The organism is Streptomyces sp. NBC_00328 (assembly GCF_036139655.1).
Lineage (GTDB): Bacteria > Actinomycetota > Actinomycetes > Streptomycetales > Streptomycetaceae > Streptomyces.
Genome location: NZ_CP108013.1, coordinates 6257475 through 6371305, shown reverse-complemented (window position 1 = coordinate 6371305; position 113831 = coordinate 6257475). Strand labels below are relative to the sequence as shown.

Sequence of the window (113831 nt, the reverse complement as noted above, 5' to 3'; positions counted from 1 at the left end):
CGAGGCCGCCGAGCTTGAGTTCGCCGTCGCTGGCCTGCATGGCGCGGCGCAGGGCTTCGGCGAGCCGGCCGAGCGGGGATCCGGCGGGCGTGCCGGGTCCCGCGGGCGAGAAGACTCGCAGGACGACGGCGTCCAGGCCGGAGCCGAGGACGAGTTCCGTCGCGGCGAGTTTGCTCACTCCGTACGGGCCGCCCGGGCGCGGCACGGCGTCCTCCGCGGTGGAGGAACCGGGCTGGCTGGGTCCGTACTCGGCGCCGCAGCCGAGCTGGACGAGCCGGGCCCCGCAGCCGCTGCGGCGCAGGGCCTCGCAGACGGTGGCGACGGCGACGGTGTTGTGCCGGGTCAGTTCGCGGGCACCGCCGCGGGTGGCGCCCGCGCAGTTGATGACGACTCCGGGGTGCACCGCGTCCAGGAAGCGGGTGAGCGCGCCGGGGCTGCCCGAGGCGAGGTCGAACCGTACGTCGGCGTCGTCGCCCCGGCCGAGGGCGGTGAGCTGCACGGCCGGGTCGGCGAGCAGTCTGTCGGCGACGAAGCGGCCGAGATAGCCGTTGGCTCCGATCAGCAGGACCCTCATCGGGCGGCTCCCGGGGCGGATTCTCCGGTTCGGGAGGTGATCATCTGACTGTCTCCTTCAAGGTGATGCCGTAGGTCGGGGAGAGGGCCCGCGGTGTCGGCCCCGCGGGAGAAGGGGGTCCGGATCCGGGCGACTGCCCGGACTCCGGGGAGGGCTCACGGCGGTGGGGCCGTCGTGGGCCGGTTCCGGTTGGCCTCGGCCGCCCGGCCGCCCGGCGAAAGCGGACCGCCGGGCCGGCGTGCCCGGTTCGCAGGCGGGCTAGGCGCGCCGGGGGGCTCGGATCGATCGCGGCTCATGGGCCCTCGCGGGGCAGGGCATGGGCCGAGGCGCGGGTAAGTGTGCGGGTCGCCTGGACGAGGAGGACGAGGGCGCCCGCCCCGCAGGCCAGGGCCGGCACGGCCCCGGCGCCCGCCGCCTCGACCAGGCTGTCGACGGGGGCGGCCAGGAACTGGCAGCCGGGCAGTCGCGCGGCGAAGACCGTGGCGAGGGCCGTGGCCTCCACCGCACCCGCGCCGGCCAGCGCGCGGCCCGGGACGCGGGTGAAGCCACGTGCCGTGAGCAGTCGCGCCAGGAGGGCCAGTGCGCCGAGGGCACCGGCTCCGGCGTAGGCGGGCGGCTCGTCCAGTGCCGTCCCGCACAGCGCGAGAAGCCCGTACAGCGCGACCGTGAACAGGCCGAACGCCCCGAGGAGCAGGGGGCGTACGGAGGTGGCGAAGTCCTCCAGGCCGCGGCTCGCGCTCAGCCGGCGGCGGGCGCGGGCGGCGAAGAGGCGGGCGCACCAGGCCGCCGGGGCGCAGGCCAGCAGGAGGGCCAGCACGGGTGCGGCGGCCAGGGGCCAGGGGCCGTGCGGGCCGCCGTCCCGGGCGGCGCTCAGCAGTCCGTCTCCGGCGAGGGCGTACGCGATGAGCCAGCAGAGCCCCACGCGTGCGGCGCCCGTCGTGCGGTGCGGGGTGCTCAAGGGGCCGCGCCGGAAGGCGAGGTACAGGCCCGACGCGACGGCCAGGGCGCCGAACGCGGCGACGGCCGGACGAGCCTGCCCGCCGGTGAGCCGCAGCCCGACGAGGACGGCCGCGCCGAGGACGCCCGGCACCAGGGCGAGTGCCGCCCAGTAGGCGCGCGGTCCCGGGCGTCCAGGGGGCTCGGTGCGGGGGGTCGCCTCCCCGTCGCGGGCCGCGCGGGCGTACATCTCCTCGGCGAGCGAGAAGACGTCCCGGTGGCGCAGGCGGGCGGCGGTCCGGTCGGTGACCCCGTGCGCCTCCAGACCCGCCGCGATCTCCAGGGGGTCCACGGCCCGTTCGCAGAGCTCGCGGTGCCGGTGCATGAGTGCCTTCACCGGGTCCACCGCACCGCGCCGCCCGGCGGACCCGCGCGTGCCCTGGAAACCCTCACGTACGGAGTCGGCCTCGCGCAGAGGAGCGATGCCGCGCACCGAGTCGCTGAGCCCGGCCCCGCCCCTGCCCCCGCCGCCGTCCGTGTCTCCGAAGGGACCGGCGTCGGGGGCCGACCGCTCGTCCCCCGTGCCGGGGCCGGTCGTCGTGTCAGGACGCGTCGTCAGCCCGGCCAGGTCGGGGACCGGCATCGTGGGGGTCGTCGTCAGGGTGGGGATCGGCGTCGCGGGGGTCGTCGTCGGGGCGGGGGTTGTCGGGGCGGGGCGGGCCGGTTCGCTCGGGTCGTCGCATTCGTGCGGGGCACCCGGTCCCGCGCTGTGTCCCGCGCTGTCGATCGTCACGCGTCCTCCCCCACGGAAACGGGTACCGGCGTGGACGGGGGCACGGTGGCCCGTACCGGTACCCCTTCCGCCCAGCGCGGCCGGCACGCGGTCATAAAACGGGTCTCGGTCCAGCGCCCCGGCACATGGGCCTCTGCGGGAACGCCGAAGGGCAGCGGCTCCCCCTCGTCGTTCACGACGAGGCGACGCACCGGGGAGTGCGAGACGATCTCCAGGTAAATGCCGTGAAATGCCGTGATGTTCTGCTCGACGGTGAAGAGTTCGAGAGCACGGGCGCGGGCGGCCGCGCCGAGCCGCTCACGGCGCTCGGGGTCGCGCAGCAGTGCCACGCACGCCTCCGCCAGCGCCCGCGGATTGCGCGGCGGGACCACCAGACCCGTACCGCCGATGACCTCGACGACCGCGCCCACGTCCGTGGAGACGGTGGCCCGGCCGCAGAGCATGGCTTCGACGAGGCCGACCGGGAAGCCCTCGACGACGCTGGACAGGACGACCAGGGCTCCGCAGGCGTAGGCCTCCGCGAGGCTCGGGATCTCGGGGCCACCGATCTCCTCGAAGGAGACCGGGTTGTCGCCGACGGCGTGCACCCCCTCCGCCTCGTCGGGGAAGAGTTGCGCGGCCAGCGCCTTGCAGTGGGCCAGATAGGCGGCGGCGTCCGGGGCCTCGGCGGGGGCGCCGACGATCCGCAGCCGGGTCCGCGGCTCGGCCCTGCGGATCTCGGCGAAGGAGTGCAGCAGGGAGATCAGGTCCTTGGCCGGCTCGACGCGGCCGACCCACACCAGCGTGTCGGGGTCAGCACACCGGCTGCCCGGCACTCCCTCCCCGACGTCCGCGAAGCGGGCGGCCTCCATGCCGGGGTGGACGGTGCGCAGCTTGGCGCGGTCGGCGCCGCAGCGCTCCTGCCAGCGGCGGGCGTGCGCGTTGCCGGGCGTGATGAGCGCGGCCGCGCGGTAGACCTCGGTGGCGAGCCGGCCGTGGAACGCGGCGAGCAGCGCTCGGACGGCGGGGGCCTCTTCGAGGGTCGCGGCGGCCAGGTAGTGCGCCCGCAGGTGCACGCCGTACTCGGTGACCAGCAGCGGGACACCGAGGAAGTGCCGGGCGAGGAGGCCGGGCAGCGCCGCCGCCCCGCCGGCCGCGGCGTGGCAGAGGTCCGCCGAGCCGAGCGCGTCGTCCTCGTACCAGTCCAGCGAGAGGGGCCGCAGGGCGCGCTCGATGTGCGCGGCGACGGTGAGCAGGTCGGGAACGCGCGCGGTGCGGGCCGTACGGAGGGCGCCCGGTGCGCGACAGGCGCGTTCGAGGACACGCACCGCGTTCTCGGAGCGCAGGGCGCCCGCCAGTCCGCCCTCGTCCCGGGCGAGTTCGGCCAGTCCGTACAGGGCGCTGGCGAAACGGTCCGCCTCGGCGCCGACGGAATCCGCCGGGTCTCCGGGGACTCCGGAGGCTCCGTGGGCTTCGGGGACTCCGTGGGCTTCGGGGCTCGCGGCCCGCGGTCCCCCGCACACCGCCGCGAGCAGCTCTCCGTACGCCTCGGAGAACCGGCGCCGGGCCCGGCGCCCGTGCATCACGCCGTCGTCGTGCGCCGTCCACAGCGGTGCCGTGCGGACGCGGCCGACCTGTGGCGGCAGCCGGATCCAGCCCTGGTCCTCCTGGCGCTCGGTGCGGCTGAGCGCGTAGATGTCGAACTCGTGCTGCCCCAGCCCCCGCACGAGCCGGTCGCACCAGAGTCCGGCGTCACCGCTCACATACGGATAGCCACCCTCCGTAAGCAGTCCGATGCGCACGAGCACACCCCCGATCTCCCGTATGGGGAGCCGCCGTTGACCCGGCGGCTCGCAGCGGGACGAAGGTATGCGGACAAGGAGGTGGTACGACGGACGGTTGTCCATCGCACCACCAAAAGGGGTGAACGGTCGTAACTTTCCCGCGCAGGTCGCGTTTCGTCGCGCTACGAGATCACGCGGGCGCGTGTCCGCGGGCCACCAGCCCCCCGGATCAGGCCGGGGACACCTCCTCGCGCCGCGCGCGGCGCCGTGCCGCGATCTCCGGGTCGAGTGCCGGTACGGCGGCCAGCAGCTGCCGGGTGTACGGGTCGCGGGGGCTCTCGTAGACCTCGTCGGCGGGACCGTACTCGACGAGCCGGCCGCGCCGCATCACGGCCACATGGTCGCTGACCTGGCGTACGACCGCGAGATCGTGCGCCACGAACACCAGCGCGAGCCCGAGCTCCCGTTGCAGCTCGCCGAGCAGGGCGATCACCTGGGCCTGCGTGGTGACGTCGAGCGCGGAGACCGGCTCGTCGCACACGATGGCGTGCGGTTCGGCGGCCAGGGCCCGTGCGATGCCGACCCGCTGGCGCTGTCCGCCGCTGAACTCGTGCGGGTAGCGGTCGTAGTGCGCCCCGTCGAGCCCCACGCGCTCCAGCAGTTCCCGTACGCGCCCCCTGATGCGCCCCTCTTCCCTCTCCCCTCGTGCCCGCAGCGGGTCGGCGATGGACTCGCCCACACTGCGCCGGGGGTTGAGGGACGACACCGGGTCCTGGAAGACCATCTGCACCGAGGGGCGGACGCCGGACTGTTCGCGCCCCTCGTGACGGACCACGCCGGCGGTGGGTTCCAGGAGCCCGACCAGCATCCTTCCCAGGGTCGTCTTCCCGCTGCCGCTCTCGCCGACGATGCCGAGGGTCTCGCCCCGGCGGACGCTCAGCGACACGTCGTCGACGGCGGCGAACCGCCGTTTCCCGCGCCCGAACTCCCGCCGGAGCCCGACCGCTTCGAGGATGACGTCATCGGGTCGGAGAACGTCGTCCGGCCCGGCCTCCCCGGCCGGAGCGGCACCGTCCTCGCGCCGGGGAAGCCCGGCCGCCCGAGGTGTGTCCACCCGCGGGACGGCGCCGAGGAGTTCGCGGGTGTACGGCTCCCGGGGCGCGCCGAGGACGGCACCCACGGGCCCGTGCTCGACCGCGCGTCCGTGCCGCATGACCAGGATCTCGTCGACGCTCTCGGCCGCGACCCCGACGTCGTGCGTGACCAGCAGCAGCCCTGTGCCGGTCTCCTGCCGCAGGGTGTGCAGGAGGTCGAGGATCTGCGCCTGGACGGTCACGTCCAGGGCCGTGGTGGGCTCGTCGGCGATCAGGAGCTCGGGTTCACAGGCCAGCGCCATGGCGATGAGGGCGCGCTGGCGCATCCCGCCGCTGAACTCGTGCGGGCGCGAGCGGGACCGGCGGGCGGCGTCGGGGATGCCGACGCGGTCCAGCACCTGCACCGCACGCGCGCGTGCCGCTCGCCGGGACGCCTTGGTGTGCACCCGGTACACCTCGGCGATCTGGTCGCCCACCGCGTAGTACGGGTCGAGGGAGGACAGCGGGTCCTGGAAGACCATGGCGGCCTTTCCGCCGCGCAGCAGCCTCAGTTCGTCGTCGGACGCCCGCTGCACGTCGACGCCGGCCACCCGGACCGTGCCGTCGACGCGTGCTCCGGTGCCGCGGTGGAGCGCCAGCAGGGCCGACGCCACGGTGGACTTGCCCGAGCCGGACTCGCCGACCAGACCCAGCGCGGCGCCCTTCTCCAGCCGGAAGGAGAGCCCGTCGACGGCACGCAGGCCGCCGAAGCCGACGACGAGGTCGCTCACTTCGACCAGCGGGCCGCCGGAACCGGCCGGGGAGGAGTCCGCGGAGGTACCGGGTGAAGAGTCCGGGCCCGCCTGACGAAGCGTGGAGAGGGTCGGGGAAGAGTCGCTCATGCCAGCACCACCCGTCGGTCGGCCACCGCGTAGAGCACGTCCGCGACGGCGTTGGCGATGACCACGAAGAAGCCGATGACCAGGACCATGCCGACGACCACGGGAAGGTCGACGACGTTCACCGCGTGCACCAGTTCCTGGCCGATGCCGGGCAGCCCGAAGAGTGTTTCGGTGAGCACCGCTCCGCCGATGGCACCGCCGACGTTGTTGGCGTTGAGCGCGATGATCGGCGCGAACGCCCCGCGCAGCGCGTGCCGGCCGATGATCGACCGCTCGCCGACGCCGTACGCGCGGAAGGTCCGGACGTGGTCCTCGGCGAGCGTCTCCAGCATCGACGCCCGGGTGAGCCGGGCGAACGTGGCGGCCTCGATGAGGGCCAGGGAGAGCCACGGCAACAGCAGGTTCCAGCCCCACTGTTCGGGGTCCTCGGTGAGGCTGACGTACTGCGGGAAGGGCAGCAGCCGCAGTTGCCCGCAGACGACGATCATCAGGACGAGGCCGATCACGAAGACGGGTGTGGCCACGCCCGCGAGCGTGACGCCGGTCAGCAGGCGCTCGGTGAGCCGGCCGCGCCGCCACGCGGACAGGACGCCGGTGCCGACGCCGAGGATCAGCCAGAGGATCATCGCGCCGGACACGAGCGACAGGCTGACCGGCAGCTTCGCGAAGATCAGCTGGGTCACCTGCCGGCCGCCCTGGTACGACATGCCGAGGCAGGGTGCCGAGCAGTGCTCCACGGACGTGCCCGTGGAGTAGTCCTGGCCGACGAGGATGCCCTGGAGGAAGTGCCAGTAGCGCACGTAGAGGGGGTCGTCGAGCCTCAGCTGCTGCGCCACCTGGTGCACCTGCTCCGGGGAGCAGCGGGGTCCGCAGGTGATCTGGGCGACGTTGCCGGGGGTGACGAAGAAGACGACGTAGACGATCACCGAGATGGCGAGCAGGGTGATCACGGTGCCGACGGAGCGGCGCAGGACGAATCCTCCGAAGCCGTTCATGCCCCGGCCCCCTTCCCGCCGGCGGCTTCCGCCTCGGCGCTCGTGTCCGCCGGGGACTTCCTGGTGTCCGCGTCCGCCTTGGCCTCCTGCTTGCGGCCGGTGCCGACGCGCAGGCGGGAGGCCGCGCGCGGGTCGAGGGCCGTACGGATGCCGTCACCCAGGACGGTCAGCGTCAGGACGGTCACGAAGAGCGCGCCGGCGGGCAGCAGCAGGTACTGCGGGGCGGCCTGGTACCAGACGTCGGCGGCGGTGAGCATCTGTCCCCATGAGGGGGTCGGGGGCTTGACTCCGACCCCCAGGAAGGAAAGCGCGGCTTCCACGCTGATGTTCATCGGGACGAGGAGCGCGGCGTACGTGATGACCGGCGCGGCGAGTCCCGGCATCAGTTCGCGGCGGGCGATCCGCCAGGTGCCCCAGCCGCTGAGCCGGGCGGCGGAGACGTAGTCGAGTCCCTTGAGGGCGAGCGTCTGGGCTCGCGTGATCTTCGCGACGTTGCCCCAGGCGATGAGGCCGATGACGAGTGCGACCAGCAGGGGCCGGGGGAAGCCGCTGGGCACGATCGCCAGCAGTGCCAGCGACATGATCATGAGCGGCATCGCGAGGATGATCTCGGTGAACCGGCTCAGCAGCTGATCGACCCAGCGCGCGCCGAGGGCGGCGGCGACACCGACCACGACGCCGATGAGGACCTGCACGACCGTCGCTCCCAGGGCGACGCCCAGGGAGACCCGGGCGCCGTAGACGAGGCGTGCGAACAGGTCGCGGCCGGTCTGGGGTTCGACGCCGAGCCAGTGGTCGGCGCCGATGCCGCCGAGCGGGCCGACGGGGACGCCGCCGCGCGCGGAGTCCACCAGCGAGGGGTGGTAAGTGGTGGGGTCCTGGCCCTCGATCGCCGTGAGCAGCGGTGCGGCGAGCGCGATCAGGACGAGCAGCGCGACGACGGCCCCCGCGACGAGGGCGGCGCGCTGCGCACGCAGCCGCCGCCAGAACTGACGGGCCCCCGAGGCCCCCGTGGCGGACGAGTCCGCCACGGGGGCCGGGGAGGCGACAAGTGCCTCGCTCACGGTGCTACTTCACCGCGACCTGGGAGATGTCCAGAACGCCGGTCCAGTCGCTGATCACGATGTTCTTGACGCCCTCGCCGTACAGGCGCTTGTAGACGGGGTGGAACAGCGGCACGGTCAGCGCCTGCCCACCGATCTTCTTGTCCAGCGCGCCCCAGCGCTTGGCGGCCTCGTCGAGATCGGTCAGCTTGTTGATCGCGTCGATCTCGTCGTTGACCGACTTGTCGTCGAGGAAGCCGGAGTTGAAGTTGGCGCCGTTCTTGACGATCTGCCGGCCGTCGAAGATCGGGGCCAGGAAGGGACCGCCGGAGGGCCAGTCGGCACCCCAGTGGGCGAGGAAGAAGCCGGGCTCGTTCTTCGCGCTGTGGATCTTGTCGCTGTAGTCGTTCTCCTCCAGGCCCTGCAGCTTGACGGTGATGCCGGCCTTCTTGAGCGCGTCCTGGACGGCGGTCGCGATCTCCGGGCTGGTCTCGAAGTCCTTGCTGTTGGAATGCGTGAGCGTGATGGTCAGGCCGTTCTTGTGGCCCGCCTGCGCCAGCAGTTCCCTGGCCTTGGCCGCGTTGCCGGAGGCGCCCGCCGGGAAGAGGTCGTACGGCGTGTAGCCGAAGGACTTCTGGTTCGGCAGGTACGTCGTCGCCGGCTCGGCGAGGGACGAGCCGCCCGCGGCGTTGATCACCGAGCTGCGGTCGATGGCGTACGAGATCGCCTGGCGCACCTTCGGGTTGTCGAACGGCTTCACCTTCGGGTTGAAGGCGAGGTAGTTCGTGTAGCCGAAGTGGCCGGTTCCGACCCGCGAGGCCAGTGCCTTGTCCCCGGTCACCTTGGCGAGCTCGGCCGGGCCGAGGTTGGTGTCCGTGGTGACGGCGGTGGCGTCGGCGCCCTGGGAGGAGGACAGCCGCTGGTTGATCACGGAGGAGTCCAGCCCGGACCGTACGTCGATCGTGTCCGGGTAGGCCTTGCGCTCGGCGTCGGTCGACGCGGACCAGTGGGTGTTGCGCTCCAGGGTGAGACGCTCGCCGTCGTTCTCGTTCTTGACGACCTTGTACGGGCCCGAGGAGACCGGGTGCTCCTCGTACTTCGTGCCGGTGTCCTTGGCCTTCGGGACGGGCGTGAACTGCGTCTGCGTGGCCAGGTAGGGGAACTCGCCCTCGGGCTTGTTCAGGTGGAAGACGATGGTCAGCGCGTCCGGCGTCTCGATCGAGTCGAGGCCCTTCTTGTCCTTGTAGGGACCCTGGTAGTCGGCGCCGCCGATGAGCCAGTCCCTCAGGTAGGGCGCGCCGCCGGAGAGTTCGGCGGCGAAGGAGCGCTCGATGCCGTACTTGACGTCGGCGGAGGTGATCGGCGTGCCGTCCTCGAACTTGAGGCCCTTCTTCAGGGTGTACGTCCACACGGTCGCGTTCTCGCTCGGGCGGCCGGTGTCCGTGGCGAGGTCGGGGACGACCTCGGCACCGGCGGCCCCGTCCTCGCGGTTGCGGGTGGTGAGCGTACGGAAGACGAGCGAGGGCACATTGCCGCCCCCGGAGGTGTAGAGCCTCGCGGGGTCGAAGTCCGACTGCGGATTGGAGTTCAGGACGGTGAGCGTGCCGCCCTTGTGAGGCTGGGAGTCGCCACCGGAGCTCTTGGCATCGTTGTCCTTCGGCCCGCAGGCGGCGGCGCCCGCTGCCACGACCAGGCTGACGGATGCCGCGGCCACGCGGCGCGCTATGACGGACGATTGACGCATCGGAAGACGACCTCTCGGATGACTCGAATACTGAGACGGAATGACACGGAGTGAGACAGCGGAGCGCAGAGCTCGCCCAGGGCGTCAGGCGTCGGAGTCAGACCGGACCGAAAGGGGCACGGGCGCGCCGAACCGCAAAGGTTCGGGAGCGCACGGGAACGAGACGGGAAGGAGAGCGACGCACTCGCCGGGGGCGGGCGTCAGCAACAGTGAATGTCGGCCACGCAGAGCGCGGTCACGCCGATGAGCGCCAGCTCGATGGCGGCGCGAACGGAGGCGTGACGGGAGGACATGCGGAAAATATGAACGATCTTTTTCCGCATGTCAAAGCGATACAGGCACTTTCCGTCAACTCTTGGGATAGGGCCAGGCGTTGGGCAGACAGTGGATTCCGTCGTGGTCGAGGAACTTGGTCTGCTGCTGCATGACCGGGGCGAGATCGCCGTCCTTCTCGCAGGTGACGTGCCCGTATCCGAGCCGGTGGCCGACCTCGTGGTTGATCAGCATCTGCCGGTAGGCGTGAATCTCGTCACCGAAGCCGTAGGTCTTGGAGCCCTGGGCCCAGCGGTATGCGTTGATCATGACGCGCTCGGTGGACGCCGAGTCGCACGACACGTTGTCCTCCGTGGTGTCGAGCCCCGACTTGGCGCACCACTCGGCGGTGGTGCCGGGACTCGCCAGCGTGATGACGAAGTCCGGTTTGCCGGAATCGATCCGCTCGAAGGTCCGGGCGCCGCCGTGCGCCCAGCTCCTCTTGTCGTTCAGGGTCTTCTGCACGGCGTCGGCGAAGAGCGCGCCGTCGAGATCGAGGCCCTGCTCGATGTCGACGCGGTAGGTGTACTTGTGGCCCTTGCCGGGCGCCTTGGCGACTCCGGGCACCGCGGCGAACTTCCCCGACGCCTTGAGCTTCGCCCCGAGCGGGTAGGTCCTGGCCATCTGCTGGTCGTACGTCAGGGGCACGGCGGCCACCTGCGGCTGTCCCGACTGGGTGGGCCGGTCGTCGCCGCGCGAGGCGGAGTCCTGGGTCGCCCGGCCGCCCGCGTCGGCGGACTGCGCCCGCGCGTCGGCGTCGTGCCCTCCCGTGGCCATCTGTCCGGCCACGACGACGGCCAGCACGGTGGTGACGGCGGCCGCCGCGATCCCGGTGAACGCCCATCCCTTGCGGGCCTTGCCCTCGTCCTGATCGCCGGCCTCCGGCAGCGGCCGGTCTCCGGTGCCGACGGGCTGGGCGTTCCAGTCGGCGGGGTCGTCGAACCCCGTACGGGGTCCGGCCGTCCGGCCCGCCGCGCCGCCGCTCTGCCGTTCGTCGAGGTCGAACGCGTCGACGTACGCCTGCCGGGGTCCTGTCACGGCCTGCCGGCGCTGCTTGGGCACCCGCGGTCCCGCGGGCGCGCCCTGCGGAGCCCCGCCGGCCCTGGACTCGCCCCAGCCGCCGCCCTGTTCACGCTGCTCGGGATGCCCGCCCCGCACCTGCGGCGTTCCGTGGGCGGGGGTCCCGTCGGGGAGACGCGGCGTTCCGTGCGCCGGGGTCCCCTCGAAGGAACGCGGCACCCCACGTGCAGGGGCGCCGTCCTGGAAGCGCGGGACTCCGTGGGCCGGGGTCCCGTCCGCGTAGCGCGGCACCCCTCGCGCGGGAGTGCCGTCCGCGACCCGCGGAAAACCGTGCGCCGGAGTGCCGTCGGAGAATCGTGGTGCGCCCTGCTGCGGGCTGCCGCCCGAGGGCGGGTAGGGACCCAGGGAGCCGGGCGGGCGGGTCGCCGCGCGGCGGACGCCGTCCGGGCCCGGCGCCGGAGCCGGTGCCGCCTCGTCCGCCGGAACCGCCCGCGTCTGCGCGGTGTCCGTCTTGCCGGCCCGCCCCCGACGACTGTGTCGTCCCACTTCCCGCCTCAGCTCTCCGCGCCGACTGCCACCGAAGTGGTCGACTCTCCCAGGTCCGCCAGGAGTTCACGGAAGGCGGTGGCGACCGTCTCCGGATACTCCATCATGGCGACGTGCCCCGCGTCCGGCAGGGACAGCAGCCGGGAATCGCGGAACGCACGGGCCGCACGCTGCGCCATACGGTAGCCGACAAGTTGGTCGCGGCCGCCGTAGACCAGGAGCGTGGGGGCGAGCACCCGTTCGGCCTGACGCCACAATCCGTGCTGGCCGCCCAGCGTGTAGGCGTTCACGACCCCGCGCGCGGAGCGTGCCATGGCGTCCCAGAAGTAGGGCAGGGCGAGCCGTCGCTCCATCTCCTCGACCGCGGCACTGAACCCCTCGGGCGTCACGATGCCGGGATCGCCGTAACAGAGGGCCAGAACCCCTCGTACGCGCTGCTCAGCGCTCCAGTCCCTGGTGAGTTTCGTGAACAGTCCCGCCACCCCGGGCAGAGCGAGCAGCGCGGTCGGCCAGGCCGTGCGCTGCGCGCGGATCTCGGGCAGCGCGGGGGACACCAGCGTGAGCGTCCGGACGAGATCCGGCCGCACGGCAGCGACGCGTGTCGTGACGGCTCCGCCGAGGGAATTGCCGAAAAGATGTACGGGACCGCGTCCGGACGCGTCGAGATGGCGGATGACCGCCCGCGCGTGTCCGGTGACCGAGTAGTCGCCGTCGTCCGGCGGCGGCGAGTCACCGAAGCCCGGCAGGTCGAGGGCCTCGCTCTCCACGAGCCCGTCGAGCCGGGACATCAGCGCCGACCAGTTCTGCGAGGAACCGCCCAGACCGTGCACGTACAGCGCGGGCGGGAGGTCCTCCCTGACCGGCGGTCTCGACCGGATCGTCAACGTGATGCCGGGCAGCCCGACCGATCGCAGCCGCTCTCCCTCCGCGACCCTGACGGCGCCGACCCTCGGCGTGACACTGACGGCCGGCGCGGAAGGGAGTTCGGTCGAAGACATGCCGCAATGTTACGAGACGATCACGTGGGGGCTCATGTGTTCGCGGTCACAGATGGCGGGCCGATCGCATAGCGTCCGGATCGCGTGTCTCCTAGGCTTCGAACGAGGGCACTCGTCCGCACATCAGGAGCGCACTCGTACCGTTCGGGAAGAGGAACCATGACAGTCGACCCGACAGACCCCGGAACGTTCGACGACCAGTTCCGGGAGATCCCCGACATCGAGGCCCCCGAGGCCGACGCCGTCGAGCAGTCCGCCGAGCTGGACCCCGCGGACGACGTCGACCCGGAACCCCCGGGCGACCGCCTCAACGCCGACGACGGCGATCTGGCCGAGCAGGCCCGGGTCGTCCGGCTGAACGAGGACGACTACAGGTGACCTGACATCCACAGGTGATCCGGCACCGCAGATCAGGGCCGCCGCGGCGGCCGGGTGCCCAGCTCGTCCCCTTCGGCACAGTGTGCGCCGTCCCGGCAGGGGGCCGGTCCGTGAAATTCTCCGCTCGCACCGCACACAGCAGGGTTACCGAAAAGTACGATGGCGGCGCGGCGCACACCGCACGTGACAACTTTGGGAGGCGGCGTGACAGCCATCGAGCAGACAGAGGCAGCACGCCCGCGGGGCACTCGCCTGCCGCGCCGTGCCCGACGCAACCAGCTCCTCGGCGCCGCCCAGGAAGTTTTCGTTGCGCAGGGATACCACTCGGCCGCCATGGACGACATCGCCGAGCGCGCGGGCGTCAGCAAGCCGGTTCTCTACCAGCACTTCCCGGGCAAGCTCGATCTGTACCTCGCCCTGCTGGACCAGCACTGCGAGTCCCTGCTGCTGGCGGTACGGGCCGCTCTCGCGTCGACCTCGGACAACAAGCTGCGCGTCCGCGCCACGATGGACGCCTACTTCGCGTACGTCGAGGACGACGGCGGCGCCTTCCGGCTGGTCTTCGAGTCGGACCTGACCAATGAGCCCGCGGTGCGCGAGCGCGTCGACAAGGTGACGCACCAATGCGCCGAGGCGATCTGCGACGTCATCGCCGAGGACACCGGTCTCTCTCGCGAGGAGTCGATGCTCCTCGCCTCGGGCCTCGGCGGTCTGGCCCAGGTGGTGGCCCGCTCCTGGCTGCACAGCGACCGCAGCGTCCCGCGCGACCAGGCGGTCCAGCTGCTGACCTCGCTCGCCTGGCGGGGCATCGCGGGTTTCCCGCTGCACGGCACCGACCACCAGTGATCCGCCGGACCACTGGATCACCGACGCGAAGGAAGCGGCCGGGGCAGCCCCCGGCCGCTTCTTTGTTCCCGTCGGCTGTTCGCTCCTGGCGTTCCCGGGCGGAGCATGCGCGTCCCCTCGCCGGGCTAATGTGTGCTGCGTACGGCGCGTACGAACGCGCACATGACTGACCGTCGGAGGGACAAAGCCGTGGAGGTCAAGATCGGCGTGCAGCACGCGCCCCGCGAGATCGTTCTGGAGAGCGGTCAGACCCCGGAAGAGGTCGAGCGCGCGGTGTCCGAGGCGCTGTCCGGCAAGTCGCAGCTGCTGAGCCTCGTGGACGACCACGGCCGCAAGGTCCTGGTACCGGCCGACCGGCTGGCGTACGTGGAGCTCGGCGAGCCCACGCAGCGCAAGGTCGGATTCAGCGCCCTGTAGGGCGACTGAGCGACGAAGCGGATACGGGAAGGGCCCGGTGACGATGTCACCGGGCCCTTCCCGTATCCGCTTCGTGCGGCCCGTACCGCTTCCTACTGCCCGGCCCGCCGCGGTCGCCGGTTCGCGCCCGCCCTTCCGACCGGCGTACGCCCGCTTCCGCTCCGGCGCACACCCCGATCCGTACCACCGCCGCTCCCCGGGCACCTCGGCAGATGGAGCACATGCCGGACACGGAGGAGGGTTGCGTTCCGAACGTCAAGGGTAGGAGCGGCTACGACCGATTTGCACCGGCCGTGCGGGAGGGACCCCACCCATGTTCTTGGAAGCGTTCGGCTCCGCGCTGCTCGGTCTCGCGCTGGCGTGGGCGGCCTCGTACCGCCTGTCCCACCGGTTGCCCGCACGCAGCCTGGTCCTGTCGACGGGCGTGGCGGGAGCCCTGTTCGGCGCCTTCCTGACGCACACGGCCCTGGGCTCCGGCCACTTCCTGGCCATCCTTCTCGGCGCGGTGGCCGTGTCCGCGGCGCTGCTGTCGTTGCTGCTGCGCCCCGAGGAGCGTTTTCGACGCCGCTCGGCGACGGCGTAAGCCGCTGCGAAGGCCCCGCTCCGGCGACCGTGAACCGCGCCGGTAGTGCTTAGGGCGTGTCCGTCCTAGGCCGCCAGGCCGAGCGCGGCCATCCGCTTGGTGTGCGCCTCGGTGATCCTGGAGAACATCCGGCCGACCTCCGCGAGATCGAACCCGTCCGCGACGCCGCCCACGAGCATCGTCGACAGGGCGTCGCGGTCGGCGACCACACGCTGCGACTGGGACAGGGCCTCGCCCATCAGCCGTCGCGCCCACAGCGCGAGCCGGCCCCCCACCCGCGGGTCGGCGTCGATCGCGGCGCGCACCTTCTCGATGGCGAAGCCGGCGTGACCGGTGTCGTCGAGGACGCCGAGGACGAGCTTGCGGGTGTCCGAGTCGAGGCGGGCCGCGACCTCGCGGTAGAAGTCACTGGCGATCGAGTCGCCGACGTACGCCTTGACGAGCCCCTCCAGCCAGTCCGAGGGAGCCGTCTGCCGGTGGAAACCGTCGAGCGCGGCGACGAAGGGCTCCATCGCCTGCGTCGGCTCCGCGCCGATCGCGGAGAGCCGGTCCCGCAGCTGCTCGAAGTGGTGGAACTCGGCGGACGCCATCTTCGCCAGTTCCGCCTTGTCGCTCAGCGTGGGCGCCAGCTTGGCGTCCTCCGCGAGCCGCTCGAACGCCGCGAGCTCGCCGTACGCGAGCGCTCCGAGCAGGTCCACGACCGCGGCGCGGTACTGCGGCTCGGCCGAGGCCGTGTCCCAGTTCTGCGCGGCTACTCCGGTGGCCGCGGGGGCGGTGTCGGCGGGGGCTTCGGCGGGCTTCTCAGCGGCGTTGTCAGGCGTCGTCATGAAGCGCACAATAGCCCGCTCACCGTACGAGGGAAGTCCCTGCTCAACCTGTGTGACGACGACTACGTGACCAAATCGGCCATCGCATGTGCGCGATTCCGGGGTATGGTGGTAATGCGCCCGGCGAGTAAATTCGACGGGCCGCACGAATGAGGATGCCCGGTCGGTGGCCCGATCGGCTCCGACCCGACAGCCCTCCTCGTCGGTACGGCACATTGCGTACGGCATCCGGAGGGAACCCTCAGCGGCACGAGAGCTCGAGCGTCGGCAGTGGTCCCATGCCACTCGGCCCGCCCGTCAAGAGCGGCCGACGTCCCCGGCACGGTCCCGACACGACCCCCGCGCTCGCCTCGCACCGCGTACACAGAAGAGGCAGCACCCTGACTACGACTTTCCGAGACCTCGGAATCCTTCCTGAGACCGCCGAAGCCCTTGAGGCCGTCGGCATCGTCAGCCCCTTCCCCATCCAGGAGATGACGCTCCCCGTCGCCCTTTCCGGCAGCGACGTCATCGGCCAGGCCAAGACCGGCACCGGCAAGACGCTGGGCTTCGGCCTTCCGCTCCTCGAGCGCGTCACCGTCCCCGCGGACGTCGAGGCGGGCCGGGCCAAGCCCGAGCAGCTCACCGACGCCCCGCAGGCGCTCGTCGTCGTCCCGACGCGCGAACTGTGCACGCAGGTGACCAACGACCTGCTGACCGCGGGCAAGGTCCGCAACGTACGCGTTCTGGCCATCTACGGCGGCCGGGCGTACGAGCCCCAGGTGGAGGCCCTGAAGAAGGGCGTCGACGTCATCGTCGGCACCCCCGGGCGGCTGCTGGACCTCGCGGGCCAGAAGAAGCTCAACCTCAAGCACATCAAGGCGCTCGTCCTCGACGAGGCCGACGAGATGCTCGACCTGGGCTTCCTGCCCGACGTCGAGAAGATCATGAACATGCTGCCGGCCCGCCGTCAGACGATGCTGTTCTCGGCGACCATGCCGGGCGCGGTCATCGGTCTCGCGCGCCGCTACATGTCGCAGCCCACGCACATCCGCGCCTCGGAGCCGGACGACTCGGGCGCGACGGTCGCGAACACGAAGCAGTTCGTGTACCGCGCTCACAACATGGACAAGCCGGAGATGGTCTCGCGCATACTGCAGGCCGACGGCCGCGGTCTCGCGATGGTCTTCTGCCGCACCAAGCGGACGGCGGCGGACCTCGCCGACCAGCTCCAGCAGCGCGGCTTCGCCTCCGGCGCGGTCCACGGCGACCTCGGCCAGGGTGCCCGCGAGCAGGCGCTGCGCGCGTTCCGCAACGGCAAGGTCGACGTGCTGGTCTGCACCGACGTCGCGGCCCGCGGTATCGACGTCGAGGGCGTGACCCACGTCATCAACTACCAGTCCCCCGAGGACGAGAAGACGTACCTGCACCGCATCGGCCGCACCGGCCGCGCGGGCGCCAAGGGCATCGCGATCACCCTCGTCGACTGGGACGACATCCCGCGCTGGCAGCTCATCAACAAGGCGCTGGACCTCGGTTTCCCGGACCCGCCGGAGACGTACTCGACCTCTCCTCACTTCTACGAGGAGCTCAGCATCCCGGCCGGCACCAAGGGTGTCCTGCCGCGTTCCGAGCGCACCCGCGCCGGGCTCGGGGCCGAAGAGGTCGAGGACCTGGGCGAGACCGGCGGCCGTGGCGGTCCGCGTGGCCGCGGTGGCCGTACGGCTGCGCCCGCGCCCGCCGAGCGTGAGCGCGCGCCGCGCACTCCCCGCCAGCGCCGTCGTACGCGCAACGGTGCTTCCGCGGACGAGACGTCCGCGTCCACGGCCGCTCCGGCGACCACGGAGTCGCCCGCGTCCGTCGAGACCGCCGAGCCCCGCACGCCGCGCCGCCGTCGGCGGACGCGCGGTGGAGCGGGCGAGGCCGTGGCAGCCGTCGCCGCCCCCGTGACCGAGGCCGCGGAAGCCGCCGTGGCGACGGCTGAGGGTGTCGCCGACGAGCCGGCCGCGCCGCGCCGTCGCCGGACCCGCAGGACCGCCGCGACGGTCGTGGAGACGGCGGAGGCGGTGGTGACCGCCGCCGAGGCCGTGGTCGAGAGCGCCGCCGCCGAGGTCGTCGCCGAGGTTCAGGCCGCGCCGGCCCGCCGACGCACCCGCAAGGCCGTCGAGACGGCTCCCGCCGCCGAGACGGTCACCGAGGCCGCCGAGGTCACCGAGGCTCCGGCCAAGCCCGCCCGCCGACGCACCCGCAAGGTGGCGGAAGCGGTCGTGGACACCGTCGAGGCCGCCGCGACCGAGATCGCCGAAACGGTCGCCGAGGCCAAGCCCCGACGCACCCGCAAGGCAGCGAGCACCGCCACGGACACCGCCGAGGCCGCCGAGGCGACCGAAGCCAAGCCCGTACGCCGCCGGACCCGCAAGGCCGTCGCCGACGCCGAGATCCCGGCCCAGGCCGCCGAGGTCACGGAGGCCAAGCCCGCCGCCCGCCGACGCACCCGCAAGGCGGCGGAAGCGGTCGTGGACACCGTCGAGGCCCCCGCGGCCGAGATCGCCGAAACGGTCGCCGAGGCCAAGCCCCGACGCACCCGCAAGGCAGCGAGCACCGCCACGGACACCGCCGAGGCCGCCGAGGCGACCGAAGCCAAGCCCGTACGCCGCCGGACCCGCAAGGCCGTCGCCGACGCCGAGATCCCGGCCCAGGCCGCCGAGGCCACGGAGGCCAAGCCCGCCGCCCGCCGACGCACCCGCAAGGCCGTCGCCGCGGAGCCCACGGAGAGCTGATCTCCCGTCCGATGGCCCGGTCCCCCTTTCCGGTGGGGCCGGGCCATCGGCGTACCCGCGCATCGGCACCCGGCCACCGTGACGGCCCCCGGCCACCCCACCCGTCGAGCGGCCCTCGCCGACGCCCGATAGCCTCCTCCGCATGAGCAGGCCCTACACGTTCGTTCCGCCCGCCGGTGTCCGCGCGTACCGGTTGTCGACCGCGCGCGGCGAGTTCGCCGTGCTCGACGCCGCGCCGGAGGGACAGTCCAAGGGAACCGTCCTGCTGCTGCCGGGGTTCACCGGGAGCAAGGAGGACTTCATCGCGCTGCACGCGCCGCTGGCCGCCGCGGGCTACCGGACGGTGGCTGTGGACGGGCGCGGACAGTTCGAGACCGAGGGACCACGCGACGACGAAACGGCTTACGCACAGGGCGAGTTGGCGCAGGATGTGCTCGCGCAGGCCGCCGCCGTGGGCGTTCCGGTGCATCTCGTGGGGCACTCGCTCGGCGGCCAGATCGCACGGGCCGCGGTGCTGGCCGACCCGTCGCCGTTCGTGTCCCTGACGCTCATGGCCTCCGGCCCCGCGCAGATCTCCACGGCTCAGCAGCAGCGCGTCAAGCTGCTGCGGGACGCGCTGGCCGTGATGAGCATGGCCGAGGTGTGGGAGGCGATCCAGGCGATGGAGCCGCCCGAGGAGACCGACACCGGCGGGCTGGACGCGGGGCTCGACGACCTCTCCGACCTGCGCCGCCGCTGGCTCGGCAACAGTCCCGCCCAGCTCGTCGCCACGGGCCGCCAGCTCTGCGAGGAGCCCGACCGTGTCGCCGAACTGGCCGCCGTCCCGCTCCCGAAGCACGTGCTGTCCGGCGAGCATGACGACACCTGGCCGGTCACCCTGCTGGACACGATGGCCGTACGGCTGGAGGCGCACCGCACGGTCGTCGAGGATGCGGAGCACTCACCGAACGCCGACCAGCCCCTGGAGACCGCCCGCGCCCTGGCCGCGTTCTGGGACGGCACGCTGCCCACGAGCGCTCCCGGCAGCCCCGGCTAGCGCCCGGACGGGCATCCTTCGCGCCGTCGCGGCGCCCGGCCCTCGACGCGCGGACGTTGTCCGCCGGGCCCTAGTACTGCGCCTGGAGGTGCTCCCAGAGGCCGTCCCGCAGTGCGCGGCGCAGGTCCGCCTGGCCGCGCAGGGAGTACTGGAGCAGTCCCTCGGCCTCGACCAGCAGATCCTGGTCGACCGAGCCGGGGAGATACGGGTGACCGGGAAGCAGCTCGGCCAGGGATTCACGGCCGCGTGCGGCCAGCCACTTCGCGGCCACCTGGGCGCCCACGAAGCGCACGTCCTCCCGGGTGGGCCGGACCGCCGCCGTCGGGTCGTACGACTGGGCGGTCCGCCTGGCCACGTACGGCTTGAAGAAGTCGAGGTCGAGCGTGCGCTGACTGTCGACCTCCCAGAGAAGCGGCTCGGCCTGGTTGCCGCCCTCGGGTGCCTCGATGCCCCAGAGGTGGACCCGGGCTCCGTAGCCCTGGGCCGCCTCGACCGCGGAGACGAGGTCCTCGTCGCCGCCGAGCAGTGCCGCGTCGCTGATGGCGCGGTGCCGGGCGAGGGACTCCAGGTCCGAGCGGATGAGTGAATCGACGCCCTTTTGCTGGTTGTTGGCGTTCAGGTTGCCCAACCGGACCTTCACGTCCGGGAGTTCGGCGATGGACTGCTGCTCCGCGGTGTGGATGCGCCGCCGCGCGCCGTCGTACCAGTAGACGCGCAGCAGCCTGCTGTCGGCGAAGATCGTGCGAGCCCGGTCGATGAGCGCCTCGATGAGCCCCTCGGTGTCCAGGTCGAACGAACGGCGGTCCTCCGTGCCGGCGACGAGGCGCCCCGCGGCCGCGTACAGATATCCGGCGTCCACGAAGATCGCGTGGGTGGAGGGGGTCTTCGCGACCTCGGCGAGCATGCGCTGGAGCAACTCGTTCGTACGGTCTATGCGGGCGGCGAGAGCCGCGTGGTCGTCGTTCATCGACGCCATTGTCCCGGCGGTCACGCTGCGAACACAACTGGCGCCGTTCAGTCTCCGCCACCCGGACTACCCGCCGGTAATTAGGTTCTCGAAAAATTTCCTTAGCGTAGGGAATGTTTGTAACACGCATCCCGTTGACTCCAACGTGAGCGAGGACAGTGGTGCCTCGCTCGGCAGACACAAGTAGTTCTCCTCAGGAGGATGACCAGACGAAGGGAGAAGCCCTTGCGCTTCGAAATCATGCGACTCGACGACGTCGACGGCACGCCCGTGGACAGCACTGTCGTAGACGCCGCCTCCGTCAACCGGATCGTTCAGCAGGCCGCCGCCATCGGGCAGCGTCTGTGGATCCGCCCGGCCGACACAACCGCTTCGTAACACGACGACCGTCCGCTTCGCGGTACAGGGGCGCACCGAAGGCGCCTCGCAGGACGAACCGCGTGACGGACAGCAGATGCTTCAAAGACTTCAGAGCCCCGCACGGCGAGAAAGCCGTGCGGGGCTCTGCGTGTCGGCGGGATCCGTCAGCTCCCCCGGATCACCTGCGTGACACCGTTGATGATCTGCTGCACCGCGATGGCGGAGAGCATCATGCCCGCGAGCCGGGTCACCAGGACCACACCGCCGTCCTTGATGACACGGATGATCAGCAGCGAATAGCGCATCACGACCCACAGCACGACGTGGATCGCGAGGATCGCGGTCCACACGGAGACCTGACCGGCGACCGAGTCGGCCTTCTGCACCGCGAGGATCACGGACACGATCGCGCCGGGCCCGGCGAGCAGCGGCATCCCGAGGGGGACGAGGGCGACGTTGACGTCCTTGGTCTGCTTCGGCTCGTCCGTCTTGCCGGTGAGCAGGTCGAGGGCGATGAGCAGGAGCAGCAGTCCGCCCGCGATCATCAGTGCGGGCACGGAGACGTGCAGGTAGTCCAGGATCTGGTGCCCGAGGAGCCCGAAGACGGTGATGACACCGCCGGCGACGCAGACCGCCTGGACGGCCATCCGCCGCTGTACCCGGGCGGGGCGGCCCGCGGTGAGCGCCAGGAAGATCGGGGTGATCCCGGGGGGATCCATGATGACGAAGAGCGTGAGGAAGAGGGAGCCGAAGACGGCGACGTCGAACATGGTGAGGAGAAGCCTTGCGAGAGGGTGAGTGAGGGCAGGGATCGGGGGCGGGGCTTTCCGGCCACCGCGTCGGGCGGTCATTCCACGGGGCGGGGCGCGTCGGCACGACCGGCCGTACGGGAGAGTGCGGGAGCGTCGGTGCCCGCGCCGCCCGGCAGGGGCCTTACGGGACAGGCCCGGTGCGTACGACCTCACGTGCCCACCGGGACCGGCATCAGGACAACCGCGGCCACAGGCACAGCCACAGGCGCAGGCAGGATCGCAGCCGAATCACAGCCACGGTCGCAGCCGGCGCCTCCGGCACAGCCACAGGCACGGTCACAGCCGAAGTCACAGGCACAGGGCCCAGACCCAGGCAACGCCCCAGGCACACGGGCGAGGCGCAGCCCTGACCGAACTGGCAGGCCCCGCCGCGGTCAAGCCCGGTGGGAACGTCCGGGGATTCAGGCTCCGCCCGCGCCCGGTACCGGGAACGCCCCGGTGGCGCGGCGGGTGATCTCCCCGTAGACCTCGGGGTCGGTCGTGAACTCCCCGAGCACACAGGTCTTGCGGCTGCCGTGGTAGTCGGACGAGCCCGTGGTCAGCAGCCCCAGTTCGGTGGCCAGACCGCGCAGCCGTGCCCGGGTGGCCGGTTCATGGTCCATGTGGTCGACCTCGATGCCGTCGAGGCCCGCTCCGGCCAGCTCGGCGATCACCGAGTCCGGCACGGTCCGGCCCCGCTTGGCGGCGGCGGGGTGAGCGAAGACGGTGACGCCTCCGGCGCCCTTGACCAGCCGGATCGCCTCGAAGGGGTCGGTCTCGTGCTTGGGGACGTAGGCGCGCCCCCCGTCGGCCAGCCACTGCTCGGTGAAAGCGTCGGAGACGCTGTCGACGACGCCAAGTTCGACCAGCGCGGAGGCGATGTGCGGGCGCCCGACCGATCCGTCGCCCGCGATGCGCGCCACCTGCTCCCAGGTGATCGGCACGCCGATCTCCCGGAGCCTGGCGATCATGCCCTGGGCACGCGGCACCCGGTCGTCCCGTACCAGTTCGCGCTCGGCGAGCAGTGCGGGGTCCTCGGGGTCGAACAGGTAGGCCAGCATGTGCATGCTGATGCCGTCGATCCGGCAGGAGAGCTCGGCGCCCGTGACGAGGGTGAGTCCCTCGGGGAGCGCGGCGAGCGCCTCGGCGTATCCGCGCGTGGTGTCGTGGTCGGTCAGCGCGACGACGTCCAGACCGGCGGCGGCCGCGTTGCGCACCAGCTCCGCCGGGGTGTCCGTGCCGTCGGAGGCGGTGGAGTGGGCGTGCAGATCGATGCGCACTACGCGTGACTCCAGGCGGTGACGGAACGGGCGGGACGCTCAAGGATAGCGGGAATCGGCCCCCCAATGTCACACCCGTACCAGGGGAGCACCCCCTACACTTCCCGGCACCCGAGCGCGCCCCACGCCGACGTCCGGGCACCGCCCACTCGGGCGTCCAGGCACGCCCGCTCCGGCATCCGGGCGCGCCCCGGGCCGGAGTCCCGGCACACCCCGGGCCGGCGTCCAAGGTGCACCCCTGGCCGGCGTCCGGGCACGTCCGGGTCGGCGTCCGAGGTGCGCCCACTCCGACGTCCGGGCACGCCGCACCCCGGCACCGCGCCACGCCGCCCTACGGCTCCAGGATGCGCGGCGACAGCGCGCCGCACGGCAGCAGGTCGACCTCGGCGCCCGCGTCGCGCAGATCGGTCAGGACCAGTTCGTCGTACATCAGCAGTCCGGTCTGCTCGGGCCAGACGACGGCCCACAGCCACAGCCCCAGCGCCTCGCCCGCGAAGACGGCGCGGTCGTCGGGCGAGCCGGAGACGTGCCAGAGCGGGGTGGGCCGGCCCGCCGCGAGGACCTTCGCCTGCGGCGGTTTCTCGACGCTCATGTACGGGCCGGGGTCGGGTCCGTCCATGCCCGCGTACCGCGCGCCGAGGCCGACGCCCAGTTCCTCGGCGACGAGGATCAGCTCACCCATCCCGCCCAGCGGTCCGGGCCCGGAGCAGGCGATGACGGTGGCCCTGCCGCCGCTGCGGTCGTCCCCCGCGAACGCCGCTCCGGTGAACAGCCAGCCGACCGGCAGCGGCCACGGCATCCACACCGGTACCCGGGCGCGGTGCACGACCACACCGAGGGCCTCGACGCTGGGCGGGATCACGGGCTGCAGCGGATGCACCGTGCCGTGCACATCACACTGCCAGGAATCGGCAAAGAGGCCGGGAGCCCTGACCCGGCCACCACACTTCGGGCAACTGGGTTCGCCCCTCATAGGGCCCAACGGTCCTCCCCGTCTTTGCCCGCGTCAAGGACGATCACCCGTCCGGCGCGGGCCGGCCACGCCAAAAACTACGTGCATCTTGCATTTATTAGTCCGGCTAACTTATTGTGTGTATAAGACAACGATCTAGTCGGTGCACAGTGAGGGAGCGGGCATGATCAACAGCACGGAAGGCCCCGCGGAGGGCGACACGTTCGACGTCGGCGCGGGCGGCGTCCTGCGTCAGCCGAGGGCCGTCTGGGCGACCGCCGGGGCGTCCGTCGTCGCCTTCATGGGCATCGGACTCGTCGACCCGATCCTGCCGTCCATCGCCCGGGGGCTCGACGCCACGGCGGGCCAGGTGTCCCTGCTCTTCACCTCGTACTTCCTGATCACCGCGTTCGCGATGCTGCTGACCGGCTTCGTCTCCAGCCGGATCGGCGGCCGCAGGACCCTGCTGCTCGGCCTGGCGCTCGTCGTGGTCTTCGCCGGACTGGCCGGAACCTCGGGATCGGTGGGCGAGCTCGTCGGCTTCCGGGCCGGCTGGGGACTCGGCAACGCGCTGTTCGTCTCCACCGCCCTCGCCGTCATCGTCGGCGCGGCGGCGGGCGGCAGCGCGGCCGCGATCCTGCTGTACGAGTCCGCGCTGGGCCTCGGCATGGCCTGCGGGCCGCTGCTGGGAGCCCTGCTCGGCAACGCGAGCTGGCGCTACCCGTTCTTCGGCACCGCGTTCCTGATGGCGATCGGCTTCCTGTGCATCACGGCGTTCCTGAAGGAGCAGCCGAAGCCCGCGCGCGCGACCTCACTGCTCGACCCGCTGCGCGCCCTCGGCCACAAGGGCCTCGCCTCCGCCGCGGCCTCCGCGTTCTTCTACAACTACACGTTCTTCACCGTGCTGGCCTTCACCCCGTTCGTACTGAACATGACGCCGTACAGGTCCGGCGCGGTGTTCTTCTGCTGGGGTCTGCTGCTCGCGGTCTTCTCGGTGATCGTGGCCCCGCGCATGCAGGCGCGGTTCGGCTCGCTGAAGGTGCTGGGCGGCTCCCTGGTGCTGCTCGCCGCCGACGTGTTCGTCCTCGGGTACGGCGACCACACCACCGCCGTCGTCTGCACGATCCTGTCCGGCGCGTTCATCGGCGTGAACAACACCGTCTACACGGAGCTGGCCCTCGGGGTCTCCGACGCCCCGCGCCCCGTGGCGAGCGCCGGCTACAACTTCGTGCGCTGGTTCGCGGCCGCGGCGGCGCCGTACTTCGCCCCGAAGATCGAGGAGTGGAGCAACATCCGCGTCCCGTTCGTGGTCGCCGCGGTCACCGCGCTGCTGGGCGCGGCGGTGGTCTACGTACGGCGCGCGGCGCTCACCGAGAGGGCGGAGGAGCTGGAGCCGGTCCACGCCACCGAGGACGGCGTCGCCGCTTTCGCCAACTGAGTCATCGAGAACGGGAATTGACGCTCCGTCACACACGGTGTCCCGGTATCGGTCAGTCCAGGGGAACGGACTTGCGCAGCGGATCGCGCAGGTCCGTTCCGCCGTTCAGCCAGCGTTCCTGGAGAGCGCCGGCGCCGTGGACGCGCTTCCAGGCGGCCTCGTTGGGCGTCATGGGGAGCAGCGGCAGGAAACGTACGGGATCGGCGGGAGCGTCGAGCTCCAGGTCCTCCACCAGGCCGCCGGATTCGGCGACCAGGACGGAGGTGAACGGCGCGCCGGGCCACAGGGGTTCACCCACGTCGAGCGAGGCGCCGGGGGCCACGACCAGACCCTCGACCTGGGGAGAGGCGGCGAGCACGGCCAGCGGGCGGAGCACCTTGTCGGTGTCGGTCCCGGCCGGACGGACCGAGAGGACCAGTTCGGCGCGCGGGCCCTTCACCGGATCGGCGAGCACGGCGGTGGGATCAGCCATCGGCTGGACGGACATGCCGAGCGTGGCGTAGCGGACGATGTCCCCCTCCGTGAAGCGCAGCACCTCGATGCGGTCGGTGCCCAGAAAGGTGACCGCGGCCCGCGCGTCGGGTTCGCCCAGCGCGGAGCGCAAACGGGCCTCGACCAGAGGAAGAACATCAGCCATGAACCGAGCATAGGCCGCGTCAATTCAGCCTGCGCGCATCGGGCCCCGGTCAACAACGCGCAAAGCGGGGCCTTGACGTATCGGTGCGCTGATACTCTTGGCCGCTGGTCGGAGCAGTGCATGACTGAAGGCCCCCAGGCCCTCATGGCGCTGCGGGAGTTGCTCCCGGACTCCGACGCACTGAGACTGATCTGACTCCCCTTCGGAGGGAGACAGACTCCCCTTCGGGGGAAGGATCGTCCCTCACGGGGGACCGACCGGAGGAGGTGGGGCTGCAATGGATCGAAGTCGATCGTGCAGTACCACCCGCTCTTCCGGTCGCTGAGTCCGTAGCTGGTTCCGCTGGGTTTTTCAGCCCTTCCGGCTGCCGCCTCCCGCAATCGTGTGCATACGTGTCAATGCCGCCCGGTGCACCACGGAAGAGCGCTTCGTTTCCGCCTGATCTGTCCGATCTGAACCCCTGATCTGTCCGATCTGAATCAACAGCGAAGCTGCCACCGCGACGGTGCGGTGCTCCCCGCTTTGTGGACGTGCCAAACATCCGCAGTCAGGACGTCCCCATTCCGGGTAGTTCCAACCGTCGCCGGCCGCCTCCGCCCGCGAGAAGGAGCCTGCCATGTCGATGATCCGTGACCTGCGCGCCGCGGTCCGCCCCCGTCCCTCCCTGCGCATCAAGGACAGTGGCTCGTACGACACCACCCGCGACCCGGCCACCCCCTCGGCCGTGGTCGACTGCGCCGTCTACCGTGACGGCGCCCGCGTCGCGACCCGCACCCCGCTCACACCGCAGGAGGCCATGCGCCAGGTGCGGCGCGACGGCGGGTTCGTGTGGATCGGTCTGCACGAGCCCACCGAGGACGAATTCGCCGGTATCGCCCGGGAGTTCGGACTGCACCCGCTGGCCGTGGAGGACGCCGTCCAGGCCCACCAGCGGCCCAAGCTGGAGCGCTACGACGACTCCCTGTTCACCGTCTTCAAGACCATCCACTACGTCGAGCACGACCGGCTGACGGCGACCAGCGAGATCGTCGAGACCGGCGAGGTCATGTGCTTCACCGGAGGGGACTTCTTCATCACCGTCCGGCACGGCGGGCAGGGGTCGCTGCGCGCGCTGCGGCACCGCCTCCAGGACGACCCCGAACTGCTCGCCAAGGGCCCCTCGGCGGTGCTGCACGCGATCGCCGACCATGTCGTCGACGGCTACATCGCGGTCGCGGACGCCGTGCAGGACGACATCGACGAGGTCGAGACCGAGGTGTTCTCGCCGGGCCGCAAGGGCACCCCGCGCGGCACGGACGCCGGGCAGATCTACCAGCTCAAGCGCGAGGTACTGGAGTTCAAGCGGGCGGTGTCGCCGCTGCTGCGCCCCATGCAGCTGCTGAGCGAGCGCCCGATGCGGCTGATCGACCCCGACATCCAGAAGTACTTCCGTGATGTCGCCGACCACCTCGCGCGCGTGCAGGAGCAGGTCCTCGGCTTCGACGAACTGCTCAACTCGATCCTCCAGGCCAACCTCGCGCAGGCCTCCGTGGCGCAGAACGAGGACATGCGCAAGATCACCTCGTGGGCCGCGATCGTCGCCGTACCGACGATGGTCTGTGGCGTGTACGGCATGAACTTCGAGCACATGCCCGAGCTGCACGCCCGCTACGGGTACCCCGTGGTCATGGGGATCACGGTCGGGCTCTGTCTCACGATCCACCGGATCCTGAAGCGCAACGGCTGGCTGTAGGACGGGCTGGATAGTCTGGGCCCCATGACGCAAGAGCTGCTCGACCAGGCCCTCGTCGAGGAGGCCACCAAGAAGTCCGGGCTGATCTGGGTACGGGGCGCCGCGGCGCCCTCGCCGGCCGGTCCGGGCGAGGAGGCGCCCACCCGCGCGCTGTGGCACGTGTGGCACGAGGGCGCGGCCTGCCTGGTCGGCGACGGGCCGGGCGAGCAGCCGCTGCCGGGGCTGGCCGCCGGAGGGCGCGCCGTCGTCACCGTCCGCAGCAAGGACAAGGGCGGACGGCTCGTCACCTGGTCCGCCACGGTCGTGGAACTCACCGCGAACACCCCGGAGTGGGACGCGGCCGTCGGAGAGCTCAAGGGCAAGCGGCTGAACGCCCCGGACGGCGAGGCCATGCCGGAGCGCTGGGCGCGCGAATGCCGGGTGGTGCGCCTGGAACCGACGGGCGCGATCGCCGAGCCGCCCGAGGGCTCGCTCGCCGCACGTCCGCTGCCGAGCCCGGCGACGACCCGCCGGCCGGCCCCGGCGGCGCTGCCCCGTCTCCTGCTGAAGCGGCGCAAGCGCGGCTGAGGCCAGTCCGGCGCGGCTGGGGCCCGTCCGGCCTTGCCCGTCTGCCGTACGACGGGCGACTGCCTGCCGTACGACGGGCGACTGTCTGCCACCGGGGGCCGTGCGGCCCCGTCCCGCGGACCGTGCGGGTTCACGACGAGGGCCGTCGCCGCCCGTGGTCGTGGACCGGGCGGGTCATGAGCGGGTCACGACGAGGGCAGCTGCTGCCCGTAGTCGACCGTGTCCTTCTTCGGCGGTTCCGCGAGCGGGAAGTCCTTGCCCCAGTCGGTCAGACTGAGGGTGCCGGCGTTGCCCGCGCGTCCGAGCAGGACCGGGTACGGGGTGCCCTGGAGCGAGACGTCCAGGGTTCCGCCCGAGCCCTTGCCGCCGGTGATGCGGATCGTGCGGACACCGGACTGTTCGTGATGGCCGTCCTTGGCGAGGGCGCCGTGCAGACTGAGCAGCCCGTCGAGCAGGACGTCCTTGTCGGTGAAGCCGCTGAAGCGCTTGTACGCGGGGTCGCCGGTCGGCACCTTCACGTACATGCCCTCCAGCTTGTCGGCCGCCGCCGTGTCCGTCGGCTTGCCGTCGCTCTCGCCGTCCTCGTGGGCCCAGAACGCGGCGTCCGCCTTGAGGAAGAGGTGCTCGCCGACCCGCAGCAGCCGGAAACCGCCCCCCTTGGAAGTGACCGAACCGGTGCCGCCGTCGGACTTGAGGCGCATGTCGAGGGTGTAGGTGGTGCCGCCCGAGACGACGGTCCCGGAGAGCCGCACGGTCGGCGCCTTGTCGGCCGCCTTCTTCGCCTTCGCCTGGATGGCGGTCGCGGACAGCTTGCCGACCCCGTTCGTGCCCGCGTCCGGGTCCTCGCTGCCGCACCCCGTCAGCCCCGTCGCTGTCACGGCCAGTGCGCAGATCGCGGCCGCCGTCACGGCTCTGCGGGTACGGCCCTGGGGAATTGCGGTCACAGGTGGGGCTGCCTCTCGTGCACGGTCCTCCAACGGCGTACGGCAGCGTACCGGTGCGCAGGCCGCCCGGCGGAGGCAGTCCGTCCGGACCGCCCACCAGGGCGTACCCGACCGGGACGGGCTAGCCTGAAGCCCACCCGAGCGGACAGACCGGCACAGAACGCATCGAAGCGAAGGAGGCGCGCGCATGGCAGCGGCCGCCCCCCGGATCTTCGTCTCGCACCTGTCCGGCGTCGCCGTCTTCGACCCGAACGGCGACCAGGTGGGCCGTGTGCGGGACCTCGTCGCTATGCTGCGCGTCGGACGGCGGCCGCCGCGCATGCTCGGCCTCGTCGTCGAACTGTCCACGCGCCGCCGGATCTTCCTGCCCATGACCCGGGTGACCGGCATCGAGTCCGGCCAGGTCATCACGACCGGCGTCCTGAACGTGCGCCGCTTCGAGCAGCGGCCCACCGAACGGCTCGTCTTCGGCGAACTGCTGGACCGGCTCGTGACCCTCGTCGAGACGGGCGAGGAGGTGACGGTCCTCGACGTGTCGATCCAGCAGCTCCCGGCCCGCAGGGAGTGGGAGATCGGCCGGGTCTTCGTCCGCAAGGGCCGCGGCGGCGCCTTCCGGCGCTCCAAGGGCGAGACGATGACGGTCGACTGGTCCTCCGTCACCGGATTCTCGCTGGAGGAGCACGGACAGGGCGCGGAGAGCCTGCTCGCCACCTTCGAGCAGCTGCGGCCCGCCGACCTCGCGAACGTGCTGCACCACCTGTCGCCGAAGCGGCGCGGCGAGGTGGCCGCCGCGCTCGACGACAACCGTCTGGCCGACGTCCTGGAGGAGCTGCCCGAGGACGACCAGATCGAGATCCTCGGCAAGCTCAAGGAGGAGCGCGCGGCGGACGTCCTGGAGGCGATGGACCCCGACGACGCGGCCGACCTGCTCGCCGAACTGCCCACCGAGGACGTGGAGCGGCTGCTGAGGCTGATGCGGCCCGGCGAGGCGGCGGACGTCCGGCGGCTGATGGCGTACGCGGAACGGACGGCGGGTGGTCTCATGACCACCGAGCCCATCGTGCTGCGGCCCGACGCGACCGTCGCCGACGCGCTCGCCCGGGTCCGCAACCCCGACCTCTCCCCCGCGCTCGCCGCCCAGGTGTACGTGTGCCGCCCGCCGGACGAGACGCCGACGGGCAAGTACCTGGGCGCGGTGCACTTCCAGCGGCTGCTGCGCGATCCGCCGCCCACCCTGGTCGGCTCGCTCGTCGACGACGACCTCCATCCGCTGGCCCCGGAGGACGAGCTGCCGGTGGTCGCCGGGTTCTTCGCGACGTACGACATGGTCGCGGCCCCCGTCGTCGACGAGAGCGGCTCGCTGCTCGGGGCGGTGACCGTGGACGACGTACTGGACCACATGCTGCCCGAGGACTGGCGGGAGACGGAGTTCCACCTCGACGAGGGTGTGCACGACAGCATGCACGCGGAGCGCGACGAGCTCGACGAGTCCCGCGACGAGAACGGGACCGGCCCGGCGGACGGCCCCGAGGACGCCCTCGGGGAGCCGGACGGCCCGCGAGGCGGAGAGGGACGCCATGGCGCCTGACCGTGAGGCCCGTGAGCGGGCCGCCACGGGGGCGACGGCGGCCTCCCGCCCGCGCACCCGGCTCGACCAGCCGAAGCCGCCGCGGCGCAGACTGCTGCCCGAGTGGGACCCGGAGGCCTTCGGACGGTTCTCGGAACGCATCGCCCGCTTCCTCGGCACCGGGCGGTTCCTCGTCTGGATGACGATCGTCATCATCATGTGGGTGGTCTGGAACGCCTTCGCTCCGCACGGCCTGCGCTTCGACAACTACCCGTTCATCTTCCTGACCCTGATGCTGTCGCTCCAGGCCTCCTACGCCGCCCCGCTGATCCTGCTCGCGCAGAACCGGCAGGACGACCGCGACCGGGTCAACCTCGAACAGGACCGCAAGCAGAACGAGCGCTCCATCGCCGACACCGAGTACCTCACCCGCGAGATCGCCGCGCTGCGGATGGGCCTCGGCGAGGTCGCCACCCGCGACTGGATCCGCTCCGAGCTCGAAGACCTGGTCAAGGAGCTGGAGGACCGCTACCCCGACGGTCACGGGGACGGACGGGCCGTATTCCCGGCGGAACGGTCGCAGGGACGTGACGTAGACGACCGGTGACAGGGCTTTCCGGGGCGCATGGGTCGCGCCGTACCATCGTCCCTATGGCTACGGAAGACGCGGTGCGTGAAGCACTGGCGACGGTGAACGACCCCGAGATCAACCGACCCATCACCGAACTGGGGATGGTCAAATCGGTGGAGATCGGCGCGGATGGCATGGTCGCGGTCGCGGTGTACCTCACGGTCTCCGGCTGCCCGATGCGCGACACGATCACCCAGCGGGTGACGGAGGCGGTCTCGCGGGTCGAGGGCGTCACCGGTGTCGACGTCGAACTCGACGTGATGAGCGACGAGCAGCGCCGTGAGCTGGCGACCGCGCTGAAGGGCGGCACCGCCGAGCGCGAGGTGCCCTTCGCCAAGCCCGGCTCGCTCACCCGTGTGTACGCGGTGGCCTCCGGCAAGGGCGGCGTCGGCAAGTCCTCGGTCACCGTGAACCTGGCGGCCGCGATGGCCGCCGACGGACTCAAGGTCGGCGTCGTGGACGCCGACATCTACGGCCACTCGGTGCCGCGCATGCTGGGCGCGGACGGCAAGCCGACCCAGGTCGAGAACATGATCATGCCGCCGTCCGCGCACGGCGTGAAGGTCATCTCCATCGGCATGTTCACCCCGGGCAACGCGCCGGTGGTCTGGCGCGGCCCGATGCTCCACCGCGCGCTCCAGCAGTTCCTGGCGGACGTGTACTGGGGCGACCTGGACGTCCTGCTCCTGGACCTCCCGCCGGGCACCGGCGACATCGCGATCTCCGTCGCCCAGCTCGTCCCGAACGCCGAGATCCTGGTCGTCACGACCCCGCAGCAGGCGGCGGCCGAGGTCGCCGAGCGGGCCGGCTCCATCGCCGTGCAGACCCACCAGAAGATCGTGGGCGTCGTCGAGAACATGTCGGGGCTGCCCTGCCCGCACTGCGACGAGATGGTCGACGTGTTCGGCACCGGTGGCGGCCAGTCGGTCGCCGACGGCCTGACCCGCACCACCGGAGCGACGGTCCCGGTCCTCGGCTCCATCCCGATCGACGTCCGCCTGCGCGAGGGCGGCGACGAGGGCAAGCCGGTCGTCCTGACCGACCCCGACTCCCCCGCCGGCGCGGCCCTGCGCGCCATCGCGGGCAAGCTGGGCGGCCGTCAGCGCGGCCTGTCGGGCATGTCGCTGGGCATCACCCCGCGCAACAAGTTCTAGGACCCGGACGCGTTCCGGGACCCGGGGTCTCCCGCGGGAGACCCCGGCGCCGCCGGTACGAAGGAGGGGGCGCCGTCCGTGCGGACGGCGCCCCCTTCCTCGTAGCGGCCGGGTAACCCGCCGACGCGGACAGCAGGCTGCCGGTGAGCGGCCGCCAGGGGCCCCTGTGGCGCTTGTGGGTGCCTGTCGTGGTCCCGGGGGACCTCGTGGCCGCTGCCAGGGCCTTAGCGGTCGTATGCGGCGATGTCCTTGATCATCGCGAAGCCGAGCCCGTACGCGCTCATCCCCCGGCCGTACGCGCCCACGTGGACGCCTTCCTGGGTGGAACCCGCGAGGACCCAGCCGAACTCGGACTCGCGGTAGTGGAAGGCCGTGGGAACGCCGTCCACGGGCAGGGACAGGGTGGACCAGTCCGCACCGTCCAGGTCGTCGGCCAGCACCCACGCGGTCTCGGTCTGCTGGTCCAGCCAGTCGTCGCGCAGGGTGTGGTCCATCTGGCCGGGCCAGGTGAAGGACAGCAGCCCCACACCGGCCAGCCACGCCGCCGAGGACACCGAGGTGGCCTCCAGCAGTCCCGTGCCGTCCGCGCTGCGCCGTACGGGGCTGGCGGCGACGGTGACCACCACCGCGAACCGCTCCTTGTCCTCGCCCGGCTCGGGGCGCACCGAGGGTTCGTCCCCGTGCCCGACCGAACCGTGCTCGACCGCGCCGTCCGCGGAGGTGCCCACCTGCATCAGCCAGCGCTGCCCCGTGAAGGCCTCGTCGAGGCCGTACCAGGGAAAGGGCGCCAGCAGGTAGCCGTCGACCGTACGCCGGGCGAAGGGGACCTGTTGTCCGCCCTCCGCGGCCGGCGCCTGCGCGCCTACCCGACTTGTCGTCTCCATCTGCCGGACGCCTCCTCGCTCTCGTCGGACCGGGCGGCCCACCCCCCTCGGGCGACCTTGTCGGTCCGCACAACAACTGGGCAGCATAGCCACCCCGCTCCGGGCAGAGGCTAAACCGCCCGGCGCGTAAGACGTACTAAGGGCGTATTCGGACCGCGCGGGGCCCGTCCACGGCCCGCGGGGCACCCGTTCGCGCGCCGGATCCACCCGCCGAGGGCCGGGCTCGGGGACCCGTGAGGGTCATGACTGCCGTACCCGGATCGGACGGCGCCGCCGGGATCGGACGGCGCCGTACGGATCAGGTGGCGTCGGCGTCGTAGGGCGGGTGCTCGTCGGCGTCGAGCTTCTCGCGCTTCTTCGTCATGTCGACGGAGCCGCCGGCGGACCCGCCCGCCGCGGAGGAGTCGGACTCACGGCTGTGCGCCGGGTCCGTGACCTCGGCCATCTCCTTCTTCAGGTCGAAGCCGTTGCGGATCTCCTTGAGCCCCAGCTCGTCATTGTCCAGCTGCTTGCGTATGAACGTCTTGGGGTTGAGGTCCTCGAACTCGAAGTCCTTGAATTCCGGGCCGAGTTCGTCGCGGATGTCCGCCTTGGCGCTCTCCGAGAACTCACGGATCTTGCGGATCGTGCGCGTGACGTCCTGAATCATCTTCGGGAGCTTTTCGGGACCGAAGACGAGCACGGCCAGGACGATCAGCGTCACCAGCTCAAGCGGTCCTACGTCGTTGAACACCTGATAGCTCCTCGCGATGCCCTCGGTCCACGGCCCTCGGGGGTCTTCCGCGGTCCGGGCCGCGTCCCACGGTACCCGGCGCCACCGTCCGTCCGGAACTGTCCCGGGGTTCCCGGCTTCGGGTACGGCGCGGGTTTTCCACGATGTTTGCCGTGCCGAGCTGCGACATCGTTCTCGACTGTGAGGTTCATGTCACTCGCGGCCCCCGGGGCCGCGGCCCTCAGCCGCCGTTCGCCGAACCGAGGACCAGGGTGATCGTCCGGTTCGTGCCGCCCCGCCTGACGGTCAGCCGGAGGCGGTCGCCGGGCCGGTGGGCGCGGGTCTTCACGATGAGTTCCTCACCGGAGTGGACACGCGTGCCGTCGACCTCGGTGATGACGTCGCCGGCCCTGATGCCCGCCTCGGCTCCGGGACCGCCGGGCGTGACGGGCGCACCGCCCCCGGCGGCCTTCATGCCCACCCGCGCTCCGTCACCCGAGTAGTTCATGTCGAGCGTGACACCGATCACGGGGTGGGTGGCCCTGCCGGTGTTGATGAGCTCTTCCGCGACGCGCTTGGCCTGGTTGACGGGGATCGCGAAGCCCAGCCCGATGGATCCGGCCTGACCGGTCCCCAGGTCGGAGCCGCTGTCGGCGGAACGGATGGCGCTGTTGATGCCGATGACACGGGCCCGGGAGTCGAGCAGCGGCCCGCCCGAGTTGCCGGGGTTGATCGGCGCGTCGGTCTGGAGGGCGTCCACGTACGAGACGTCGGTGCCGTCGCCCGCCTCGCCGCCCGCCGTGATGGGCCGGTCCTTGGCGCTGATGATCCCGGAGGTGACCGTGTTGGCGAGGTCGAAGGGCGCGCCGATGGCGACGACGGGGTCGCCGACCTGGACGCTGTCCGAGTTGCCCAGCGGCATGGGCGCGAGCCCGCGGACCCCGGAGACCTTGACCACGGCGAGGTCGTAGCCGCTGTCGTGTCCGACGACCCGGGCCTTCGCGGTCTGGCCGCCGCTGAACGTCACGGTTATCGTGCCGCTGCCGCCGGCGGGTTCGATCACGTGGTTGTTGGTGAGGATGTGTCCCTCGCCGTCGAGCACGAACCCGGTGCCGGTGCCGTCCTCCTCGCTCCCGTGCACATGCAGGGTGACGACGCTGGGCAGCGCGTGCGCCGCGATTCCGGCGACGCTGTCCGGGGCACGCCCCGGGGCCTCCTTGGCGGCCTGCGGCAGCTCGATGTCCGTCAGTCCCCCGTTCCGCTCCAGATAGGCCCCCACGACGCCGCCCACGCCCCCGGACGCCAGCGCGAGCGCGACGGCGGCGAGCACCAGGGCCTTCCTCGCCCTTCGGCGCCGCTCCGCCACGGTGGGCACGGCGACGCCGTTCTGCTGGAGGGGTCCGCCGGGTCCGCTCCGGGCGAGGTGGTCGGGGTGCCGCGGGGATCCGGGCGCGGCCCAGGGGTCGTAGTTCCGCCAGGGATCGGGTGAGTCGGACTCGACGGGACCGTCGGACCCGGCCGGGGCGGGAAGGACGGTGGCGGGGCCGGCGGGAGGCGGGGGCACGGGGGACATCGGGTTCGGAGGCCCTGAGGCTTCCGGTTCCGGTACGAGGGGCAGGGGCAGGGCGTCGTCGGGCGCGCCTCCCTGGGCCGGGACGGCGCCCGCGGGGGCCGTCCCGTCGGCCGGGGCGGCCGCCTCGGCCCGGGTGACGGCCGGGGTGGCCTGTGTCCGCTCCTGGGGCGTGCTCGGCCCGGCGCCGCTCGCGGCGTTCCGGGAGGCGGCGGGGTGGGGGGAATCCGGTTCCGTGAGGCCGGCCGGCGCGGTGTCCGCGCCCGCGTCCTCGGGCCGGGGTCGACTCCACCGGTTCGCCTTCGTGGGCCTGCCCTCGTTCATGCTCTCCCCACACCTGGCCCGCGGCGCAGCGCGCCGACGGCCACCACAGACTGGTCGACTCCGCGTCCGTGATCCCTCCCGCGGACGCGGCCCTCCCCGGATTCAACCAGGTTCCCGGGCCGCCGCGCAGAGTGCGGTGTCAGTGAGCCTGATGAGGGGTGGGGGACGGGGACGAGGTGGGGGACGGTGTCACGGCGGGGGCGGCGAGCAGGCCCGGAGCTTGGGTCGCCGCGGGCGGCTGGACCTCGGTGAGCGGACGTATGAGCGGGGACATCGCGGCGGCACCGGCGACCACCGGTGTCGTGAGCGTGTGCACGGCGTCCTGGCCGCGGCCGGCCGGAGCGGGAACTCCGGGCAGCAGCGGGGCGGACACCCCGGTCGGTGCCACCGGACCGTTGCCGAGCGACCGCTCGCCCTGGGTGAGCAGCGGACCGGCGGACCGGCGGCGCTGCGACTCGGGAGTCGAGGTCGCTCCCGCGCCCTGGGACCGGGACGGCGTCACATTGCTGCCGGCGCCGGCTCCTCCGCGCGCGTCCGTGTCACCGGGCAGACCGGTGGTCACCCCGCCGAGCGCGACGGCCGCGAGCGACACCGCGCCCGCGGCGACGAAGGCGAACCGCAGCCCGCGCGAGGCGGACCGCTCGGCCTCGTGACGGCTGACGTCATGGATACGGAAGCCGCGCCCCGGAGCGGGGGGCAGCACATCGGCGTGCGGTCCGGCCGGGACGTACCCGAAGGGTTCGCCCCGCATGCCGAAGACGCCGGGCAGTCCGTGACCCGTGGAGCCGCCGGGCAGTCCGCCGCCGAAGCCGCCTCCGTTCAGCCGCGGACTGTCGGAGTCGCCTCCCCCGGGGAGTCCCTGGAGGCGGGCGAGGAAGCTTTCGGAGGGCGGCGGCGGGGCCATCTCCGCGAAGACGTTCTTCAGTCGGCGCTGGGCGTCGGCCTCGGCCTTGCACTTCGCGCAGGTGGCGAGGTGGGCCAGGACGCGGTCGCGCGACTCATGACCGAGCTCTCCGTCCACCAGGGCGGAAAGTCGGTCCCCGAGGTGCTGCTCTGCAGGGGTGGGACGGGTTCCACTCACGCGGTCGCGCCTCCTCCCCCCAGCACGGGCACACGGGCCGCGAACGAGCGACGCTCGGCGCGGGCCTCGGGAGACCGGTGTGCCAGGGCCTTGCGCAGCTGGGAGCGGCCGCGGTGGATCCGGGAGCGGACCGTGCCGAGCTTGACGCCCAGGGTCGCGGCGATCTCCTCGTAGGACAGTCCCTCGATGTCGCAGAGGACGACGGCGGCGCGGAACTCGGGCGCGAGGGTGTCCAGCGCCTGCTGGACGTCGGCGTCGAAGTGCGCGTCGTTGAAGACCTGCTGCGGGGAGGGCTCGCGGCTGGGCAGCCGCTCGGCCGCGTCGTCGCCGAGGGCGTCGAAGCGGATGCGCTGCTTGCGCCGGACCATGTCGAGGAAGAGGTTCGTGGTGATGCGGTGGAGCCAGCCCTCGAAGGTGCCGGGCGTGTAGGTCGACAGCGAGCGGAAGACGCGGACGAAGACTTCCTGGGTGAGGTCCTCGGCGTCGTGCTGGTTGCCCGTGAGGCGATAGGCGAGACGGTAGACGCGACCGCTGTGCGTGCTGACGATCTCCTCCCAGGTGGGCGGAGTCCATGCCTGCGGCTCCGCGTCGGTGGTGAACGTCGCGGTCTGCGCCGGGGCAGCAACGGGGAGCTGGTCAGCGTTGTCGGTCACGGATTTCGGCTCACCCGTCGATCTGAGCAGGCGCCGCAGCACTCCTCCCCGATCCACAGGCGCAGCCGCACCTCCCCTGTCGGCTCTGGTGGTGTCCAGTGGAGCCCCTACCATAGCCACCTCGCCCGTTAGCTCCGGATAAGCGGTTTTACGGGAATTTGATACGGGCTCATATGGGTCCGCCGACGCCCGCCCGCGGACCCGCTCCGTGTACCGACTCATCGACTTCCCCCCGCTCGGTTCTCCCACCCTTCTAAACGCCCGGTCCCATCCGCAGGTTCCCGGCACCAACGGATACAGTCACGCCCAGGCAACCACGGGGACAGGAGAGGGTCATTACCGGCAACCGGCAGACGAGCTGGGCGGCGTTCGCCGACGCCTTTGTCGCCGAGGACGAGGCGCTGCGATGGGCGCGGGACCGGGCCCACGAGGCGGGCCTGCGCTCGGTGACGCCCGGCACGGGCGCCGCGCTGCGCCTGCTCGCCGCCACCGTGGACGCGAAGGCGGTCGCCGAGATAGGTACCGGCACCGGCGTCTCCGGAATTCATCTTCTGCACGGCATGCGGCCGGACGGGGTACTGACCACCGTGGATCCGGAGCCGGAGCGCCAGCAGTTCGCCCGCCAGGCCTTCCGTGCCGCCGGGTTCGCCAGCAACCGGGCGCGCTTCATCCCGGGCCGGGCGCTGGATGTGCTGCCCCGTCTCGCGGACGCCGGATACGACCTCGTTTTCTGCGACGGTGACCGGCTCGAGAGCCTCGACTACCTCGCTGAATCGTTGCGCCTGTTGCGTCCGGGCGGGCTCGTCGCCTTCGAGGGCGTCTTCGCGGACGGCCGCACCGTGGACTCGGGACCGCAGCCGGTCGAGGTGAGCCGGCTGCGCGAGCTGCTGCGCGCGGTGCGCGAGAGCCAGGAGCTGGTGCCGTCGCTGCTGCCGGTGGGCGACGGCCTGCTGTGCGCGGTCAAGCGCTGATTCCGCCGCCCGGCCCGTCGGCCGGTCCGCGGCCCGGTCCGCTGCCCGCAGGGTGCCTCCGACCTGGCCTTCCACCGTGCCCGATCCCTGCCGGCCGAGCGGCGCGGCGGTCCCGTACGCCCGGAAAAACAGCTTCCCCGGCACCATGTGCGGTGCCGGGGAAGCCGAAAGGGGTTTGGGTCGCGTTCCGCGTCAGCCGACGACCTTCTTGAGGGCGTCGCCGAGAGCGTCAGCCTCGTCAGGGGTCAGCTCGACGACAAGCCGACCGCCGCCTTCGAGCGGAACGCGCATGACGATGCCCCGCCCCTCCTTGGTCACCTCGAGCGGGCCATCGCCCGTCCGCGGCTTCATGGCCGCCATGCTCGTTCCCCTTCCTGAAACCAGCTCATCGTCGCCGACGGCCCCCTCCGAGGGCACGCACGTCCCCTCATAGGACACACGTCACCGGCATCGAACACATTGCTTCCAGGCCATTATCTCGCATCTCAGGACCTGATGACCAACATCAGTCGGCATCGCTTGCGCAACGCGCTTGAGCAAAACCACCCAATTCGGCGATGTGACTGCGATACTGCGCCGCCGCAACGACGTCCGCGGCACGGAATTCTTTGACGCAGGTCACATGGAGGCCCCGCGCCACCGCGGGTGACATCCGCCATGCTGTCATCGGAGACAGGTCGTACCGGCCGGTACGACGAGCCGCGACCCCGGAAGGGACCCACCATGGCCGACACCGTGCTCTACGAGGTGAGCGACGGACTCGCGACCATCACGCTGAACCGCCCCGAGGCGATGAACGCGATGAACGTCGAGACCAAGGTCGCCTTCCGGGACGCGGCCCAGGCCGCCGCCGCGGACGACGCCGTACGGGCCATCCTGCTGACCGCGGCCGGTGACCGGGCGTTCTGCGTCGGCCAGGACCTCAAGGAGCACATCGGGCTGCTGGCCGCCGACAGGGAGTCGGGGTCGGGCGGGACGATGAGCACCGTGCGCGAGCACTACAACCCCATCGTGCGGGCGCTGACCGGCGCCGCGAAGCCCGTGGTGGCCGGGGTCAACGGTGTCGCGGCCGGGGCCGGGTTCGGTTTCGCGCTCGCCGCCGACTACCGCGTCGTCGCCGACACGGCCGCCTTCAACACGTCCTTCGCCGGAGTCGCGCTGACCGCCGACTCGGGGATCTCCTGGACGCTGCCCCGGGTGATCGGCCCGAGCCGTGCCGCCGACCTGCTGCTCTTCCCGCGCAGCATCAGCGCCCAGGAGGCGTACGAGCTGGGCATCGCGAACCGGCTGGTTCCGGCCGGCAAGGTGCGCGCCGAGGCGGAGAAGGTGGCGCGGGCGCTGGCCGCCGGGCCGACGCTGGCGTACGCCGCCCTGAAGGAGTCCGTCGCCTTCGGGCTCACCCACTCGCTGGAGGAGACCCTGGAGAAGGAGGACGAACTCCAGGGGCGTGCCGGTGCCTCCGAGGACCACGCCATCGCGGTCCAGGCGTTCGTGAACAAGGAGAAGCCCAAGTACCTGGGGCGCTGACCGTCCGAAGGCGTCCGCCGCGGGCCGCGCGTGGTCCGCGGCGGGCATCTCCGCACCCCGGGAAGAGCGGCCCGGTCAGCAGTCGTCGCGCACCACGCAGTCCGCCAGGTGGTCGTTCACCAGGCCGCACGCCTGCATCAGGGCGTACGCCGTCGTCGGGCCCACGAAGCGGATGCCGCGCTTCTTGAGCGCCTTGGACAGAGCCGTCGACTCGTCGGTGACGGCCGGTACGTCGGAGAGCTTCTCCGGGGCCGGCCGCGAGGCGTGGTCGGGGGCGAAGGACCAGACGAGCTCGTCCAGCTCGCCCGGGGCCCATTCGGCCAGCACGCGCGCGTTGGCGACGGTCGCCCGGATCTTGGCGCCGTTGCGGATGATTCCCGGGTCGGCGAGCAGGCGCTCCTCGTCGGCCTCCGTGAACAGGGCGACCTTGGCGATCTCGAAGTCCGCGAAGGCCGCGCGGAAGCCGGAGCGGCGGCGCAGGATCGTGATCCAGGACAGCCCCGACTGGAACGCCTCCAGGCACAGCCGCTCGTAGAGGGCGTCGTCGCCGCGGACGGGCCGGCCCCACTCCTCGTCGTGATAGGCCACGTAGTCCTCGGTGGACAGCGCCCAGGGGCAGCGCAGCGCGCCGTCGGTTCCGGCCAGCGCCCCGCTCACCGCTCGTCCCCGGGGTGCTTGCGCAGCGAGGTGGTGCCGCTCGCCGCGCGGGCGCCGGCGAGCGCGGCCTCCAGGTCGGCGATCCGGGCGTCCCGCTCGCCGATCTCGGCGCCGAGACGGCCCAGCGCGTCGTCGACGTCCGCCATGCGGTAGCCGCGCACGGTGACGGCGAAACGCAGGGCGTCCACGTCACCCTTGTGCACCGGACGGTCGTACGGCAGCGGATCGCGCAGCCGCTCGGGCTCGGCGTCGGCAAGGGGCGCGCTCTCGCCGCCGCCCACCACGGACAGGGTCACCGCGGCGACCACGACGGCGAGGGCGACGACCAGGAACAAGAACATGAACATCGCTGAGGTCCCCACGCTCCGGGGCCGGCGCGGGTCGCGTCGGCGCGAAAGTACTGGTGCTGACGAAGGCAGTCTGACGCCAGAGGTGTCAGGCTCCGATCGTGCCATGCGAGTGTGACAGCTAAGGTCGCAGGCGGCTTATCGGTGCGACTTACTGGGAGAGGTCACAGGGGATGCTCAGGCTGGGCAGGCGCGAATTCGACGCGCACGAGCCGGTGATCATGGCGATCGTGAACCGGACCCCGGACTCCTTCTACGATCAGGGGGCCACCTTCCGCGACGAGCCCGCGCTCGCGCGCGTGGAGCAGGCGGTGTCCGAGGGCGCCGCCGTCATCGACATCGGCGGGGTCAAGGCCGGACCGGGCGAGGAGGTCACCGCCGAGGAGGAGGCGCGCCGGACGGTCGGCTTCGTCGCCGAGGTGCGCCGCCGCTTCCCTGACGTGGTCATCAGCGTCGACACCTGGCGGCACGAGGTCGGCGAGGCGGTCTGCGAGGCCGGCGCCGATCTGCTCAACGACGCCTGGGGCGGGGTCGATCCGCGCCTGGCAGAGGTGGCCGCCCGGTACGGGGTGGGGCTCGTGTGCACGCACGCCGGGGAGTCTGAGCCGCGCACGCGCCCGCACCGGATCGCCTACGACGACGTGATGGCCGACATCCTGCGGGTCACGCTGGGCCTCGCGGAGCGCGCCGTGGCTCTGGGGGTGCCCCGCGAGTCGGTGCTCATCGATCCGGGACACGACTTCGGGAAGAACACCCGGCACAGTCTGGAGGCGACACGGCGGCTCGGGGAGATGGTCTCCACCGGGTGGCCGGTTCTCGTCTCCCTCTCCAACAAGGACTTCGTGGGCGAGACGCTCGACAGGCCGGTCAAGGAGCGGGTCCTCGGAACGCTGGCGACGACCGCGGTCTCGGCGTGGCTGGGGGCGCAGGTGTACCGCGTCCACGAGGTCGCGGAGACCCGTCAGGTCCTGGACATGGTCGCGTCGATCGCCGGGCACCGGCCGCCGGCGGTGGCCCGGCGCGGGCTGGCGTAGCGGACGGACCGCGCGGGCGCACGGGAGGGGCCGACTCGGCAGCCCGTCCCGTGCCCCCGGCCCGTGGAGCCCTAGAGCCGTGGGAGAAGGCCTCTGAAGGCCTCTAGCGGGGGCCCGCCTCCTTCGACACCAGCGCCACCGCTTCGTCCACCTCGTCGGTCAGGTGGAACAGCATCAGATCCTTCTCCGACGCCTTGCCCTGGGCGATGAGGGTGTTCTTGAGCCAGTCGACGAGGCCGCCCCAGTACTGCGTGCCGAACAGCACGATGGGGAAGCGGGTGACCTTCTGGGTCTGGACCAGGGTGAGCGCCTCGAAGAGTTCGTCGAGGGTGCCGAGACCGCCGGGCAGGACCACGAATCCCTGCGCGTATTTGACGAACATCATCTTCCGGACGAAGAAGTACCGGAAGTTCAGGCCGATGTCGACGTACTGGTTCAGCCCCTGCTCGAAGGGGAGCTCGATACCGAGGCCGACGGAGATGCCCTTGGCCTCGCAGGCACCCTTGTTGGCGGCCTCCATGGCACCCGGTCCACCACCGGTGATCACCGCGAACCCGGCCTCGACCAGGCCCCGGCCGAGAGCGACGCCCGCCTCGTACTCGGGCGAGTCCGCCGATGTCCGGGCTGAGCCGAACACGCTGATCGCGGGCGGGAGTTCGGCCAGCGTGCCGAAGCCTTCGATGAACTCCGACTGGATGCGCAGGACCCGCCAGGGATCGGTGTGCACCCAGTCGGAGGGGCCGCCCGCGTCCAGCAGCCGCTGGTCCGTGGTGCTCGCCTGGACCTGATCCCGCCTGCGCAGCACCGGGCCGAGCCGCTGCTCCTCCGGTGGCCGCTTCTTGCCCCTCGGGTCGCCAGTAGCCATGTCCACTCCCTCCGCGTACGGATCTCCCCCGCTCCGGCCCGAGGCCGGTGCGGGGGAAGGTCGTTCCGCCCCAGAGTAGATCTCCGCTGGTTACGGCGGGGGGACGTCGGCATGTCCGCCATGAACCGCCGACGGGTACGCCCGACCGCTCAGGCGGTGAGCCAGTCGCGCAGTCGCCGCTCGCCCGCGAGGATCTTGGCTGTTTCCACCCGTTCGTCCCGCTTGTGCGCCAGGTGCGGATTGCCGGGGCCGTAGTTGACAGCGGGGATGCCGAGCGCGCTGAAGCGGGAGACGTCCGTCCAGCCGTACTTGGGCTGCGGGGTGCCCCCCACCGCCTCGATGAACGCGGCGGCGGCCGGGTGGGAGAGCCCGGGGAGGGCGGCACCGCTGTGGTCGTCGACGACGAACTCCTCCACACCGCAGTCGGCGAAGACCTCGCGGACGTGCTCGATCGCCTCCTCCTCGGTGCGGTCGGGCGCGTAGCGGAAGTTGACGGTGACGACGCACTCGTCGGGGATGACGTTGCCGGCGACCCCGCCGGAGATGTTCACCGCGTTCAGGCCCTCGCGGTACTCCAGGCCGTCGATCACCGGGTAGCGCGGCTCGTAGGCGGCCAGGACGGCCAGGATCGGGGAGGCCGCGTGGATCGCGTTCGAGCCCATCCAGCTCCGGGCCGAGTGGGCCCGTTCGCCCCTGGTCTTCAGCAGGACCCGCAGCGTGCCCTGGCAGCCGCCCTCGACCTGTCCGTCGGAGGGCTCCAGGAGGACCGCGAAGTCGCCCCGCAGCCACTCGGGGTGGGCCTCGGCCACATGCTTCAGCCCGTTCAGATCGGCCGCGACCTCCTCGTTGTCGTAGAAGACGAAGGTGAGGTCACGGTTGGGCTCGGGGACGGTGGCCGCGATACGGAGCTGGACGGCGACGCCCGACTTCATGTCACAGGTGCCGCAGCCCCACAGCACGCCGTTCTCGTCGAGGCGGGAGGGCACGTTGCCGGCGATCGGCACGGTGTCGATGTGACCGGCCAGGACGACCCGCTCGGCGCGGCCCAGGTCCGTGCGGGCCACGACGTTGTTGCCGTACCGGTCCACCTTCAGATGCGGCAGGGCGCGCAGGGCCCTCTCGACGGCGTCCGCGAGCGGCTTCTCGGTGCCGCTCTCCGAGCGGAAGTCGACGAGCGCCGCGGTGAGCTCGGCTGCGTCCAGGGTGAGGTCAAGCGGGGTGTCGGCCATGGCCTCGACCCTAGCGCGCCCCGCCGGGAGGCCCCGAAAGCAGCCGGATGCGGTCGTATCCCCCGGCCGCGCTCCCGTTGTCCACAGCCCCACGGTTCGCCCGCGGCGCTCTCCAGTACCTTGTACGCGTGTCTGAGCCGTCCCCCACTCCTGTCCGGCGCCGCGGTCGCCTCCTGCGTTTCGGAGGGGCCCTCGTGGTCCTGCTCGCGGTCGCGGGTTACCTCGGCGTGCAGTACCTCACGGGCGGCGTGGGCGCGCCCCGGTGCAAGGTCGTCTCCGGCAACGGTGACGGCGCGTCGTACGAGTTCACGCCCGAACAGGCGGTGAACGCGGCGACGATCTCGGCGATCGGCACCTCGCGCGGTATGCCCGAGCGGGCGGTGGCCATCGCTCTCGCGACGGCGCTCCAGGAATCGGGGCTGCGCAACATCCGGCACGGCGACCGGGACTCCCTCGGTCTGTTCCAGCAGCGCCCGTCGCAGGGCTGGGGCACCAGGAAACAGATCATGGACCCGACGTACGCGGCGGGCGTCTTCTACGAGCACCTGGCCAAGGTGCCCGGCTACTCGCGGCTGCCGCTCACCGTCGCCGCGCAGCGGGTGCAGCACAGCGGCTTTCCGCAGGCGTACGCGAAGCACGAGCCGGACGCCACGCTGCTCGCCGCCGCCCTGACCGGCCGCGCGGCGGCCACGCTGACCTGCCAGGGGCGCCCGGCCGCGACCCCGGCGGGCGGTCCGGCGCCGGTGCGTGCCGCGCTCGCCCGGGACTTCGGGCGCGATGTGCTCCAGGAGGCGGGCGCCACCGTGGACGCCGAGGGTTCCTCCGCTTCGTCGGCACCGGCCTCCTCGGCTTCACCGACTTCCCCGGCTTCCCCGGGCGCTACGGGCTCGACGGCCTCCCCCGCCGCCAAGGGGGTCACCGGCCGGACCGTGACCGTCCCCGTGCGCGAGGGGTCCGACGCCGGGTCGGGGACGCTCCGCCGCGGCTGGGAGCTGGCTCACTGGGCCGTGGCCAACTCCTCGGCCCTGCACATCGACCGGGTGTCGTACGCGGGACGCGAATGGACCGCGGGGACCTCGGAGGGGTCGTGGCACACGGCCGACGACAAGAGCGGTCCGGGGCCGGGGGAGGCCTCGGCGGAGGTCAGGATCGTCACCGGGCAGTAGTACGGGACCTCACCCCTGGGGAGGACCCCGTCCCGGCGGGCCGGTGATGTGCGCGCGCTTTCGGGCGCTCACTCCCCGTCGGTGAAATCCCATGGGAACAAGGGGCCCTGGGGGTTCCAGCGGTGCTGCGGCCGGGCATTGTTTGCCCGTTTTTATCCACAACCGATAATGCGACACATTGCCAACTCTTTACGTCGGGCCACCGCAACCTTCGCGGACTTCGAGCGGTAGTCACTGCGTCCGAGCCCGGAACGATCACCTCAGCCGATCGCCGTCCGGGAACGCGGTCCGCCGGCAGCCGGCCGGCCGACCGCCGGGCAGAGCAGGACGCTTCCCCGTTCTCTTCCGTCTAAGGAGCACCATGTCCCTCCCCCTGACCCGCCGGATCGCCCGTGTCGTGCTGCTCGTCGCGGCCGGAGCGGCGCCCGTGGTCGGCGCGGCCGGCTCCGCCTGCGCGGCGCCCGGCCTGCCGGCCGCACCCGGCCTCGGCGGGCTGACCGCCCTGGACGGCGCGAACGTCGGCCACACCCTCGACGGAGCGACGCAGAACGCCCCCGGGATCGCCGGCGCGTCCGGCGGCGCCACGGTCGCGAAGGCCCTGCCGTCCGCGGGCAAGGCCGCCCAGAAGGCCGCGCCCGCCGTGCAGAAGATGGCCGGGAGCACGGCCGGCCACGCCGGAGGCCTCGTCGGTGACACCGCGAAGACGGCCTCCGACGGCCTGCCCACGGACGCCGTGACCAAGGGCGGCGTACCGACCGGACAGCTTCCGCTGAAGGGCCTGCCGGTGGGCTAGGACCTGCCGCCGGGTCAGGGCCCGACGCCCGGCCACGGCCTGGCGTCGGGGTCGTGCCGTACGGCGACGGGGGTCCGGGGAAGCGAGTTCCCCGGACCCCCGTCGCCGTCGCCGTAGTCAGACAGGCCCTAGCGCAGGCGTTCCACCGCGGCCGCCACACGCTCGTCCGAGGCGGTGAGGGCCACGCGGACGAACTTCTCGCCCGCCTCGCCGTAGAAGTCGCCGGGGGCCACCAGGATGCCCAGGTCGGCCAGGTGCGCCACCGTGGACCAGCAGGACTCGTCCCGGGTGGCCCAGAGGTAGAGGCTCGCCTCGCTGTGCTCGATGCGGAATCCGTGGTCCAGGAGGGCTTCGCGCAGGGCGGTGCGGCGGGCCGCGTAGCGCTCGCGCTGTTCGTGGACGTGCGTGTCGTCCGCGAGCGCGGCGACCACGGCGGCCTGGGTGGGCGCGGAGGTCATCATGCCGCCGTGCTTGCGGATCGCGAGGAGTTCGCCGAGCACGGCGGGGTCGCCCGCGAGGAACGCGGCGCGGTAACCGGCCAGGTTCGAGCGCTTGGACAGCGAGTGGACCGAGACGATCCCCTCGTAGGAGCCGCCGCACACGTCGGGGTGCAGGACCGAGACCGGGTCGGCCTCCCAGCCCAGCTCGATGTAGCACTCGTCGGAGAAGACGAGGATGCCGTGCTCGCGGGCCCAGGCGACGATCCGGGTGAGCTCACCGGCGGACAGGACCTTGCCGGTCGGGTTCGACGGGGAGTTCAGCCACAGCAGCTTCAGGCCCGCCGGGTCCAGCTCCGTCGGGTCGTCGTAGACCACGTGCTCCGCCCGCGCGAGCCGCGCCCCGACCTCGTACGTCGGGTAGGCGAGGCGGGGGTACGCGACCTTGTCGCCGGGACCGAGACCGAGCTGGGTCGGCAGCCAGGCGACCAGTTCCTTGGAGCCGACGATCGGCAGGACGTGCCGGTGGGTGACGTCCCGCGCGCCGAGCCGTCGCTCCACCCAGCCCGTGAGCGCGTCCCGCAGCTCGGGCGTGCCCCACACCGTCGGATAGCCGGGCGAGTCCGCGGCCGCGACCAGAGCTTTCTGGATCAGCTCGGGCACCGGGTCGACCGGGGTGCCGACGGACAGGTCGACGATGCCGCCCGGGTGAGCGGCGGCGGTCGCCTTGTAGGGCTCCAGCTTGTCCCAGGGGAAGGTGGGAAGCCGGTCGGAGACTGCGGACACGGGATCAGGCTCACTTTCTCGTACGTACGGCCGGTACACGCGGGTACGGGACGCCGCGCGGACCGGCGGCGCAAACGCCTCGGCCCCGTACAGCGACCGGAACGATCAGGCCGTACGGGACCGAGGCGGCGCTCGTCCAGCTGCCGCCGGGAGGGCACCCGGCGGACCGCTTACTGGTTCTGCGGCGGCAGCGCTGCGATGAAGGCGTGGTCGCGTTCGATCAGACCGAGCTTGCTGGCGCCGCCGGGCGAGCCGAGCTCGTCGAAGAACTCGACGTTCGCCTTGTAGTAGTCCTTCCACTCCTCCGGAGTGTCGTCCTCGTAGAAGATCGCCTCGACCGGGCACACCGGCTCACAGGCTCCGCAGTCGACGCATTCGTCCGGGTGGATGTACAAGGACCGCGAGCCCTCGTAGATGCAGTCGACCGGGCACTCCTCGATGCACGCCTTGTCCTTGACGTCGACACAAGGCTGCGCGATGACGTAGGTCACGCTGTCGTTCCTCCTCGATAGGGCGCTGGCGGGCCTGTCGTAGGCTCCGCCGCCTGGCGCGCGGGAGCGCGGCGTAGTCGATGCCCGCCCCTAGTATCTCCGTTCTTGGGTCTGATCCGAACAGGAGGGGTGAACTGTCCTGTGGAATTCTCTGCCGCCGGCCGCCTGGAGGTCCGCGTCACCGCTGCTGACGTGGGCAAACGTGTCTCGGTTCGACGCCTGACCGACGCTGGAGACACGGTGGAGAAGTTCACCGATACGGTCGGTGTTCTCACATCATGGGACGACGGTGTGCTACTGATCACACGGCGGACCGGGGAACGTGTCCGGATCGCGGAGTCCTCCCTGGTCGCGGCCAAGGTCGTACCGTCCGCCCCGGCACGGCGGCGCGGCCCCGCGGCGTCCTACGAGGAGCTGGCGCGCGTCGCCGCGCGGGCCTGGCCGCCGGTGGAGAGCGAGCGGCTCGGCGGCTGGGAGCTGCGGGCGGCCGGCGGGTTCACCCGGCGCGCCAACTCCGTGCTGCCGCTGACCGACCCGGGCGTGCCGCTCGACCGGGCGCTCGCGTACGTACGGGACTGGTACGCCGCCCGTGACCTGCCCGCCTTCATCCAGACCGCCACCGGCGCCGAGGGCACCCAGGAGCTGCTCTGCGCGGAGCTGGAGGCGCGCGGCTGGACCCGTGAGGTGACCGCCGAGCTGTGGACCGGCCCGCTCGCGCCGGTCGCGGACCGGGAGGCACCCGGGGTGACGCTCTCCCGCGCGGCCGACGAGGCGTGGCTTCGCCGCTACCAGCGCAAGGGCGTCGCCGACGTGGCCCTGAAGGTGCTGGGCGGCGGCCCCTCGGTGTGGTTCGCGACGGTGCCCGGCGCGGGGGACGCGGCTCCGGCGGCGATCGGACGGTGCGTGGTGGACGGGCGCTGGGCCGGTTTCGCCGCCGTGGAGGTCGACCCGGACCAGCGTCGCCGCGGCCTGGCCACCGCCGTCATGGCCGCGCTGGCCGGCCGGGCCCTGGAGGAGGGTGCCTCGGCCGCCTGGCTCCAGGTGGAGGCGGACAACACCGGGGCGCGGGAGCTGTACGCCCGGATGGGCTTCGGCCCGCATCACGCGTACCACCACTACCGGTGGGCGTCCTCCCCCGTCAGGGACGCCGGGCCGGACACGGGCACGGCCCCCGCCGCCGCGGACTCCGCTCCGGCAGCGGGCGCCCCGGCGGACGGCGTGTCCGGCGACGCCGGTCCGGGTGCCGAGCCGTATCGATCGACGTGACCGGGCACGAGTGGGCTATGCGTTTCCCCCAGCCGCCCGAGCCCGGCCGGGCCGACGAGGTACGGCGGCGGTTCGCCGACGGGGCGCGGGCCGAGCGTCCCGATCCGGCCGAGCTGTGTCTGCTGGTGGGCGCCGCGGCCGACGGGACACTGGACGACGCCGGGATGGACGCGGCGCAGATCCTGCTGGACGAGCTGGCGGGCCGGCTGCCCTTCCGTCCGGGCGGCCCCCGGTCCTGGGCCACCGCCCTCGCCGAACTCCTCGGCGGGCGCCTGGGCTACCGGGGCTCACCGGGCGACTACCAGCGGCTGGAGTCCTCCCTGCTGCACGCGGTGCTGCGCCGGCGGCGCGGGCTGCCCATCCTGCTCTCGGTGGTGTGGATGGAGGTCGCGCGGCGGGCCGGGGCACCGGTCTACGGGGTCGCGCTGCCCGGTCACTTCGTGGTGGGCTTCGGACCGCCCGGGGAGCAGGTGCTCGCCGACCCCTTCGACGGCGGGCGCGTCCTGACCGGCTCCGACGCGCAGCTCCTCGTCGCGGGCGCGACCGGCGCCCCGCTCGACCCGTCGATGCTCGCCCCCGCCGACCCGCTCGACGTCGTCCTGCGCGTCCTGAACAACATCCGGGCCTGGGCCGCCGCCCGGCCCGAACGCTCCGACGTGGCCCTGTGGTCGGTGGAGCTCTCTCTGCTACTTCCCTCGCACCCGGCGCGGCTGCGCTACGAGCGGGCCCAACTCCTGGTACAGCGGGGAGACTTCCTGACCGGGGCCACCGAACTCGACGCCTACGCGGACGTGGTGGCGGCGGTCGACGAACCGGCCGCGTCCCGGGTCCGCCAACAGGCCCACGCGGCAAGGGCGATGCTCAACTGAGGCATCCGCGGACCGTACGGCTCACAGCCAGCCCTTCTCCCGTGCGATCCGTACCGCCTCCGCCCGGTTGCGTACCGCGAGTTTCTGGATCGCGGTCGAGAGGTAGTTGCGGACCGTGCCCTGGGAGAGGTGGAGGGCCTTGGCCAGTTCGGCGTTGGTGGAGCCGTCGGCGGCGGCGCGGAGGACCTCGCGCTCGCGGTCGGTCAGGGGGTTGGCGCCCTCGGCCAGCGCGGCCGCCGCCAGGGTGGGGTCGATGACGCGCTCGCCGGCCAGCACCTTGCGTACGGCCGCGGCGAGTTGGGCGGCCGGGGCGTCCTTGACCAGGAAGGCGTCGGCGCCGGACTCCATGGCGCTGCGCAGGTATCCGGGGCGGCCGAAGGTGGTGAGGACGATCAGCTTGACGCCCGGGAGCTCCTTGTGGACCTCGGCCGCCGCCTCTATGCCGGTCATGCCGGGCATCTCGATGTCGAGGAGCGCCACGTCCACGTCGTGGGCGCGGGCCGCCGCCAGGACCTCGTCGCCGCGGGCCACCTGGGCGACCACCTCGATGTCCGGCTCCAGTCCCAGCAGGGCGGCCAGCGCTTCGCGGACCATCGACTGGTCCTCGGCGAGCAGGACCTTGATCGTGCGGCTCATGCACCGGATCCTACGGGGTCCTCCGACGCGCCCACAGAGGCCCGGCCGCCCTCCAGGGGCGCCCGTGCCACCAGCCGGAATCCGTGCCGGACCCGGCCCGCCTCCAGCGATCCGCCCGCCTTCTCCAGGCGTTCGGTCAGCCCGGTCAGACCGTTGCCGGGGGCGGCGGAGGAGCCGCCCGAGCCGTCGTCCTCCACCGAGAGTTCGAGCACGGGACCGTCCAGGGTCTGGCGCCGGACGAGTTCCACGGTGCAGCGCCGGGCGCCGCTGTGCCGTACGACGTTGGTGACCGCCTCGCGCAGCGCCCAGGCCAGCGCGGACTCGGTCTCCTCGGGAACGCCGTCGAGGACGGGTTCGGCCGGGAGGTCGGCGACCACGTCTGCGGCGGTCAACGCGACCTGGGAGCCCGCGAGTTCCCCGGCCAGCCGGGGCCTTCGGTAGCCGGTGACCGCCTCGCGCACGTCGACCAGGGCCTGGCGGCTGACCTGTTCGATGTCGGCGACCTGCTGGGCCGCCTTGTCGGGGTGGTCGGGGAGCATGCGCCCGGCCAGCTCGCTCTTCAGCGTGATGAGCGACAGCGAGTGGCCGAGCAGGTCGTGCAGGTCCCGGGCCAGCCGCAGCCGCTCCTCGTTCGCGGCGAGCTGGGCGACGGTGGCCCGCGCCTTGCGCAGCTCGATCGTCGTACGGACCAACTGCCGTACGCCGGTCATCGCGAAGCCGATCAGCACGACGAGCAGGACCAGATTGCGCGCGTCCTCCTCGCCGCCGTGCAGGCCGACCAGGAGCATCACGACGGCGGTCAGCGGGATCGTCCAGTAGGAGACGCGCAGCGGGAACGTCGTCCCGCAGGCGACCGAGACGTACACGAACAGACCGAGCCAGGGCGCGCCGAGCGTCAGGCACAGGGCGACGGCCAGCACGCCGAGGGCGAGCACCATGAGGGTGACGGCCAGGGAGCCCGTGAACGCCTTGCCCATGTGCCGGAAGACCAGCATCAGGTAGACCGTGACGAAGGCCGCGAGACCCAGCCAGCCGGCCGCGGTGGCCGCGGGCGTGTGGTGGCCGGAGACGAGGTCGTGGACCGGCGAGCTGAGGAACACCAGCCAGATGACGATCCACACCGACTTGCGCAGGGCCTCGCGGAGGTTGCGCGGGGACTCCCCCATCCTCACGATCCGGTCCGTGCGGGCTCCGTCGGGCAGCGGGTCTTCCGTCATGGCGTTCACGCCTTCAGCGTGTCCTTCCGGTACAGCCAGGCCGCGCCGCCCGCGAAGAGGGCGAAGGAGACGGCGAGGATGGCGATGTCCTTCGCGTGCGGGGCGTTCCCCAGTTCGATGGCCTGCCCCAGGGCAGCGTACGCGTGCGTGGGGAGCCATTTCGCGATGTTCTGGAGCCAGTCGGGGAAGGTCGTCGTCGGCATCCACAGGCCGCCGAGCATCGACAGGCCGAAGTAGACGATCATCGTGATCGGCCGGACCGCGTCCCCGCTGGCGAGGTAGCCGATGGCGACACCGAGCGCGGCGAAGACCAGGCTGCCGGCCCAGATCACGCCGGTGAGCGCGAACCACTGCCAGGTGTCCAGGCGTACGTCCTTCACGGCCGCGGCGACCACGAAGACGATCACGATCGACGGCAGGCTGATCACGGCGGCGCTGGCCGTCTTGGCGAACACATAGCCGCGGCCGGGCAGCGGGGTGAGCCGCAGCTGCCGTACCCAGCCGCTCTCCCGCTCCTTCGCGATGCGCTCGCTGTTGCCCATGAGGACGGCGGTCAGGGCGCCGAAGGAGGCCATGGAGACCATGAAGAAGGTCGGCAGGGCCAGGCCGGTGCCGTCCACCTTCGTGGTGCTGTCGGCGCTGCCCGCGATCAGCAGGAACAGGGCCGAGGGGTAGATGACCGAGAAGAACAGGAACTTGCGGTTGCGCAGGGCGCGGGTGATCTCCAGCTTGATGAGACTGTTCACTTGGACGCGGCCTCCTCGGCGACGGCGCGGGGGGCGTCTTCGGCCGCTCCGCGGGTGGCCTCTTCGGCCTCGGTGATGGCGACGAAGGCCTGCTCCAGACCGAGCCCGGCGACTTCGAGGTTGCGGGGGTAGACGCCGAGCCCGTACAGCGCGTGGACGGTGGCGTCCGCGTCGGAGGACTGGATACGGACGGTCTGTCCGGAAACATCCACCGCGGTGAGGAAGGGCAGCGCGCGCAGCGGGGCCTCGTCGATCGTGCCCTCCAGGTCGAAGGAGACGCGGCGCGCTCCGGCCTTGGCCTTGATCTCGGCGGCGGTGCCGTCGGCCAGCAGCCGTCCGCGGTGCAGGACGAGCACGCGGTCGGCTATGGCGTCGGCCTCCTCCAGGTAGTGCGTGGCGAACAGGACCGTACGGCCCTGGTCGGCCTGCTCGCGCATGGTGGCCCAGAAGGCCTGCCGGGCGGAGACGTCCATGCCGGTGGTGGGCTCGTCGAGGACGATCAGATCGCTGTCGCCGGCCGTGGCGAGGGCGAAGCGGACGCGCTGCGCCTGGCCGCCGGAGAGCTTGTTGACCTTGCGGTCGGCGATCTGGGCGATGCCGGCGCGGGCGAGGACGTCACGGGGGCGGTACGGCCTCGGGTGCAGGTCGCAGGCGAGCTTGACCAGTTCACCGACGGTGACCTCGTCCATCAGCCCGCCGCTCTGGAGCATGGCGCCCACCCGGCCGGCGACGATCGCCTCGCGCGGGCCGGTCCCGAACACCCGGACCGTGCCGCTGTCGGCGTTCTTGAGGCCGAGCAGCAGGTCCAGGGTGGTCGACTTGCCCGCGCCGTTGGGGCCCAGCAGGGCCACGGTCTCGCCCGGGTGGAGTTCGAGTGTCAGCCCGTCCACGGCCCGGACGGTCCCGTAGCTCTTGGTCACCGATTCGAACCGGACCACCGACGGGGTGGTGGTCGCCGCAGTCGTTGTCATGCCGTCCATCGTGGTGGAGGGCGGGGTGCGCGCGGCAGTGTGGTGTGTCCTGGACGGCGGATGACAGATGTCATGCGACGGCCCGAACCACTGTCATGTCCGCCGCCTCGGACGAGGTCGGGGCCGCCCCGGGCGACTGTCGTGTTCGGCGACCGCGGACGGCTCTCGGGTCGGCGGCTCTCGGGTCGGCGGCCCCCGAACGACACGAGGGCGCCCGGCCGGTGGAGTTCCGGCCGGGCGCCCTCGACGCGTGAGCTGCGCCCCTCAGCTGGGGTTCTTGGAGATGGTGATGACGCGGTCGGCGGCCGTCTTCCCGACGAGCGCCCTGCCGACGGCCGAGGCCACGTCCTGCGGGCTCACGGCCTTCTGGCTGCCGTCGCCCCTGGTGATCGTCACCCCGTCGAAGGCGTGACCGTACAGCTCCTCGAGCGCCTTGAGGTCGTAGTGCTCGACGAGCTTGCCCTGGACCGGCTGGACGCTCAGGAACTTCCAGATGGACTTCTGCGGGCTGAAGGAGACGCTGTGGGCCGCGTCCGTCTGGACGGTGATGTTCGCGGACATGGCGACGTTCGCGAACGTCGACATCTTCCGGTCCACCTCGGCCTTGCTGACCGTCGGCTGACGGGTCGTGGTGGCGACCTTCACCGGAGTGGCCGTGTCGCTCTCCACCTGGGTGCGGTACGCGTCCTGGACGGCCTGCAGCGAGGGTCCGACGTCGATGCCCTTGCCGGCCTTGCCGTAGACCGGGACGGCCTTGCCGGCCTGGAACTTGATCGTGCCGTCGCTCGCCGAACCCGAGCCGCTCGCGGCGCGCTCCAGAGCGGCCTGGAGCTTCTCCTTGTCGACGGGCATCACGGGCTCCACCACGCGTCCCTGGCCGAACAGCGAGCCGATCACCGAGATCGGGTTGTAGTCGCTGCCCGCGGCGGCGCGGACGGTGGCCTGGCTGTCCAGCTGGAGTCCGGCCTGGTCGGGCTTGAGCTGGACCGTGTCGCCGTCGACGGACAGCGTGAGCGGCTTGGCCGTCCGCCGGCCGAGGGCGTCGTCGAGCTTCTGGACGGCGTCGTCACGGGTGCCGCCGCCGATGTCGACGCCGAGCACCGTGGTGCCCTTGGGCACGTCCGAGTGGTTCATGAGCAGGCCGGCTCCGTAGGCGCCGACGGCGAGGACCACGACGAGGGCCACGAGGAGCGCCCGCTTGCGGCTCTTCTTCTTCGCCGGCTTCGACGGGGCGGAGGGCTGGCGGACCGGCTCGGGGAGCTTCGGCGGGGTGTACGAGCGGGGACCGTTGCCGTTGGCGGGCTCCCCGTCGTACGCGAAGTTCTGGCTGGGCGACACGACGGGCATACCGCTGGTCAGGGTGTGCCCGGAGACGTTCTCCGCGGGGGCGCCGTAGGCACCGGGTCCCGGGTCGGGTGCCGGCTTCTGCGGGGTGAGGATCGCGGTGTCATCGCTGAGACCGCCGCTCAGACCGCCGTGTGTGCCGGTGTATCCCGTGCCCGTGCCCGTGCCCGTGCCCGTGTTCCGGTTGCCGGAGGCCGGACCGGACCGCGCGGCCAGGCTGCCGGGGGCCGCGCCCGCACCGCCCGGAGGCCGCAGCGGGCCGTCGCCGGTGACGGGACCGCCGGTCGGACCGGCCGGGCCGCCACGGCCCGAGCGGCCGGGCTCGGAGAAGTACGGCAGGTCGTCGCGGCGCGGTTCGCCGGACCCCGCGGACGCGCCGGCCGTTCCGGACCCGCCGGGCGAGCCGATGGCCGGGAAGGAGCCGGTGTCGCGCAGCGCCCCGGAGACGTCGAAGGAGCCCGTGCCGCCGCCGTGACCGGGGGCCACGGGTCCGGAACCGGTGGCCCCGGGGAGCGCGGCGCCGTTCGCACCGCCGGGCCGGACGCCACCGGTGATGCCCAGGGGACCGGCGCCGGGGGACGGCGCCGGACGTCCCGCGCCCGGCGAGGCCGCGGAGGGCGCGGTGCCGACGGGAGCCGAACCGCCCGGCAGGCCCGCACCGTTGGTCGAGCCGCCGCCCGTTGCGCCCTTGGGGGGCGCGCCGGCCCTGCGGGGCGCGAACCACTCGCTCGTCTTCTCCTCGGCCGGCGCGGGCTGGTCCACGGGCGCGGGGGCGGACGGGGCGGGGGTGGTGGCCGTCGTCGCGGGGGCGCCCGCGGGCGAACTCGTGCCCTGCGGCGCCGGTGTACCGGTCCCCGCGCCGTCGCCGCCCTCGGGCGAGGCGTCGGCGACGGGTGTACGCACGACCACGGGCGGGATGGGCCGCGATCCGGGGATGTTGATCCGGATCCGTGTCGTCAGGGTTGTCTCGGTCTTGCGCTCCTCCGTCGGCTTGCCGGCGGCCGAACGGCCCGCGTCGGCACCGTTCTCGGAAGCCGCGGGGGTGCCGTACGGCGGCGTCCCCGACGGGTACGCGGCTCCACCGCGCCCGTTGGGCCCGGAGGACGAACTGTCAGTTTCACGACTCAAGGCAGGTTCTCCCGGTTGGCTCCGCCGCCCGTTTACTCGACCTCATCTCGGGCAGCTCGGCGGCGCGCACCACCATACTGGCCATGTCCGGCCCGCAAACCTCGCACGGTGAGGAATCTCGCACGGGACCCGCACGGGACCGATACGGCGAACTGGTACGTCACTTGCCAACTCGGGCGCTGGAAAGGCCTGGTTGCCGCCCCTGGCCGAGAGTGGCACACATCACAGCCAGGGCCATGCCTCCGAGCAGGAAGAGATACGAGACGACCCCCGCGCCGAAGAGGAAGTCCCCTTCCGGGCGGCTGGCGGTGAGCAGGACGACGGCGACCATCCAGCCCGCCGCGGGGGCGACGGCTCCGGCCCGGGAGCCCGCCGCGCGCGCGCCGCCCAGGAAGAGTCCGGCGGCGCCCGCCAGAGCGAGCAGCAGCCCGAACGGGAACCAGCCCGGCTGCACCAGCGCCCCGGCGACGCCGACCACGGCACCGAGCAGGAAAAGCCCCAGATAGGCGACGATCCGCCCGCCCGAGGGGCGCCTCAGCGGCTGGGCGAGCATGCTCGCTCCGCCGCGCTGTCCGTTCACGCTCATCGCGGATCCGTCCCTCGCCGGGTCGTCGTGGTCCTCGTCGTGCCCGCGCCGGTCACAGCCCGCTCCCCGGGGCGGTGCCGGTCCCCTCGAAGAGGTCCCTCTCGCGCGCCGCGGGCCGCGGGGCGCCGGCCAGTTCGTAGTACTCGGTGGTGAAGAGCGGCTGGGCCAGCTCGTTCGAGAGGACGAACCAGGGCCCGTCCACGGTGATCTGGGTGGCGTGCGCCCGCATCGCGGCGGCCTTGGCGGTGGCGTACGCGGAGCCGTCGATCTCGGTGGTGACGGTCGCCTCGTCGACCACGCCGGGCACGTCGTCGACGGCCGCCGCCCGGTCGAACGGCAGCTCGGGCAGGGCCTCGCGCAGGCGGGCGAACGCCTCCTCGGCCACCGGGCGCGGCACCCGGTTCCAGTAGGTCTTAGCGATCCGCCACGCGCCGCCGAGGTCGGGTCGGTGGGCGGGCTCCGCGGCCAGTTCGGCGGCGCGCACGGCCACGCGATGGGCCTGGATGTGGTCGGGGTGCCCATAGCCCCCGTCGGGGTCATAGGTGACGAGCACCTGGGGACGCACTTCGCGGATCACCTCCACGAGGTGGTCGGCGGCGTCATCGACCTCCGCGGCCCAGAAGGCGCCGGGGCGGTGGTTCTGCTCGGCGCCCATCATCCCGGAGTCGCGGAACCGCCCGGGGCCGCCCAGGAAGCGGTGGTCGGCGACGCCCAGTTCCTTCATGGCGGCGCTCAGCTCACCGGTCCGGTAGGGGCCGAGTCCGCCCTCGCGGTCGGGGGCGAGATGGGCGAGTTCGGGCGGGATGACCTCGCCCTCCTCGCCGAGGGTGCAGGTCACCAGCGTCACCTGGGCGCCCTCGGCCGCGTAGCGGGCCATGGTCGCGCCGTTGTTGATCGACTCGTCGTCCGGATGCGCGTGCACCAGGAGCAGACGCCGGTCGGGCAGTTCCGTCATGGAACCCACCCTACGAGGCGGCTCCGCTGCCGGGCGTCCCCCCGTACTCCCGTCGGCTTTCGGCTCCCGCCGACAACGGATCGAAGTGCTCCGGCGGCGTCAGAAGCCGTCGGGGAGCAACCGGAAGGCGGGCTGGCCGGTGAGCGGGCGCATCATGCGGAAATGGCTGTCCGTCGTGAAGATGTCGGCTGTCCGGAAAGCCGCCGCCAGGGCGACGTTCATCGCGTCCACCAGACCCACTCCCGCCCCGCCGTCCGCATCGACGTACCCGCGCATCACCGCCATGGCGGTTCTCAGGTGCGGTGCGGTGTCGGGAATCTCGAACCGGCGGGCCTCTGCCTGGCCGGTGACGAAGTCCAGTGCGTTCATGGCGGCCTTGGTGCCGACTCGCGAGGTCAGCAGGTAGTCCAGTTCGGTGAGCACCATGGGTGACACGACGAGGTGCCCTGTTTGTGCCAGAGCCGCCCGGTGAGCGGAGTGGCCGGGGTCCTTCGGTGTGAACAGTCGGTACAGGGCGTTCGTGTCGGCGATGGCGACCTGGATGTCAGCCATCGGTTCCCTCGCCGACGCCTTCGCCCAGACCCCGTAGCGTCGCCTCGATCTCGTCGTCGTCGAGCACGGGGCCACCCAGGTCCGGGAAGTCCAGGTCGCCCATGGGATCGGTGCGGAACGGATACGCGGGTCGGCCCGTCAGCGCACCGCGCGGCACGATGTCTCCTATCGGAACGCCGTCCTTGGTGATGGTCACCGTCTCCCCTGCCGCCACTCGGGCCAGGACACGCGATGTCTGCTGATTGAGCTCCCTGAGCGGGACCTCCGCGCTCTCACTCATTTTTTCACTGTACTACTCGTTCTACATCGATGCCGGGCGACGGCCGACGGGCGGCCGCATCGCATCGGACGGCCGCCCGGAGGCCGGACCGGCAGTCCCGGCAGCGGCCTGGTTCCGGTGCGCGGAAGGCCCGCTCGCAGCCGTCGCAGGTCTGGAGCGGGTGCCTGACTTCCGGCGGCCGAACGGCCGCTGTCACGCGGTCTCGGAAGCCGACGAGCCGAAGGTTCAGAAACCCAGATACGTGATCTGAACGACGTAGACGCGCTCGCTCCGCACAACGACCTGGTAAGAGAACATCCCGCCGGGAACGATGATGTCGCCGCCCTTCGGGTCGCCGCCTTCATGGGCCCGACCGTGAACGTGGAAGGCTTCGGCCGCCCTGACCAGTTCGTCCGCCTTTGCTTCCACTTTGATGAGGAAGTCGGCCGGAGCGACACGAGCGGTTTCCTCCGCTCCGAAGGCGTACTCCCACTTCCAACTCACGCGCGAACTGCCTTCATGGCCTCGTCCAGGACGGAGGCCAGTTCCCGCAGGGCCTCCTGGGCGATGGCCGGGTCCTCGTGTTCCAGATGGCTCTTCGCCTGGGAGTAACGGGCGGACAGATCAGGGCGACGGGCGATCTCGATGTCTCTGGCCCAGATCAGGACCCAGCTCTGCACGGGGCTGAGGGACTGCCATTCGACCGCTTTGGCGAATGCCTCGTCCTTCTTGGCCTGCATCTCCCTCAGACGGCCCGGGTCGACGACGGCGAGAGCCGCGCGCAGGGCGTCAGGGGTCTGCTCAGGACGGGGGATCAGCTCGTGCCCGTGATCAGACTGGGTGCTCATCATGTCCTCCTGGGGATTCCCCCGCCAGAGTAACGAGCCAGGGCGGCAGTCGAGCCGGCCTCGGCAGGAGGCCGGAAGCGCGTCGCCCGGGTTTCTGTCCACAACAGGGGAGCCGACCATGCGAACCCTGAACCTTTCTTGTCGCGAAGCCGATGACCTGGACGCCTGAACAAGCGCCTGTCAGGCAGCCGCCGGGACGCTCACCCGGCAGTCGCGGCAGCGGCCGCCGGGTTCTGGCGCCCGGAAGGCGCGGTCGCAGCCGTCGCAGGTCTGGAGGGGGTGCCGAACGGCTGATGGCTGGGCGGTGGACGGCGGGGCAGGCGCTCGGAACGGGGGCGGCGGTGGCAGTTGCGCGGCCAGGCGATGGGCCAGGAGAGCGGCCGGGCGCCGTAGTAGACCTTCGGGCGGTAGGTCGGTGGTGAGTGCGTGGCGTACGGCGGCGACGCTGACGTCGCGCTCCAGCCAGGCGGCGACACCCGGGGCCAGGTGGGCACTGTCGCAGGCGGAGAAGAGCAGGCGGGGGTCGTCACGACGCAGGCCCGCGAGGAGCTCCGAGCCGGCCCGTAGGAGCCCTGGGGCCCCACAGGCGGGTTGCGGTACTGCTGGGAGGGGCTTGCGGGGCGCACGGGGCCTGGAGCGCCCTGGGGCGGGGCGCTCATGCCTTGCGTGTGCCGGGGTGGAGTACCCGGGGGCGAGGCGTCCCCATGTGGAATGCCCCGGCATGGAGTTCGCCGGGGTCGAGTGCTCCGGCGTGGAGTGGGGCGAGGTGGGCCGGGCGGGTTCGGAGGCGGCCCCGGGAACGACCTCGGGAACCGCCTCGGGGGCGGGGCGGTGGCCCGGCTGGTTGCAGGAGACCGTGCGGGTGACGATCCGGCCGCCGGGGACGCGTTCGCGGGTGCGGCGGAGGTAGCCGTGGGCTTCGAGCTCGCGCAGGGCGGCGGCGATACGGACCGCACCCTCGGGGAAGCGGGCGGCCAGGGTCTTGATGTCCACGGGGGCGCCGGCCGGGAGGGACTGGATGTGGGCGCCGAGTCCGATCGCCAGCCCGGACAATTCCGGGTGCTGGGCGAGGTGGTTGCCGATCACCGTGAAGCGGGTGGTGTGCCGGGTGTTCTCGTGGACGAGGCCACCGCGGGAACGGGGTTGCCGGGTACGGGATTCGTCGGCCGGACCGGCCGCAACACGGGACTGGGCGCGCGGGGGCGCGCTAGGGTTCTGCGTATCCATCGGGAAGCTCTCTTCTTCCTCGGTGGTCAGGCCCTCGCACTGGGATTGGCGTCCCGGCGAGGGCCGTCGCATGTCTGCTGTTGTGTTGCGCTGAGCGTAGGGCAGGCAACCGGTGCCGAATCCAGCCCAGTTGGCGATGTTCACCCGCGCGAGTGAGTTGGCCCGGCGGGCGGGAGGGGTGGGGCTTGGTCGGGTTCTTTCACCTGTGGGTTCTTGGAAAAAAGAACGCCCGTCGCACCGAAGCACGGACGGCCGGGTTCCGGTGCGCAATCGGATTCCGCCCACACCGTCTTGCGCGGAGGCGGTCCCGGCACGAAGCCCAGCGGTCGGCCAGAGCTTCCACCAGGACGAGGCCACGGCCGGCCCCGGCGTCGGTCGGCAGCTTCTGATGGGGTCCTTGAGTTGACTCTCCAGGGCGGCGATTTCTTGATTCACGTCACTCAGCGTCGTGACGCACACCTACCGTGAACAGTGACGAAGTCGATGCGTACGGTGACTGTCCGGAGGTTGTCCGGTCATGTCCGGGCTGTCCGGAACCGTCGTACGGGTACGGCACGTCGAGGCACAGCGGTACGGCGGAGGGGTGCGGGATGTCGGTGGACGGCGACGTGAGGCAGCTCAAGGGCGAGGCGGACGAGCCGGGCTGGGAGGTGGACCCGGACGACGACTGGGGTGTGGCGGTCGTCGCCACCGTCGCGCGTCAACTCAAGCTGCGCCGCGAGTCGGTGGGGATGCGGGCCGCCGAGTTCGGCGAGGCCGTGGGGTACGGCGAGGACATGGTCTACAAGATCGAGGGTGGGAAGCGGATCCCCCGACCCGAGTATCTGGACAGGGCCGACGAGGTGCTGGGAGCGGGTGGGTTGCTCTCGGCGATGAAGGAGGACGTGAAGAGGGTCCGGTATCCGAAGAAGGTTCGGGATCTGGCCCAGATGGAAGCGCGCGCAGTGGAGATCGGGGTGTACGAGTGCTGCAGCATCGCTGGCCTGTTGCAGACGCCCGAACATGCGCGAGCCTTGCTGGAGTCTTGGCAACCAGCCTATTCACACGAGGACTTGGAAAGGCGGGTCGCTGCCCGCATGGCCCGGCTGTCGATTTTCGAGCGGTCACCTGCGCCCGCCCTCGGTTTCGTCCTGGAAGAGGCGACGCTGCGCCGCAAGGTTGGAGGCACAATGGTGCGGCGGCAGCAGTTCGAACGCCTGCTGGAGGTGGGGCGGCTGAACAGCGTCACACTTCAGGTGATGCCGATGGACAGCGCAGCCCATCCCGGCATGAGTGGCCGGATCGAAGTTCTGAAGTTTGAGGACGGGTCAGCAGTGGCGCGCTCGGACGGTGCCTTCAACGGCCACCCGACATCCGATCCCAGACTGCTCCGTGTCCTTGAGCTCCGGTATGGCACCATCCGGGCCCAGGCTCTTCCGCCCGGGGAGTCGCTGGCTCTCGTCGAACGACTGCTGGGAGAGACATGATCCACAAGCCCACTGCCGAAGGCCCTTCCGAACTGGCATGGTTCAAGAGCAGCCACAGCAGCGGTCCCGACGGTGACTCCTGCGTCGAGATCGCCACCACCCCCGGCACCATCCACGTCCGCGACTCCAAAAACGCCGCAGGCCCCCAGCTGGCACTGACGCCGGGAACCTGGGCCGACTTCGTCGCGTACGCGTCCGAAGGCTGACGGGCGCTCAGGCGGCAGGTCTCCGCGACGGCCGTGAACGTCCGGTCGGCGCCCGTGGCCATCCGGATGAGCGCGCGGCTGATCTGTCGTCAGGGAGCCCTCCAGGCCCGTGACGGGTACCGCCCGTGGCCCGGTCGAGAGGTCACCCGACCGCCGGCACGACTTCAGCACTTCGGGTGCCCTCGTCGTGACCGGGTCGCGCCGAACAGGACCCGGCAGGTACAGGCTTCGGACAAGCCCGCCCGTTTCGCCGAGGCCGATCGGGGCAGGCGGGGAGCGCGGCCGGACGCTCTCCCCGCCCCACCGTCCCGGCGCGGATCAGAACTTGATGCTTCCGATCATGCCCGCGATGTTGGTGGTCAGATCGCTGATCGTGGGCGCGATGGTCGAGGAGGCGAGATAGAAGCCGAGAAGCATGCAGACGACCGCGTGCCCGCCTTTCAGTCCTGACTTCTTGATCAGAAGAAAGACGATGATCGCCAGCAGCACCACCGCCGAAATCGAGAGTGCCACGGCGGCTCACCTCCAAAGTTCCCAGGGACTTGGGGTCCGGTACGGGTTCGGACACGAGGGTCGGTCCAGCCTGACATCAGCCAGCAGGTTCCTACCCACACAGCGCTAGTGATCATAACTATCCGTACGCGCGCATCGATCGGCGCACGGCCGCACAAGGGGGCGCATGGCCAATATGGTCGAGGCATGACGAACGAGCCTCTCTCCTTCCCGCGCCGGTACGCCCGCACCCAGCGGTTCACCTCCGGCGCGCCGCGCGCGTTCACCGTGTCCCCCGACGGTTCCCGCGTGGTGTTCCTGCGCTCCCCCTCCGGCACGGAGCGGGCGAACCAACTGTGGGTCCTCGATGTGCCGGAGGGCGGTGAGCGGGTGGTGGCCGACCCCGCGGCCCTGCTCGGCGGGGCGGCCGAGCACCTCTCCCCGGAGGAGCGGGCGCGTCGCGAGCGCAGCCGCGAGGGCGGCGCGGGCATCGTCGGGTATGCCACCGACGCAGCCGCCGAGTTGGCCTGTTTCACCTTGTCAGGGCGGCTGTTCACGGCCGAGCTGCGGGCCGGCACGACGCGTGAACTCCCGGTCCCCGGGCCGGTGATCGACCCGCGGCCCTCTCCGGACGGCACGCTCGTGGCGTACGTGTCCGGGGGCGCGCTGCGGGTCGTCGGAGCCGAGGGCGAGGGCGACCGGGCCCTCGCGGAGCCGGAACCGGCCACGGGCCCCGGCACGGTTTCCTATGGACTGGCCGAGTTCATCGCGGCCGAGGAGATGGGGCGTTCGCGCGGCTTCTGGTGGTCGCCCGAAGGGGACCGGCTGCTCGTCGCGCGGGTCGACGACACGCCCGTACAGCGCTGGTGGATCTCCGATCCGGCGCACCCGGAGACCGAACCGCAGCGGGTCGCCTATCCGGTGGCGGGCAGCGCCAACGCCGAGGTGCGGCTCTACGTGTTCGGGCTCGACGGGGTACGCACCGAGGTCTCCTGGGACCGGTCCCGCTACCCGTATCTGGCACATGCGCACTGGTCAGCCGCCGGTGCGCCGCTGCTTCTGGTGCAGGCGAGGGACCAGCGGAGCCAGCTCTTCCTGGCCGTGGACCCGGACACCGGGGCGACCCGGATGGTGCACGCGGATGAAGATCCAAGTTGGCTGGATCTTTTCCCCGGAGTGCCGTGCTGGAGCCCCGGCGGACAGCTCGTGCGGATCGCCGACGAAGGCGGCGCGCGGGTCCTGTCCTTCGGTGAACGCCCGCTGACCGGAGCCCAGTTGCACGTCCGGGCGGTGCTGGACGTCTCGGCCGACGACGTCCTGATCGCGGCCTCGGCGGGCGAGGGCGCGAGCTCGCCCGAAACGGGTGAAGTACACGTGTACCGGGTGAACGAACTCGGCCTGGAGCGCGTCTCGCAGGAGCCCGGCGTGCACTCGGCCGTGCGCGCCGGGGGCGTGACCGTCCTCGTGTCGTCGGTGCTCGATCAGCCGGGCGCCCAGGTGCAGGTGCTGCGCGAGGGGAAGAAGACCGCGACCATCTCCTCGTACGCCGAAGATCCCGGTTTGTCCCCGCGCGTGACACTCACACAGGGGGGCGCACAGAAAATCCCATGCGCCGTGCTTATGCCTACTGACTACGACGGCGACAATCCCCTACCGGTCCTGCTGGACCCCTACGGCGGTCCGCACGGCCCCCGGGTGCTGGCCGCGCACAACGCCCACCTCACCTCGCAGTGGTTCGCCGACCAGGGCTTCGCGGTCGTCGTCGCCGACGGCCGCGGCACGCCGGGGCGCTCCCCCGCCTGGGAGAAGGCGATCCGCGACGACCTGACGCTCTCCCTCGACGACCAGGTGGAGGCGCTGCACGGACTGGCCGAGCGGTTCCCGCTCGATCTGTCCCGGGTGGCGATCCGCGGCTGGTCGTACGGCGGCTGGCTCGCGGGACTCGCCGTGCTGCGCCGCCCCGACGTCTTCCACGCGGGCATCGCGGGCGCCCCGGTCACGGACTGGCGGCTGTACGACACGCACTACACGGAGCGCTACCTCGGCGACCCGGCGACGAACCCGGCCGTGTACGCGAGGAGTTCGCTGGTCACCGACGAGGGGCTCACCGCGCCCGCCGGGACGCACCGGCCGCTGATGATCGTGCACGGCCTCGCGGACGACAACGTGGTGGTGGCGCACGCGCTGCGGCTCTCCTCGGCGCTGCTGGCCGCCGGCCGCCCGCACGAGGTGCTGCCGCTGTCGGGGGTCACGCACATGACCCCGCAGGAACAGGTCGCCGAGAACCTGCTGCTCCTCCAGGTGGACTTCCTCAAGCGCTCCCTCGGAATGAACTGACCCACCGGAAAAGCAACGAGCCGGGGTGACATGGCGACACCCCGGCTCGTTCACGGCACCCGCACGGCCGTACGGTGTTCACCATGCCGCGTCCGTATATCGGTACCGCTTCCGTCAAGTTGCCTGCGTGTTAACGAAGTTCGCTCACATTTGTGACGCTATGCCGGTCCGTCGGGCGGCTCCTCCGGAGGCACGACCTGCTTCTCCTCCGCGAAGTGACAGGCCGAGTCGTGGGCGGCCGGGCCCTCGATGAGCCGGAACTCGGCCGGCACCGCGAGCAGCGGCACCTCCAGCGTGCAGCGTTCCTGCGCCTTCCAGCAGCGGGTGCGGAACCGGCAGCCGGACGGGATGTGCGCGGGCGAGGGCACGTCCCCGTGGAGGATGATCCGCTCCCGGTGCTCCCGGGCCTCCGGGTCCGGCACGGGCACCGCGGACAGCAGCGCCTGCGTGTAGGGGTGCGTCGGATGGTCGTAGATCTCGACGTCCTTGCCGGTCTCCACGATCCGCCCGAGGTACATCACCCCGACCCGGTCGGAGATGTGCCGCACGATCGACAGGTCGTGCGCGATGAAGACGTAACTGAGCTCGAACTCGGCCTGGAGCCGGTCCAGCAGGTTGATCACCTGCGCCTGCACCGAGACGTCGAGCGCGGAGACCGGCTCGTCGGCGACGATGATCTCGGGCCGCAGCGCCAGGCCCCGCGCGATGCCGATGCGCTGGCGCTGGCCGCCGGAGAACTGGTGCGGATAGCGGTTGATGTACTCCGGGTTGAGGCCGACCACGTCCAGCAGGTCCTGGACCCTGCGCCGCCGGTCGCCCTTCGGCGCGACCTCGGGGTGGATGTCGTACGGCTCCCCGATGATGTCGCCGACGGTCATCCGCGGGTTGAGCGAGGTGTACGGGTCCTGGAACACCATCTGGATGTTGCGGCGTACGGCCTTCAGCGCCTTGCCGGACAGCCGGGTGATGTCCTCGCCCTTGTACTTGATCGCCCCCTCGGTGGGCCGCTCCAGGTTGACGAGCATCTTGGCGACCGTCGACTTGCCGCAGCCGGACTCACCGACGATGCCGAGGGTCTCACCGCGGTCGAGGTGGAAGTCGACGCCGTCGACGGCCTTGACCGCCCCGATCTGCTTCTTGAACAGGATTCCCTGGGTGAGCGGAAAGTGCTTGACCAGTCCGCTGACCTCCAGCAGCGGCTCAGTCGCGGCTTGAGTCATCGAGGCACTCCCTCCAGAAGAAGCAGGCGCTTCCGCGGTCCGCGTCGACCTCCGCGAGCGGCGGCACCTCGGTGCGGCAGATGTCCTGGGCCATCGGGCAGCGCGGGTTGAAGGCGCAGCCCGGCGGGATGTGCATCAGGTTGGGCGGCAGCCCCTTGATGGCGTACAGCTCCTGGCCCTTCTGGTCGAGCCGGGGGATCGAGTCCAGGAGCCCCTTCGTGTAGGGGTGGGCGGGCGCCTTGTAGATGTCGTGGACCGGGGCCGTCTCGACGATCCGGCCCGCGTACATCACCGCGATCTTGTCGGCGACGTCCGCGACCACGCCGAGGTCGTGGGTGATGAGGATGAGCCCCATGTGGAGCTCGCGCTGGAGTTCGGCGAGCAGGTCCATGACCTGGGCCTGCACGGTGACGTCGAGCGCGGTGGTCGGTTCGTCGGCGATGATCAGGGCGGGCTCCAGGGCCAGCGCCATGGCGATCATGATGCGCTGGCGCATACCGCCGGAGAACTGGTGCGGATAGTCGCGCACGCGCTCGGCGGCACCCGGGATGCGCACGTGCTCCATCAGCTCGATCGCCTTGGCGCGGGCTTCCTTGCGTTTCATCCCGCGGTGCACGATGAACATCTCGCCGAGCTGGTCGCCGACGCTGATCACGGGGTTCAGGGACGACAGCGCGTCCTGGAAGATCATCGCCATCTCGGCGCCGCGCACCTTGCGCCGTTCCTCCTCCTTGAACTTCAGCAGGTCCTTGCCCTGGAAGAGGATCTCGCCGCCGGTGATCTTCCCGGGCGGCATGTCGAGAATGCCCATCACGGCCTGGGCGGTCACCGACTTGCCGGAGCCGGACTCGCCGAGCACGGCGAGCGTCTCGCCCTCGTCGACGCTGTAGTTGACCCCGTTGACGGCCTTGGCGACACCGTCCCGGGTCCTGAACTCCACGTGTAGATCACGCACTTCGAGCAGCACGGCGGTCACCTCAGCTTCGGGTCGAGGGCGTCGCGCACCGCGTCGCCGAGCATGATGAACGCGAGCACGGTGATCGCGAGCGCGCCGGCCGGCCACAGCAGCATGTGCGGGGCCTGGCGGATGTACGCGGAGGCCGAGGAGATGTCGATGCCCCAGCTGACCGTCGGGGGCTTGAGACCGACCCCCAGGTACGACAGCGTCGCCTCCAGCGAGATGTACGTGCCGAGCGCGATGGTCGCGACGACGATCACCGGCGCGATCGCGTTCGGGGTGATGTGCCGCAGCATCATCCGGGAGTTGGAGGCGCCGAGCGCGCGGGCCGCGTGGACGTAGTCGTTCTCCTTGGTGGTGATCACCGAGCCGCGCGCGATACGCGAGACCTGGGGCCAGCCGAGCAGCACCATGAATCCGACGACCGGCCAGATCGTGTTGCTGGTCACCACGGAGAGGAGGACCAGACCGCCGAGCACGACGGGGATCGCGAAGAAGATGTCGGTGATCCGGGACAGGATCGAGTCGCCCACCCCGCCGTAGAAGCCGGCCAGCCCGCCGAGGAACGAGCCGAGAAGCGCGACCCCGACCGTGGCGAGCACACCGACGCTGATCGAGACGCGGGTCCCGTACACGGTCCGTGTGTAGACGTCGCAGCCCTGGCCGTCGTAGCCGAAGGGGTGTCCGGACTGCGAGCCCTGCTGAGCCTTGGAGAGGTCGCACTGGAGCGGACTCTGGGAGGTGATCAGGGAGGGCCAGATCGAGATCACGACCAGGAAGACGATGACGAGTCCGGAGATGATGAAGACCGGGTTGCGGCGCAGGTCCCGCCAGGCGTCGGACCACAGGGAGCGCGGCTTCTCCTTCGGCCCGGTGCCCTCCGGTCCTCCCGGCGTCTTCTCCAGGGTCTCCGCCTCGCTCGTCCCGAGGTCCATCGTGCCTCCGAAGCCGGTCGGGGCGATGGCGAGGTCCTCCGGCGGCGGACCCTCGGGACCGTGGTGGAATTCCTCTTCCTCGTACGGCGGCTGCTCAGGCATAGCGGATCCTCGGGTCGAGTACGGCGTACAGCAGGTCGACGAGCAGGTTGGCGACCATGAAGACGAGGACGAGGATGGTCACGAAGCCGACGACCGTCTGGGTGTTCTGGCGCACGACCCCCTGGTAGATCTGGTAGCCGACCCCGTGGATGTTGAAGATCCGCTCGGTGACGATCGCGCCGCCCATCAGCGCGCCGATGTCCGTGCCGATGAAGGTGACCACGGGGATCAGCGAGTTGCGCAGCAGGTGCCGCATGGTCACCCGGCGCCGCGGCAGGCCCTTGGCGACGGCCGTGCGGACGTAGTCGGACCGCTTGTTCTCCGCGATGGAGGTCCGGGTCAGCCGGGTCACGTAGGCGAGGGACACCGAGGCCAGTACCAGGCCGGGCACGATCAGCTCGCCGAAGGTGGCTTCCGCGGAGACCGAGGGTTTGATCCAGCCCCATTTGACGCCGAGCAGGAGCTGAGCCAGCAGACCGGTGACGAAGGTCGGCACGGAGATGACCACGAGCGTGAGCAGCAGGACGCCGGTGTCGACGGGCCGGCCGCGGCGCAGACCGGTGATGACGCCGAGTGTGATGCCGATGATGATCTCGAAGAAGATCGCGACGATCGTCAGCCGGATGGTGACCGGGAACGCGGAGGCCATCAGCTCGGTGACCGGTTGTCCGTTGAACGCGGTGCCGAAGTCGCCGGTGAAGATGTCCTTCAAGTAGAGCAAATACTGGACGAAGACGTTCTTGTCGAGGTTGAACTCCTCGCGCAGCTGGGCGGCCGTGGCGGGGTCGCACTGCCGGTCGCCGCACAGGCCCGCGATGGGGTCGCCCATGACGTTCACCATCAGGAAGATGAGCAGTGTGGCGCCGATGAAGACCGGGATCATCTGCAGCAGTCGCCGGACGACGTACCGTCCCATGAGTGCTCCGGAGATAGAGGGGCGGACCGGTGTGAGCGGCCCGCCCCGGGCGGCTCAGTTGACGGTGATCTCGTTGTAGACGGGCACGCTGAACTGGTTCAGCGCCACGTTCGAGACCTTGTCCGAGTAGCCGGCGCTGCCGTTCTGGTACCAGAGCGGGATGGCGGCCATGTTGTCCCGCACGACCCCTTCGGCCTGCTGGAAGAGCTGGATGGCCTTGGTGGTGTCGGTCTCCGCGTTCGCCTGGTTGACGAGGCTGTCGAACTGCTTGTTCGACCACTGGCCGTCGTTGGAGGAGGCGTTGGTGTAGTACAGCGGCTGGAGGAAGTTCTGGATCAGCGGGTAGTCCATCTGCCAGCCGGCCCGGAACGGACCGGGCATCTTGTGCTCCCCGATCTGGTTGCGGAAGTCGGCGAACGTTCCGATCGGGTTGCCGACGCAGGCCTTGTCGTTGCCGAGGGCGTTGTTGATCGAGTTGCAGACGGCGTCGACCCACTCCTTGTGGGAGCCGGTGTCCGCGTTGTAGGAGAGCTTGACCTGGCCGCCGGGCAGGCCGCCGCCCTCCTGGACCAGCTTCTTGGCCTCGCTCGGGTTGTACTCGCAGGACTTGCCGCACAGGCCTTCCTGGAAGCCGCCCTTCTCGCCGAGCACCGGTGAGGTCCAGTCGCTCGCGGGCGTCCGCGTCTTCTGGAAGATGGTGTCGGTGATCTGCTGGCGGTTGATCGCCATGGACAGTCCCTGACGGACCTTGGTGGCGCCGCTGGTGTTCCACTTCGGGTCGTAGAACGGGAAGGCGATCGTCTGGATGATGCCGGCCGGGGTGTTGATGTACCGGCCGTTCAGGTCGGTCTTGGCGTTCTTGAGCTGGGCGGCGGGCACGTCGTCGACGAGGTCGAGGTTTCCGGCCAGGAGATCGTTGTAGGCGGTGTTGTTGTCCGTGTAGACCTTGAGGGTCACACCGCCGTTCTTCGCCTTGTCGTCGCCGGGGTAGTCGTCCCACTTCACCAGGGCCATCTGTGAGCCCTTGGCGTAGGAGTCGATGGTGTACGGGCCGTTGCCGACGGGCTTCGAGACCCAGGCGGCGTGGTCGCTGAAGAACGACTTGGGCAGCGGCGAGAAGGCCGCGTAGCCGAGGGTGTCCGGGAACGTCGAGAACTTCTGGGTGAGCTTGACGGTGAACGTGTTCGTGCCGGTCACCTTGAGCCCGGACAGGGTGTCGGCGCTCTGGGTGCCGGTTTCGGGGTGCGTCTTGTCGTAGCCGTCGATGTACCCGAAGAAGTACGCGTTCTTCTGGTTGTTCTTCAGGCTGGCGCCGTAGTTCCAGGCGTCGACGAAGGACTGCGCGGTGACGGCCTCGCCGTTGCTGAACTTCCAGCCGTCCTTGACCGTGATCGTGAAGTTCTGTGAATCCGAGGTCTCGATCTTCTCCGCGAGCATGTCCTCGGCGGCGCCGGTCTCTGCGTTGTACCGCTTCAGCCCGCGGAAGATCATGTCGAGGACCTTGCCGCCCTGCACCTCATTGGTGTTGGCCGGTTCCAGCGGGTTCTGCGGGTCCCCCCAGGAGGCGCTGACCGTGCCGGAGCCGCTGCTGCTTCCGTCCCCTCCGCCCCCGCAGGCGGACGCCGCGAGGGCTACCGCCACCGCGCATGCGGCCCATTTGGCGTGCGTGGCTCCACGCATGGTGTGCCTCCTCAAGAGTGCGCTGTGCCGCCGGCGCCGGGGTCGGACGTGCGGCTCCGGTGCGGTGTGGCTTTATGGCCCAATATCTGCCCATACGGTGCACATCGCACATTTACCCCACCCTTCCGGGTGGCGCGCCACCCGGAAGGCACACGTCCGCCGCGCGGACTCCTGTCCCTATGGCTCCAGGCGGCCCCTGGTGGCCCCTTCCCGTCCGTGCGGACGGGAAGGGGCCACGAGGGGGCCGCCCGGCGCGCCCGCTCCGTTCAGGGGCCCAGGGCGAGCTCCCCCCACGGCCTGGTCGCCGCTCGTCCCACCCGTGCGGCGGAGTCCGAGGCGGAGTCAGAACGGTTCGGGGCCACGCGATCCCGGGTGGAGGGACTCCGGCCGAACGGGGTCGGGGCCCCTACTCGGCCGGGGCGTCGGTCACGGCGTCCGCGTCACCGCGCTCCACACAGAACTCGTTGCCCTCGGGATCGGCCAGGGTGACCCAGCCCCGCCCGTCGGGACGGGTCCGGTCCGCGACGAGCCGGGCTCCGAGGGCGAGCGCCCGCTCGACCTCCGCCGCACGGGTGCGCCCGCTCGGCCGCAGGTCGAGGTGGAGGCGGTTCTTGACGGTCTTGCCCTCGGGGACCCGGACGAAGAGCAGGGTCGGGCCGCCGTCGGGATCGCGCAGCACGGCCTCCGGGTCGCCGGGCTTGTCGTCCTCGGCCAGGGGCCGCCCGAGCAGCTCGCTCCAGAACAGCCCCAGGTCGTAGGGATCCGCGGTGCAGTCGATGGTGATGTTGTGGATGGTGGGGTTCAACAGGCTCCTCCAGGGATCTTCACGGCGTCACGGCCGGACGCCGTACGTCCGCCGCGGGTGCGGCGACGGTCTTCGGGCAGCGCGCACGGACCGGACGGCCACACGCATCGCGCGCGGCCGGCCACGCGAACCGGCCCGGCCGCGTGCGCTCTCGTACGGACGAGGGACGGAGCCAGGAACGGACGCACCCGCACCCGCACCTGGACCTGGACCCGGAACGACAAAAGGACCGCGGCGGAAGCAACGTGCTTCCGCCCCGGTCCCGCCGGCGCCGGAGTTCTCCCCCGGCCCGGCCGCCGACGCCGCGCTTCGCGCGCCGCGATCGGCCTCGACGCGACCCCCGCTCCCCCGCGGAGGGCGCCGCGTCCGCCTCTAGTCCGTGCCCTTCTCCGTGGCGTCGGCCGCGGTCTCCAGCGCCGCCAGCGCCGGGTCCAGGACGATGTCCTCGCCGCGGGACTCGGTCGTGGGGTCCTCGGGGAAGTGACAGGCCGACAGGTGGCCCGCACGGTTGCCCGAAAGCTGGATCAGCGGGGGCTCCTCGGTCGCGCACTTGTCCTGCGCCTTCCAGCACCGGGTGCGGAAGCGGCAGCCGGACGGCGGGAAGATCGGCGACGGGACGTCGCCCGACAGGCGGATCCGCTCGCGGTCCTGGGCGTCACCGTCGATGTTGACCTCGGGAACCGCCGAGAGCAGGGCGTGGGTGTACGGGTGGCGGGGACGGTTGTAGATGGAGTCCCGGTCGCCGACCTCCACCACCTTGCCGAGGTACATCACCGCGACGCGCTGCGAGAAGTGCCGTACGACGGCCAGGTCGTGGGCGATGAAGAGGAACGCGATGCCCAGTTCCTGCTGCACCTTCTGCAGCAGGTTGACGACCTGCGCCTGGATCGACACGTCGAGGGCCGAGACCGGCTCGTCGGCCACGATCAGCTTCGGCTGGAGCGCCAGGGCACGGGCCACGCCGATGCGCTGGCGCTGACCGCCGGAGAACTCGTGCGGGAAGCGGTTGTAGTGCTCGGGGTTGAGGCCGACGAGCTCCAGCAGCTCCCGGACCCGGTTCTCCCGACCGCCCGCCGGCTGGATGCCGTTGACCTCCATCGGCGACTTGATGATCGTGCCGACGGTTTGCCGCGGGTTCAGCGAGGAGTACGGGTCCTGGAAGATCATCTGGATCTCGGACCGCACCGGCGCGAGCTGTCGTCGCGAGGCCCGGGTGATGTCCTGGCCCGCGTACGTGATGGTGCCGCCGGTCGGCTCCAGCAGGCGGGTGATGAGCCGGCCCGTGGTCGACTTGCCGCAGCCGGACTCGCCGACCAGGCCGACGCTCTCGGCGACGCCGACCGTCAGGTCGACCCCGTCGACGGCCTGCACGGCACCGACCTTGCGTTTGATCGGGAAGCCGCCGTAGATCGGGAAGTGCTTGGTCAGCCCTTCCACCTTGAGGAGCGCCTCGGCGGACGTACCGGTGGAACCCTGCTGGGCGGGGAGGGTGAGGTTGTTGCTCATGTCTCGGATCTCCCTAGCGCAGCCGGGGCTGGATCTTGTCGATGAATATGGTCTGCTTCTGCTCGGGCGTCAGGTGGCACGCCGCGGCGCGCCCCTCGCCCAGCGGCGGCCGGACGTCGGTGCACAACGTGCCCGCCACCTGGTCCTTGTAGACGCACCGCGGGTGGAACGGGCAGCCGGAAGGCGGGTTGAGCAGCGAGGGCGGGGAACCGGGGATGGGCTCCAGTGCCTCGTTGATGTCGCCGTCGAGGCGGGGCATCGAGCTCAGCAGACCCCAGGTGTAGGGGTGCTTGGGCTCGCTCAGGACCTCCCGCACGGAACCGCGCTCCACGGCCCGGCCCGCGTACATCACCAGCAGGTCGTCGGCCATGTTGGAGATGACGCCGAGGTCGTGGGTGATGAAGACGATCGCGGAGCCGAACTCCTGCTGGAGATCCTTCAACAGGTCGAGGATCTGCGCCTGCACGGTCACGTCGAGCGCGGTGGTCGGCTCGTCGGCGATCAGCAGGTCGGGGTCGCACATCAGCGCCATGGCGATCATCGCGCGCTGGCGCATACCGCCGGAGAACTGGTGCGGGTAGTCGTCGAAGCGCGTCCTGGGCTGCGGGATGCCGACCTTCTCCAGCATCTGGACGGCGCGGTCCTTCGCCTCCTTCCTGGAGGCGCCGCGGTGCTTCATGAAGGGCTCGGACAGCTGCCGGCCCACCGTGTAGAACGGCGACAGGGCGGTCAGCGGGTCCTGGAAGATCATCGCCATCTTGTTGCCGCGGAGCTGTTCCAGCTCCCGCTCGGTGGCGGTGACGAGTTCCTTGCCGTCGAGGACGATCTCTCCGTCGACGGTCGTCGTCCGGGAGTTGTGCAGGCCGAGGACGGTCAGGTTGGTGACCGACTTGCCGGACCCCGACTCGCCGACGATGCCCAGGGTCTTGCCGCGCTCGACGTCGAAGGAGAGGCCGTCGACCGCCTTGACGATGCCGTCCTCTGTGGAGAACTGCACCTTCAGATCACGCACCGAGAGGAAGCTCTCCGGGCCGGTCGGGGCCGGCGCGTCCTCGGTCTTGGTCAGTGTGGTCACGGTGGTTCGTTCTTCCTAGGAGAGCCGGACGCGCGGGTCGATGTAGGCGTACGCGATGTCGGTGAGGATGTTGACGATCAGGATGAAGAAGGCACCGAACAGCATGACACCCATGGTGAGCGGCAGGTCCTTGTGGACCGCGCCGTCCACGGCGAGACGGCCGATTCCCTGGAGGGAGAAGGTCAGCTCGGTGACCACGGCGCCGCCGAGCATGGAGCTGATGTCGATGCCCAGGACGGTGACGATCGGGATCAGCGAGCCGCGCCAGGCGTAGCGGAAGAACACGTACTTCTGTGACATGCCCTTGGCGCGGGCGGTGCGGACGTGCTCCTCGGCGAGCTGCTCGATCATCGAGGAACGCGCCATACGCGTGTACTGCGCGGTGAAGATGGTGGCCATCACCAGCACGGGCAGCAGCATGCCCGTGAACCAGGTCCAGGGGTCCTCGGTGATCGGGTGGTACGCGGGGTTGTCCATCCAGCCCGTGCTGTAGACGAAGATCAGCAGGACGATCGGACCGAGCACGTAGATCTGGAACGAACTGAGCACCATGGACACGCCGGTGGCGATCTTGTCGATCATCGTCCCGCGCCGGTATGCGGCGATCATGCCCGCGCCGACACCGACGACGACGAACACGATCGCGCCACCCGCGGTGAGCGTGAGGGTGGTCGGGAAGCGGTCCAGGATGGTCGGCCAGACCATGTCGCCCGAGTAGAACGACTGGCCGAGGCAGGGCGCGCTGCAGTGCCCGGTGGGGTAGTCACGGCCCATGAAGATGCCGGACATGAAGTCCCAGAACTGCTGGTGTATGGGGAGGTTCAGGCCCAGGGCCTGACGGATGTCCTCCAGTCTCGAGGGCGAGCAGTCCTTGCCACAGGCCAGCGAGGCGTAGTCGGAGGGCGCTGCGACGAACAGGAAGAACGTGGCGGCGCCGATGAGGAACAGGGTGACGACGGCACCGACCGTGCGCCGAAGAATGAACTGAAGCATGGCGGGAGGGCTGCTCTCTGCGGAGACGGTGGGAGGTTTCACGGAGGTGCGGGGGTGCGCTCCGCCTGGTGCGCACCCCCGCGATCAGCCGTAGAGAGTTACGACTTCACGTACAGGCGGGTGATGTCGATGAGGCTGGACACCGAGCCGTAGCGGGCGCCACCGATGTTCGAGCCGGAGAGCTGGAACTGCTTGGTGTACCACAGCGGAGCGGCCGGGACGACCTTCTCCAGCAGGTAGTGCTGGGCTTCCTTCCACGTCTTGGCGGCCTCGACCGGGTCCTGGCTCAGCGCCTTCTTGATGAGGGCGTCGACCTTCGGGTCCTTGACGTGCGAGTAGTTCGGCGCACCGTCGGCGACCTGGTCACCGTCGTAGACCGGCGTGACGACCGTGGACGGCGACGGCCAGTCCTGGCCCCAGCCCGAGATGTAGATGTCGTACGGGTTGTCGAGCTTGCCGATCTGCTCGTAGTAGCTCGCCGCGTCGACCTCCTTGGAGACGACGTCGAAGCCGACCTTGGAGAGGGCGTCCTCGATGGCGACCTTGCGCTTCTGGCCGGGCTCGCTGTTGGAGTACGCGAAGACGACCTTCTTCTCGGCGGCCGGGACGCCCGCGAGGAGCTCCTTGGCCTTCGCGATGTTGCCCTGCGGCGCCTTCAGACGGCCGTAGGGGTCGTACGTCGCCTCGTAGCCCGGCAGGGTCGGGGCGAAGAAGTTCGGGGCCACGTCGCCGCCGTAGACACCGCCCTCACCGGCGATGAGCGACTTGGAGTTCACCGCGTAGGTGATCGCCTGACGGACCTTCAGGTCCTTGACGCGGTCGAGGTTGAACGTCAGCTGCATGACGTAGGGCTGGTAGCCCTTGACCGTACGCTTGTTGACCGCGGGGTTGCCGATGACGTCCTGGATCTGCGTGGCCTCGACGCCGGCGGTGAGCTGGATGGCGTTCTTGTCCTTGCCCTGGTCGGCGATCAGACGCTTGGTCTGGGTCGACTCGGTGACGCCGAACTGGAAGTTGAAGCTGTCCGCGTACTGGTGGCGCACGGAGTCGGTCTTCGGGTCCCAGTTCGTGTTCTTCTTGAGGATCAGCTCCTTGCCGACCTTGTTCGAGACGATCTTGTACGGACCGGTGGCGACCGGGGTCTTGTCGTACTTCTCCTTCGTGTCCGTCTTCGCCGGGACGATGCCGTAGCCGGCCATGGCCAGCGTCTGCGGCAGGTCCGGGCGCGCGGTGTCGAAGTGGAAGACGACGGTCTTCGCGTCGGGGGTGTCCAGGACCGAGGCCGGCAGGTGCTTCTTGCCGAAGCCGCCGTCCGGCAGCGCCTTGCGGTAGTCGGCGCCGCTCAGCCAGGTCTGCAGGTAGGTCGGGCCGTCGAAGACGAACTTCGCGTAGAGGCGCTCGACGGTGTGGCGGACGTCGGCGGACGTGATGGCCGCGCCCTTCTCGTCCTTGATGCCGTCCTTCAGCGTGAAGGTCCAGGTCTTGCCGCCGTCCGAGGACTTGCCCGCGTCGGTCGCGAGGTCACCCACGACCGAGACGCCGCCCTTGCCGTCCTCCTTGAACTGGGTCAGGCGACGGAAGAGCAGGTTGGCGACCTGGCCGGCGTCGGAGACGTAGATCTGGCCCGGGTCCAGGTGGGAGAGGCCCGCCTCCTGGTACACGGCGATGGTGCCGCCGGACTTGGCACCGGCGACCTCCTCGGCGGGACCGGTCGAACCCGCGGCGTCGGCGTAGGTGACCGACTTCGACTGGACCGAAGCCTGCTTCTGGTCCTTCTTCGAGTCGGCGTCGGACTTGCCGCCGTCGTTCTTCGAGCAGGCCGTCAGTACGAGGGAACCGGCTGCAAGAGCGACGACTATGGCGCGGGCTCTGCGCGAGCTGCTGGGGTTCATGTGGCGAATACCTACCTGTCGGTTGTTATCCATGAGTACTGCCTGACGTGGCTGGTAGGCCGACGCGGGGGCGGCAGTCACCCCCCACCAATGGACGTTTTAGCGCCCGGACTTGGGGTCGAACGCGTCCCGGACCGAGTCTCCGAGGAGGTTGAAGGCCAGGACGAAAATCACCAGCGCCAGTCCGGGGAAGAAGAGGAACGCCGGATCCTGCTCGGTGTACTTGGCAGCAGCGGCGAACAGCCGTCCCCAGTCCGGGGTCGGTTCGACGAACCCGACGCCGGCGAAGGAAAGGAAGGCGATGGTGAGGATAGTGCTGGGCAGCGAGTACGTGAACTGCACGAGGATCGGCGTCACCACGTTCGGCAGGATCTCCTTGCGGACGATCCGCGCCGGGGAGGCGCCGGAGACCTTGGCGGCCTCGACGAACTCCCGCTCACGCAGGGACAGCACGGTGGAGCGAACCAGTCGGGCCATACCCATCCAGCCCAGCACCCACAGCACGATCAGCATCGCCAGGGCGCGGAAGTACGTGGGGGTCTCCTCCCGCGGGTCGACGAAGAACGCGGTGACCACGGGCATGAAGGCGATGAAGAACAGCTGCTGCGGGAACGAGAGGAAGAAGTCGGTGACCCGGCCGATCCAGTAGTCGGTCCGGCCGCCGAAGTATCCGCCGATCAGACCGATGATCACGCCCGTGACCATCAGCAGGACCGTCACACCGAGCGCCATGAACAGCGACGTCCGCATGCCGTACACCAGCATGGCGAACAGGTCGCGGCCGTACTGGGGTTCGACGCCGAACCAGTGGTCCCCCGAGACACCGCCGAAGTAGCCGAGCGGCAGCCCGAACTGGTCGAGGACCGGCTTGTCCGCGTAGGTCGGGTCCTGCCCGTACAGCGTGTACGGGTTGGTCCCGCTCAGCTTGACCAGCAGCGGCGCGAGCAGCGAGACGGCGAAGTACAAAATCACTACCACGGCGCAGATGACACCGGTACGGTCACGCTTGAAACGCTGCCACATCAACTGGCCGGGAGAACGGCCCTCGAGCTTCTTCTCGCCCTTGGCGGGCTCGTGCGTCTCGAGCTCGGGGACCAAGGCGATCGACGGCCCGGCGCCCTCAGCCTTGGCTGGACTGGTCATGTTTGTTCTTCCCCCGGGGGGTTGAGAGGCGTGCGCAGCACAGATACCGGCAGGTTCTGTGGTTTCAGGGAACTTTCACCAAGTAGGTCAAGGCGCGTCAAGAGCCGAAGGCATAGGGAAATCCCTACCGTCGATTTTTTGAGCAAAAATTGCAGAGAACGACACCTACACGCGCTTGACACGTGAGAACGGAATCTGGCGAAACGGGCATCCGTGAGGAAAATTTCGTTTACGTGTCCGAAACTTGATTGTCCGGTGCCCGATATGCGAACGCCTCTGTATCGTTCACACACTGTTGCCCGAACTGGCACGGTTTCGCCCCCGGACACGCAGAAGGCCCGGCTCCCCGCAGTGCGGTGAACCGGGCCTTTCGGAGGCCACCCGGACGGCACGCCACCGGGCCTTCAGAGGCCCCTGGACGGCACGTCACGGGCCCGGCGGACACCGCTCGCGGCGGCGTCCGTCGGGTCCGGCGAACGGATTGTCAGCCGTGCTTGGCGCGGCTGGCCGTGCGACCGCGCTCCTTCTGGTCGAGAACGAGCTTGCGGATGCGAACGGACTCCGGGGTCACCTCGACGCACTCGTCGTCGCGGCAGAACTCCAGCGACTGCTCCAGGGAGAGCTTGCGCGGCGGGACGATCGCCTCGAACGAGTCGGCGGCGGCGGACCGCATGTTGGTGAGCTTCTTCTCCTTGGTGATGTTCACGTCCATGTCGTCGGCGCGCGAGTTCTCGCCGACGATCATGCCCTCGTACACCTCGGTGCCGGGGTCGGTGAACAGCACACCGCGCTCCTGGAGGTTCGTCATCGCGAACGCGGTGACGGCGCCCGCGCGGTCGGCGACCAGCGAACCGTTGTTACGGGTCGTCAGGGTGCCGAACCACGGCTCGTGGCCCTCGTGGATGGAGTGGGCGATGCCCGTACCGCGCGTACCGGTCAGGAACTCGGTCCGGAAGCCGATGAGGCCGCGCGAGGGAACGACGAACTCCAGGCGGACCCAGCCGGAGCCGTGGTTCGACATGTTGTCCATGCGGCCCTTGCGGACGCCCATGAGCTGCGTGACCGCGCCCATGTGCTCCTCGGGGACGTCGATCGTCATACGCTCGACCGGCTCGTGGACCTTGCCGTCGATCACCTGGGTGACCACCTGCGGCTTGCCGATGGTCAGCTCGAAGCCCTCGCGGCGCATCTGCTCGACCAGGATGGCGAGCGCGAGCTCACCGCGGCCCTGGACCTCCCAGGCGTCCGGGCGCTCGGTGTCGAGCACACGGAGGGAGACGTTACCGACCAGCTCGCGGTCGAGGCGGTCCTTGACCTGACGGGCGGTGACCTTGCGGTCCTTGTCCTTGACCGCGGCCTTGGCGTCCGCGCCCTTGCCCGTGCCGCCACGGCCGACCAGCGGCGAGGTGTTCGTGCCGATGGTCATGGAGATCGCCGGCTCGTCGACCGTGATCAGCGGCAGCGCGATCGGGTTCTCCGGGTCGGCCAGGGTCTCGCCGATCATGATGTCCGGGATACCGGCGACGGCGCAGATGTCACCGGGGCCGGCCACCTCGGCGGGCTTGCGGGTGAGCGCCTCGGTCATCAGCAGCTCGGTGATACGCACGTTGGACATCGTGCCGTCGCGCTTGATCCACGTGACGGTCTGGCCCTTGCGCAGCTCGCCCTGCTCGACGCGGAGCAGCGCGATGCGGCCGAGGAAGTTGTCGGCGTCCAGGTTGGTCACATGGGCCTGGAGCGGCGCGGACTCGTCGAAGGACGGGGCCGGGACGGACTCCAGGATCGTGGTGAAGAACGGCTCCAGGCTGTCGCTGTCGGCCGGGACGGTGCCGTCCTCCGGCTTGGTCAGCGAGGCCACGCCGTCACGCGCACACGCGTAGACGATCGGGAACTCGATCTGCTCCTCGTCGGCGTCCAGGTCCAGGAAGAGGTCGTAGGTCTCGTTGACGACCTCGTCGATCCGGGAGTCCGGGCGGTCGGTCTTGTTGATGCACAGGATGACCGGCAGACGCTGCTGCAGCGCCTTGCGCAGCACGAAGCGGGTCTGCGGCAGCGGGCCCTCGGAGGCGTCGACCAGCAGGACGACCGCGTCCACCATCGACAGGCCGCGCTCGACCTCACCACCGAAGTCGGCGTGGCCGGGGGTGTCGATGATGTTGATCGTGATGACGTCGCCGCCATCCTTCGGGTGGTACTTGACCGCCGTGTTCTTCGCCAGGATCGTGATGCCCTTCTCACGTTCCAGGTCGTTCGAGTCCATCATGCGGTCGTCCAGCGACTCTGCGGCGTGCGCGGCGAAGGCACCGGCCTGCTTGAGCATGGCGTCGACCAGGGTGGTCTTGCCGTGGTCGACGTGGGCGACGATGGCGACGTTGCGGATGTCGTGGCGCGTGGCCATAATGAGGCGCTTCTCCCGGAGTGAGTGGACGGCCTCCGCATCGCGGGGCCTGCCGGGCTGAACACGCCACGGCCTTACCCCATCGTACGGGGCCCGGACGGGGACGGCCTCCGCGGGCCCGGAGGCGCGACCCCCCGAGGGCGGTCCCGGCCTTGTGATCAGGCACTCTTCGCCGCAGGTGAACCGGCGGGACAGAGCGTGCGGGCGGCCGTACGCTCGGCGGCCCCCGCCTTCGCGGGCCCAGCGTCGATCATGCTCTCCGCACAGGAGAGAAATCCGCCGCCGACCGTCTCCCAGGTCACCACATGCCCCCTGACCGGCTCGGCGGCGCCGCCCCGGCAGGTGTAGGTGAAGTCGGCCTCGACCAGGGCGACGGAGTTCCACGCGTAGTACGAGCCCTTGAGGTCCCCGAGGTCATAGCTGAACTCGCTGGGGGCCTCCTCCGGCTCGGCCGGCTCCGACGGACCCGCGAGCGGTTCGGCCGTCCCGAGATGCCGGCCGAGGGCCTTGATGGCCTCCGCGGCGCGGGCCCCGGGACCCGTGGACGTCATGTGGGGCTTGTAGCTGACGCCCTTCAGCGGCTTGATCACTCCCGAGACGGAGTCCGTCTTCCGCTTCAGCGTGATCGGGTCGGCGAGCCCGGTCAGCTTCTGCTCGCGCACGACGCCGGACCAGGCGTACCTGCCGTGCGCGCACGCGGCGGCCGTGCGGTCCTTCCCGTCCGGCCCCTCGGTGCCGCCGGTGCAGGCGGCGGTGCCGAGGAGCAGGATCCCCGCGGCGAGTCCCGCCGCGGGGTTCGTGAGCGCGCGCCGGTTCATGGTCGTCCCCCGTGTTCCCGTGTCCAGTGATGGTCACCGGACACGGGGGGACACCCTAGTTGCCGGTACGGCCCGCCGCCGGGGTCTGCTGCGCCCCCTTCACGCCCTTCTTGAGGAAGCCCATGTCCTCGTACACCGGAGTCTGGAAGCCAAAGGCTCCGGTGTTCGCCAGGCCGGCGCGGGCGGCGGCGAGCTGGGGGCGCTGATAGAGGGGGATGGAGCCGGCGGCGGCCCAGATACGGGCGTCCGCCTTGCGGACCAGGGAGCGTTCCTCGTCCTCGTCCAGGGTGGAGAGTGCCTGGTCGAAGAGCTGATCGACCTGGTCGGTGCCGACGCGGGTGTAGTTCTGCTCGACGCTCAGCGAGCCGTCCGCCGCCGGAACGGGCTTGGCGTAGATCGGGCGGGCGTCGGTGGCCGGGAAGGCGGAGGCGGGCCACGAGTAGAGCGCCAGGTCGTAGTCTCCCGAGGCGATGTGGTCCTTGAAGTAGCTGTCGTCGGAGACCTTCGTGATGTCCGTACGGACGCCGACGCGCTGGAGCATCCGCGCGATCCGGTCGGCCACGAGGCGCAGGGACTCCGAGCCCGCGCCGGAGGGAACGACGAAGCGCAGCGCGAGCGGTTTGCCGTCCTTGGCGAGGACGTTGGACGCGGCGCCCGCCGGAGCGGCCGTCCCCTTGGGCGCGTACGCCCCCGGAAGCCCGCCCTGCCCGGCGTACTGCCGCCCGTCCAGGTGCCGGGCGGCCTGCTCGTCCGCGCGGACGCCCTGCCGCACGCCGGTCTGCTGCTCCTGCTTCCTCGCGTGGTCCTTGGGGTCCTGGGCCGGCTCCCGGCCCACCCTCGAGGGCTTGTCGTCGTCACCGAGGACGTACGTTCCGCCCTCGTCCGGCCTGCCGTCCTCGCCGCCGTCGCCCTTCTTGCCCTTGGACCCGGCCGCCTTCTCCGTCTTCTTCTGCTCCGTGACCGGCCCGCCCGGCACCCACCCGGCGTCCGCGAGCAGCGCCCGCGCCTCGGCGGCGTCCTGGTTGCCGAGGGCGCCGCTGTTGTCGGCGTACGCGGCCTGTCCGGCGAGGGCCAGATGGCTGCCGACCGGCTCGGCGGGCAGACCGAGCGGCTGGAGGACGACCCGGGCGAGTTCCTTGCGGTCCAGGGCACGGGCCACGGCGCGGCGGACGCGCTCGTCGGCGAGTGGGCCCTCGGAGCCGTTGAGGGCGAGCTGCGTGTAGGCGGGTTCGAGGGACTTGCGGACCACGAAGCCGCTCAGCGCCGACCGCGAGGCCGTCTTCGCCCCGCTTCCCTTCGTACCCGGCTCCCCCTTCTCGCTCTCGTCGTCGCGCTCGCTCCCGTCGGACTTCTCGTGCTTGGCGCTCTTCTCGCTCTTGTCGCTCTTGTCGCTCTTGTCGCTCTCCTCGTCGTCCTTCGAGCTCTTCTCGTGCTTCGCGCTCTCGTCCGCGGCGTTCTTGCCGTCCTCCTCCTCGGACTCGGACTCGGACTCGGACTCGCTCTTCTCGCCCTTCTTCCTGGACGTGTCCTTCTCGCTCTTCTCGCTCTTCTCCGCGGACGGGGCCTTCTCGCTCGTCGCGGAGGCCCCCTGCAACGGCGCACCGTCCTTGTGCCGGGCCGCGAGCGTGACGCGCTCGGCCTCGGCGGGGTCGATCTCGGCCAGGTCGAGCCTGTCGTCGGCGAGCGCCTCGGCCCGCTTGTCACGGGCGACGGCCACGAGATCGATCTCGTCGAGCTTGCTGGGGCGGCCCCACCAGCGCCCGTTGCGCGCGAGGCGGACCTCCCCGGCCTTGCGGTCGACCGCCTTCAGGGCGAAGGGCCCCGCGGTGACCTTGAGCTTGCGCCGCGCGCCGTCGTTGAAGGAGTCCGCGGTACCCATGACGTCCTTCGGGTACAGCGGCGAGAACAGCGCCCTCCAGTCGGCGTAGCGCCGGCTGAAGGTGACGCGGACCTCCAGGTTGTTCTTGCCCCGCTCGATCTTCTCGATCCGGTCGTAGCCGGCGTTGCGTGCCGTCCAGTACGCGGAGTCCTTGCCGGACAGGGCGCGCCACTGGGCGGCGAAGTCGGCGGCGCCGATCTCGCGTCCGTCGCTCCACACGGCCTGCTGGTTGAGCTTGTACAGCACGACCTGCTTGGGCGACGTGCCCACGACCTTCGCCGACTCCAGGTAGTCGGAGTTGATCTGCGGCCGCCCGTTCGCGTCGAGCCGGTACATCGACGGCAGGACGGCGCCGGCGACACGGGCGGTCGCGGCGTCGGCGTCCGCCTGGAACGCGTTCAGCGTCTCCGGTACGGCGTCCACGGCCCAGCGCAGGGTGCCGCCGTCGGCGATGAGGTCACGGGACGCGGGCGCGATGTCCTGCACGGCCACGGGTCTGTCCGCCTCGTCGTCCGCACTGCACGCGGCGAGGGCGGGTACCGCGAGCACGCCCGCGGTGAGGAATGCGGCCGAGCGCATCACCGCGCGCAGTCCGACGCCTTCGTGGGACATCACTGCAACCTCCGGGGGACGCTCCGCCGCGGGGGGCAGGTCTCTGATCCCGTTCGGCGGTATAGGGAGTTCATCTGATCTACAGGCCAACTGAAGAGCAGATCGGCAGGGGGGAGGCGGCGACACGGCGGCGGACGCGTGGAACCCACTCGTGCGGCCCAATCCGGAACCCGGCCGGGGCCGCGTCACGGGCACCCGCCCGGGCACGGCGCACACAAGGGCGCGGCCCCGCCGCCCGCTCCCGCGCGCCGTCCGGCCTGCCGCGCGGCCCTCCGGCTCACTCCCTGGCGCGCGGGTGACTCGGCCAGCGCGCGGCCGAAAACCCGGCGCACGGGGTTCGTTCTGGAGCGCGAGAGCCTTCAATCCGTGCACACGCCTTCACACAGGTGCTCGTGACGCGCAACACTCGCAGGCGCATGAACGTTGCCGCCTGAAGGCCGCTGGGCCCACGGAAGTGAGGGCAAGTCATGTCCGTGCACGACGAACTGACGTCAGTCCAGCGCTGCCTCGACGATCTTCAGCGGTCGGTGCGGCGCCTGGAACAGCAGATGGGCACCGGTCTGGAGATGCGCCGTGTGCGCGCCGACGCAGACCACCTGCGCGAGAGTCTCGCGCTGCTGCGCGAGTCCACCGCGGCCCGCGCCCCCGGGCTCCCGGCCGTGCCGGGACCGGCGGGAGCCGTGTCCGGCCGGCTGCCCGACATGGTGCCCGTCCCCGACACCCCGTACGACAGCTCCTTGTGGACCGATTCCGACGACGAGGGTCTCGGCGCGCACCACGGTCCCTCCCACTAGCGCCCCCGAACCCGACCGGAGTGCGAAGTTGGCCACTGGTACGGAACCTCATCTGAACAGCGGCGGAGTACGAACCGGTACGCGCGCCGCGATCGCCGCCCCGCATCTGCGGACCGACCGCTGGTGGCTGGCGCCCGCCGCCACCGCGGCCGGGTTGCTGGCCTTCATCGTGTACTCGACCTGGCGGGCCTTCTCGGACGCGCACTACTACGCGGCGCCCTACGTCTCGCCGTTCTACTCGCCGTGTCTGGCCGAGCGGTGCGGGACCATGCGCGCCGGGCCGAACGCGGACCTGTTCGGGAGCTGGTGGGCCATCTCCCCCGCGATCATCATCCTGGTCTTCCCGCTCGGCTTCCGGCTGACCTGCTACTACTACCGCAAGGCCTACTACCGGGGCTTCTGGGCGAGCCCGCCGGCCTGCGCGGTGGCCGAGCCGCACAAGAAGTACACCGGCGAGACCCGCTTCCCGCTGATCCTGCAGAACATCCACCGGTACTTCTTCTACGCGGCCCTCGTCGTCGCCGCGATCCTCACGTACGACACCGTGCTCTCCTTCCGCGACGAGCACTACGCCTGGGGCCACATGGGCCTCGGCACGCTGGTGTTCCTGGTGAACATCACGCTGATCTGGGCGTACACCCTCTCCTGCCACTCCTGCCGGCACATCGTCGGCGGGAAGCTCAAGCACTTCTCCAGGCATCCCGTGCGGTACCGGATGTGGCAGTGGGTCGGGAAGCTGAATGCCCGTCACATGCTGCTCGCCTGGGCGTCGTTGGTGAGTGTGGCGCTCGCCGACTTCTACGTGTACCTGGTCGCGTCCGGCGCCTTCGACGATCCGCGCTTCTTCTAGATTGGGTGGAGCCCCCTGATGTCCGTGGTCGACCGACAGGAGTGGGACGTCGTCGTGGTCGGCGCCGGTGGCGCCGGACTGCGTGCCGCGATCGAGGCACGCGAGCGCGGTGCCCGTACGGCGGTGATCTGCAAGTCGCTGTTCGGCAAGGCCCACACGGTGATGGCCGAGGGCGGCATCGCCGCCGCCATGGGCAATGTGAACTCCGGCGACAACTGGCAGGTGCACTTCCGCGACACCATGCGCGGCGGCAAGTTCCTCAACCAGTGGCGGATGGCCGAACTGCACGCCCGCGAGGCACCGGACCGGGTCTGGGAGCTGGAGACCTGGGGCGCCCTCTTCGACCGGACGAAGGACGGGCGGATCTCGCAGCGCAACTTCGGCGGCCACGAGTATCCGCGCCTCGCCCACGTGGGCGATCGCACCGGGCTCGAACTGATCCGCACGCTCCAGCAGAAGATCGTGTCCCTCCAGCAGGAGGACAAGCGGGAGACCGGTGACTACGAGTCACGCCTGAAGGTCTATCAGGAGTGCACCGTCACACGGATATTGAAGGACGGACAACGGGTCTCCGGGACCTTCTGCTACGAGCGGGAGTCGGGGCGCTTCTTCGTCCTGGAGGCCCCCTCCGTGGTGATCGCCACCGGCGGCATCGGCAAGTCCTTCAAGGTGACCTCCAACTCGTGGGAGTACACGGGCGACGGGCACGCGCTGGCGCTGCTCGCCGGGGCACCGCTGCTGAACATGGAGTTCGTGCAGTTCCATCCCACGGGCATGGTCTGGCCGCCGTCGGTCAAGGGCATCCTCGTCACCGAGTCGGTGCGCGGTGACGGCGGGGTGCTGCGCAACTCCGAGGGCAAGCGGTTCATGTTCGACTACATCCCCGACGTCTTCAAGGAGAAGTACGCGCAGTCGGAGGAGGAGGGCGACCGCTGGTACGAGGACCCGGACCACAACCGGCGCCCACCGGAACTGCTGCCGCGCGACGAGGTGGCGCGGGCCATCAACTCCGAGGTGAAGGCGGGCCGCGGATCACCGCACGGCGGCGTCTTCCTCGATGTGTCGACCCGGATGCCCGCCGAGGTGATCAAGCGCCGGCTGCCCTCGATGTACCACCAGTTCAAGGAGCTGGCCGATGTCGACATCACCGCCGAGGCGATGGAGGTCGGGCCCACCTGCCACTACGTCATGGGCGGCATCGCGGTCGACTCGGACACGGCGGCGGCGCGCGGCGTGCCCGGGCTGTTCGCGGCCGGCGAGGTCGCGGGCGGTATGCACGGCTCCAACCGGCTCGGCGGCAACTCCCTCTCCGACCTGCTGGTGTTCGGGCGGCGGGCCGGGTGGCACGCGGCGGAGTACGCGACCGGTCTCACCGGGGACGGCGCCCGCCCACCGCTGGACGACACCCAGATCGACGAGGCCGCCGCGGAGGCGCTGCGGCCCTTCTCCGCCGAGGGACCCGAGTCCGTCCCCGCCGCGCAGGCCGGCGGCGCGCCCGCCGTCGCCTCGCAGCCGCCGGAGAACCCGTACACCCTGCACCAGGAGCTCCAGCAGACCATGAACGACCTGGTCGGGATCATCCGCCGCGAGGCCGAGATGGAGCGGGCCCTGGAGAAGCTCGGCGAGCTGCGGGTACGGGCGCGCCGGGCCGGAGTGGAGGGCCACCGCCAGTTCAACCCGGGCTGGCATCTCTCCCTGGACCTGCGGAACATGCTCCTGGTCAGCGAGTGTGTCGCCCGGGCGGCACTGGAGCGCACGGAGTCGCGGGGCGGCCACACCCGCGAGGACCACCCGGCGATGGAGCGTTCCTGGCGCCGGATCAACCTGCTGTGCCGGCTCACCGACCCCACCGGCGAACTGGCCGCCACCGACCCGGTGGCCGGACAGATCGACCTGGTGAACGAGACCACCCAGCCCGTCCGCCCCGACCTGCTCGCCCTCTTCGAGAAGGAGGAGCTGGTCAAGTACCTCGCCGAAGAGGAGCTCTACGAGTGAGCAGCTACGAGGCCCGCTTCAAGGTGTGGCGCGGAGATGTGAAGGGCGGCGGCCTGGAGGACTTCGGGGTCGAGGTCAACGAGGGCGAGGTGGTGCTGGACATCATCCACCGGCTCCAGGCGACCCAGGCTCCCGACCTCGCCGTGCGCTGGAACTGCAAGGCGGGCAAGTGCGGTTCGTGCTCGGCGGAGATCAACGGACGGCCGCGGCTGATGTGCATGACGCGGATGTCGGTGTTCACCCGGGAGGAGACGGTCACCGTCACCCCGCTGCGCGCCTTCCCTGTCGTACGGGACCTGGTGACCGACGTCGGCTTCAACTACGACAAGGCGCGGGAGGTCCCCGCCTTCGTTCCGCCCGCCGGTGTCGGCCCCGGCGAGTACCGGATGATGCAGGAGGACGTCGACCGGTCACAGGAGTTCCGCAAGTGCATCGAGTGCTTCCTGTGCCAGGACACCTGCCATGTGGTCCGTGACCACGAGGAGAACAAGCCCGCGTTCGCCGGACCGCGCTTCCTGATGCGGGTGGCGGAGCTGGACATGCACCCGCTGGACGCGGCCGCGGACTCCGGCCTGGACCGCAAGCGCACGGCCCAGGACGAGCACGGTCTCGGCTACTGCAACATCACCAAGTGCTGCACCGAGGTCTGCCCGGAGGGCATCAAGATCACGGACAACGCGCTGATCCCCTTGAAGGAACGGGCGGTCGACCGCAAGTACGACCCGCTGGTGTGGCTGGGATCGAAGATCGGCCGACGGCGGACGTAGACGGGGCGGGGGCGGCGCGCCGCCCCCGGTCCGCTCGCGTCCTGCCGTCACCGCCCTTCGGTGTCCGGCGGAGCCACGGGGCGTCGGCCCGGGTGCTGCCCCATCATCTGGACCACCTGGCTCGCGACGAACAGGCCCATCCCGCCCAGGGCGTACGGCGTGAACTCGGCGTCGGGTCCGCGGAACGGTCCGAGGAACATGAACAGGGCCCATCCCACGGCCCCCGTCAGCGCGCCCCAGCCCCACAGCTTCGGGCGCACGACCCTGCGACGCACCCACGGCGGGAGCCAGTACCTCGCGATGGCAGCGATCCCGAATCCGGCCTGCGCGACGACGATCAGTGCGGCGAACCCGACGAAATACCGGTGCATCGAACCCCCACCCACTCGCGTGCCGTACAGGACACGCGTCGTGATCATCGCACGCGGGATCCGGGCCGTCATCACATCGTGCGGCGTCCCACGGCGAACCGATTGCGTGCGGCCCCGGGCGGCGAGGGCGCCCGGGAGAACGACCCCCGCGCCCCTCCCGTCCATCCCGATACCTCCTGTACCCCAACTGCCACCAACTCCCCGTATACCGGTCGCGGAGGGGCTCGAACGGCCATACGCTCCCAAATGTGACGTCGCCCCAGAGCCGAAGCCGGTCGCGCCGGGTCCCGTCGCCCATGGCCGTGCGGGTGGCGCATGCCGTGCTCGGGGGGCTGGTCGCGATCGGCTGGCTGGTGCTGCCGCTGGCGGGAGCGGAGGCTCCGGCGACCTCGGCGGCCCCGGCGCGGGACGCGCGTGTCGCCGCTCCCCGGGCCGCGACCGCGCAGGACGGGACATCGACCGGCGATCTCGTACCGCCCCTGGTCGCGGTCGGCGCCGCGGGCGCGCTGGCGGCCTACACGTACGGGCGCCGCAGACGGCGGGCGACGACCCGCACGACACCCGGCGGCGACCCCGAGCTCACCCCCCTGCCCGAACTCGACCGGCAGGCACGGCGATTGCTCGTCGAGACGGATGACGGCGTACGCGTCTCCGCCGAGGAGCTCGCCCTCGCCACGGACCGGGCGGCGGGCGACGCCGTGGAACCGTACGTGTACGAGCTCAGGCACGCGGAAGCCGCACTCGCCGCGGCCTTCCGGCTGCGGCAGCGCCTCGACGAGGCGGACACGGCCGGCGCGGACCCGGCCGAGGGCCAGGACGAACGCAGGGACGTCCTGGAGGAGATCGTCGCCCGCTGTCAGGACGCCGGGCAGCGACTGGACGCGGCGGCGCCGGGGTTCGACCAGATCCGGGCGCTGGAGCGGAACGCGGTGGCCGCCCTGGAGGCCGCGGAGACCCGCTTCCGGGACGTCGGCGCGCGCATCCGTGCCGCCGAGAAGACGATCGCCGACCTCCACGAGCGGTACGCTCCCGCCGCCTCACTTCCCGTCGTCGGCGACGCCGAACAGGCCAAGGACCGGCTGCTGTTCACCACCTCTCACCTCAACCAGGCACGGCAGTACGCGGACCGGGGCGACGGCGCGAAGGCGGCGGCCCATCTGCGGGCGGCGGAAGGGGCGTTGGCGCAGGCCTTCGACCTGGCGGACGGCGTGGACCGGCTGGCCCGGGAACTGGACTCGGCCGCGGCCGGGTTGCCCGCGGCCATCGCCGCGGCACAGTCCGACTGGAACGCCGCCCGAGGTCTCCCGCCGGACGCCCGCGCCGGGCTCGTCGGACGGCTGGGGCACGCGGAGACGCTGCTCTCCGCGGTGCGTCACGAGACGGCGGCCGGGCCCCATGATCCGCTGGACGCGCTGCGCCGGGTGACCGAGGCGGCCGCGAGCCTGGCCGGGGTGGTGGGCGGTGAGGTTCCCGAGGGGAGCGGCCGCGCGCTGGTCCCCGCCCGCAGCGCGCTCGCCGGGGCCGCGTGCTTCATCGGCACCCACCGCGGGGCGGTGGGCGGCGAGGCGCGGACCCGGCTGGCCGAGGCGCGGCGGCTGCTCGGTCCGGGCTCCGTTCCCCTCTCCGAGGTACTGCGGGCCGACGAACTGGCCCGGGAGGCGCGACGGCTCGCCGAGCGGGACGTACGGGCGTACGGCAATCCCTCGGGTGGCCGCGGCGGCGCCGGAGCGGGCGGCGCGGTGCTCGGCGGGATCCTCCTGAGCGACGGCGAGGGCGGCCCGATGAGCTACGGCGGCCCGCGCACACGGGGCCGCCGGGGGGCCTTCTTCACCTGAGCCGAGAGCGGCGCCCCCGCATGCGGCCTCCCGGCTCCTGGCTCCCGACCACCCGCTCCCTGCTCCCGGGCGCCCAGCCCTCAGCCCTGCCCTCAGCCCTCAGCCCTCAGAACAGGCTCAGGAGCGCTTCCGCCGGGTCGGTGAGGGTCGTCTGGCCGTCCGGCAGGGGGAGTTCGAACCACACGGTCTTCCCGCGCGGGGTCCGGCGGGAGCCCCACCCGGCGGACAGGAGGCCGACGAGCTGCAGGCCCCGCCCGCCCTCGTCGGTGTCGCGGGCGCGGCGGCGGCGCGGCTGGACGAGTCCGGCGTCCCAGACCTCGCAGACGAGGGTGCGGTCGAGGAGCAGCCGCAGCCTGATCTCGCCCTCGCCGTAGCGCAGGGCGTTCGTCACCAGCTCACTGACCAGCAGTTCCGTCGTGTCGACGAGCGGCTCCAGGTCCCAGGCGACGAGCTGGGTGCGGGTGTACTCGCGGGCCCGCCCCACGCTGCGCGGCTCGCGCGGCAGGGTCCAGTCGCCGACGGACTCGGCGGGCAGCCCCTGGACGCGTGCCATCAGCAGGGCGATGTCGTCCTCGCCGTGGTGGGTGTCGAGGGTGTTGAGGACGTGGTCGCAGACGTCCTCCAGCGGCCTGGAGGGGTCGGTGAGGGCGCCGACGAACGCCTGGAGGCCCTCGTCGAGGGGGTGGTCGCGCGATTCGACCAGTCCATCCGTGTAGAGCGCCAACAGTGCGCCTTCGGGTAGTTCGACCTCCACCTCCTCGAAGGGCTCGCCGCCCACCCCGAGCGGCATCCCGGGCGGCACGTCGAGCATCAGCGCGGTCTCGCCGGGCTCGACGAGCACGGGCGGCAGATGGCCCGCGTTGGCGAAGGTGCACCGGCGGGTCACGGAGTCGTAGACGGCGTACACGCAGGTCGCGAGGTACACCTCGGAGAGGTCGGCGTCGCGGGGCTGACGGGCCGTACGGGTGGCCTGCTGGACCCCGCCGGGGGTGCCGAGGCCGCGCGCGATCTCGTCCAGCGCCGAGAGGACCTCGGCGGGTTCGAGGTCGAGCAGGGCCAAGGTGCGTACCGCGGTGCGCAGTTCGCCCATGGCCACCGCGGCGCGCAGCCCGCGGCCCATCACGTCGCCCACCACGAGGGCCGTGCGGTGGCCGGGGAGTTCGATGACGTCGAACCAGTCGCCGCCGACCTCCGTCGCCGCGTTGCCCGGCAGATAGCGGCACGCGATGTCGAGACCGGAGGCCTCGGGGTCGCCCGGGGGCAGCAGCGACCGCTGCAGTATCAGGGCGCGTTCGTGCTCGCGGCGGTACAGGCGCGCGTTGTCGATGCAGACGGCCGCGCGGGCCGCCAGCTCCACGGCCAGGGCGCGGTCGCGTTCCCCGAACGGCTCGCTGCCCTTCGTACGGGAGAACTGGGCGAGTCCCACGACCGTGTCGTGGGCGACCATCGGGACCGCGAGCGTGGACTGTATGAGGCCGCCCTCTTCGGCGGGGATGTGCTGCGGCCGGGCGGTGCGCAGGGCGTCCGCGCAGGGCGAGTTGAACGGGAAGTGGTGGACCGCGCCGACCGCGACGGGGTCCGGGCCGCCGACGAACGGGGCGTCGGAGACGGCGCTGGCGAAGGCGACCCGGCGGAGTTCGGCGCTGCCGTCGGCGAGGCCGGGCGGGGTCTCGTCGCCGGCCAGCAGTCCCTGGTACAGGTCGACCGTCGCGAGGTCGCAGAAGCCGGGGACCACGACGTCGAGGAGTTCGCGTGCGGTGGTCTCCAGGTCGAGGGAGTTGCCTATGCGGGCACCCGCCTCGTTCAGCAGGGCGAGGTTGCGTCGGGCGGCGGCCGCCTCACGGGCGGCGGCACGGCGGGAGGTGATGTCGGTTCCGAGCCAGGCGATGCCGATGGGACGGCCGCTGCCGCTGTGCACCCGGTAGAGGTTGATGGACCAGTGGCGGCGCTCGTCGGAGCCCGGGACCTGCCCGGTGACGTGCATGTCCGTGATGGAGTCGCCGGTCTCCAGCACCCGGCGCAGCACCGCCGTCACGCGCTCCGCCTCCGCGTGCGGAAGATAGTCGTGGACGCCCTTGCCGAGGTGGTCGTCGACGCTGCCGCCGAAGATCGAGGCGAATCGCTGGTTGGCGCGCCGGACATGAAGGTCCGTGTCGATCAGCAGGAACCCGAAAGGAGATTGACCGAAAATCGCCTGCGAGGCGGCGAGATCCGTCTCGATCGTCCGCAGGGTACGGACGTCCACCACGATGCATACGGCGGCCCGCTCACCGTGTTCGGTGGTCGTCGGCATCACGTAGACCTCGGCGAGGCCCTCCCTGCCGCCGGAGTCCTCGGCGCCGTCGCCGGCGTCCCCGGAGGGGGGCGTACGGAAGGGCACCAGCCCGGTCCACTCGCGGCCGTCCAGGATCTCCGCCATCTTCCGCTGACCGAACTCCCGCCGGTCGGCGCTGACGAACGCCTCGATGGGGTCCATGCCGACGGCCCGCTCCGCCGGGATGCCGAAGAGCTGCTCGGCCCGCAGACTCCACTGGTCGACGAGCCCGTCCGCGCCGATGGAGAAGGAGGCGGCCTTGATGTAGTCGTAGATCGAACCGGGCGGACTGCTCTGCCACATCGCGTCGGCCGGCACCTCATCGGTCTCATCGGTCTCGTCCGCGGACGGACCGGCCGCCGCGTCGTCCGACGCGTCGCCCGTGCTGCCGTCCGTCACGCCGTCCGCGGCCTCGCCGGGAACCGCGCGCGCGAACTCTCCCGCCGCATCAGCCCTCGCGCCGTCCGACGGGTCCTCGGACTCCGTGGCCTTCGCTGGTATCTCGCTCACGCGAACCGTCCCCTCCAGCTCACCGCGTCCGGCACCGGTCACCGGGGGCGGCTGCCCGCAGTATCCAGCACTACGGTGCCGCACGACACGGTGTTCACGATCACAGCACGGTCCCGATGGTTTTTGGACCGGCCGCGACATACTCCCAGTCTTCTAACCAGGTGGCACCCCGTCGAACCACACAACGCGACACCGGTCGGGAGCATGATCCGGCCGTACGCCGCGCGGGCGTCCCGGCCTCCGTGCCTCAGTCCGGCACGGTCAGCTCGAACCAGACCGTCTTGCCGGTGTCCGCGGGCCATGTGCCCCAGCGCCTGCAGGAGCCGGCCAGGAGCTGGAGTCCGCGGCCGCTCTCGTCGGAGGTGTCGGCGGCCCGTTCGCGGGGCGGGTCGGGCAGCGGGTCGGAGACCTCGACGCGCAGAGCGCCCGGCACGTCCTCGGGGCGTACGAGCCGGACGCCGATCGGGCCCGTGGCGTGCCGGAGCGAGTTCGTCACCAGTTCGCTGACCAGGAGTGCGGTGATGTCGCCGAGGGATTCGAGATCCCATTCGCGGAGCTGTCCCCGGACGACGGAGCGGGCGGTGCGGACGGCACCGGGCTCCGCAGGAAAGGTCCACTCGGCACAGTAGCCGTCAGTGTCGATCAAGCCGATCACTTCCCAGACCAGAAACCCACCCACGCCCGGTTTCGGGTGGTTAAGGGGCACATACCCGGTATCGGTGGAGCTTTACCGCGACGGGGGCACACTATGGCGCGAACGGCGCACAAGCGGGCACCCGGGTCGTCACACGCCCGGATCGAGCCACGGCAGTGCGCCCTTGACCGCCGGCACGTCCTGGTCCAGCCAGTCCACGTCCCAGATCTCCTCGGGGGTCAGCCAGCGCAGCTCGTCATGGTCCTGAAGGGGTTCCGGTTCGGCCGAGCCGGGCAGCAGCCGGGCGGCCCACACCACCAGGACGTATCCCGGCTTCAGCGGCCACTCGCCGGGGACGCGCTCCAGCGCCCGGGTGTCGACGCCGAGCTCCTCGCGCAGTTCGCGCACGAGGGCGCGTTCGGGGGTCTCGCCGGGCTCGACCTTGCCGCCGGGCAGCTCCCAGCGCCCGGCGAGGTCGGGGGGCGCACTGCGGCGGGCGGCGAGCAGGCGCCCGCCGCGCACCAGGGCGCCCGCGACCACCACGATCCGTTCCGTCATGCGCCGGAGCCTACGGGAGCGGGAGGGGGCCCGACTCCCGGTGGATCACCCGGTTCCGTTCGGCCCGATCCGCTCGACCCAGTAGAGCTGCTTGTGCCCGCGGCCGTCGAGGCTGTCCGCGATCTTCTGGGCCTCGGCGCGCGTCGCGTACCTGCCCACGCGATAGCGATTGCCGTTGTCGTCCTGCCGTATGACGAGCCAGGGAAGCGTGATCGTACTGTCGTTCATAGACCCCCTCCACTTCCCGCCCCGGGCCCCCGTCGAACCCCGCATTCCATCGAAACCGCAGTACGCATATGCCCGAGCGTACGCCTTACCTTCACGCAGCGAACACGGGTTTACACAAAGAGGTACGCAACCGGCCAGTAAGGAGCGGCGGCCCGGGGGGCGCACGCCACCGAACGCGCCGCTCACGACTCCTCGCGGGTCCTCGAACAGGGCGAAGCCGCTCCCCGGTCCGTCACTTGAGAAAGGCCAGATTCCAACCGGGCCTACGGGCGGCCCCGTTGAGGCGCGGGCACCCGCGCCGACACGCGAGCCCACCGGGCCCCGCGGAACGCCGTACGCGACACCGGACGAGATGGCGTGCCGAAGTGACGCGCTGTCACTTCACCGGCAGGTGGTAGGCGATCCGGTAGCGGTCCGCCGGGACCACCACGTCCGCCGTCTCCACCGGCCGGTCCGAGGCGAAGAAGGTGCGCTGGATGACGACGACCACATGGCCGGGCACGCCGCCCAGCGCCAGGAGTTCCTCGGCGAGGCCAGGGCGCGCGCCCACCTCCTCGGTGACGTTGTCCACGATCACGTCGATGGCCGCCATGCGCTCGACGACACCCATGCCGCCGAGCGGGCCCTCCTCGGGGAGCATCACCGGCGTACGCCCGGTCACGGCGAGCGGCTCCCAGGAGGTGGAGAGCATCATCGCCTCACCGCCGTCGCGGTAGACGTAGTTCGTGCACATCACGCGGTCGCCGGGCTGGATGGCCAGCCGCTCGGCGATCGCGCCGCTCGCCTCGACCTGCCGGCTGTGGGACTCCCAGGTGCCGCGCACCGCGAAGTCCGCCTGCTCCTGACGGAAGGGGGTGGCGCCGTTGTCCGGCCGGTATCCGGAGCGGGCGACGCGGCGCGGCACCGGCCGCTCGCGGACGTAGGTGCCCGAACCGGAGCGGCCCTCGACCAGACCCTCGGCCATGAGCACCTTGCGCGCCTCCAGGGCGACCGTGTCCGAGACTCCGTACTCCTCGCGGATCCTGGCCTGCGAGGGAAGCCGGGTGTGCGGGGGCAGCGAGCCGTCGACGATCTTCTTGCGGAGATCACCCGCGACACGCAGGTACGCCGGCTGCTCACCGAAAGTCACTTAGCCGCTCCCATCAGGTTGTACAGACAGCAACAGCGTGGCAACCGTGGGTTGTGCCATGCAAGCAAAGGCCAGAGAATCACTCGATGTGATGACGCAAGCCCTTGAGGGCATTACGCAGGCACTTTCTCCCCACTGTGGCTGCCGTCACACCTCGATTCCGGCACCGTCTTCGCCACCGCTACCGGTGCCCCCGCCGCCGTCGTACTTCGGCGGGGTGGTGGCGAGCCCCAGAGCCTTGCGGGTGGTGACCGCCTTCCTCGGGTCGATGAGCTTCAGCGCCTTCTCGTAGTGCGCGGAGAAGGTGTCCGCGTCCGGCGCGTCCGCGGCCTTCACCCACTCCTTCGCCGAGCGCTCCAGGTCCTTGGCCAGGGCGGCGACCGGCTTCGCCGCGCCCGGCGCGAACCGGTGGGCGGGCAGCCCGTCCGCCTCCCGCGTGAGCGCCTTCGAGACCTGGTCCGCCCACACCTTGTAGCCGGGCAGGTCGTCGTCGATGTACTCGGCGTCGGGCATCTCGGCCAGCGCGTTGTCGATGGCCGCCGCCGAGCTCAGATAGGAGTACTGGTCGGCGTCCAGCGTGAGCCGGTCCTTGCGCAGGGAGCCCGTCAGGCCGTCCGTCTCGTCGGCGTCCCCGAACAGACAGCTCACCTCGCGGTCGCCGCGGAGCCAGCTCTGCGACGTCGGGGTGAAGGAGTACACGCCGACGTTCTCCGGGACGGCCCAGGAGTCCATCGCGTACGTGTTCCGGAGCAGGGAGCACCGCCGGTCGGCCTCGTCGGCGAGCGCGTCGTCCCCGGGGTAGTCGGCTTCGGCCATCTCGAAGTCGGCGAACACCTCGGCGTCGTGCCCGCCCGAACACGGCACCTTGTCGACGTCGACCGCCAGACCCTTCAGCGAACCGCTCGGCGTGTCGAAGCACTCGCCCACCTCCAGCGAGAACGCGGAGTCCCCCGAGCCGCCCGCCCCGTCCTTGAAGCCCTCCCAGAAGTCGCGCGCTCCCCCGGTGGCGACCATGAGCGCGAGCAGCACGACACCGACCGACGACAGCACGATGCCGGCCACCGCCATGCCCTTGCCGCGCTCGCCGCGCCGCTTGATCTGGACGAGCGCCGCGATCCCGAGCACCAGCCCGACAGCCGGCAGGAAGCAGAGGACACCGAGGACCAGCGCCGCGATCGCGAGCCCGTTGAAGGGAACGGGCCGGTTGTACGGGGAGTAGCCCTGCCCCCAGGGCTGATACGGGCCCCCGTACGGGGACTGCTGGTACGGCCCCTGCTGGTACGGCCCCTCCGGGAAGGATCCTTGGGGGTGCGGAGCCTGCGGATACGGAGGCGCCCCCGGCGGCGGGTACGGCCCCTCGGGCTGCTGCGGGCCGGGCGGCGGGGGTATGGCCACGATTTCCCTTGCTCCTCATATCCGTCCGTTATGGAACGCGCGTGCGACTGCCGAATGACTGGGCGCATCGTAAGCACGGCACGGACGGGATCCCTACAGCGCTGCCCGGTCTGCCGCCGGGGCACGGCCGCCCAGGAACGCGCGGAACGGTCCCTTCCGCGACCTCGCGTCTAACCTGCACCCATGACTGCACTACCGGACTGCTTCTGCCCGACGGACGGCACGCGTGTACCCGCCGGCTCGCTCGCCTGGTGCTGCCCGGTCTGCCGCGGCCCGCTCGACCTGGACTTCACGCCGACGCCGGCTCCCCTCGTGTCCCTCACCGGCCGGGTGAACTCGATGTGGCGGTACGCGGAGTGCCTGCCGCTGGCCGCGCCCACGGTCAGCCTCGGCGAGGGCCGCACTCCCCTGGTCCCCCTGGGCGAAGTCGTCCTCGCCAAGCTCGACTTCCTGATGCCGACGCTGTCGTTCAAGGACCGCGGGGCCGTGCTGCTGGCCGAACTCGCGCTGCGGCTCGGGCCCCGCCAGGTACTCGCGGACAGCAGCGGCAACGCGGGCACGGCCGTCGCCGCGTACTGCGCCCGGGCCGGGCTGCCGTGCACCGTGTACGTCCCCGAGGGCACCTCCGCCAAGAAGCTGGAGCAGATCGAGGCGCACGGGGCACGGCTGCGGGTGGTCGAGGGCGACCGCGAGGCGACGGCACGCGCGGCGCGCGAGGCGGCCGACGAGGACGGCGTGTTCTACGCCTCGCACGTCTTCAACCCGTACTTCCTGCACGGCACGAAGACGTACGTCCACGAACTCTGGGAGGACCTCGGCGGGCGTCTGCCGGACGTCCTCGTGCTGCCCGTCGGCAACGGCACGCTGCTCCTCGGCGCCGCCCTCGCGGTGGCCGAACTGCACGCGGCGGGGCTGATCGACAAGAGACCCGCCCTGTACGCCGTCCAGGCCGCCGCGGTCGCCCCGCTGGCCCGGGCGTGGTCCGAGGGGGCCGACGATCTCGTCGGTGTCACTCCGCCGGCGCCGACGTTCGCCGAGGGCATCGCGATCCCGCACCCGCTGAGGGCCCGCCAGATCCTGAGCGCGGTACGCGCCTCCGGGGGCGCCTTCCTGACCGTGACGGAGGACCAGATCCGCCACGCGCAGTCGGATCTCGCCGGGCGCGGGCTGTACGTGGAGTCGACGGGCGTGGCCTGCTGGGCGGCGGTCCGTGAGGGCGCGCTCGGCCGACGGGAGGCCGTGGTGCCGCTGTGCGGGGCCGGGGTGAAGACGGGGATGGCCCGGGACTGATCCCGGGGTCGGCCCGGACCGGGGAGTTTCGCCGGGAGCGCCCCTCAGGGGCGGGGGCGTTCCCTCTCCAGGACCGCGACGCACCGGCCGAGCAGGGCGGCGATGGTGTCGCGCTCCTCGGCGGTGAACTCGGCGGCCAGGGCGCGCTCGACCCGTACGGCGCGGGCGTCGGCGTCGGCGAGCGCTGTCCTGCCCTCGTCGGTGAGCCGGGTCTCCAGGACGTTCTTGTGCCAGGCGTGCGGGGTGCGCTCGATGAGGCCGCGGTCCTGGAGGTTGTTCAGGACCGTGTTCATGGTCGGCGGTGTGACCAGGCAGAGGCGGGCCAGCGCGGCGGCCGAGATGCCGGGGTTCTCACTGAGGTGGAGCAGCGCCGCGTACTGGGCGACGGTCACGCCCGCCGGTTTGAGCACCGCGGCCTTGGTCGCGCCGAGGGCCTGCTCGGCCCGCTTGAGGTGGGAGCCGAGGCGCTCGGACACGGGCATGGACGTCATCTCCGCATGGTAGCCGCGGATCGTACGGACGATACGACGATGAACCCCCACCCATCAGTAAAGACATTGACGAGCATTAGAGCTCTAACATACGTTCGTACTCATCGCTCAGCTCGTCGACGTCCGAGATGCAGACCGAGAGGTTCCGCCGTGTCCCGTTCGATCCAGCGCCGCACCTTCCTGACCGCCACCGCCGCCGCCATCGCGGCGACCGCCGCGGGCGCCCCGCCCGCGAGCGCCGCACCCGGCCTCTCCACGGCCCCGGTCTCCACCCCTCGTAGCTCCACCCGCCGTATCTCCACCGCCTTCGAACTTCCCGACGACCGCGCCTACCCGGAGGGCATCGCCGCCGACCCGCGCACCGGAGCCCTGTACGTGGGCTCGTACACCACCGGCGCCGTCTACCGCGCGGCGCCCGGACGCCGTGCGGCCGAGACCTTCCTGCCCCCGGGCGCGGACGGCCGGAACACCGCGAACGGGCTGAAGGCCGACGGGTCCGGCCGTCTCTGGGTGACCGACTCGACGGCCGGGGTCGCCGTCTACGACGTGCGCACCCGCGCCCTGCTGGCCCGCTTCGACGTCCCCGGTGACGCGCCGCGTTTCGTCAACGACCTGGCGATCGCCGCGGACGGCAGCGCCTATCTGACGGACAGCGTGCGCGAGGTCGTCTACCGGGTGACACCGGCCGAGCTCGCCCGGGCCGCGGCCCACGGCGGTCGTGCCACGCTCACCCCCGCCTACGACTTCGGCGGCATCCTGGCCCCGCACCCGGCCGGCACGTTCACCCTGAACGGCATCGCCGCCGGGGACCACTGCCTGTTCACCGTCGACATGACCGGGGGCGCCCTCTACCGGGTGGACCTCATCACCGGCAGGATCCGCCAAGTCGCCCTGCACGGAGGTGACCTGGTGAACGGCGATGGACTGGAACTGGTCGGCACCACCTTGTGGGCCGCCCTCAACAGGACCGACACGATCACCCGCTGGCGCCTGTCGGCGGACGGCACCGCGGCCCGTCTGGAGCGCAGCCTCACCGATCCCGCGCTCCAGATCCCGACCACGCTGGTGCGCCACGACGGCCGCACACTCGTCGTCCGCTCCCAGTTCGACAAGGGCGGACCGATGGGACCGGGCACACCCGAGACACCGTTCACCGTGGCGTGGGTACGAGGCATCTGAACACAAAAGCAAGGGGCCGACCCCCGGAGGAGTCGGCCCCTTTTGACCTGCATGTTTGCCGCGTCAGCGGCGTGGTGTCCCCTCGTCCGGTCAGACGTTGAAGCGGAACTCCACCACGTCCCCGTCCTGCATGACGTACTCCTTGCCCTCCATGCGGGCCTTGCCCTTGGCGCGGGCCTCGGCGACCGAGCCGGTCTCGACCAGGTCGGCGAAGGAGATGACCTCGGCCTTGATGAAGCCCTTCTGGAAGTCGGTGTGGATGACACCGGCGGCCTCGGGGGCGGTGGCGCCCTTCTTGATGGTCCAGGCGCGGGATTCCTTGGGGCCGGCCGTCAGGTAGGTCTGCAGGCCGAGGGTGTTGAAGCCGACTCGGGCCAGGGTCGCCATGCCGGGCTCCTCCACGCCGACCGACTCCAGAAGCTCCTTCGCGTCCTCCTCGTCGAGCTCGGCGAGGTCCGCCTCCAGCTTGGCGTTGAGGAAGATCGCCTCGGCCGGAGCGACCAGGGCGCTCTGCTCGGCCTTGAAGGCGTCGTCGACCAGCTCGTCCTCGTCGACGTTGAAGACGTACAGGAACGGCTTGGTGGTGAGCAGGTGCAGGTCGTGCAGCAGTTCCTCGTTGCCGGAGCCCTGGACGATGCCCGCGGAGAAGAGGGTCTCGCCCTTCTCCAGGATCGCCTGGGCCGCCTCGACCGCCGCGACCTTCGGGCCGATGTCCTTCTTGATGCGCGACTCCCTCTGGAGGCGCGGCAGGACCTTCTCGATCGTCTGGAGGTCCGCGAGGATCAGCTCGGTGTTGATCGTCTCGATGTCGTCCTTGGGCGAGACCTTGCCGTCGACGTGCACGACGTTCTCGTCCTTGAAGGCGCGGATGACCTGGCAGATCGCGTCCGACTCGCGGATGTTCGCGAGGAACTTGTTGCCCAGGCCCTCACCCTCCGAGGCACCCTTCACGATGCCCGCGATGTCGACGAAGTCGACGGTCGCCGGGAGGATCTTCTGCGAACCGAAGATCTCGGCCAGCTTGGCCAGCCGGGCGTCGGGGACGCCGACCACGCCCACGTTGGGCTCGATCGTGGCGAACGGGTAGTTGGCCGCGAGCACGTCGTTCTTGGTCAGGGCGTTGAACATGGTCGACTTGCCGACATTGGGCAGACCGACGATTCCGATCGTGAGCGACACGTTGCGACTTCCCGTACGAGAGGATGGGCGAAGGGCCCTCCAGAAGAGCGGGCCGATCCACCAGTCTACGGCGTGACCCGGCTCCCGCCCGCGAGGTATCGAACGCATGGCCAAGCTCTTTCCACGGCCTCGCGTTCGGCCGATCTCCGGCGTGTCCGAGGAGCCATTCCACACATAAAACGACCTAAGTTGGTCCAGTGGAGCAACACAGGACGCGTCCCCCTCAGTACAGACCGCGACGCGGAGCACCTGTTCCGGCACAGTCCGGGCGGGCCGCGGACGGCGGTGTCCGACGGGACGGCCCGGTGGCGCGGCGGCCCGCGCCCGCGGGTGTCCGGCAGCCGCGCCGGACGTCGCGCCCGCGGCTGACCGGGCTCGGCGGCGGCCTGTTCTGCGGCGCGACGATGTTCGCGCTCGCCTGCCTCGACCACCTGCTGTTCGGCGGGTCGGCGACGGTGTACGGGGTGCTGTTCCTGCCGGTGTGCGTGCTGACCGCGCTGTGGGTACGACCCGGCGACCTGATGACCGCCCCCGTGGTCGTACCGATCGCCTTCGCCTTCGGGCTGCCGCCGATCACCGACGGCGGCGGAGGCGGCTTCGGCGGCAGCCTCATGGGCCTGGTCACCGCCCTCGCCCTCCAGGCGGGCTGGCTGTACGGGGGAACGCTGGCCGCGGTCCTCGTCGTGACCGTCCGCCGGGTCAGCCTGATGTCCCGCCGGCGGAACATCAGGCGGCGGGACCAGGCACGCGGCGCAGACGGCGTGCTCGGCGTGCCGCCCGGCAGACGGGCCCGCTGACCGGACCCGCCGATCCGGCCCGCCGGCCCTCGTACCGTCGCGGCCCTCGTATCCTCGCGGGCCGTGTCACCGTCGCCGCCCGATGCCGCCGTCGCCCGGCGGCCTCGCGGCTACCGGCCGATCTGCGCCGCCCGCATCGCCGCGCCCACGATCCCTGCGTTGTTCTGGAGCTGCGCGGGGACGATCTCCGCCTTGATGTCCTGGATCAGCGGCAGGAACTTCTCGGACTTGCGGCTGACACCGCCGCCGATGATGAACAGCTCCGGGGAGAACAGCATCTCGACATGGGCGAGGTATTTGGTGACACGGCGCGACCAGTGCTCCCAGGTCAGCTCGTGGTCCTCCTTGGCCTTGGTGGAGGCCCGCTTCTCGGCGTCGTGGCCGTTCAGCTCGAGGTGGCCCAGCTCGGTGTTCGGGACCAGCTCGCCTTCGGTGAAGACGGCGCTGCCGATGCCGGTGCCGAAGGTGAGCAGGATGACCGTGCCCCGGCGGCCCTTCCCCGCGCCGAACTCCATCTCGGCGACACCCGCCGCGTCCGCGTCGTTCAGCAGGGTCACCGGCAGGCCGCCCAGCCGCTCGCCGAGCAACGCGCCCGCGTCGGTGTCGATCCATGCCTTGTCGACGTTGGCCGCCGTACGGATCGTGGAACCACCGGTCACCACACCGGGGAACGTGATGCCCACCGGGCCCGTCCAGCCGAAGTGGTCGATGACGTCCTTCACGCCGTCGGCCACCGCGTCGGGCGTCGCCGGGTGCGGGGTGAGCACCTTGTGGCGCTCCTCCGCCAGGTCCCCGCGATCAAGGTCCACAGGGGCACCCTTGATCCCGGATCCGCCAATGTCCACACCGAAGATCTTCATGGCCCTACGTTACGACGTACGGCTGACCGTCACTTCCCGGACGGACCACCCGTACGCGCCTCCACCAGCGCGGCCGCCTCGGCGCGCAGGTCGCGGCGCAGCTCCTTGGGGAGCGAGAAGGTGATGGACTCCTCGGCGGCCTTGACGATCTCCACGTCCTCGAAGCCGTGCCCCGACAGCCGTTCCAGGACCTGCTCGACGAGGACCTCGGGGACGGAGGCGCCGGAGGTGACACCGACCGTGTTCACGCCCTCCAGCCAGGCCTCGTCGATCTCCTCGGCGAAGTCCACCAGGTACGCGGCGCGGGCACCGGCCAGCTTGGCGACCTCGACCAGCCGGACCGAGTTGGAGGAGTTGCGCGACCCGACCACGATGACCAGCTCGGCCTCCGCGCCCATCTGCTTCACGGCGAGCTGACGGTTCTGCGTGGCGTAGCAGATGTCGTCGCTCGGCGGGGAGATGAGGAGGGGGAACTTCTCCTTCAGGGCGTCGACCGTCTCCATGGTCTCGTCGACGGAGAGGGTGGTCTGGGAGAGCCAGACGACCTTGGAGGGGTCGCGGACCTCGACCTTGGCGACGTCGTCGGGGCCGTCGACCAGGGTGATGTGGTCGGGCGCCTCTCCGGAGGTGCCGATGACCTCTTCGTGCCCCTCGTGCCCGATGAGGAGGATGTCGAAGTCCTCGTCCGCGAAGCGGACGGCTTCCTTGTGGACCTTGGTGACCAGCGGGCACGTCGCGTCGATGGTGGCGAGCTTGCCGGCGGCGGCCTCGTCGTGGACGACGGGGGAGACGCCGTGTGCCGAGAACATGACGATGGACCCCTCGGGGACCTCCGCCGTCTGCTCGACGAAGATCGCGCCCTTCTTCTCCAGGGTCTGCACGACGTACTTGTTGTGGACGATCTCGTGACGGACGTAGATCGGAGCCCCGTACTGCTCGAGGGCCTTCTCCACGGCGATCACGGCGCGGTCGACGCCCGCGCAGTAGCCACGGGGGGCGGCGAGCAGGACACGGCGGCCAGGCGAAGCGGTCATGCCCCCATCGTAAGGCCGCGCCCGGCGGGTCAGGGATCGCCTCCTCGGAGAGACTGTGGGCAGCCGCTGGGGGTGGGACCAGGCGATTCCCGGGAGGCACGATGTCCGACGCGCGGACCACCGCCGGCACGGACCCGGCGGAGCAGGGACTGCGGCGCAGCCTCGGCTTCCGGGACCTGGTCGTCTACGGGCTGCTGTTCATCGCCCCGATGGCCCCGGTCGGGATCTTCGGAGCGCTGGACGCGAGGTCGCACGGGGCGGTGGCGCTGGTCTACGTCCTCGCGACGGCGGCCATGGCGTTCACCGCCTTCAGTTACGCCCAGATGGTCCGGGTGGTCCCCCAGGCGGGTTCGGTGTTCGCCTACGCGCGCGCGGGGCTCGGCCCGGAGGCCGGGTTCATCGCGGGGTGGATGGTGATGCTGGACTATCTGCTCATTCCGGCGGTGGCCTATCTGTTCTCCGGGATCGCCATGAACGCGCTGGTCCCGGAGGTGTCCCGGTGGGTGTGGACCACGCTCGCCGTCGTGGTCACGACGTTCCTCAACCTCCGGGGGGTCCGCACGGCGGCGCGCGTCGGCTTTCTGGTGCTCGCGATGGAGATCGTGGTCCTCGTCGTCTTCGTCGTGGCGGCGGCCGTGGTCCTCGCGCGCGACGGCGCGCGGCGCGACTGGCTGTCCCCGCTGTCGGGTGACGGCACGCAGGGCGCGTTCGCGCTGTCGGCGGTCGTCGGCGCCGTCTCGGTCGCCGTCCTGTCCTTCCTGGGCTTCGACGCGATCGCCTCCTTCGCCGAGGAGGTCACGGGCGGTTCGCAGAAGGTGGCTCGGGCGGTGCTGTTCTGTCTGGCGCTGGCGGGTGTGCTGTTCATCGCGCAGACGTATCTGGCGGCCCTGCTGGAGCCGCTGCCGTCCGCGCGGCTCGCCGCAGACCCCGCCCTTCAGGGTCCGGCCTTCTACGACGCCGTGGACGCCTCCGTCGGCTCGTGGCTGCACAACCTGGTGGCGGTCAGCAAGGCGATCGGCGCGGCGTTCGCGGCGCTGGCCGGGCAGGCCGCGGCCGGGCGCATCGTCTTCGCGATGGCCCGGGACCGGAGGCTGCCGCGGGTGCTGGCGCGGACCGGCTCCGGGGTGCCGCGGGCGGCCCTGTCGTGCGCCGCGGTGATCACTCTGGTCGCCGCGGTCTGGGCTGCGCGCCGCGACGACGGCCTCGACAAGCTGGTCTCGGTGGTCGACATCGGCGCCCTGACGGCGTTCACGCTGCTGCACGCGTCGGTGGTGGGCTGGTTCGCCGTACGGCACCGGGGCGGGCCGGTGGTGTGGTGGCGGCACGTCCTCCTGCCCGTACTGGGGGCCGCGATCACCGTCGCGGTGATCATCGAGGCGTCGGGAACGGCTCAGGTGGCGGGTCTCGTGTGGCTGGCGGCGGGCCTGGTGGTGCTGTTCGCCCAGCGGGGGCGAGCCGGGTCCGCAGCCGGATGACGCGCCGTGCCACGCGGCTGCCGTCCACCACACTCCGGTCGGGACGGTCCCGGCGGCCTGAGTACGGGTCGGGTGGCCCAGCGGTCGGGGTGCGGGTCGGGTGGTCCGACTCGGGCCGGGCGCGGGGGCGTTGTCGGTGGTGGCCACTACGCTCGGGACATGGCTCTCAACACGTCCGCGGACGCTCCGCTGCCCGTCGGAGAGGTGTCACGGCTCATCGGGGGATGGATCGACCGGCTCGGCGCGGTGTGGGTCGAGGGGCAGATCACCCAGTTGTCGCGGCGCCCCGGCGCGGGCGTCGTCTTCCTGACACTGCGCGACCCGTCGTACGACATCTCGGTGAGCGTGACCTGCTACCGCCAGGTCTTCGACGCGGTCGCCGACGTCGTGAGCGAGGGCGCCCGGGTGGTCGTCCACGCCAAACCGGAGTGGTACGCGCCGCGCGGGCAGCTCTCCCTGCGGGCCGCCGAGATCAAGCCGGTGGGCGTGGGGGAACTCCTCGCCCGCCTCGAACAGCTGAAGAAGTCGCTGGCGGCCGAGGGGCTGTTCGCGGCCGATCGCAAGAAGGCGCTGCCGTTCCTGCCGCAGCTCATCGGGCTGGTGTGCGGGCGGGCGTCGGCGGCCGAGCGGGACGTGCTGGAGAACGCGCGGCGCCGCTGGCCCGCCGTCCGCTTCGAGGTCCGCAATGTCGCCGTGCAGGGCGTCCACGCCGTACCGCAGGTCGTGCAGGCGGTGAAGGAGCTGGACGCGCTCGACGAGGTCGACGTGATCGTCGTGGCGCGGGGCGGCGGCAGCGTGGAGGACCTGCTGCCGTTCTCCGACGAGCAGCTCGTCCGCGCGGTCGCGGCCTGCCGCACACCGGTCGTGTCGGCGATCGGGCACGAGCCGGACAGTCCGCTGCTCGACCTCGTGGCCGACCTGCGGGCCTCCACCCCGACCGACGCGGCCAAGAAGGTCGTTCCGGACGTCGGGGAGGAGTACGAGCGGGTGCGGTTCCTGCGGGACCGCGCGCGGCGCTGCGTGGGGTCGTTCGTCGACCGCGAGGAGCGCGGCCTCGCGCACACGCTGGCCCGGCCCTCGATGGAGGATCCGCACCGGATGATCGACGAGCGGGCGGACCAGGTCTCCGCCCTGCTCGACCGGGGCCGGCGCACCGTCGGGCATCTGCTGGACCGCGCGGACTCGGAGCTGACGCACACCCACGCGCGCGTGGTGGCCCTCTCCCCCGCGGCGACCCTCCAGCGCGGGTACGCGGTGCTGCAACGGGCCGACGGTCATGTGGTCCGGGACCCGGCCGAGGTGGCGGCGGACGAGACACTGCGGGCGCGGGTCGCCGAGGGTGAATTCACGGTTCGAGTCGATGCATAGGGTGGGCCCATGACCAGCAAGGTGGACGAGGCGCTCGGCTACGAGCAGGCACGGGACGAGCTGATCGAGGTCGTACGCCGCCTGGAGGCGGGCGGTACGACCCTGGAGGAGTCCCTGGCGCTCTGGGAGCGCGGCGAGGAACTGGCCAAGGTGTGCCGGCGCTGGCTGGAGGGCGCTCGGGCCCGTCTGGACGCCGCCCTGGCCGAGGAGTCCCCGGAACAGGAAAAGGACGCCGGCTCCGGGTCCGAGTGACGAGCCGAGTGACGAGCGGCGCCGACTCCGGGTGACGGGCGGCTCGGGCGCCGCTTGGCGAGCGGCCCCGCGTCCGGGTGATGTCCTGCTCCGAGTAGCTCCAGCGGGGCCCGCGACACGGCGGGCCCCCTTTTTTCGATCCCATCCTGGATCCCTTTTTCGATCCCTCCGTCTGTGAAGCGGATCACCACGCCCCGTTTTTGGTTGAACTTTAAACCTCCTCGACGTACTGTCGTACTCGCCAACAGATCCCCCCGGATCCACCGCACATACCGAGAAGGTTCTTCATGTCTCTCGTCCTTGACCCCACCGCTCAGGACCTGCTGTTCCGCGAAGCTCGCACGGCGAACACGTTCACCGACGAGCCGGTGACCGACGAGCAGGTGCAGGCGATCTACGACCTGGTCAAGTACGGCCCGACCGCCTTCAACCAGTCGCCGCTGCGCATCACCCTGGTCCGCTCCCCCGAGGCCCGTGAGCGCCTGGTGCAGCACCTCGCCGAGGGCAACCGGGCGAAGACCGCCGCCGCCCCGCTGGTCGCGATCCTCTCCGCGGACAACGAGTTCCACGAGGAACTGCCGGCGCTCCTCCCCCACTTCCCCGCCGCCAAGGACCTCTTCTTCTCCGAGCGCCCGGTCCGTGAGAGCGCCGCCGGGATGAACGCCGCGCTCCAGGCCGCGTACTTCATCATCGGCATCCGCGCCGCCGGCCTCGCCGCGGGCCCGATGACCGGCGCCGACCTCGCCGGTGTCCAGAAGGAGTTCCTGGACGACGACCACACCCCGCTGATGATCGTGAACATCGGCAAGCCGGGCGAGGACGCCTGGTTCCCGCGCGGCCCGCGCCTGGACGCCGACCAGGTCATCACGACCGTCTGACCGACGGCACCGCGGGAGCGGCCGGCACCGCCGTTCGCTCCCGCACCCGCACCACACAAGAAGGGCCCCCGGCGCTGCCGCCGGGGGCCCTTCTCCATGTCTTACGGGTTCCACGAGGTCTTACGGGTTCCACGAGGCCGTGCGGGCGGCGCTACGAGGTCTTCAGGGCCTCCGCCATCTTCACCAGCGTGCCGAACGACCCGGTGCCGGTCACCACCGTCGTGGCGCCCTTGTCCTGGAGGACGAGGGCGTCGTAGTGGTCGCCCTCGTAGCGCTGCCAGGTCCGGTCGCCGATGCGCTGGGTGGCCTTCGTCTGCCGGGCGCCCTGGCTCGCCGTGTCGATGAACACGGCCGGCCGCTGAGTGGACTGCTCGACCGCCACGTACTGACCGTCGGGGGCCTGGAAGCCCAGATGCCAGGCGTCGAACTCGCTGCCGTCGTAGCGCACCGAGGTCGCCTTCCACGCCGAGGGCAGCCCTTCGGGCGCCGCCACGGGATAGCTCGCCGCGCGGCGAGCCGTCAGCAGCTCGACCTTGTAGTCGACGCGCTTGAGATCCGGCTTGGAGTCGTCATGCGGAATGAAGATGTAGATGACGCCCGCCATGAGCCCGATGAGGCCCAGGGAAAGAATCATGTCCCGTACCGACTGCTTGCCTTTCGTACCTGCCACGCCCCTATCGTCGCAGGTGCCCTGGCCTGCTCATCCGTGGGCCCCCCTGCTCATTTTGTAAGTCTGACGATAGAGTCGGGGCATCACCCTCATCCGGCCGTCGTCGTATCAGAAAGGTGCGTGTCGATGACCGAGCATCATCTGCCCTCCGAACTCGAAGTCCCGTCGGAAGCCCCCGACCGCAACCTCGCCCTCGAACTCGTCCGTGTCACCGAGGCCGCCGCGATGGCCGCGGGCCGCTGGGTCGGCCGCGGCGACAAGAACGGTGCCGACGGTGCCGCCGTCCGGGCCATGCGCACCCTCGTCTCCACCGTCTCGATGAACGGCGTCGTCGTCATCGGCGAGGGGGAGAAGGACGAGGCCCCGATGCTCTTCAACGGGGAGCGCGTGGGCGACGGGACCGGCCCCGAGTGCGACATCGCCGTCGACCCGATCGACGGGACCACGCTCACCGCCAAGGGCATGACGAACGCGATCGCCGTGCTCGCCGCCGCGGACCGCGGCACCATGTTCGACCCGTCCGCGGTCTTCTACATGGACAAGCTGGTCACCGGCCCGGAGGCGGCCGACTTCGTCGACATCAACGCGTCCGTGGCGGTGAACATCCGCCGGGTCGCCAAGGCCAAGCGGGTCACGCCCGAGGACGTCACGGTCGTCATCCTCGACCGGCCGCGCCACGACGGGATCATCAAGGAGATCCGGGAGACCGGCGCGCGCATCAAGCTGATCTCCGACGGCGATGTCGCGGGCTCCATCCTCGCGCTGCGCGAAGGCACCGGCATCGACCTGCTGCTCGGCATCGGCGGCACACCCGAGGGCATCATCTCGGCCTGTGCCGTCAAGTGCCTCGGCGGCACCATCCAGGGCAAACTGTGGCCGAAGGACGACGAGGAGCGGCAGCGGGCCATAGACGCCGGGCACGACCTCGACCGCGTCCTGACCACGAACGACCTGGTCTCCGGCGAGAACGTCTTCTTCGTCGCGACCGGCATCACCGACGGCGAGCTGCTGCGCGGAGTGCGCTACCGCTCAGAGACCGCGACGACCGAGTCGATCGTGATGCGGTCCAAGTCGGGCACGGTCCGCCAGATCCGGTCGGAGCACCGGCTGAGCAAGCTGCGTGCGTACAGCGCGATCGACTTCGACCGCGCCAAGTAGGACCACCGGCCCGGAGGGCCGGGCGCCGACACGGCGCGAAAGGGGCGCCCCTTGTGCGGAGGGGCGCCCCTTTCTCCTGCGCGGACCACGTTGAAGTCCACCCGCGCCGACCACGGCTGAAGTCCCGCGCCGGCACCCGATGACGTCTTCGGGCGCCCACACCGGCCGACGCGATCCTGTACGGCCACCGTCCGACGGCTCGCCCGCGCCGACACCGGATAACGCCTTCCGGCGTCGGCACCGGCCGACGAACCTCCCGCGCCGACGCCAGGCCGGCACCCGGGCAGCCGCGTGGGTACCGCTTCGAGGCGGCGGGCGGCACGGCTGCCGTGTGTACCCGTTGCCGTGTGCACGGGACGGCAACCGGGCCCGGCTCCCCACCGCTCCCGCGGGTGCGGGGTGGGTCAGCCGGCCGCGGCTATCGTGCCGCGGGCGGCCTTCTTGAGTTCCAGGTCGCGGCGGCGTCGCCGGGCGAGCACGACACGGCGCTCGGCGGCGGTCAGGCCGCCCCAGACGCCGTACGGCTCGGGTTGCAGCAACGCGTGTTCGCGGCACTCGACCATGACCGGACAGCGGGCGCAGACGCGCTTGGCCGCCTCCTCCCGGGAGAGCCGTGAAGCGGTCGGCTCCTTGGAGGGGGCGAAGAACAGGCCGGCTTCGTCGCGCCTGCACACCGCCTCCGTGTGCCATGGCGCTTCCTGATCCCTGTCCCGCACGGGCGCCCGCTGGGCCGGAACGGCAGCTACCTGCAGGGACTGATGCGGCGGTTGCAGCACGGGTCTACTCCTGACGACGGCTTCGCGAGCGTGCCGGGCACCGGGGAAGTCCCACAGCGCCCTCCAAGAGACGATGCAGCAAGCCCTACCCGCTGTACGCGCGCCTATGCACCGCGTGGAGAAGCCCGGCCGTTCTCGGGCGTGATCGATCATCGCCGCCGGACCGACCCGCATCGGCCACGCGCATATTCACAAGCGTCAACGGTCGAGGTGCTTGCGCAAACTCCGGTCCAGCCGGTCCGCCACCCGCTCGTTCACCCGGCTCGTGACCCGGTCGAGGATGTCCGCGATGAGCTTGCCGCGCTTGGGCCTCGCCTCGACGTTCCCCAGGACGGCGAGACCGTCGACGTAGACCACGGGCGCGTCGGGGTCGCCCGAGTCCAGCGTGTCCACCTCGAAGTTGCCGAGCACCCCGCCGCCGCTTCCGCGCAGCGAGACGTTCTCCGGCACGAAGATCTCGACGTTGCCGAACACCGAGATCGCCTTGATCACGACCTGCTGGTACTCGAAGATCGCCTCGCTCAGGTCGATCTCGACGTTGCCGAAGACCGAGTACGCGTGGATGCGCCGGCCCGCCCGCCAGCGGCCCTTGCGGACGGCGGAACTGAAGACCGCCACCACGTTGTCGTCGGCCTCCGCCGGGATCGCGCCCTGGGTGGGGCGGTTGGGCGCGGAGGCGTAGGCGGAGGCCGCGCGGCCCGTGTGGGCGGCGGGCAGGTCGCGGACGAACTGGTCGAGCTCGCCGACCGTCTTGGTGGCCAGTACGCCCTCGACCCGCTCGGCATGCTCCTCCGCGGTCAGGCGCCCTTCGGCGACGGCCTCGCGCAGGATGTCGGTGATCCGGTCGCGATCGGCGTCGGAGGCACGCAGCTCGGCCGGCTTCGCCGCCGTGGCGGCACTCGCGTCGGGGCTCTTTTGAAGGTCCACGGCAACAGCGTACCCAAACGCGATAGATCGCGACTACCCCTGGCGCGCCACCCGCGGGAAACCCGCTCTCCCCCGGGACCGACGGTCCGATGTCCGAACTGAGCCTTACCTCACAGCCTCGGTGTCCGTGCCAGGTTCTACGCTGGTGGACGCTGCCGATGACGGCCGACCTCAGGCGAGTGAGCCGAAGGGGTGCGCCCGAGGCGACCGAGCCCCGAAAAAAGCTGACTGTCGAGTGAGGAATAGGCGAGATGCCTGAGTTTGCGTACACCGATCTGCTCCCCCAGGGAGAGGACACCACGCCGTACCGGCTGGTGACCTCCGAGGGTGTCTCCACCTTCGAGGCCGACGGGCGCACGTTCCTCAAGGTGGAGCCGGAGGCGCTGCGCAAGCTCGCCACGGAGGCCATCCACGACATCCAGCACTATCTGCGCCCGGCGCACCTCGCCCAGCTGCGCCGCATCATCGACGACCCGGAGGCCTCGGCGAACGACAAGTTCGTCGCCCTGGACCTGCTGAAGAACGCGAACATCGCGGCGGCCGGCGTCCTCCCCATGTGCCAGGACACCGGCACGGCGATCGTCATGGGCAAGCGCGGCCAGAACGTGCTCACCGAGGGCGGCGACGAGGCCGCCCTCTCGCGCGGCATCTACGACGCGTACAAGAACCTGAACCTGCGCTATTCGCAGATGGCCCCGCTGACCATGTGGGACGAGAAGAACACGGGCTCGAACCTGCCGGCACAGATCGAGCTGTACGCCACCGACGGCGGCGCCTACAAGTTCCTGTTCATGGCCAAGGGCGGCGGCTCCGCCAACAAGTCGTTCCTCTACCAGGAGACGAAGGCGGTCCTCAACGAGGGCTCCATGATGAAGTTCCTGGAGGAGAAGATCCGCTCCCTCGGGACGGCCGCGTGCCCGCCGTACCACCTGGCGATCGTCGTCGGCGGCACGAGCGCCGAGTACGCGCTGAAGACCGCGAAGTACGCCTCCGCGCACTACCTGGACGAGATCCCCTCGGAGGGCTCCGAGCTCGGCCACGGCTTCCGGGACAAGGAGCTGGAGGAGAAGGTCTTCGAGCTGACCCAGAAGATCGGCATCGGCGCGCAGTTCGGCGGCAAGTACTTCTGCCACGACGTACGTGTGGTGCGCCTGCCCCGCCACGGCGCGTCCTGCCCGGTCGCGATCGCGGTCTCGTGCTCGGCCGACCGCCAGGCCGTCGCGAAGATCACCGCCGAGGGCGTCTTCCTGGAGCAGCTGGAGACCGACCCCGCGCGCTTCCTGCCGGAGACCACGGACGAGCACCTGGACGAGGCCGGCGACGTCGTGAAGATCGACCTGAACCAGCCGATGGACGACATCCTCGCCGCGCTGACGAAGTACCCGGTCAAGACCCGTCTCTCGCTCTCCGGCCCGCTGGTCGTGGCCCGCGACATCGCGCACGCCAAGATCAAGGAGCGGCTGGACGCGGGCGAGGAGATGCCGCAGTACCTGAAGGACCACCCGGTGTACTACGCGGGCCCGGCCAAGACCCCCGAGGGCTACGCGTCCGGCTCCTTCGGCCCGACGACCGCGGGCCGCATGGACTCCTACGTCGAGCAGTTCCAGGCGGCGGGCGGCTCCAAGGTGATGCTCGCCAAGGGCAACCGCAGCAAGCAGGTCACGGACGCCTGTGGCGCGCACGGCGGCTTCTACCTCGGCTCCATCGGCGGCCCGGCCGCCCGGCTCGCCCAGGACTGCATCAAGAAGGTCGAGGTCGTCGAGTACGAGGAGCTCGGCATGGAGGCCGTCTGGAAGATCGAGGTCGAGGACTTCCCGGCCTTCGTCGTCGTCGACGACAAGGGCAACGACTTCTTCCAGGACCCCGCCCCCGCCCCGACCTTCACCACGATCCCGGTGCGGGGCCCGGGACTGGCCTAGTACGGGCCCGTACGGCGTACACCCTTCCGGGTGACGCCGTGCGGGTGGCGCGCGTGTGACGCCGTACGA

107 protein-coding genes and 1 pseudogene (1 of these 108 only partly in view) are annotated in these 113831 nt (G+C 71.2%); 37 read left to right on the top strand and 71 right to left on the bottom strand.

What is annotated here, in order from left to right; translation table 11 throughout:
• The 10 genes from OG485_RS28065 to OG485_RS28020 form a co-directional block, all read right to left on the bottom strand.
• On the bottom strand, nt 1-574 hold the 5' portion of the coding sequence (locus OG485_RS28065) for an NAD-dependent epimerase/dehydratase family protein (protein ID WP_328671289.1). Its footprint begins 389 nt before the window's first position; only the first 574 of its 963 coding nucleotides appear in the window; its start codon is at nt 572-574; its stop codon lies off the left edge, out of view.
• A gap of 292 nt (nt 575-866) precedes the next feature.
• The gene (locus OG485_RS28060; RefSeq protein ID WP_328671288.1) at nt 867-2303 is read right to left on the bottom strand and encodes a hypothetical protein; all 1437 of its coding nucleotides are present in this window, start codon (nt 2301-2303) and stop codon (nt 867-869) included.
• On the bottom strand, nt 2300-4084 hold the full coding sequence (locus tag OG485_RS28055; RefSeq protein ID WP_328674697.1) for a DUF3492 domain-containing protein: 1785 nt from the start codon (nt 4082-4084) through the stop codon (nt 2300-2302). The genes OG485_RS28060 and OG485_RS28055 overlap by 4 nt, the downstream gene beginning before the upstream one ends.
• Before the next feature lie 211 nt (nt 4085-4295).
• The gene (locus OG485_RS28050; RefSeq protein ID WP_328671287.1) at nt 4296-6041 is read right to left on the bottom strand and encodes an ABC transporter ATP-binding protein; all 1746 of its coding nucleotides are present in this window, start codon (nt 6039-6041) and stop codon (nt 4296-4298) included.
• Nucleotides 6038-7036 carry an ABC transporter permease gene (locus OG485_RS28045; RefSeq protein ID WP_328671286.1) on the bottom strand — a complete coding sequence of 333 codons (999 nt, stop codon included), beginning with the start codon at nt 7034-7036 and terminating at the stop codon, nt 6038-6040. The genes OG485_RS28050 and OG485_RS28045 overlap by 4 nt, the downstream gene beginning before the upstream one ends.
• Nucleotides 7033-8100: an ABC transporter permease gene (locus OG485_RS28040; protein WP_328671285.1), complete on the bottom strand. Its 1068-nt coding sequence runs from the start codon at nt 8098-8100 to the stop codon at nt 7033-7035. Before OG485_RS28040 ends, OG485_RS28045 begins: the two co-directional genes overlap by 4 nt.
• A gap of 4 nt (nt 8101-8104) precedes the next feature.
• Entirely contained in the window at nt 8105-9823 is a 1719-nt protein-coding gene (locus OG485_RS28035; protein WP_328671284.1) for an ABC transporter substrate-binding protein, read from the bottom strand.
• Nucleotides 9824-10023: 200 nt separating this feature from the next.
• Entirely contained in the window at nt 10024-10116 is a 93-nt protein-coding gene (locus OG485_RS28030) for an Ms4533A family Cys-rich leader peptide (protein ID WP_318658278.1), read from the bottom strand.
• A gap of 55 nt (nt 10117-10171) precedes the next feature.
• Nucleotides 10172-11701 (bottom strand): DUF3152 domain-containing protein, encoded by a 1530-nt coding sequence (locus tag OG485_RS28025; protein ID WP_328671283.1) that lies wholly within the window; start codon nt 11699-11701, stop codon nt 10172-10174.
• Between the two features lie 8 nt (nt 11702-11709).
• Nucleotides 11710-12699, bottom strand: a complete 990-nt coding sequence (locus OG485_RS28020; RefSeq protein WP_328671282.1) for an alpha/beta fold hydrolase — start codon at nt 12697-12699, stop codon at nt 11710-11712.
• 159 nt (nt 12700-12858) lie between these two features.
• Here OG485_RS28020 and OG485_RS28015 point away from each other — a divergent pair, with 159 nt between their 5' ends.
• From OG485_RS28015 to OG485_RS28000, 4 genes are all read left to right on the top strand, one after another.
• Nucleotides 12859-13077, top strand: a complete 219-nt coding sequence (locus OG485_RS28015; protein WP_328671281.1) for a hypothetical protein — start codon at nt 12859-12861, stop codon at nt 13075-13077.
• A gap of 204 nt (nt 13078-13281) precedes the next feature.
• Complete coding sequence (locus tag OG485_RS28010; protein WP_328671280.1) at nt 13282-13923, top strand: TetR/AcrR family transcriptional regulator; 642 nt, start codon at nt 13282-13284, stop codon at nt 13921-13923.
• Between the two features lie 189 nt (nt 13924-14112).
• Complete coding sequence (locus OG485_RS28005; RefSeq protein ID WP_095852722.1) at nt 14113-14340, top strand: DUF3107 domain-containing protein; 228 nt, start codon at nt 14113-14115, stop codon at nt 14338-14340.
• Nucleotides 14341-14653: 313 nt separating this feature from the next.
• Nucleotides 14654-14923 (top strand): hypothetical protein, encoded by a 270-nt coding sequence (locus OG485_RS28000; RefSeq protein WP_326785659.1) that lies wholly within the window; start codon nt 14654-14656, stop codon nt 14921-14923.
• 65 nt (nt 14924-14988) lie between these two features.
• Here OG485_RS28000 and OG485_RS27995 read toward each other — a convergent pair whose 3' ends face one another.
• The gene (locus tag OG485_RS27995; RefSeq protein WP_328671279.1) at nt 14989-15750 is read right to left on the bottom strand and encodes a ferritin-like fold-containing protein; all 762 of its coding nucleotides are present in this window, start codon (nt 15748-15750) and stop codon (nt 14989-14991) included.
• A 278-nt stretch (nt 15751-16028) separates the two neighbouring features.
• On the opposite strand from OG485_RS27995, the gene OG485_RS27990 reads away from it, so the two are divergent.
• Together OG485_RS27990 and OG485_RS27985 are read left to right on the top strand one after the other, a co-directional pair.
• On the top strand, nt 16029-18509 hold the full coding sequence (locus OG485_RS27990) for a DEAD/DEAH box helicase (RefSeq protein ID WP_328671277.1): 2481 nt from the start codon (nt 16029-16031) through the stop codon (nt 18507-18509).
• Nucleotides 18510-18651: 142 nt separating this feature from the next.
• Nucleotides 18652-19545, top strand: coding sequence for an alpha/beta fold hydrolase (locus OG485_RS27985; protein WP_328671275.1), 894 nt, complete (start codon nt 18652-18654; stop codon nt 19543-19545).
• Between the two features lie 70 nt (nt 19546-19615).
• On the opposite strand, the gene OG485_RS27980 is transcribed toward OG485_RS27985, so the two are convergent.
• On the bottom strand, nt 19616-20512 hold the full coding sequence (locus tag OG485_RS27980; RefSeq protein ID WP_328671273.1) for an NYN domain-containing protein: 897 nt from the start codon (nt 20510-20512) through the stop codon (nt 19616-19618).
• Nucleotides 20513-20713: 201 nt separating this feature from the next.
• Here OG485_RS27980 and OG485_RS27975 point away from each other — a divergent pair, with 201 nt between their 5' ends.
• Nucleotides 20714-20890: a hypothetical protein gene (locus OG485_RS27975; protein ID WP_328674865.1), complete on the top strand. Its 177-nt coding sequence runs from the start codon at nt 20714-20716 to the stop codon at nt 20888-20890.
• A 146-nt stretch (nt 20891-21036) separates the two neighbouring features.
• Here the strand turns inward: OG485_RS27975 and OG485_RS27970 are convergent, their stop codons facing one another.
• From OG485_RS27970 to OG485_RS27960, 3 genes are all read right to left on the bottom strand, one after another.
• Nucleotides 21037-21642, bottom strand: coding sequence for a MarC family protein (locus OG485_RS27970; RefSeq protein ID WP_328671272.1), 606 nt, complete (start codon nt 21640-21642; stop codon nt 21037-21039).
• 443 nt (nt 21643-22085) lie between these two features.
• Nucleotides 22086-22943, bottom strand: coding sequence for a PHP domain-containing protein (locus OG485_RS27965; protein WP_328671271.1), 858 nt, complete (start codon nt 22941-22943; stop codon nt 22086-22088).
• Between the two features lie 331 nt (nt 22944-23274).
• On the bottom strand, nt 23275-23916 hold the full coding sequence (locus OG485_RS27960; protein WP_328671270.1) for a DUF6758 family protein: 642 nt from the start codon (nt 23914-23916) through the stop codon (nt 23275-23277).
• Between the two features lie 163 nt (nt 23917-24079).
• Here OG485_RS27960 and OG485_RS27955 point away from each other — a divergent pair, with 163 nt between their 5' ends.
• On the top strand, nt 24080-25333 hold the full coding sequence (locus tag OG485_RS27955; protein ID WP_328671269.1) for an MFS transporter: 1254 nt from the start codon (nt 24080-24082) through the stop codon (nt 25331-25333).
• Between the two features lie 52 nt (nt 25334-25385).
• Here OG485_RS27955 and OG485_RS27950 read toward each other — a convergent pair whose 3' ends face one another.
• Nucleotides 25386-25970, bottom strand: a complete 585-nt coding sequence (locus OG485_RS27950; RefSeq protein WP_328671268.1) for a suppressor of fused domain protein — start codon at nt 25968-25970, stop codon at nt 25386-25388.
• Between the two features lie 616 nt (nt 25971-26586).
• Between OG485_RS27950 and OG485_RS27945 the strand changes: the two genes are divergently transcribed.
• Both OG485_RS27945 and OG485_RS27940 read left to right on the top strand, forming a co-directional pair.
• Nucleotides 26587-27702: a magnesium and cobalt transport protein CorA gene (locus tag OG485_RS27945; RefSeq protein WP_328671267.1), complete on the top strand. Its 1116-nt coding sequence runs from the start codon at nt 26587-26589 to the stop codon at nt 27700-27702.
• Nucleotides 27703-27726: 24 nt separating this feature from the next.
• Complete coding sequence (locus OG485_RS27940) at nt 27727-28269, top strand: hypothetical protein (protein WP_328671265.1); 543 nt, start codon at nt 27727-27729, stop codon at nt 28267-28269.
• Between the two features lie 185 nt (nt 28270-28454).
• On the opposite strand, the gene OG485_RS27935 is transcribed toward OG485_RS27940, so the two are convergent.
• A complete protein-coding gene (locus OG485_RS27935) occupies nt 28455-29213 on the bottom strand; it encodes a hypothetical protein (protein ID WP_328671263.1) in 759 nt (252 codons plus the stop codon).
• A 187-nt stretch (nt 29214-29400) separates the two neighbouring features.
• Between OG485_RS27935 and OG485_RS27930 the strand changes: the two genes are divergently transcribed.
• The 3 genes from OG485_RS27930 to OG485_RS27920 are packed head-to-tail and all read left to right on the top strand — an operon-like array spanning nt 29401 to nt 32565.
• A complete protein-coding gene (locus OG485_RS27930; protein WP_328671262.1) occupies nt 29401-30801 on the top strand; it encodes a magnesium transporter MgtE N-terminal domain-containing protein in 1401 nt (466 codons plus the stop codon).
• Nucleotides 30791-31387 carry a DUF1003 domain-containing protein gene (locus OG485_RS27925; RefSeq protein WP_328671259.1) on the top strand — a complete coding sequence of 199 codons (597 nt, stop codon included), beginning with the start codon at nt 30791-30793 and terminating at the stop codon, nt 31385-31387. The genes OG485_RS27930 and OG485_RS27925 overlap by 11 nt, the downstream gene beginning before the upstream one ends.
• A 44-nt stretch (nt 31388-31431) precedes the next feature.
• The gene (locus tag OG485_RS27920) at nt 31432-32565 is read left to right on the top strand and encodes an Mrp/NBP35 family ATP-binding protein (RefSeq protein ID WP_328671258.1); all 1134 of its coding nucleotides are present in this window, start codon (nt 31432-31434) and stop codon (nt 32563-32565) included.
• Between the two features lie 224 nt (nt 32566-32789).
• On the opposite strand, the gene OG485_RS27915 is transcribed toward OG485_RS27920, so the two are convergent.
• The 5 genes from OG485_RS27915 to sigE form a co-directional block, all read right to left on the bottom strand.
• Nucleotides 32790-33449 (bottom strand): hypothetical protein, encoded by a 660-nt coding sequence (locus tag OG485_RS27915; protein WP_328671257.1) that lies wholly within the window; start codon nt 33447-33449, stop codon nt 32790-32792.
• Nucleotides 33450-33747: 298 nt separating this feature from the next.
• A complete protein-coding gene (locus tag OG485_RS27910) occupies nt 33748-34182 on the bottom strand; it encodes a sec-independent translocase (RefSeq protein ID WP_328671256.1) in 435 nt (144 codons plus the stop codon).
• A 220-nt stretch (nt 34183-34402) separates the two neighbouring features.
• On the bottom strand, nt 34403-36055 hold the full coding sequence (locus OG485_RS27905; protein ID WP_328671255.1) for a S1C family serine protease: 1653 nt from the start codon (nt 36053-36055) through the stop codon (nt 34403-34405).
• A gap of 139 nt (nt 36056-36194) precedes the next feature.
• Complete coding sequence (locus OG485_RS27900) at nt 36195-37136, bottom strand: anti-sigma factor family protein (RefSeq protein WP_328671254.1); 942 nt, start codon at nt 37134-37136, stop codon at nt 36195-36197.
• On the bottom strand, nt 37133-37831 hold the full coding sequence (gene sigE / locus OG485_RS27895) for an RNA polymerase sigma factor SigE (protein ID WP_326790809.1): 699 nt from the start codon (nt 37829-37831) through the stop codon (nt 37133-37135). The genes OG485_RS27900 and sigE overlap by 4 nt, the downstream gene beginning before the upstream one ends.
• A gap of 227 nt (nt 37832-38058) precedes the next feature.
• Between sigE and OG485_RS27890 the strand changes: the two genes are divergently transcribed.
• Nucleotides 38059-38760 (top strand): O-methyltransferase, encoded by a 702-nt coding sequence (locus OG485_RS27890; protein WP_328458144.1) that lies wholly within the window; start codon nt 38059-38061, stop codon nt 38758-38760.
• 192 nt (nt 38761-38952) lie between these two features.
• Here OG485_RS27890 and OG485_RS27885 read toward each other — a convergent pair whose 3' ends face one another.
• Entirely contained in the window at nt 38953-39120 is a 168-nt protein-coding gene (locus OG485_RS27885; protein ID WP_003966491.1) for a DUF3117 domain-containing protein, read from the bottom strand.
• Nucleotides 39121-39483: 363 nt separating this feature from the next.
• Here OG485_RS27885 and OG485_RS27880 point away from each other — a divergent pair, with 363 nt between their 5' ends.
• The gene (locus tag OG485_RS27880; RefSeq protein ID WP_328671253.1) at nt 39484-40287 is read left to right on the top strand and encodes an enoyl-CoA hydratase/isomerase family protein; all 804 of its coding nucleotides are present in this window, start codon (nt 39484-39486) and stop codon (nt 40285-40287) included.
• Between the two features lie 75 nt (nt 40288-40362).
• Here the strand turns inward: OG485_RS27880 and OG485_RS27875 are convergent, their stop codons facing one another.
• Together OG485_RS27875 and OG485_RS27870 are read right to left on the bottom strand one after the other, a co-directional pair.
• Complete coding sequence (locus OG485_RS27875) at nt 40363-40944, bottom strand: DNA-3-methyladenine glycosylase I (RefSeq protein ID WP_328671252.1); 582 nt, start codon at nt 40942-40944, stop codon at nt 40363-40365.
• Complete coding sequence (locus tag OG485_RS27870) at nt 40941-41291, bottom strand: DivIVA domain-containing protein (protein WP_328671251.1); 351 nt, start codon at nt 41289-41291, stop codon at nt 40941-40943. The genes OG485_RS27875 and OG485_RS27870 overlap by 4 nt, the downstream gene beginning before the upstream one ends.
• Before the next feature lie 173 nt (nt 41292-41464).
• Between OG485_RS27870 and folP the strand changes: the two genes are divergently transcribed.
• Nucleotides 41465-42325 carry a dihydropteroate synthase gene (folP, locus tag OG485_RS27865; RefSeq protein ID WP_328671250.1) on the top strand — a complete coding sequence of 287 codons (861 nt, stop codon included), beginning with the start codon at nt 41465-41467 and terminating at the stop codon, nt 42323-42325.
• Nucleotides 42326-42428: 103 nt separating this feature from the next.
• Here the strand turns inward: folP and OG485_RS27860 are convergent, their stop codons facing one another.
• Together OG485_RS27860 and dapE are read right to left on the bottom strand one after the other, a co-directional pair.
• Nucleotides 42429-43190 carry a TIGR00730 family Rossman fold protein gene (locus OG485_RS27860; RefSeq protein WP_328671249.1) on the bottom strand — a complete coding sequence of 254 codons (762 nt, stop codon included), beginning with the start codon at nt 43188-43190 and terminating at the stop codon, nt 42429-42431.
• Nucleotides 43191-43339: 149 nt separating this feature from the next.
• Nucleotides 43340-44419, bottom strand: a complete 1080-nt coding sequence (dapE, locus tag OG485_RS27855; protein ID WP_328671248.1) for a succinyl-diaminopimelate desuccinylase — start codon at nt 44417-44419, stop codon at nt 43340-43342.
• A gap of 128 nt (nt 44420-44547) precedes the next feature.
• Between dapE and OG485_RS27850 the strand changes: the two genes are divergently transcribed.
• Both OG485_RS27850 and OG485_RS27845 read left to right on the top strand, forming a co-directional pair.
• Nucleotides 44548-45585 carry a heavy metal transporter gene (locus OG485_RS27850; RefSeq protein ID WP_328671247.1) on the top strand — a complete coding sequence of 346 codons (1038 nt, stop codon included), beginning with the start codon at nt 44548-44550 and terminating at the stop codon, nt 45583-45585.
• Nucleotides 45586-45946: 361 nt separating this feature from the next.
• Nucleotides 45947-46378: an ATP-binding protein gene (locus OG485_RS27845; protein ID WP_328671246.1), complete on the top strand. Its 432-nt coding sequence runs from the start codon at nt 45947-45949 to the stop codon at nt 46376-46378.
• 128 nt (nt 46379-46506) lie between these two features.
• On the opposite strand, the gene OG485_RS27840 is transcribed toward OG485_RS27845, so the two are convergent.
• Together OG485_RS27840 and fdxA are read right to left on the bottom strand one after the other, a co-directional pair.
• Nucleotides 46507-47601, bottom strand: coding sequence for a bifunctional succinyldiaminopimelate transaminase/glutamate-prephenate aminotransferase (locus OG485_RS27840; RefSeq protein WP_328671245.1), 1095 nt, complete (start codon nt 47599-47601; stop codon nt 46507-46509).
• A gap of 170 nt (nt 47602-47771) precedes the next feature.
• Nucleotides 47772-48092, bottom strand: coding sequence for a ferredoxin (gene fdxA / locus OG485_RS27835; protein WP_030573070.1), 321 nt, complete (start codon nt 48090-48092; stop codon nt 47772-47774).
• Between the two features lie 141 nt (nt 48093-48233).
• On the opposite strand from fdxA, the gene OG485_RS27830 reads away from it, so the two are divergent.
• Together OG485_RS27830 and OG485_RS27825 are read left to right on the top strand one after the other, a co-directional pair.
• Nucleotides 48234-49358 carry a GNAT family N-acetyltransferase gene (locus tag OG485_RS27830; RefSeq protein WP_328671244.1) on the top strand — a complete coding sequence of 375 codons (1125 nt, stop codon included), beginning with the start codon at nt 48234-48236 and terminating at the stop codon, nt 49356-49358.
• Between the two features lie 17 nt (nt 49359-49375).
• A complete protein-coding gene (locus OG485_RS27825) occupies nt 49376-50227 on the top strand; it encodes a SirB1 family protein (RefSeq protein WP_328671243.1) in 852 nt (283 codons plus the stop codon).
• Between the two features lie 21 nt (nt 50228-50248).
• Here OG485_RS27825 and OG485_RS27820 read toward each other — a convergent pair whose 3' ends face one another.
• The 13 genes and pseudogenes from OG485_RS27820 to OG485_RS27760 form a co-directional block, all read right to left on the bottom strand.
• On the bottom strand, nt 50249-50863 hold the full coding sequence (locus OG485_RS27820) for a response regulator transcription factor (protein WP_326785689.1): 615 nt from the start codon (nt 50861-50863) through the stop codon (nt 50249-50251).
• Nucleotides 50860-52080: a sensor histidine kinase gene (locus tag OG485_RS27815; protein ID WP_328674692.1), complete on the bottom strand. Its 1221-nt coding sequence runs from the start codon at nt 52078-52080 to the stop codon at nt 50860-50862. The genes OG485_RS27820 and OG485_RS27815 overlap by 4 nt, the downstream gene beginning before the upstream one ends.
• Before the next feature lie 5 nt (nt 52081-52085).
• Nucleotides 52086-52826, bottom strand: a complete 741-nt coding sequence (locus tag OG485_RS27810) for an ABC transporter permease (protein WP_328671242.1) — start codon at nt 52824-52826, stop codon at nt 52086-52088.
• Nucleotides 52823-53797 (bottom strand): ABC transporter ATP-binding protein, encoded by a 975-nt coding sequence (locus tag OG485_RS27805; RefSeq protein WP_328671241.1) that lies wholly within the window; start codon nt 53795-53797, stop codon nt 52823-52825. Before OG485_RS27805 ends, OG485_RS27810 begins: the two co-directional genes overlap by 4 nt.
• A gap of 264 nt (nt 53798-54061) precedes the next feature.
• Nucleotides 54062-56269 carry a hypothetical protein gene (locus OG485_RS27800; RefSeq protein ID WP_328671240.1) on the bottom strand — a complete coding sequence of 736 codons (2208 nt, stop codon included), beginning with the start codon at nt 56267-56269 and terminating at the stop codon, nt 54062-54064.
• A gap of 160 nt (nt 56270-56429) precedes the next feature.
• Nucleotides 56430-56855 carry a DUF6113 family protein gene (locus OG485_RS27795; protein ID WP_328671239.1) on the bottom strand — a complete coding sequence of 142 codons (426 nt, stop codon included), beginning with the start codon at nt 56853-56855 and terminating at the stop codon, nt 56430-56432.
• A gap of 52 nt (nt 56856-56907) precedes the next feature.
• Nucleotides 56908-57810: an N-acetyl-1-D-myo-inositol-2-amino-2-deoxy-alpha-D-glucopyranoside deacetylase gene (gene mshB, locus OG485_RS27790; protein ID WP_328671238.1), complete on the bottom strand. Its 903-nt coding sequence runs from the start codon at nt 57808-57810 to the stop codon at nt 56908-56910.
• 99 nt (nt 57811-57909) lie between these two features.
• The gene (locus OG485_RS27785) at nt 57910-58362 is read right to left on the bottom strand and encodes a PIN domain-containing protein (RefSeq protein WP_328671237.1); all 453 of its coding nucleotides are present in this window, start codon (nt 58360-58362) and stop codon (nt 57910-57912) included.
• On the bottom strand, nt 58355-58642 hold the full coding sequence (locus OG485_RS27780; protein ID WP_328671236.1) for a type II toxin-antitoxin system Phd/YefM family antitoxin: 288 nt from the start codon (nt 58640-58642) through the stop codon (nt 58355-58357). Before OG485_RS27780 ends, OG485_RS27785 begins: the two co-directional genes overlap by 8 nt.
• 4 nt (nt 58643-58646) lie before the next feature.
• Nucleotides 58647-58829 (bottom strand): annotated as a pseudogene (locus OG485_RS27775) (translation initiation factor IF-2); the annotation flags it as partial.
• 38 nt (nt 58830-58867) lie between these two features.
• Nucleotides 58868-59125, bottom strand: coding sequence for a hypothetical protein (locus tag OG485_RS27770; RefSeq protein ID WP_328671235.1), 258 nt, complete (start codon nt 59123-59125; stop codon nt 58868-58870).
• Nucleotides 59122-59469 (bottom strand): hypothetical protein, encoded by a 348-nt coding sequence (locus OG485_RS27765; RefSeq protein WP_328671234.1) that lies wholly within the window; start codon nt 59467-59469, stop codon nt 59122-59124. Before OG485_RS27765 ends, OG485_RS27770 begins: the two co-directional genes overlap by 4 nt.
• Nucleotides 59470-59649: 180 nt before the next feature.
• Nucleotides 59650-60696 carry a helix-turn-helix domain-containing protein gene (locus OG485_RS27760; protein ID WP_328671233.1) on the bottom strand — a complete coding sequence of 349 codons (1047 nt, stop codon included), beginning with the start codon at nt 60694-60696 and terminating at the stop codon, nt 59650-59652.
• A gap of 590 nt (nt 60697-61286) precedes the next feature.
• Here OG485_RS27760 and OG485_RS27750 point away from each other — a divergent pair.
• Nucleotides 61287-62162, top strand: coding sequence for a helix-turn-helix domain-containing protein (locus OG485_RS27750; RefSeq protein WP_328674690.1), 876 nt, complete (start codon nt 61287-61289; stop codon nt 62160-62162).
• Complete coding sequence (locus OG485_RS27745; RefSeq protein ID WP_328671232.1) at nt 62159-62368, top strand: DUF397 domain-containing protein; 210 nt, start codon at nt 62159-62161, stop codon at nt 62366-62368. Before OG485_RS27750 ends, OG485_RS27745 begins: the two co-directional genes overlap by 4 nt.
• Nucleotides 62369-62686: 318 nt before the next feature.
• Here OG485_RS27745 and OG485_RS27740 read toward each other — a convergent pair whose 3' ends face one another.
• Entirely contained in the window at nt 62687-62881 is a 195-nt protein-coding gene (locus tag OG485_RS27740) for a hypothetical protein (RefSeq protein WP_037620693.1), read from the bottom strand.
• A gap of 186 nt (nt 62882-63067) precedes the next feature.
• Here OG485_RS27740 and OG485_RS27735 point away from each other — a divergent pair, with 186 nt between their 5' ends.
• Nucleotides 63068-65197, top strand: coding sequence for a S9 family peptidase (locus OG485_RS27735; RefSeq protein ID WP_328671231.1), 2130 nt, complete (start codon nt 63068-63070; stop codon nt 65195-65197).
• A gap of 158 nt (nt 65198-65355) precedes the next feature.
• Here the strand turns inward: OG485_RS27735 and OG485_RS27730 are convergent, their stop codons facing one another.
• From OG485_RS27730 to OG485_RS27665, 14 genes are all read right to left on the bottom strand, one after another.
• A complete protein-coding gene (locus OG485_RS27730) occupies nt 65356-66417 on the bottom strand; it encodes an ABC transporter ATP-binding protein (protein WP_328671230.1) in 1062 nt (353 codons plus the stop codon).
• A complete protein-coding gene (locus tag OG485_RS27725) occupies nt 66398-67384 on the bottom strand; it encodes an ABC transporter ATP-binding protein (RefSeq protein ID WP_328671229.1) in 987 nt (328 codons plus the stop codon). Before OG485_RS27725 ends, OG485_RS27730 begins: the two co-directional genes overlap by 20 nt.
• Before the next feature lie 5 nt (nt 67385-67389).
• On the bottom strand, nt 67390-68412 hold the full coding sequence (locus OG485_RS27720) for an ABC transporter permease (protein ID WP_443048774.1): 1023 nt from the start codon (nt 68410-68412) through the stop codon (nt 67390-67392).
• The gene (locus OG485_RS27715; RefSeq protein ID WP_328671228.1) at nt 68405-69328 is read right to left on the bottom strand and encodes an ABC transporter permease; all 924 of its coding nucleotides are present in this window, start codon (nt 69326-69328) and stop codon (nt 68405-68407) included. Before OG485_RS27715 ends, OG485_RS27720 begins: the two co-directional genes overlap by 8 nt.
• A gap of 54 nt (nt 69329-69382) precedes the next feature.
• Nucleotides 69383-71008 (bottom strand): peptide ABC transporter substrate-binding protein, encoded by a 1626-nt coding sequence (locus OG485_RS27710; RefSeq protein ID WP_328671227.1) that lies wholly within the window; start codon nt 71006-71008, stop codon nt 69383-69385.
• A 406-nt stretch (nt 71009-71414) separates the two neighbouring features.
• Nucleotides 71415-71816 carry a VOC family protein gene (locus OG485_RS27705; RefSeq protein ID WP_328674686.1) on the bottom strand — a complete coding sequence of 134 codons (402 nt, stop codon included), beginning with the start codon at nt 71814-71816 and terminating at the stop codon, nt 71415-71417.
• A gap of 369 nt (nt 71817-72185) precedes the next feature.
• Nucleotides 72186-73319 (bottom strand): ABC transporter ATP-binding protein, encoded by a 1134-nt coding sequence (locus OG485_RS27700; RefSeq protein WP_328671226.1) that lies wholly within the window; start codon nt 73317-73319, stop codon nt 72186-72188.
• Between the two features lie 13 nt (nt 73320-73332).
• Nucleotides 73333-74394: an ABC transporter ATP-binding protein gene (locus OG485_RS27695; RefSeq protein WP_328671225.1), complete on the bottom strand. Its 1062-nt coding sequence runs from the start codon at nt 74392-74394 to the stop codon at nt 73333-73335.
• 15 nt (nt 74395-74409) lie between these two features.
• Nucleotides 74410-75387: an ABC transporter permease gene (locus OG485_RS27690; RefSeq protein WP_328671224.1), complete on the bottom strand. Its 978-nt coding sequence runs from the start codon at nt 75385-75387 to the stop codon at nt 74410-74412.
• A gap of 98 nt (nt 75388-75485) precedes the next feature.
• Nucleotides 75486-77279 (bottom strand): ABC transporter substrate-binding protein, encoded by a 1794-nt coding sequence (locus OG485_RS27685; protein ID WP_328671223.1) that lies wholly within the window; start codon nt 77277-77279, stop codon nt 75486-75488.
• A 99-nt stretch (nt 77280-77378) separates the two neighbouring features.
• Nucleotides 77379-78422 carry an ABC transporter permease gene (locus OG485_RS27680; RefSeq protein ID WP_328671222.1) on the bottom strand — a complete coding sequence of 348 codons (1044 nt, stop codon included), beginning with the start codon at nt 78420-78422 and terminating at the stop codon, nt 77379-77381.
• A 484-nt stretch (nt 78423-78906) separates the two neighbouring features.
• Complete coding sequence (typA, locus tag OG485_RS27675) at nt 78907-80820, bottom strand: translational GTPase TypA (protein WP_328448623.1); 1914 nt, start codon at nt 80818-80820, stop codon at nt 78907-78909.
• Nucleotides 80821-80978: 158 nt separating this feature from the next.
• Nucleotides 80979-81638: a hypothetical protein gene (locus OG485_RS27670; RefSeq protein ID WP_328671221.1), complete on the bottom strand. Its 660-nt coding sequence runs from the start codon at nt 81636-81638 to the stop codon at nt 80979-80981.
• Between the two features lie 55 nt (nt 81639-81693).
• Complete coding sequence (locus tag OG485_RS27665; RefSeq protein WP_328671220.1) at nt 81694-84129, bottom strand: ABC transporter family substrate-binding protein; 2436 nt, start codon at nt 84127-84129, stop codon at nt 81694-81696.
• 467 nt (nt 84130-84596) lie between these two features.
• Between OG485_RS27665 and OG485_RS27660 the strand changes: the two genes are divergently transcribed.
• From OG485_RS27660 to OG485_RS27645, 4 genes are read left to right on the top strand one after another with little or no spacing between them, the layout of a single operon-like run.
• Nucleotides 84597-84923 carry a hypothetical protein gene (locus OG485_RS27660; RefSeq protein ID WP_328671219.1) on the top strand — a complete coding sequence of 109 codons (327 nt, stop codon included), beginning with the start codon at nt 84597-84599 and terminating at the stop codon, nt 84921-84923.
• Between the two features lie 28 nt (nt 84924-84951).
• Nucleotides 84952-85773, top strand: coding sequence for a hypothetical protein (locus OG485_RS27655; RefSeq protein WP_328671218.1), 822 nt, complete (start codon nt 84952-84954; stop codon nt 85771-85773).
• A gap of 18 nt (nt 85774-85791) precedes the next feature.
• Nucleotides 85792-87768 (top strand): fumarate reductase/succinate dehydrogenase flavoprotein subunit, encoded by a 1977-nt coding sequence (locus OG485_RS27650; RefSeq protein ID WP_328671217.1) that lies wholly within the window; start codon nt 85792-85794, stop codon nt 87766-87768.
• Entirely contained in the window at nt 87765-88535 is a 771-nt protein-coding gene (locus OG485_RS27645) for a succinate dehydrogenase/fumarate reductase iron-sulfur subunit (protein ID WP_328671216.1), read from the top strand. Before OG485_RS27650 ends, OG485_RS27645 begins: the two co-directional genes overlap by 4 nt.
• Nucleotides 88536-88582: 47 nt before the next feature.
• Here the strand turns inward: OG485_RS27645 and OG485_RS27640 are convergent, their stop codons facing one another.
• Complete coding sequence (locus tag OG485_RS27640) at nt 88583-88954, bottom strand: hypothetical protein (protein WP_328671215.1); 372 nt, start codon at nt 88952-88954, stop codon at nt 88583-88585.
• A gap of 200 nt (nt 88955-89154) precedes the next feature.
• Between OG485_RS27640 and OG485_RS27635 the strand changes: the two genes are divergently transcribed.
• Complete coding sequence (locus OG485_RS27635; RefSeq protein WP_328671214.1) at nt 89155-90741, top strand: hypothetical protein; 1587 nt, start codon at nt 89155-89157, stop codon at nt 90739-90741.
• 106 nt (nt 90742-90847) lie between these two features.
• On the opposite strand, the gene OG485_RS27630 is transcribed toward OG485_RS27635, so the two are convergent.
• The 6 genes from OG485_RS27630 to OG485_RS27605 all read right to left on the bottom strand — a co-directional run bounded on the left by OG485_RS27630 (nt 90848) and on the right by OG485_RS27605 (nt 97509).
• On the bottom strand, nt 90848-93565 hold the full coding sequence (locus OG485_RS27630) for a SpoIIE family protein phosphatase (protein WP_328671213.1): 2718 nt from the start codon (nt 93563-93565) through the stop codon (nt 90848-90850).
• Between the two features lie 247 nt (nt 93566-93812).
• Nucleotides 93813-94220, bottom strand: a complete 408-nt coding sequence (locus tag OG485_RS27625; RefSeq protein WP_328671212.1) for an ATP-binding protein — start codon at nt 94218-94220, stop codon at nt 93813-93815.
• A gap of 129 nt (nt 94221-94349) precedes the next feature.
• Nucleotides 94350-94757, bottom strand: a complete 408-nt coding sequence (locus OG485_RS27620; protein WP_328671211.1) for a (deoxy)nucleoside triphosphate pyrophosphohydrolase — start codon at nt 94755-94757, stop codon at nt 94350-94352.
• Nucleotides 94758-94802: 45 nt separating this feature from the next.
• The gene (locus tag OG485_RS27615; RefSeq protein ID WP_328671210.1) at nt 94803-94985 is read right to left on the bottom strand and encodes an SPOR domain-containing protein; all 183 of its coding nucleotides are present in this window, start codon (nt 94983-94985) and stop codon (nt 94803-94805) included.
• A gap of 376 nt (nt 94986-95361) precedes the next feature.
• Nucleotides 95362-96114, bottom strand: a complete 753-nt coding sequence (locus OG485_RS27610) for a GntR family transcriptional regulator (RefSeq protein ID WP_328671209.1) — start codon at nt 96112-96114, stop codon at nt 95362-95364.
• 147 nt (nt 96115-96261) lie between these two features.
• Nucleotides 96262-97509, bottom strand: a complete 1248-nt coding sequence (locus tag OG485_RS27605) for a DUF4190 domain-containing protein (protein WP_328671208.1) — start codon at nt 97507-97509, stop codon at nt 96262-96264.
• 183 nt (nt 97510-97692) lie between these two features.
• On the opposite strand from OG485_RS27605, the gene OG485_RS27600 reads away from it, so the two are divergent.
• Nucleotides 97693-98799, top strand: a complete 1107-nt coding sequence (locus OG485_RS27600; RefSeq protein WP_328671207.1) for a threonine synthase — start codon at nt 97693-97695, stop codon at nt 98797-98799.
• A 44-nt stretch (nt 98800-98843) separates the two neighbouring features.
• Here OG485_RS27600 and OG485_RS27595 read toward each other — a convergent pair whose 3' ends face one another.
• Nucleotides 98844-99290 carry a MarR family winged helix-turn-helix transcriptional regulator gene (locus OG485_RS27595; RefSeq protein WP_328671206.1) on the bottom strand — a complete coding sequence of 149 codons (447 nt, stop codon included), beginning with the start codon at nt 99288-99290 and terminating at the stop codon, nt 98844-98846.
• Nucleotides 99291-99440: 150 nt separating this feature from the next.
• Between OG485_RS27595 and OG485_RS27590 the strand changes: the two genes are divergently transcribed.
• The gene (locus OG485_RS27590) at nt 99441-100469 is read left to right on the top strand and encodes an SMP-30/gluconolactonase/LRE family protein (protein ID WP_328671205.1); all 1029 of its coding nucleotides are present in this window, start codon (nt 99441-99443) and stop codon (nt 100467-100469) included.
• A 90-nt stretch (nt 100470-100559) separates the two neighbouring features.
• Here OG485_RS27590 and ychF read toward each other — a convergent pair whose 3' ends face one another.
• Nucleotides 100560-101648, bottom strand: coding sequence for a redox-regulated ATPase YchF (ychF, locus tag OG485_RS27585; protein WP_328671204.1), 1089 nt, complete (start codon nt 101646-101648; stop codon nt 100560-100562).
• A gap of 197 nt (nt 101649-101845) precedes the next feature.
• On the opposite strand from ychF, the gene OG485_RS27580 reads away from it, so the two are divergent.
• On the top strand, nt 101846-102445 hold the full coding sequence (locus OG485_RS27580; protein WP_328671203.1) for a DUF6542 domain-containing protein: 600 nt from the start codon (nt 101846-101848) through the stop codon (nt 102443-102445).
• Nucleotides 102446-102555: 110 nt separating this feature from the next.
• Here OG485_RS27580 and ppgK read toward each other — a convergent pair whose 3' ends face one another.
• Together ppgK and OG485_RS27570 are read right to left on the bottom strand one after the other, a co-directional pair.
• Nucleotides 102556-103305 (bottom strand): polyphosphate--glucose phosphotransferase, encoded by a 750-nt coding sequence (ppgK, locus tag OG485_RS27575; RefSeq protein ID WP_328671202.1) that lies wholly within the window; start codon nt 103303-103305, stop codon nt 102556-102558.
• A gap of 29 nt (nt 103306-103334) precedes the next feature.
• On the bottom strand, nt 103335-104339 hold the full coding sequence (locus OG485_RS27570; RefSeq protein WP_326785727.1) for a 4-hydroxy-3-methylbut-2-enyl diphosphate reductase: 1005 nt from the start codon (nt 104337-104339) through the stop codon (nt 103335-103337).
• A 101-nt stretch (nt 104340-104440) separates the two neighbouring features.
• On the opposite strand from OG485_RS27570, the gene OG485_RS27565 reads away from it, so the two are divergent.
• The 4 genes from OG485_RS27565 (at nt 104441) to OG485_RS27550 (ending at nt 108312) form a co-directional block, all read left to right on the top strand.
• Nucleotides 104441-105814, top strand: coding sequence for an APC family permease (locus OG485_RS27565; RefSeq protein ID WP_328671201.1), 1374 nt, complete (start codon nt 104441-104443; stop codon nt 105812-105814).
• A gap of 159 nt (nt 105815-105973) precedes the next feature.
• The gene (gene xseA, locus OG485_RS27560; protein WP_328671200.1) at nt 105974-107182 is read left to right on the top strand and encodes an exodeoxyribonuclease VII large subunit; all 1209 of its coding nucleotides are present in this window, start codon (nt 105974-105976) and stop codon (nt 107180-107182) included.
• A gap of 9 nt (nt 107183-107191) precedes the next feature.
• Complete coding sequence (locus OG485_RS27555; RefSeq protein ID WP_328671199.1) at nt 107192-107434, top strand: exodeoxyribonuclease VII small subunit; 243 nt, start codon at nt 107192-107194, stop codon at nt 107432-107434.
• Nucleotides 107435-107721: 287 nt separating this feature from the next.
• Nucleotides 107722-108312: a malonic semialdehyde reductase gene (locus tag OG485_RS27550; RefSeq protein WP_328671198.1), complete on the top strand. Its 591-nt coding sequence runs from the start codon at nt 107722-107724 to the stop codon at nt 108310-108312.
• Nucleotides 108313-108463: 151 nt separating this feature from the next.
• On the opposite strand, the gene OG485_RS27545 is transcribed toward OG485_RS27550, so the two are convergent.
• Entirely contained in the window at nt 108464-108982 is a 519-nt protein-coding gene (locus tag OG485_RS27545) for a DUF4245 domain-containing protein (RefSeq protein ID WP_328671197.1), read from the bottom strand.
• A gap of 126 nt (nt 108983-109108) precedes the next feature.
• Between OG485_RS27545 and glpX the strand changes: the two genes are divergently transcribed.
• The gene (gene glpX / locus OG485_RS27540; RefSeq protein WP_326785733.1) at nt 109109-110140 is read left to right on the top strand and encodes a class II fructose-bisphosphatase; all 1032 of its coding nucleotides are present in this window, start codon (nt 109109-109111) and stop codon (nt 110138-110140) included.
• Nucleotides 110141-110544: 404 nt separating this feature from the next.
• Here the strand turns inward: glpX and OG485_RS27535 are convergent, their stop codons facing one another.
• Both OG485_RS27535 and OG485_RS27530 read right to left on the bottom strand, forming a co-directional pair.
• Nucleotides 110545-110916, bottom strand: a complete 372-nt coding sequence (locus OG485_RS27535) for a WhiB family transcriptional regulator (protein WP_328671196.1) — start codon at nt 110914-110916, stop codon at nt 110545-110547.
• 198 nt (nt 110917-111114) lie between these two features.
• A complete protein-coding gene (locus OG485_RS27530) occupies nt 111115-111843 on the bottom strand; it encodes a DUF1707 SHOCT-like domain-containing protein (RefSeq protein WP_328671195.1) in 729 nt (242 codons plus the stop codon).
• 251 nt (nt 111844-112094) lie between these two features.
• Between OG485_RS27530 and OG485_RS27525 the strand changes: the two genes are divergently transcribed.
• Nucleotides 112095-113762, top strand: coding sequence for a fumarate hydratase (locus OG485_RS27525; protein WP_328671194.1), 1668 nt, complete (start codon nt 112095-112097; stop codon nt 113760-113762).
• Nucleotides 113763-113831 lie beyond the last annotated feature (69 nt).

Coding starts and splice junctions, on each gene's coding strand:
- OG485_RS27780 (WP_328671236.1), bottom strand. CDS start 58,642: ATGAGTGAGAGCGCGGAGGTCCCGCTCAGGGAGCTCAATCAGCAGACA.
- OG485_RS27700 (WP_328671226.1), bottom strand. CDS start 73,319: ATGAGCAACAACCTCACCCTCCCCGCCCAGCAGGGTTCCACCGGTACG.
- OG485_RS27930 (WP_328671262.1), top strand. CDS start 29,401: ATGGCAGCGGCCGCCCCCCGGATCTTCGTCTCGCACCTGTCCGGCGTC.
- OG485_RS27600 (WP_328671207.1), top strand. CDS start 97,693: ATGACTGCACTACCGGACTGCTTCTGCCCGACGGACGGCACGCGTGTA.
- OG485_RS27785 (WP_328671237.1), bottom strand. CDS start 58,362: ATGGCTGACATCCAGGTCGCCATCGCCGACACGAACGCCCTGTACCGA.
- OG485_RS28035 (WP_328671284.1), bottom strand. CDS start 9,823: ATGCGTCAATCGTCCGTCATAGCGCGCCGCGTGGCCGCGGCATCCGTC.
- OG485_RS27745 (WP_328671232.1), top strand. CDS start 62,159: ATGATCCACAAGCCCACTGCCGAAGGCCCTTCCGAACTGGCATGGTTC.
- OG485_RS27945 (WP_328671267.1), top strand. CDS start 26,587: ATGTCGATGATCCGTGACCTGCGCGCCGCGGTCCGCCCCCGTCCCTCC.
- OG485_RS27685 (WP_328671223.1), bottom strand. CDS start 77,279: ATGAACCCCAGCAGCTCGCGCAGAGCCCGCGCCATAGTCGTCGCTCTT.
- OG485_RS27845 (WP_328671246.1), top strand. CDS start 45,947: ATGTCCCTCCCCCTGACCCGCCGGATCGCCCGTGTCGTGCTGCTCGTC.
- ppgK (WP_328671202.1), bottom strand. CDS start 103,305: ATGAAGATCTTCGGTGTGGACATTGGCGGATCCGGGATCAAGGGTGCC.
- OG485_RS27710 (WP_328671227.1), bottom strand. CDS start 71,008: ATGCGTGGAGCCACGCACGCCAAATGGGCCGCATGCGCGGTGGCGGTA.
- OG485_RS27985 (WP_328671275.1), top strand. CDS start 18,652: ATGAGCAGGCCCTACACGTTCGTTCCGCCCGCCGGTGTCCGCGCGTAC.
- OG485_RS28030 (WP_318658278.1), bottom strand. CDS start 10,116: ATGTCCTCCCGTCACGCCTCCGTTCGCGCCGCCATCGAGCTGGCGCTC.
- OG485_RS27905 (WP_328671255.1), bottom strand. CDS start 36,055: ATGAACGAGGGCAGGCCCACGAAGGCGAACCGGTGGAGTCGACCCCGG.
- OG485_RS27950 (WP_328671268.1), bottom strand. CDS start 25,970: ATGGCTGATGTTCTTCCTCTGGTCGAGGCCCGTTTGCGCTCCGCGCTG.
- OG485_RS27595 (WP_328671206.1), bottom strand. CDS start 99,290: ATGACGTCCATGCCCGTGTCCGAGCGCCTCGGCTCCCACCTCAAGCGG.
- OG485_RS27660 (WP_328671219.1), top strand. CDS start 84,597: ATGTCCGTGCACGACGAACTGACGTCAGTCCAGCGCTGCCTCGACGAT.
- OG485_RS27525 (WP_328671194.1), top strand. CDS start 112,095: ATGCCTGAGTTTGCGTACACCGATCTGCTCCCCCAGGGAGAGGACACC.
- OG485_RS27990 (WP_328671277.1), top strand. CDS start 16,029: ATGCCACTCGGCCCGCCCGTCAAGAGCGGCCGACGTCCCCGGCACGGT.
- OG485_RS27920 (WP_328671258.1), top strand. CDS start 31,432: ATGGCTACGGAAGACGCGGTGCGTGAAGCACTGGCGACGGTGAACGAC.
- OG485_RS27640 (WP_328671215.1), bottom strand. CDS start 88,954: ATGATCACGACGCGTGTCCTGTACGGCACGCGAGTGGGTGGGGGTTCG.
- typA (WP_328448623.1), bottom strand. CDS start 80,820: ATGGCCACGCGCCACGACATCCGCAACGTCGCCATCGTCGCCCACGTC.
- OG485_RS27715 (WP_328671228.1), bottom strand. CDS start 69,328: ATGGGACGGTACGTCGTCCGGCGACTGCTGCAGATGATCCCGGTCTTC.
- OG485_RS27815 (WP_328674692.1), bottom strand. CDS start 52,080: ATGACGGAAGACCCGCTGCCCGACGGAGCCCGCACGGACCGGATCGTG.
- OG485_RS27690 (WP_328671224.1), bottom strand. CDS start 75,387: ATGCTTCAGTTCATTCTTCGGCGCACGGTCGGTGCCGTCGTCACCCTG.
- OG485_RS27870 (WP_328671251.1), bottom strand. CDS start 41,291: ATGTTCATGTTCTTGTTCCTGGTCGTCGCCCTCGCCGTCGTGGTCGCC.
- xseA (WP_328671200.1), top strand. CDS start 105,974: ATGGCTCTCAACACGTCCGCGGACGCTCCGCTGCCCGTCGGAGAGGTG.
- OG485_RS27960 (WP_328671270.1), bottom strand. CDS start 23,916: ATGAGGGGCGAACCCAGTTGCCCGAAGTGTGGTGGCCGGGTCAGGGCT.
- OG485_RS27670 (WP_328671221.1), bottom strand. CDS start 81,638: ATGAACCGGCGCGCGCTCACGAACCCCGCGGCGGGACTCGCCGCGGGG.
- OG485_RS27680 (WP_328671222.1), bottom strand. CDS start 78,422: ATGACCAGTCCAGCCAAGGCTGAGGGCGCCGGGCCGTCGATCGCCTTG.
- OG485_RS27720 (WP_443048774.1), bottom strand. CDS start 68,412: ATGCCTGAGCAGCCGCCGTACGAGGAAGAGGAATTCCACCACGGTCCC.
- OG485_RS27730 (WP_328671230.1), bottom strand. CDS start 66,417: ATGACTCAAGCCGCGACTGAGCCGCTGCTGGAGGTCAGCGGACTGGTC.
- OG485_RS27820 (WP_326785689.1), bottom strand. CDS start 50,863: ATGAGCCGCACGATCAAGGTCCTGCTCGCCGAGGACCAGTCGATGGTC.
- OG485_RS27555 (WP_328671199.1), top strand. CDS start 107,192: ATGACCAGCAAGGTGGACGAGGCGCTCGGCTACGAGCAGGCACGGGAC.
- OG485_RS27570 (WP_326785727.1), bottom strand. CDS start 104,339: ATGACCGCTTCGCCTGGCCGCCGTGTCCTGCTCGCCGCCCCCCGTGGC.
- OG485_RS27550 (WP_328671198.1), top strand. CDS start 107,722: ATGTCTCTCGTCCTTGACCCCACCGCTCAGGACCTGCTGTTCCGCGAA.
- dapE (WP_328671248.1), bottom strand. CDS start 44,419: ATGGCCGACACCCCGCTTGACCTCACCCTGGACGCAGCCGAGCTCACC.
- OG485_RS27805 (WP_328671241.1), bottom strand. CDS start 53,797: ATGACAACGACTGCGGCGACCACCACCCCGTCGGTGGTCCGGTTCGAA.
- OG485_RS27975 (WP_328674865.1), top strand. CDS start 20,714: ATGACCAGACGAAGGGAGAAGCCCTTGCGCTTCGAAATCATGCGACTC.
- OG485_RS27980 (WP_328671273.1), bottom strand. CDS start 20,512: ATGAACGACGACCACGCGGCTCTCGCCGCCCGCATAGACCGTACGAAC.
- OG485_RS27615 (WP_328671210.1), bottom strand. CDS start 94,985: ATGAACGACAGTACGATCACGCTTCCCTGGCTCGTCATACGGCAGGAC.
- OG485_RS28045 (WP_328671286.1), bottom strand. CDS start 7,036: ATGAACGGCTTCGGAGGATTCGTCCTGCGCCGCTCCGTCGGCACCGTG.
- OG485_RS27995 (WP_328671279.1), bottom strand. CDS start 15,750: ATGACGACGCCTGACAACGCCGCTGAGAAGCCCGCCGAAGCCCCCGCC.
- OG485_RS28015 (WP_328671281.1), top strand. CDS start 12,859: ATGACAGTCGACCCGACAGACCCCGGAACGTTCGACGACCAGTTCCGG.
- OG485_RS27970 (WP_328671272.1), bottom strand. CDS start 21,642: ATGTTCGACGTCGCCGTCTTCGGCTCCCTCTTCCTCACGCTCTTCGTC.
- OG485_RS28020 (WP_328671282.1), bottom strand. CDS start 12,699: ATGTCTTCGACCGAACTCCCTTCCGCGCCGGCCGTCAGTGTCACGCCG.
- OG485_RS27885 (WP_003966491.1), bottom strand. CDS start 39,120: ATGGCGGCCATGAAGCCGCGGACGGGCGATGGCCCGCTCGAGGTGACC.
- OG485_RS27860 (WP_328671249.1), bottom strand. CDS start 43,190: ATGGCTACTGGCGACCCGAGGGGCAAGAAGCGGCCACCGGAGGAGCAG.
- OG485_RS27665 (WP_328671220.1), bottom strand. CDS start 84,129: ATGTCCCACGAAGGCGTCGGACTGCGCGCGGTGATGCGCTCGGCCGCA.
- folP (WP_328671250.1), top strand. CDS start 41,465: ATGCTCAGGCTGGGCAGGCGCGAATTCGACGCGCACGAGCCGGTGATC.
- OG485_RS27955 (WP_328671269.1), top strand. CDS start 24,080: ATGATCAACAGCACGGAAGGCCCCGCGGAGGGCGACACGTTCGACGTC.
- OG485_RS27825 (WP_328671243.1), top strand. CDS start 49,376: ATGCGTTTCCCCCAGCCGCCCGAGCCCGGCCGGGCCGACGAGGTACGG.
- OG485_RS27765 (WP_328671234.1), bottom strand. CDS start 59,469: ATGAGCACCCAGTCTGATCACGGGCACGAGCTGATCCCCCGTCCTGAG.
- OG485_RS28050 (WP_328671287.1), bottom strand. CDS start 6,041: ATGAGCGACTCTTCCCCGACCCTCTCCACGCTTCGTCAGGCGGGCCCG.
- OG485_RS27565 (WP_328671201.1), top strand. CDS start 104,441: ATGTCCGACGCGCGGACCACCGCCGGCACGGACCCGGCGGAGCAGGGA.
- OG485_RS27750 (WP_328674690.1), top strand. CDS start 61,287: ATGTCGGTGGACGGCGACGTGAGGCAGCTCAAGGGCGAGGCGGACGAG.
- OG485_RS27915 (WP_328671257.1), bottom strand. CDS start 33,449: ATGGAGACGACAAGTCGGGTAGGCGCGCAGGCGCCGGCCGCGGAGGGC.
- OG485_RS27620 (WP_328671211.1), bottom strand. CDS start 94,757: ATGACGGAACGGATCGTGGTGGTCGCGGGCGCCCTGGTGCGCGGCGGG.
- OG485_RS28000 (WP_326785659.1), top strand. CDS start 14,654: ATGTTCTTGGAAGCGTTCGGCTCCGCGCTGCTCGGTCTCGCGCTGGCG.
- mshB (WP_328671238.1), bottom strand. CDS start 57,810: ATGACGGAACTGCCCGACCGGCGTCTGCTCCTGGTGCACGCGCATCCG.
- OG485_RS27795 (WP_328671239.1), bottom strand. CDS start 56,855: ATGAGCGTGAACGGACAGCGCGGCGGAGCGAGCATGCTCGCCCAGCCG.
- OG485_RS27760 (WP_328671233.1), bottom strand. CDS start 60,696: ATGGATACGCAGAACCCTAGCGCGCCCCCGCGCGCCCAGTCCCGTGTT.
- OG485_RS27925 (WP_328671259.1), top strand. CDS start 30,791: ATGGCGCCTGACCGTGAGGCCCGTGAGCGGGCCGCCACGGGGGCGACG.
- OG485_RS27940 (WP_328671265.1), top strand. CDS start 27,727: ATGACGCAAGAGCTGCTCGACCAGGCCCTCGTCGAGGAGGCCACCAAG.
- OG485_RS27880 (WP_328671253.1), top strand. CDS start 39,484: ATGGCCGACACCGTGCTCTACGAGGTGAGCGACGGACTCGCGACCATC.
- OG485_RS27650 (WP_328671217.1), top strand. CDS start 85,792: ATGTCCGTGGTCGACCGACAGGAGTGGGACGTCGTCGTGGTCGGCGCC.
- OG485_RS27735 (WP_328671231.1), top strand. CDS start 63,068: ATGACGAACGAGCCTCTCTCCTTCCCGCGCCGGTACGCCCGCACCCAG.
- glpX (WP_326785733.1), top strand. CDS start 109,109: ATGACCGAGCATCATCTGCCCTCCGAACTCGAAGTCCCGTCGGAAGCC.